Origin of the sequence: Pseudomonas sp. Irchel s3b2, assembly GCF_900187445.1 — a bacterium.
Taxonomy (GTDB): domain Bacteria; phylum Pseudomonadota; class Gammaproteobacteria; order Pseudomonadales; family Pseudomonadaceae; genus Aquipseudomonas.
This window is the reverse complement of the sequence record NZ_FYEB01000002.1, coordinates 429,665-545,007: the sequence shown is the minus strand read 5'-3', so window position 1 is coordinate 545,007 and position 115,343 is coordinate 429,665. Positions and strand designations below refer to the sequence as shown.

The following is a 115,343-nucleotide window of genomic DNA, read 5'->3' as shown; positions in this document are numbered from 1 at the left end:
GGCATTTGCGGACATCGCTTGATGCTTCACCGTCAAAGCCGCAGACGCGACCGAGACAAATCTGCTTCACAACGTCAGACCTGGCTCTTTTGCCAGCGGTGCACGTCTTTTCTGACGAGCCTTCCAAGGCTACTGACGAGCACACCCACTGATTCCTCTCACGACGATCAGCCCAAGGCGCCTTCTTGCGCGCCCGCTTATGAGCTATCCGAGGCCAATGACTGGCTGTTGTCGGATTCAGCGAAACACTTTCAAATAGTCGAATACTGATTGGTACTCATGTCAGTGGATTTTCGGCAGATACACTTCCCGACAGCGATACGCAGACGACACCGGTCGAGCCGCACACCCTGCGCGCCTCAAACAACGACCCGCATTCGGCCGCCCTTCGTTTTGGGTCCATTTCAGCGCAGATGACGAGAACGCCATGGCCGGGCTAATTCCCCAGAGCTTCATTGACGACCTTCTGAACCGCACCGACATCGTCGACGTGGTCAGCTCGCGCCTGCAAATGAAAAAAGCCGGCAAGAACTACACGGCCTGCTGTCCGTTTCACAAAGAGAAAACCCCCTCCTTCAGCGTCAGCCCCGACAAACAGTTCTATTACTGCTTCGGCTGCGGCGCTGGCGGTAACGCCCTCGGCTTCATGATGGACCATGACAACCTGGATTTCGTCCAGGCTGTCGAAGAACTGGCCAAAGCCGCCGGCATGGAAATTCCCCGCGAAGAAAGTGGCCGACCGCACAAACCACGGCAACCCACCGATTCGCCGCTGTATCCGCTGCTCACCGCCGCCGCCGACTTTTATCGTCAGGCCCTGAAAAGCCATCCGTCGCGTAAAGCCGCCGTGGACTACTTGAAGGGTCGTGGACTAACGGGAGAAATCGCCCGGGACTTCGGTCTCGGGTTTGCCCCGCCCGGCTGGGACAACCTGTTCAAGCACCTGAGCAGCGACACCTTGCAGCAAAAAGCCATGATCGATGCGGGCCTGCTGATCGAGAACGCCGAAACCGGCAAGCGCTATGACCGCTTTCGCGATCGCGTGATGTTCCCGATCCGCGACAGTCGCGGGCGCATCATCGCCTTCGGTGGCCGGGTACTGGGTGACGACAAGCCGAAATACCTGAACTCACCGGAAACCCCGGTTTTCCATAAAGGCCAGGAACTCTATGGCCTTTATGAAGCACGCAAGAACAACCGCAACCTCGACGAAATCATCGTCGTCGAAGGCTATATGGACGTTATCGCCCTCGCCCAGCAAGGCCTGCGCAATGCCGTCGCAACCCTGGGCACCGCCACCAGCGAAGAGCACTTGAAGCGCCTGTTTCGCGTAGTGCCCAACGTGCTGTTCTGCTTCGACGGCGACCAGGCAGGCCGAAATGCCGCCTGGCGAGCGCTGGAAGCCACCCTGCCGAGCTTGCAGGACGGGCGCCGGGCGCGCTTTCTGTTCCTGCCCGAAGGCGAGGACCCGGACACCTTGGTCCGCTCCGAAGGCACTGACGCCTTCCGCGCGCGAATCAATCAGCACGCCCAGCCATTGGCCGATTACTTTTTTCAACAGTTGACCGAGGAATCGGACCCGCGCTCCCTCGAAGGCAAGGCCCACATGGCCACCCTCGCCGCACCGTTGATCGACAAAGTCCCGGGGGCCAACCTGCGCATCTTGATGCGCCAGCGCCTGAGCGAAATTACCGGGCTTAGCGGTGAAGCCGTGAGCCAACTCGTGCAAAGCGCACCTCAGGAAGCGCCACCGGCTTACGATCCGGGCATCGATTACGACGCCATGCCCGATTACAGCGACTACCATCAGCCGCAGGCACAAGAGATGTACGTGCCGCAGCAGGAATGGACGCCGAAAAAGCCTGGCGCAGGCGGCAAGAAATGGGACAAGAAACCGTGGGACAAGAACGGCAAACGTGGCGGCGATCGCGATCAACCGCGCGCGCCACGGGTACCGGCCGCTGTAGAGCCGCCCACTCTGGCAGCCTTGCGCACGCTACTGCATCATCCGCAACTGGCCGAGAAAGTCGAGGACGCCGGGCACTTCGCTGCCGAGGACCATACCAACACGCAACTGTTGGTCGCCCTGCTCGAAGCCGTACAGAAGAATCCCAAGCTAAACTCATTTCAACTGATTGCGCGCTGGCACGGCACCGAACAAGGCCGACTGCTCAAAGCGCTAGCAGAAAAGGAATGGCTGATTGATGGAGATAACCTTGAACAACAGTTTTTCGACACCATTACTAGCTTGTCAGCCCGCCAACGCGAGCGAAACCTGGAACAACTTCTTCGAAAAGCACGTCAAAGTGAATTGAGCACCGAAGAGAAAAATCAACTGCGCGACCTTTTAAGTCGCAATGTTTCCGCATCAAACCCGACCTCAACTGGCGCGTGAGGTCATAGCTCAGGTATAATCCTCGGCTTGTTTTTTGCCCGCCAAGACCTTCAGTGGATAGGGTGTTATGTCCGGAAAAGCGCAACAGCAGTCTCGTATCAAAGAGTTGATCACACTTGGTCGTGAGCAGGGCTACCTGACTTACGCGGAGGTCAACGACCACCTGCCGGAGGATATTTCAGATCCGGAACAGGTGGAAGACATCATCCGCATGATCAATGACATGGGGATCAACGTATTCGAGGTTGCGCCAGATAAGGATTCCCTTATGCTGGCCGACGCCGATACCGACGAAGCCGCGGCCGAAGAGGCAGCAGCAGCGTTGGCAGCGGTCGAGACCGACATTGGTCGCACCACCGACCCAGTGCGCATGTACATGCGTGAAATGGGTACGGTAGAGCTCCTCACACGTGAAGGCGAAATCGAAATCGCCAAACGTATTGAAGAGGGCATCCGCGAAGTGATGGGCGCAATTGCGCACTTCCCTGGCACGGTTGACCATATTCTCTCCGAATACACTCGCGTCACCACCGAAGGTGGCCGCTTGTCCGACGTCCTGAGCGGTTATATCGACCCGGACGACGGCATTGCGCCGCCTGCAGCCGAAGTGCCACCGCCTGTCGACCCGAAAGCCGCTCCAGCTGCCGACGACACCGACGACGATGACGCCGAAGCAAGTGATGACGAAGAAGAAGCCGAAAGCGGTCCGGATCCGGTCATCGCCGCACAGCGTTTTGGCGCTGTCGCCGATCAGATGGAAATCACCCGCAAGGCCCTGAAAAAGCACGGTCGTGGCAATAAGCTGGCAATCGCCGAGCTGATCGCCCTGGCTGAGCTGTTCATGCCGATCAAACTGGTGCCGAAGCAATTCGAAGGCCTGGTCGAGCGTGTTCGCAGTGCCCTGGATCGTCTGCGTCAGCAAGAGCGCGCGATCATGCAATTGTGCGTTCGTGATGCCCGCATGCCGCGTGCCGACTTCCTGCGCCAGTTCCCGGGCAACGAAGTCGACGAAAGCTGGAGCGATGCACTGGCCAAAGGCAAAAGCAAATACGCTGAAGCCATTGGTCGCCTGCAACCGGACATCATTCGTTGCCAGCAGAAGCTGACTGCGCTGGAAACCGAAACCGGTTTGACGATCGCCGAGATCAAGGACATCAACCGTCGCATGTCGATCGGTGAGGCCAAGGCCCGCCGCGCGAAGAAAGAGATGGTCGAAGCGAACTTGCGTCTGGTGATCTCCATCGCCAAGAAGTACACCAACCGTGGCCTGCAGTTCCTCGACCTGATCCAGGAAGGCAACATCGGTCTGATGAAAGCGGTAGACAAGTTCGAATACCGCCGCGGCTACAAATTCTCGACTTATGCCACCTGGTGGATCCGTCAGGCGATCACTCGCTCGATCGCCGACCAGGCCCGCACCATCCGTATTCCGGTGCACATGATCGAGACGATCAACAAGCTCAACCGTATTTCCCGGCAGATGTTGCAGGAAATGGGTCGCGAACCGACCCCGGAAGAGCTGGGCGAACGCATGGAAATGCCTGAGGACAAGATCCGCAAGGTATTGAAGATCGCTAAAGAGCCGATCTCCATGGAAACCCCGATCGGTGATGACGAAGACTCCCATCTGGGTGACTTCATCGAAGACTCGACCATGCAGTCGCCAATCGATGTCGCCACTGTTGAGAGCCTTAAAGAAGCGACTCGCGAAGTCCTGTCCGGCCTCACTGCCCGTGAAGCCAAGGTTCTGCGCATGCGCTTCGGTATCGACATGAATACCGACCACACCCTCGAGGAGGTTGGTAAGCAGTTCGACGTGACCCGTGAACGGATTCGTCAGATCGAAGCCAAGGCGCTGCGCAAGCTGCGCCACCCGACGAGAAGCGAGCATTTGCGCTCCTTCCTCGACGAGTGATCACAGAACCCCCGGCCCAGGCCGGGGGTTTTGCTTTATGCAGATTAAATGCCCCGCACGCCCCCCCCTCCGAATAGCCCGTCTACACTCGAAACATTCCCCCAAGCCGTAACGAGACCGTTATGCCCAGATGGCCGACCGTGCTTTTTTTGCTGTCGCTGATGACCTGGACCGCAACGGCTGGCGCGCTGACTCTTACCGACGAAGAGCGTAGCTGGCTGACGGCTCACCCGGAATTGCGCCTGGGCGTGGACGCGTCCTGGCCGCCGTTTGAATTTCGCGACGAACATGGGCGTTATCAGGGCCTGGCAGCGGATTACATCAACGTCATCCGTCAACGCCTGGCGATCAAACTCACGCCCATCGAGCCAGTGAGCTGGACTGAAGTCTTGCAGCAGGCGAAACAAGGCAAGCTGGATATCCTGCCGGGCATCATGTCGACCCCCGAGCGTCAGACTTATCTGTCGTTCACCCGCCCCTATCTCGATTTTCCTATAGTCATTCTGGCTCACGTCGGAGGCCCCCAACCGCGCAAAATCGACGACCTGTACGGGCTGAAGATTGCCGTGGTGGAAAACTACGCCCCCCATGAACTATTGCGCACCCACCATCCCGATCTGAATCTGGTGGCGATGCCCAATGTCAGCTCGGCGCTGCAGGCGCTGGCCACCGACGAGGTGGACGCCGTAGTGGGCGATCTCGCCTCCAGTGTCTGGAGCCTGCGCCAGCTCAAGCTCGACGGGCTCTACGTCAGCGGTGAAACACCCTATCGCTACCAATTGGCGATGGCTGTGCCCCCGAACAACAAGCTGCTGGTCAGCATCCTGGACAAAGTCCTGGCAGACATGACCCCGAGTGAAATCAGTGCCATCCAGGAGCACTGGGTCGGTAACGTTCTGGACCATCGAACCTTCTGGCTCGACGTGCTGATGTACGGCCTGCCGGGATTACTGTTTCTGATGATCGTGCTGGCGGTGGTTATTCGGATCAATCGCCGACTCAGTTCGGAAATTGCCCGCCGGGTCGCTCTTGAACAGGAGCTGCGCAGCAGCGAATACCATTACCGCGGGCTGGTGGAGAGTCTTTCAGCCATCGCCTGGGAAGCGCGGATCAGCGATTACACCTACAGCTACGTGTCACCCCATGCTCAGGATCTCCTTGGTTATCCCCTGCCCCATTGGCTGATTCCGGGTTTCTGGCGCAACATCATCCACCCCGCGGACCTGACCCGGGCCCAAACCTTCTGCGACCGTGAAGTGGCGGCCGGGCGCGATCACAGCGTCGATTACCGAGTCATCACCGCTGACGGCCGCTGCCTTTGGGTTCGCGATATCGTCAGCCTGATCGAGCACGCCCATGAACCGGTACTGCGCGGGCTGATGATCGACATCAGCGAAGCCAAGCGTACCGAAGAGGCGCTGCGCCTGTCGGAACAGAAGTTTGCTTCGGTGTTCCAGCAATGCCCAGATATTCTGGTGATCGCGCGGCTATCCGACGGCTGTCTGCTGGAGGTCAACGAAGCGTTCGAGGAACAGATCGGCCTCAAGGCCGAAGACGTCATAGGCCAGACCGCCACCGATCTGAATATCTGGGGCGTACCCGGCGTGGGGCCGGGTTTGTTGCAGCGCTTGCAGGCCGGCAGCATCCGCAATTTGGAGATGCCCTTTCGCCGCAGCAATGGCCAGGTGTTTACCGGCCTGATTTCCGCCGAGCCTTTCGATCTCGATACGACCCCGGCCCTGGTGGTCGTCGTGCGGGACATCAGTCAGCTCAAAGAAACCCAGCAACAACTGCAAACCTCCGAAGAGAAATTCGCCAAGGCCTTTCATGCTTCCCCCGACGGTTTGCTGCTGTCCCGGCAGAGCGACGGTTTATTATTGGAAGTCAACGAAGGTTTCAGCCGTATTACCGGCTTCAACAGCGCAATGTCCGTGGATCGGTCGGCCCTGGACCTGGGGATCTGGGTCAACCTCAACGAACGCAAGCAGATGCTCGAGCTATTGCACCGGGATGGTTTCGTCCGTGACTTCGGTTGTCACATCCGCCGCAAAGACGGGCAGATCCGGCTTTGTGAGGTTTCAAGCCGACCGCTGCCCATCGGCGATGAGGACTGCATGCTGACCATCGCCCGGGACATTACCGAGCGGCACCTGATGCAGGAGAAACTGCAACAGGCCGCCACGGTGTTCGAGAGCACCGCCGAGGGTGTATTGATCACCGACACCCAACAGCACATCAGTGCGGTCAATCGTGCATTCACCGAAATCACTGGCTACAGCGAGAGCGAAGCTCTGGGCCACACCCCTCGCCTGCTCGCCTCGGGCCTGCACGACAGCGCATTTTATGCGGCGATGTGGCATCAGTTGACCGCCGACGGTCATTGGCAAGGCGAGATTTCCAACCGGCGCAAGAATGGCGAGCTCTACCCGAGCTGGCTGACCATCAGCGCGGTGCGCAACCGGGACAACTCCATCACCCACTTTGTTGCGGTGTTCGCAGACATTTCCAGCCTCAAACACGCTCAGGCCAAACTCGACTACCAGGCGCATCACGACCCGCTGACTGGCCTGCCAAACCGCACGCTGTTTGAGAGTCGGCTGCTGACCGCACTGAACAGCCAGCAGGAAAACGGGGGCCAGGGCGCGGTGCTGTTCCTCGACCTGGACCGTTTCAAACACATCAACGACAGCCTCGGTCACCCGGTCGGCGACCTGCTGCTCAAAGGCATCGCCGTGCGCCTCAAGGAGCAACTGCGCGATATCGATACCGTGGCGCGTTTGGGTGGCGACGAATTCATCATCCTGCTCCCCGGCCTGCAACAGTCCAGCGATGCCGACAACATTGCCACCAAGCTGCTCAATTGCTTCTCCGCCCCTTTCCAGGCCGGCGAGCACGAGTTTTTCATCAGCGCCAGCATTGGCACCAGCCTGTACCCCAAAGACGGCTGCGACGTCGCCTCGCTGATCAAGAACGCCGACGCCGCCATGTATCGCTCCAAGGCCAAGGGCCGCAACCGGGTTGAAAGCTACACCCGCGACCTCACCGCCCAAGCCAGCGAGCGCGTGGCGCTGGAACATGAACTGCGGCGTGCCATCGAGCGCAATGAGCTGTTTTTGTACTACCAGCCCAAAATCAGTCTGGACGATCATCGAGTGGTCGGCGCCGAAGCGCTGATTCGCTGGCATCATCCCACCTTCGGCGATGTACCTCCCGAGCACTTCATTCCCCTGGCCGAAGAAAACGGCATGATCCTGCAAATCGGCGATTGGGTACTTGAGACCGCCTGCCGACAGATGTACGAGTGGAATCAGGTCTATGAGTGCCTGGGCCCACTCTCAGTCAACCTTGCGGGTGCGCAACTGCGCCAACCGAACCTGCTCGGCCGGATCGAGCAATTGCTCAAGGACAACCAGCTCAAACCCGATCTCCTGCAACTGGAGATCACCGAAAACTTCATCATGAGCCAAGCCGAAGAAGCGCTGGCGGTGCTGCATCAACTCAAACGCCTGGGTGTGCAACTGGCGATCGACGATTTCGGCACCGGCTATTCGTCCCTGAGCTACCTCAAACGCCTGCCGCTGGACATCATCAAGATCGACCAATCGTTCGTCCGCGGCCTGCCGGACGACCCACACGACGCGGCGATTGTTCGTGCGATCATTGCACTGGGCCGCAGCATGCAATTCACCGTCATCGCCGAGGGCGTCGAAACCCTGGCGCAGCAGCAATTCCTGGCTGCGGAGGGCTGTGAACAGATCCAGGGGTACATCGTCAGCCCGCCATTGCCACCGGACGAATTCGCCGCGACGTTTCTTCGTACAGTCATATTGGATTTTTCGGATAGCACAGCCGAGAAACCATCGCTATAATCCGCGGCCTACTGAGGGCCTATAGCTCAGTTGGTTAGAGCAGGGGACTCATAATCCCTTGGTCGTAGGTTCGAGTCCTACTGGGCCCACCAAACACGAAAGCCGCGCGATTGCGCGGCTTTTTCGTACCTGACGCATAGGTTTGTTTTGCTGAGGGTGTCGCAATATCGGATGACGCCCGCAGACCTTGTAGGCAAACTCCGAGAATTGCGTAATGGGTGCGTTTAGGCACTTTTCCGCCTTGTTGGGCTTTTCTTCGACGGGATACTCTCCGGACGTCGCTGCCAATGCAGCGATCGGGTGTGGTAACCCGGTGAAACCAGCGCAATAGTGCACTCATTACTGATACAGGCAGTTTTTATGCCTGTGATCTTGATATGGCGGCTGTGCGTGGGACGCCCTCGGGCGTGCCGGTTTCCTTGGTTCCCGGTTTACCACCCTGCGTACAGCTGCCACCTTTTCGTGTGGTAACGAAAAGGGCAGCTCCTCGAACCCAGGAGTAAAACCATGACCAAAACAAATCCATCCGCAACTTCAGAACTAAAAACCATCGGCTTCACGCCCTTCACCTATTGCTCGGATCAGCCACTGTTCCACGTCAGCGCTGGCGTGCCCATCGTCGACGCATTGACTCAGGCCTCCGATCTGCTGTTCCTCGCCAAATCATTTGCAGAGGACGCAGCCTACGCAAAAGATACCGACCGTCATGCTTGGGCCGCGCACTATCTGACGGTGATGAGCAAAGCGGTGATTGATGATGTGGTAAAGGCGCTTACGCCGCGACCGGCTCAGACCAAAGACGAATCCGAGGTTTAGTCGGACCAACCAGAAAGCCACGCAATGCGTGGCTTTCACCTGAAAAAGATCAGTTCCCCGTCAACAAGAGCATCGAGATCACTCATGCAAAACCTGGTACATCCGCCTATCGAGCCTTCAGCAAAAAACTTGCAAACCAATGCGGTTGTACCTAGGCTTGCCCGCAACACACCCGCCATGCCTATGGTTGCGTCAGCAGCTAAGCACAAATTGCGCGGGTTTTTTTTGCCCGGAGCTTTTAGGGCATGAGAGTTTTCCATAAGCCCGTCATCGATATCACCGCACAGATCGAATTGCTCAAGCAGCGTGGGTTGCATATTCAGGATGACACACGGGCTCGCCACTTTTTACAGGCAGTGAGTTTCTTCCGCCTAACCCCCTACATGCGAACTTTCCAGCAAGCGGAGGACGAAGACCACCCCTTCCGCAAAGACGCTGGATTTCGTGACCTGACCACGCTTTATGATTTCGACCGCCGCCTGCGTCTACTTGCCATGGATGCCATCGAACGCGTCGAGGTTGCAGTTCGCTCTCTGATCAGCAATCACATGGGACCGAATCATGGTGGACACTGGTACATGGAGGCGCGGTTGTTTCAGCGCTCCTATGACCATGCTCGATTGCTGGAAACCATACGTACCAAGCAAAACGCTGCTAGAAGCGATTACGAAAAAGAGTGTCAACGGATAGATCGTTTGCAAACAGATGAAGGGCGAAAGGATCATCTAAAACACCAACGAGCCAAGGAAAGCTACGCGCGGCACTATCCAGTAACGTACGACCAGCCGTCACTGATGCCGGGATGGGCCATGCTGGAAGAACTGACCCTGGGTGATCTGTCACATCTTTACAAAGGGCTGGCGCGAGACGCCGACAAGAAAGTCATCGCCAAATGCCTCGAACTGCCAGCACCACTGTTGCAGTCATGGCTGCATACATTGACCACCATCCGCAATATTTGCGCCCATCATGCGAGGCTGTGGAATCGAGAGCTGGGTATACGGCCAGAACTGCCTAAGAAAACTGGCTTCTCGTGGCCGCTTGCATTACTTCAGCAGGCACAGCATCCACGGATTTTTTCGGTTTTGTGCATTCTCAATCACCTGATGCGCCAAGTGAGCCCGCACACCAGCTGGGACCGTCGCTTGCGGGACTTGATGCAGGAGTTTCCCAATGTGAATCAGCGAGCAATGGGGTTTCCACAAGACTGGCACCAAGACCCGTTCTGGCAAATAGCTGAGTAATTCAATAGAAAACCAAAAGCTCCGGTGCTCACACTAAGGCTTCTTGTGAATATGAATATCAGCCGCTCAAAGCCGCGCACTTCGCGGCTTTTTCGTGCCTGGCGCGTAGGTTTCTTTTGCTGAGGAACGACGACGGAATCCGAACAATAGCGGCAGCTCATCCCTTGAAATGCCCGACCTTCACTGCGCCCAGCGGCCACCTGGATACTTACTCCCAAACACTCAACGCTGGTATCGCCTGCACGGGCACCAGCCCTTCAAGCACTTCACCCGTCAACACAACCTCATACGAATCCCCAGCCCTCCCCCACAGATCTACGAGGACCATGCGGTCTACCAGAACCCCTGCCAATCCGGTAATCGTATCGGCCAATTCCTCTACGATTTTTTGAGTCCGCAACCACAAGCGATCATTAATCTCTGTCAGCTCAGCAATGATGCTGTCAGACGACGCTGGGTCCGTATCGGGGTAGGAGATATTTCGAAGCAAATACCGAAGCTCTCTTATTTTCGCGTAGTCCTGTTCCGCTCCAAACTCTCCTTTCAGGATGGCTGCCGCTTTCGACTTATCGACACGTTTCTCGGGCGAATGCTTTGCAGGTAATGTCTGCGCCATGGCGCCGGCGAAGAGGACCATTATCCGAGCCTCCAAATGTTCCTTCATGGCGTCGATCGACGAAATTGACCGCGTCAAGGTAATGGAGGCCCCTCCATGGTGGGTCAGGCCCATGGTAACTTTCAGGGTTACATCACCCGTTTCAAAACCCAGGGCTCGGGCTACGACGTAATGCCCCATTTCGTGATTCGCAATCTGCAGTGCATAGTCTTGCAGAGCCGCAGGCATGCTCTTCATTTCGATCCCCTCGCTTCACAGCCCTTGGTGCGCATTCGACTACGAGTGACAATTTGTGTCCATCCAATTAACCCGTTGAGGGCATGGACTCCCTGTAATATGCCTGCCCATTGCTCTGTACCGCTGGAGATGCCCCTTTGCCTGACACTCGCCCGCCTGTTCTCGACGAAATCGACCGCCAATTGATCGCGGCGCTGCAGATCAATGCCCGTGAAAGTGTAGCCATGCTCGCCCGCCAACTGGGTATCGCCCGCACCACCGTCACTTCACGCCTGGCGCGGCTGGAAAAGGCCAAAGTGATCACCGGTTATGGTGTGCGCCTGGGTCAGCGAGTGGTGGATGGAGGCTTGCAGGCCTATGTCGGGATCACCGTGCAACCGCGCTCCGGCAAGGAAGTGCTGCGTCGGCTTAGCGCCATGGCGCAGGTTCAGCAGTTGTGCGCGGTGAGTGGTGAATTTGATTATGTGGCGTGGTTGCGCACTGATTCGCCGGAGCAACTTGATCAGTTGCTGGATCAGATTGGCAGTGTGGATGGCGTGGAGAAGACGACGACTTCGATCATCTTGAGCAGCAAGATTGATCGGGGGCAGCCTGTTTGAGTTTCCGCCATTAGGTTTTGGGTGTCTGGTCGGGCCTCTTCGCGGGCAAGCCTCGCTCCCACACAATGTGTAGCGATGCCTCGTCGTATTGATCAAACAATTAGCAAAACGACGACACATTGCGTCTTATTAACGTGTTCTACGCTCTCTAGAATGGCTGCCATCTTTTCCTATACTCAGACGCGCACTCTGCGTCAGGTCGCCAGCAAGGTCAGCCATGAACAAGAACAATCGCCATCCTGCAGACGGTAAAAAACCGGTCACCGTTTTCGGCCCGGACTTTCCTTTCGCCTTCGACGACTGGATCGAACACCCGGCCGGGCTGGGCAGCATTCCGGCGCACAATCACGGCGCCGAAGTGGCGATTGTCGGTGCTGGCATTGCAGGCCTGGTGGCCGCCTACGAATTGATGAAGCTGGGACTCAAACCCGTCGTCTACGAAGCCTCGAAGATGGGCGGCCGTCTGCGCTCCCAGGCGTTCAATGGCGCTGAAGGCATCATCGCCGAACTCGGCGGTATGCGTTTCCCGGTGTCGTCGACCGCTTTTTATCACTATGTCGACAAGCTCGGCCTCCAGACCAAACCCTTCCCGAACCCGCTGACACCTGCGTCGGGCAGCACCGTGATCGATCTGGAAGGCAAAACTCATTACGCACAGAAATTGGCGGATCTTCCTGCACTGTTCCAGGAAGTTGCTGACGCCTGGGCGGATGCTCTGGAAGCCGGCTCGCAGTTCTCCGATATCCAGCAAGCGATCCGTGACCGCGACGTGCCGCGCCTCAAGGAACTGTGGAACACCTTGGTGCCGCTGTGGGACGACCGCACGTTCTATGATTTCGTCGCCACCTCCGAAGCCTTCGCCAAGCTCTCGTTCCATCACCGCGAAGTGTTCGGTCAGGTCGGCTTCGGTACTGGCGGCTGGGACTCGGACTTCCCCAACTCGATGCTGGAAATCTTCCGCGTGGTGATGACCAACTGCGATGATCACCAGCACTTGGTAGTCGGCGGCGTGGAGCAGGTGCCGCTGGGCATCTGGCGCCATGTGCCGGAGCGTTGCGTGCATTGGCCTGAAGGCACCAGCCTCAGCTCGCTGCACAGCGGTGCGCCGCGTTCCGGCGTGAAAAAAATTGCCCATGCACCGAACGGGCGTTTTACCGTTACCGATAACTACGGCGACACACGTGAATACGCGGCAGTACTGACCACCTGCCAGAGCTGGCTGCTGACCACCCAGATCGAATGCGACGAAAGCCTGTTCTCGCAAAAGATGTGGATGGCCCTGGACCGCACCCGCTACATGCAATCGTCGAAGACGTTCGTGATGGTCGATCGCCCATTCTGGAAGGACAAGGACCCGGAAACCGGTCGCGACCTGATGAGCATGACCCTCACCGATCGCCTGACCCGCGGCACCTATCTGTTCGACAATGGCGACGACAAGCCAGGGGTGATTTGCCTGTCGTACTCGTGGATGAGCGACGCGCTGAAAATGCTCCCGCACCCGGTGGAAAAACGCGTGAAGCTAGCGCTGGACGCGTTGAAGAAGATCTACCCGAAAGTCGACATCGCCGCGCGGATCATCGGCGATCCGATCACTGTGTCGTGGGAAGCCGACCCGCATTTCCTCGGGGCCTTCAAAGGCGCCCTGCCCGGCCACTACCGCTACAACCAGCGCATGTACGCGCACTTCATGCAGGACGACATGCCGCCCGAGCAGCGCGGGATTTTCATCGCCGGCGACGACGTTTCGTGGACGCCGGCCTGGGTCGAAGGCGCGGTGCAGACGTCTCTCAACGCGGTGTGGGGGATCATGAAACACTTCGGCGGTGAAACTCACGCCGAAAACCCGGGTCCAGGGGATGTGTTCAACGAGATCGGTCCGATCGCCCTGCCCGAGTAAGAGGAATCCGAAATGCGCGTAGCCCTTTACCAATGTCCACCGCTGCCCCTGGATGTCGCAGGTAATCTGCAACGACTGCATCAACTGGCGCTGGAGGCCAAGGGCGCAGACTTGCTGGTGCTGCCGGAGATGTTCCTCACCGGCTATAACATCGGCATCGATGCGGTCAACGTACTGGCGGAGGTGCACAACGGTGAATCGGCGCAGCACATCGCGCGCATTGCCAAAGCGACGGGGATCGCCATTTTGTATGGCTACCCGGAGCGCACCGAAGACGGGCAGATCTACAACGCCGTGCAGTTGATCGACGCCAATGGCGAGCGGTTGTGCAACTACCGCAAGACTCACTTGTTCGGCGACCTTGATCACTCGATGTTCAGCCCCGGGCCGGATGAATTTCCGCTGGTTGAACTCAACGGCTGGAAGCTTGGCTTTTTGATCTGCTACGACCTGGAGTTCCCGGAAAATGCCCGGCGGCTGGCGTTGGCCGGCGCCGAGCTGATTCTGGTGCCGACGGCGAACATGACTCCCTACGATTTCATCGCCGACGTCACTGTCCGTGCCCGGGCCTTCGAAAACCAGTGTTATGTGGCCTACGCCAACTACTGCGGGCACGAAGGCGACATCCAGTATTGCGGCCAAAGCAGCATCGCCGCGCCGGATGGCAGCCGCATCGCCCAGGCCGGACTTGATGAAGCGCTGATTGTCGGTGAACTGGATCGTCAGCTGATGATCGATTCCCGCGCCGCCAATCGCTACTTCCTCGATCGCCGTCCCGAGCTATACGGCGAGCTGAACAAGCCCTAATCCGCTAGCATTAGCACTTCTCCTGTTCTGGAAGTGCTCATGCCTGCGCTGAATCACCCTCGCCTTCATACTGAAACCCTGGCCAACGGCTTGCGGGTGACGCTGCGTCATGCTCCCGATTTGAAGCGCTGCGCCGCCGCGTTGCGGGTCGCTGCTGGCAGTCACGACGTGCCACTGGCCTGGCCGGGGCTGGCGCACTTTCTTGAGCATTTGCTGTTCCTGGGGACAGAGCGCTTTCCCGCAGAGCAGGGGTTGATGGCCTACGTGCAAGGTCATGGCGGGCAGGTGAATGCGCGGACCAGCGAACGTACGACGGATTTCTTTTTCGAACTGCCGCCTCAGGCGTTTAGCGGTGGGCTGGAGCGTCTGTCAGACATGCTCGCTCATCCGCGTATGAATCCGGACGACCAGCGGCGGGAACGGGAAGTGCTCCATGCCGAATTTGTCGCTTGGTCGCGGGATGCGACGGCTCAACAGCAATTTGCGTTATTCGAGGGGCTTTCGGCGGCTCATCCATTACGGGCGTTTCATGCGGGAAACCGTTACAGCCTGCCGGTGCCGCAGCCCGAATTTCAGCAAGCGTTGAAGGGCTTCTATCAGCGGTTTTACCAGACCGGGCAGATGACATTAAGTCTGGCTGGCCCACAGAGTCTCGATGAATTGAAGGTGATGGCCCAGGCGTTTTCCGCTGCCATTACCGCTGGCGAGAAAGTCCCTCAGACAAAGCCCGCCCAGTTGATGGATTCTTCAGACAATAGTTATCAACAGGCTGGAGAACGTCGACTGGATCTGCTGTTCACCTTCGAAGCGCTGCCCGACTCATCGCCCGAAGCACTGGCGTTCCTGTGCCATTGGTTGAACGCCGCAAAACCCGGCGGCCTGTTGGCGCAGCTGCGAGACTCCGGGTTAGCAGACAACCTGAAAGCCGCGCCGCTCTATCACTACGCTGGCCAAGCCTTGCTGCACATCGAATTCATACGGCCCGCCCACGCCACGCAACCGGACAATGCGATCCACGAACGACTCCTGGATTGGCTGGGCTTCTTTGCCTCCCATCAGGATTGGGCCGAGCTGCGCGAAGAACATGCAGCCCTGCTGCAACGCCAACAGCAAGTCAGCAGCGCCTTGCAACTGGCCCAACGAGACAGTGAACAGCTTGAAGCCTGGCTGTCCGAACAGGGCGTTGTCGCCCTCAAGGCAATCCTCAAACAAATCGGCGCTGTGGATAACTTCACCGGCCAATGGCAGCTGCCGACCCCCAACCCGTTTTTGCGCGCCGAGACTCCAGCCTCGAATGCCGGATTGATTCGCGGCCAGACCAGCGCCCACCGCGGCCTGCGGACTTTTGCCCAGGATCGCTCGCGCAGTCGCCGCGAACGATCGCCAATGCAGTTCAGTCAGGCATTGCCGGATAACACGGATGAAGGTGCGGTTTATCTGCGCTGGCGCCTGGAGTTCGCACCTCACAGCCGCCTTCAGTCGAATCTGGAAAACAACCTGCGGCTGTTGCGCGAAGATGCACGTCAGGCCGGTGTCGACTTTTCCTTCAGCGCATCAGGCAATGAATGGCTGTTGAAAATGACGGGGCTGCAGGACCCGATGCCGACAGTCCTCGAACATGCGCTGAAAGAACTTACAAAACCTGATGCCGATTTCTCACAGGAAGAGCCGGCGTCCATTGCGTTGATGCCGATTCGACAGCTTCTCAAGGCATTGCCTGATCTATGCCTTGAGCACACCGAAGCCTCAGATGAGTTGCAGCAACTCTGGTCGAGCGCGCGCTGGGATGGCCTCGCGACAGGCCTGTCTGCCCAGACACAAGCAGCAATGGGGCTTTCCTTGAGTCGTATTCTCGGCACTGCGGATAGTCAACTGACGCCGTCTCCGTCGATTCGGTCGCTGCATCTCTGGAACTCCGTCGATACCGGCTCCAGCGAACATGCGCTGTTACTCTTTTGTCCGACAGCAACCCATGACATCGCCGATGAGGCCGCCTGGCGTTTGCTCGCACACGTATGCCAGGCGCCGTTCTACCAGTGCCTGCGGGTGGAGCTGCAGCTCGGTTACGCCGTATTCAGCGGACTACGCCAGATAAACGGTCAGACCGGGCTGCTGTTCGGCGTGCAATCGCCGAGCGTCGCGCCTCTGGATTTGCTGGAGCACATCAAACAGTTCCTCAGCGAATTGGAAGGGATGATCGAAAGCATTAATGAAGAGACCTTCATCGCTCAACGCCAAGCCCTGGCCGATCAATTCGACAGCACTGCTTTGCCCAACGCCCAAGCCGCCGAACTGCTCTGGCAGGCCAAATTGGCCGGCCACTCGTCGGATCACCTGAAACATCTGCCTCAGGCGATTCTGATGATCGACCGTGAAGCCTTGCTGGCGGCGGCACAACGACTGAATCGGGCCGATGGTGGATGGCGCGGTCTGGCCAACGGACCGTGCCCTGTTACGCTTTGGCAAGTGGCAAAATGATCATTACCGGGGCTGCAATTAGCTTTCTCAAAGATTCGTGGCCAATCGCTCTGTAATTTTGAGTAACATAGCCGCCTAACTATCTGAACATCTCCAGCTGGAGGTGGACTATATGTATAGGTCTCAACTGTCCCATCCACCTGAAGGAGCGCTTCTATGTCCTGGTCCAAACCTGCTTACACCGACCTGCGTATCGGCTTCGAAGTCACCATGTACTTCGCAAGCCGCTAAGCTCTGCCGTCTGGTAGAGAATGCAGTGCTACGCCTCGGCTCGCCGGGGCGTTTTTATTTTCAGCTTTCAATGATGGAGCGGCCATGTTTGTCCAGATTCTAGGTTCCGCCGCCGGCGGCGGTTTCCCCCAGTGGAACTGCAACTGCGCAAACTGCGCAGGTTTTCGTGACGGCAGCCTGCGGGCCGAGGCGCGTACCCAGTCGTCCATCGCGATTTCCGATGACGGCGTGAACTGGGTGCTGTGCAATGCTTCGCCGGACATCCGCGCCCAGCTCCAGAACTTCGCACCAATGCAGCCAGGTCGCGCGCTGCGTGACACCGGCATCAGCGCAATCATCCTGATGGACAGCCAGATCGACCACACCACCGGCCTGCTCAGCCTGCGCGAAGGTTGCCCACATCAGGTCTGGTGCACCGACATGGTCCACGAAGACCTGAGCACCGGTTTCCCGCTGTTCACCATGCTGACTCACTGGAATGGCGGGCTGAGCTGGAACCGTATCGAACTCGACCAGAGCTTCACCGTCCCGGCCTGCCCGAACCTGCGCTTCACCCCGCTGCCCTTGCGTAGTGCCGCCCCACCGTACTCGCCGCATCGCTTCGACCCGCACCCGGGCGACAACATCGGTCTGATCGTCGAAGACCTGAACACCGGCGGCAAACTGTTCTACGCACCGGGCCTGGGCAAGGTCGACGTATCGCTGATGAAGATCATGGCCAGCAGCGATTGCCTGTTGGTGGATGGCACGATGTGGGACGACGACGAAATGCAGCGTCGTGGCGTCGGCACGCGTACCGGCCGGGAAATGGGCCACCTGGCGCAGTACGGCCCCGGCGGTATGCTGGAAGTGCTGGAACAACTGCCCAAGCAACGCAAAGTGCTTATCCACATCAACAACACCAACCCGATTCTCGATGAAGATTCGCCGGAGCGTGCGGAGCTGGTTCGGCGCGAGGTTGAAGTGGCGTATGACGGCATGAGTATTGTGTTGTAGCGGATGACCCCATCGCGGGCAAGCCACGCTCCCACAGTGATCGCGTGTTCCTGTGGGAGCGTGGCTTGCCCGCGAAGACACCAGATTAGACGCCGCAAATCCACCGGTTGTACCCCGGAGAATCGCAATGACTGACACCGCAATGTCCCCCGCCGAATTCGAAGCGGCCCTGCGCGCCAAGGGCGCCTACTACCATATCTATCACCCGTATCACGTGGCGATGTATGAAGGCCGGGCGACGCGCGAGCAGATCCAGGGCTGGGTCGCCAACCGCTTTTACTATCAGGTGAACATCCCGCTCAAGGACGCCGCTATCCTGGCCAACTGCCCGGACCGCGAGATTCGTCGCGAGTGGATTCAGCGCCTGCTGGACCACGACGGCGCCCCCGGCGAAGAGGGCGGCATCGAAGCCTGGCTGCGTCTCGGGCAAGCGGTCGGCCTCGACCCGGATCAACTGCGCTCTCAGGAATTGGTGCTGCCCGGCGTGCGTTTCGCCGTCGACGCCTACGTCAACTTTGCTCGCCGGGCCCGTTGGCAGGAAGCCGCCAGCAGTTCGCTGACCGAGCTGTTCGCGCCGCAAATCCACCAATCGCGCCTTGACAGCTGGCCGCAGCATTACCCGTGGATCGACCCGGCCGGTTACGAATATTTCCGCACGCGTCTGGGCCAGGCGCGCCGGGATGTGGAGCACGGTCTGGCGATCACTTTGCAGCATTACACTACGCGGGAAGGCCAGGAGCGCATGCTGGAAATTCTCCAGTTCAAACTGGACATTCTTTGGAGCATGCTCGATGCCATGAGCATGGCCTACGAACTGAACCGCCCGCCGTACCACAGCGTGACCGAACAGCGGGTCTGGCATAAAGGAATTACCTTATGAGTTTCGATCGCAGCAAAACCCCGACATGGCGCACCGGCTACCGTTTCCAGTACGAACCGGCGCAAAAAGGCCATGTGCTGCTCTACCCGGAAGGCATGATCAAACTCAACGACAGCGCCGCGCTGATTGGCGGTTTGATTGATGGTCAGCGCGATGTCGCGACGATCATCGCCGAACTGGGCGCGCAGTTTCCCGACGTGCCTGAGCTCGGTGACGACATCGAGCAATTCATGGAGGTTGCCCGTGCTCAGCACTGGATCGAACTTGCCTGATTCCGTGTCAGACAAGTTACCGCCCAAGCCTGAAATCGGCCTGCCACTGTGGTTGCTGGCCGAGCTCACCTATCGCTGCCCGTTGCAATGTCCGTACTGCTCCAATCCGCTGGATTTCGCCGAGCAAGGCAAAGAGTTGTCCACCGAACAGTGGATCAAGGTATTCCGCGAAGCCCGGGAGATGGGCGCGGCGCAGCTGGGGTTTTCCGGCGGTGAGCCGTTGGTGCGCCAGGACCTCGCCGAGCTGATCTTTGAAGCGCGCAAGCTGGGTTTCTACACCAACCTGATCACCTCCGGTATCGGTCTCACCGAGCAAAAAATCAGCGATTTCAAGAAGGCCGGTCTGGACCACATCCAGATCAGTTTCCAGGCCAGCGACGAGCAAGTGAACAACCTGCTGGCCGGCTCAAAAAAGGCCTTCGCGCAAAAACTCGAAATGGCTCGCGCGGTGAAGGCTCACGGCTACCCGATGGTGCTGAACTTCGTCACCCATCGGCACAATATCGACAAGATCGACCGGATCATCGAGCTGTGCATCGCCCTTGAGGCGGACTTCGTTGAACTCGCGACGTGCCAGTTTTACGGCTGGGCGCAGCTCAATCGGGTTGGGCTGCTGCCGACCAAAGAGCAATTGGTTCGCGCCGAACGCATCACCAATGAATACCGCGCCACATTGGAAGCTGAAGGGCATCCGTGCAAGCTTATTTTCGTCACGCCGGACTATTACGAAGAACGCCCGAAAGCCTGTATGAATGGCTGGGGCAGTATTTTTCTGACAGTCACGCCGGACGGAACCGCCCTGCCCTGTCATGGCGCCCGACAGATGCCGGTGCAATTTCCCAACGTGCGCGACCACAGCATGCAGCACATCTGGTACGACTCGTTCGGCTTCAACCGCTTTCGCGGTTATGACTGGATGCCTGAGCCGTGCCGTTCCTGTGACGAGAAAGAAAAAGACTTCGGCGGCTGCCGCTGTCAGGCGTTCATGCTCACGGGTGACGCGAGCAATGCCGACCCGGTGTGCAGCAAGTCGGAATATCACGGCGTGATTTTCAAGGCCCGCGAAGAAGCCGAACACGCGACCCAGACCATTGAACAACTGGCCTTTCGCAATGAACGAAACTCACGCCTTATCGCCAAAAGCTGAACCTTTAAGCGCCGCCAGGGCTGTGGCGGCCGGCATCGACTTCGCCGAGCTGCAGGTCGGGCAACATGGCCTGTTCTGGAACGAGTACCGCCCCGAGGACGCCGCCTGTCGAATCTGGCAGTGGCGTGACAGCCAGGCTCGTTGCCTGACGCCGCCCACCTTTAGCGTGCGCAGCCGGGTGTACGAATATGGCGGCGGTGCGTTTTGTCTGACAGATGACGGGCTTGTTTTCGTCAACGAGGCAGACCAGCAACTGTACCGGCAATCGCTGACGGGTGAGACGCCTGAGGTGCTGACTTCAAGTGAATGCCGCTACGGCGATTTGCACTTCGCCAACGGGCAAGTGCTGGCGGTGGAAGAGAACCGCGATCGACATCGCCTGGTGGCTATCGATCTGGCTGACGGCCAACGCCATCTGCTGGCCGAAGGTGCCGACTTCTACGCGGCTCCGACCGTGAGTACTGACGGTCGACGTCTGGCCTGGATCGAGTGGAATCGTCCGTATCAACCCTGGACCGCGACTCGCCTGATGGTTGCCGAACGCCAGAGCGATCACACCTTTTCGCAACCGCGCTGTGTGGCCGGCGATAGTGCTCAGGAGTCACTGCAACAACCTCGATTCGATGACAGCGGTCGTTTATTTTGTCTGACGGATCGTGACGGTTTCTGGCAGCCATGGATGGAATCGGCCAACGGTCTGAATCCGCTCCCGAGTGCCGCTGCCGACCATGGACCGGCGCCTTGGCAACTGGGTGGTTGCACCTGGTTGCCGTTGGGCGAAGACACTTATCTGGCGAGTTGGACCGAGGGCGGTTTTGGTCGACTGGGGCTTTGTCATGGCGATGGTTCCCGTGACGATTTCACGGGCGACTACAGCCGCTTCCGCCACCTCGCACAGGATGAGCAGTTCATCTACTGCATCGCCGCTTCGCCGGTCAGTTCGTCGGCGGTGATTGCCATTGACCGCGAAACCCGACAGGTCAAGGTTCTGGCCGGCGGAATAGCGCCATTGCCCACCGAGCAGATCAGCCGCCCACAAACCCTGCGCTATCCGAGCGGTTCGGGTGAGGCCCACGGTTTCTTCTACCCAGCGATGACCGGCGACACGAAACCGCCGTTGGTGGTGTTCATTCACGGCGGCCCGACTTCGGCCTGTTACCCGATGCTCGACCCGCGGATCCAGTATTGGGCACAACGCGGCTTCGCCGTGGCCGACCTCAACTACCGAGGCAGCAGCGGCTATGGCCGCGCTTATCGCCAGGCGCTGCATTTGAGCTGGGGCGATGTGGATGTGGAAGATGCTTGTGCGGTGGTCGCCTACCTCGCCGAACGTGGACTGATCGACGGCAACAAGGCGTTTATCCGTGGAGGCAGCGCCGGTGGCTACACCACGTTGTGCGCACTGGCCCTTCACAAGGTCTTTCGTGCGGGCGCCAGCCTCTATGGCGTCAGCGATCCTGTTGCGCTAGGCCGCGCCACCCACAAGCTCGAAGGCGATTATCTGGACTGGTTGATCGGCGACCCGGTGCAGGACGCTGAACGCTATGCCGCACGCACGCCATTGCTGCACGCGAACAACATCAGCGTTCCGGTGATTTTCTTTCAGGGTGAACTGGACGCCGTGGTGGTGCCGCTACAGACCCGCGACATGGTCAAGGCATTGCAGGACAACGGTATTCTGGTCGAAGCGCATTACTACGCGGATGAACGCCATGGCTTTCGCAAGGCCGGCAATCAGGCCCATGCGCTGGAGCAGGAGTGGTTGTTTTATCGGCGGGTGATGGCGCTCGCAGGCTGAAACCGCGTCGCGCCGTTCGCGGGCAAGCCTCGCTCCTACGGGTATGGTGTTATCCCTGTAGGAGCGAGGCTTGCCCGCGAAGGCTATTTACCGGACGCCGGGAATCTCAACGCTTGGCGATGATATACACCGCGTGCACGATCCCCGGAATGTAACCGCACAACGTCAGCAGAATATTCAGCCAGAACGCCCCAGCGAAACCGACTTGCAGAAACACACCCAGTGGCGGCAATAGAATGGCGATGATGATTCGAATAAAGTCCATGGGGTAGCTCCTGATTGAAGTTGGCTCGTGTGAGCCATATAGCTAATCGACATGTACCGTTCGTCAGGGTTCAGTGCGAATTCAGCTCATACCCTACACGCTAAACCTGCTACATGCCTTCAGCCTCAATGAGCTGAGTACTTTTTCGCAGACAAAAGAAAACCCCGCCGAAGCGGGGCTTTGCAGACTGTTTCCCTGACATCCATTTCACTCCGCCTTCCTGGCAGAATCCTACGTGTCCGTGTTGTTGCTTTGCGCTTCCTGCGCGACGTCCATGTGAAGTAGATTAGCTGTGGATCCAATCTTCGCCTATGGGAAAACAGCAGCACGTTATGTAAGAGAATGCTTACATAACGTTAATGGGTCAGAATTGTTCTGCGTCCAGCAGGAACAGCGATTCGCCACCCGCCTTTACCGACGCGCTCAACGAGTGAATACGCGGCAGTAGACGTGCGAAATAGAACCGCGCCGTACCGAGTTTGCTCGCGTAGAAATCGTCCTGCGCTTCTTTACCGAAGGCTGCCTTGGCCATCAGTGCCCACATGTAGGCGTAGGCCATGTAACCGAAGGCTTGCAGGTACTCGACCGACGCCGCGCCAATTTCGTTCGGGTCGTTCTTTGCCCGGTCCAGCAACCACGCGGTCAGTTCGTCGAGGGTGTCCACTGCATCATTCAGCGGCTTGGTGAATTCCGCCAGATCAGCACTGGCCGTCGCGATGAAATGACGAATCTCATCAGCGAACAGGTTGTAGAACGCCCCGCCGCTGCCGACGATCTTGCGTCCTACAAGGTCCAGCGCCTGAATACCGTTGGTGCCTTCGTAGATCTGAGTGATCCGTACGTCACGAACCAGTTGCTCCTGGCCCCACTCACGGATGTAGCCGTGACCGCCAAAAACCTGCTGGCCGTGAACCGTGGTTTCCAGACCCAGGTCGGTCAGGAAAGCCTTGGCCACCGGCGTCAGCAATGCAACCAGGTCTTCTGCGCGCTTGCGGGTGGTGGCGTCTTCGCTGAACTTGGCAGTGTCCAGTTGCATCGCCACGTAAGTGGAGAAGGCACGGCCGCCTTCGTTCGAGGCTTTCATGGTCAGCAGCATGCGACGCACGTCCGGGTGGACGATGATCGGGTCAGCCACCTTGTCCTTGTTCTGCGCGCCAGTCGGCGAGCGGCTTTGCAGGCGGTCGCGAGCGTATTCGATAGCGTTCTGGTACGAGCGCTCGCCAGTGGCCAGGCCTTGGATGCCAACGCCCAGACGCTCGTAGTTCATCATGGTGAACATCGCCGCCAGGCCTTTGTTCGGCTCGCCGACCAGGTAACCCACGGCTTCGTCGAAGTTCATCACGCAGGTCGCGGACGCCTGGATGCCCATCTTGTGTTCGATCGAACCGCAATTCGCCGGGTTGCGCGCACCCAAGCTTCCATCGGCATTGACCATGAACTTCGGCACCAGGAACAGCGAAATGCCTTTCGGCCCCGCCGGTGCGTCCGGCAGTTTGGCCAGTACCAGGTGGATGATGTTCTCGGTCAGGTCGTGTTCACCGCCGGTGATGAAGATTTTGGTGCCGCTGACTTTGTAGGAACCATCGGCCTGAGGCTCGGCCTTGGTACGGATAATCCCCAGGTCAGTACCGGCGTGCGGCTCGGTCAGGCACATGGAACCGGCCCATACACCGGCGTACATGTTCGGCAGATACGCGGCTTTCAGCTCTTCGCTGGCGTGGGCGTTGATCGACAGACAGGCGCCGGCGGTCAGCATCGGGTACAGACCGAACGACAGGCTCGCGGAGTTGACCATTTCTTCAACCTGCGCCGAAACCGCCTTGGGCATGCCCATGCCGCCGTAGGTCGGATCGCCACCGACACCGACCCAACCGCCTTCAGCGTAGGTCTGATAAGCCTGTGGGAAACCGGCCGGGGTGGTGACGGCACCGTCGGCCCAGTGGCAACCTTCTTCGTCAGCTGCACGGCTCAGCGGCGCAATGCTTTTGCTGGTGACCTTGCCGGCTTCTTCGAGAATGGCTTCAACCGTTTCCGCATCGACGGTCTCGGCCAGCGCAGGCAGTTCGGCCCAGAGTTTGGCGACCTCGAAAACTTCATTGAGGACGAAGCGCATATCGCGCAGGGGCGCTTTGTAGTCAGCCATGGCAAACCTCGCAAGATCTAAACAGGTGGTTCGTAGGAATAGTGATTTCGTTGTGTCCGAGTGTACCTCAACAACTTTTACGACACATAGGGTCAACTCATGACTGTTTTGTTATTTTTAGTCACAGGCATTATCAGCTGAAGAACGCATTCGCGGGCAAGCCTCGCGCCTACAGGTCGTGTCGCACGCATTTCACGTGAACGACATAGAACCGTAGGAGCGTGGCTTGCCCGCGAAGCTTTTCAAGCCTAACCGTCAGAGCGCAAACAACTCCGCCGGCAGCTTCATCAGACAATCGCTGCCAGCCTCGATGGCCGCCCGATGTGCGGCGGTACGCGGCAGCAAACGCTTGAAGTAAAACTCGCTGGTCGCCAGTTTTCCCCGGCAGTAATTGGCATCGCCGCTGCCCGCCTCCAACTGCGTCTGAGCCACCAACACCATGCGCAACCACAGGTAGCCGAGGATGATGTAGCCGCTATACATCAGGTAATCCACCGAGGCGGCGCCGACTTCATCCGGATTTTTCATCGCGGCCATGCCGACCTTGGTGGTCAACTCGCCCCACTGCTGATTCAGACCATTGAGCTGCGCCACATAGCTGGCGAGTTGCGGATGTTCAGCGTTTGCCGCACAGAACTTGTGGACGATTTTGGTGAAGCCGCGCAGCAGTTTTCCCTGACTGCCAAGGACTTTGCGCCCAAGTAAGTCGAGCGCCTGAATGCCGTTGGTTCCTTCATAGATTGGCGCGATCCGGCAGTCGCGAACCAGCTGTTCCATGCCCCACTCACGAATGAAACCGTGACCGCCAAACACCTGCATACCGAGGTTAGTCACCTCCAGCCCAGTGTCGGTCATGAAGGCTTTGCAGATTGGCGTCAGGAACGCCAACAGGTCTTCAGCATCCTGACGCGCCGTTTCATCCGGGCTCAGATGAGCGGCATCGAGCAACTGCGCGGTGAAATAAGTCAGCGCCCGGTTGCCTTCGTTGAAGGCCTTCATGGTCAGCAACATCCTGCGCACATCGGGATGAACGATGATCGGGTCGGCGACTTTTTCCGGCGCTTTCGGGCCGGTCAGCGAACGCATTTGCAGGCGGTCGTTGGCGTATTTGATCGCACCCTGGAAGCTCGCCTCACCCAGACACAAACCTTGCATACCGGTGCCGAGCCGCGCGTGGTTCATCATGGTGAACATGCAGTTCAGGCCCTTGTTCGGCTCACCGATCAAGAAACCTTGGGCATCGTCGAAATTCAGCACACAGGTGGCCGAGGCCTTGATGCCCATTTTGTGTTCGATCGAACCGCAGGAAACACCATTGCGCTCGCCCGCCTCGCCCTCGGCATTGGGTAGGAATTTAGGAACGATAAACAGCGAAATACCCTTGGTACCGGCAGGAGCGTCCGGCAGTTTGGCCAGCACCAGGTGAATGATGTTGTCACTCATGTCGTGCTCGCCGGCGGAGATAAAGATCTTGCTGCCGGAAATCGTATAGCTACCGTCAGCCTCAGGCACGGCGCGAGTCTTGATAATGCCCAGATCGGTGCCGCAATGGGCTTCGGTCAGGCACATGGTTCCAGTCCATTGGCCAGCGGTGAGCTTGCTCAGATAGGTCTGTTTCTGTTCTTCAGTGCCATGAGCATGGATGGCTGACATCGCACCGTGAGTCAGGCCGGGGTACATGCCCCAGGAGGTGTTGCTGGAGCCGACCATCTCACTGATGACCAGCCCCAGAGAGCTTGGCAACCCCTGGCCACCATAAGCCGGATCCGCCGCCAGGCCATGCCAGCCGCCTTCAACGTATTGTGCGAAAGCCTGCTTGAACCCTGTCGGCGTTGTGACCACGCCGTTGTCGAAATGGCAGCCTTCTTCGTCGCCGCTACGGTTCAGCGGTGCGAGAACGTTCTCACAGAATTTCGCGCCTTCATCAAGGATCGCATTGATCATGTCCGGGCTGGCATCGGTGGCCCCCAGCGCGGCGTAGTTGCTGTGAAAATCGAAGACGTGGTCGATCAGAAAGCGCATGTCGCGCAGGGGAGCTTTGTACTCGGGCATGGTCATTTCTCCGGCAGCAGATTGCTCAAACCTACTGCCGCCAACCACGCCTCACAATCACAGTCCAGACGCTGAATGCGCCATCATCACTCAACCCGCAGCGGCGCCCATGCGCACCGCTCCACGGCGGTTCTGACCGAAAGCCATCACACAGTTTCGCCCCGCGCCTTTGGCGCTGTAGAGCGCCTGGTCAGCGGATTTGAGCACCTCTTCAGGCGTGCGCTGTTCCAATCGCTCGGCGACGCCGATGCTGACCGTGACCGATACACTCGAAGCGCCTGAACCCGTGCGGCGCTGGCGTCCCTGCTGGTCATCTTGGGGGCGGTCGTTCTGATTGCGCAGCTGGATGTTGTAGGTGGCGATGGATTCGCGGATGACTTCCAGGTGCGGCATACACTCTTCGAGGGTTTTGCCTGCGAACACCAGAGCAAATTCTTCACCGCCGTAGCGATAGGCCCTACCGCCACCGCTGATTTTTGACAGCTTGCTGGCGACCAGTCGCAGCACTTGATCGCCGACATCATGGCCATGGGTGTCGTTGAATTTCTTGAAGTGATCGACGTCGCCCATAGCCAGTACGTAATTGCGCCCCAGCCGTTGCATGCGTTCATTCAGGGCGCGACGGCCCGGCAGACCGGTGAGCTCATCGCGAAAAGCCATCTGATAGGCCTCATGGGCAACCGCGGCGGCAATCATCAACATCACCTGGCTGCACATGATGTTCAGGGTGAACGGCAGGATGAAGGTTTTCGGCAACATCCAGAACAATCCCAGCACCCCCACCAGTTGCGCAGCGTGCAAGGGTCTTGGGTTGCGCCAGTATTGCCAGGCCAGTAACAGGAACGAGGCGATGAATACCGGGTAGGACAACTGAATCAAGCTCATCCAGGCGCCATGCAGGGCTGGCCAGCGAATCTCCGACAGCCACATCAACAGCGCCTGTGGGTAACTTTGTTCCAACCCCAGCGCCACGCTGCCGAACGCCAGCAACACGGCGAAGCGCGCCACCATGTCCTGGAACAGGTGAGTACGCTCTTGCCAGGCGGCGAACAAGCCAAACAGCAACGGCAACAGCAGACAGCACAGATGGAAAACCACTGCGGCGTCTTCACGAACCGTACCGTTGTCGCGGTAATAGTCGGTCTGGGTGTCCAGCATGAAGTAGGCGATGTACACCGTGACCATCAGAAACAGTTCACGCTGACGTCGGTAAACCGCGCAATACGCCCCGCCGAGCAATAGCACCAGAGTAGGCAGTACGTTGAACAGCGAAGTGAAGAAAACGTTGAGATCCTTGACGTAGGCAGCCGCAAGCCCCGCAAGCAACAACAGCAGCGATGGCAAAAAATGACTGAAACGTACAGCGGAAGAACGCAGCAAGGGTAAAGCTCCGACCCGGCAAACAGGGATGGCATTGTGCCTTCACCTTGGAGCAATTAAGCACATACAATGTGACGTGTGTCACATCGCCATCCTCTTTAACGGCAGCAATGGCGTTCTTCTTAGCGTTTTAGTCAGGATTATTTACAGATAACGCGGTTTTTATTAGACACAAAAAAACCGCTGCTCCCGAGGAAGCAGCGGCTTTATGAAGGACTGCGTAGGGCTTAGTAACCCAGTGCGAAGTCTTCTTCTTTCATGTCCATCAGGTTGTTGGCGCCCGACAGCATGGTGACAACGTAAGTGCGGGTACGCGGCAGGATGCGCTGGAAGTAGAAGCGCGCAGTCTGCAGCTTGGCGGTGTAGAACGCTTCTTCGGTGGTACCGGCAGCCAGTTTCTCGGCAGCCAGACGCGCCATGTCAGCCCAGAAGTAGGCGAGGCAGGCATAACCGGAGTACATCAGGTAGTCCACCGACGCCGCGCCGACTTCTTCGCGGTCTTTCATGGCTGCCATACCGACCTTCATGGTCAGCTCGCCCCACTCTTTGTTCAACGCAGCCAATGGCTCGACAAACTCTTTGACTACGTCGTTGCCTTCGTTGGTCTGGCAGAACTTGTGGACGATCTTGGTGAAGCCTTTGAGCGCTTCGCCTTGAGTCATCAGCACTTTACGGCCCAGCAGGTCGAGTGCCTGGATACCGGTGGTGCCTTCGTACAGCATCGAAATGCGGCTGTCGCGCACGTTCTGCTCCATGCCCCACTCGGCGATGAAACCGTGGCCGCCGTAGATTTGTACGCCGTGGTTAGCGGATTCGAAACCGACTTCAGTCATGAAGGCTTTGGCAATCGGCGTCATGAAGGCCAGCAACGCGTCGGCTTTCTTCTTCTCTTCTTCATCGACGCCGTATTTGACGATGTCGACTTGCTTGGCAGTGAAGTAAACCATCGCACGGTTGCCTTCGGCGAAGGCCTTCATGGTCAACAGCATGCGACGTACGTCAGGGTGAACGATGATCGGGTCAGCGGCTTTGTCCGGTGCTTTCGGGCCAGTCAGGGAGCGCATTTGCAGACGATCACGGGCGTATTTCAGGCCGCCCTGGAAGCCGATCTCGGCGTGTGCCAGACCTTGCAGAGCCGTACCCAGACGGGCGGTGTTCATGAAGGTGAACATGCAGTTCAGGCCTTTGTTCGCCGGCCCGATCAGGTAACCGGTGGCCGCGTCGAAGTTCATCACGCAGGTGGCGTTACCGTGGATGCCCATCTTGTGTTCCAGGGAACCGCAGGTCACAGCGTTGCGAGCGCCGATCGAACCGTCTGCGTTCGGCATGAACTTCGGAACGATGAACAGGGAAATGCCTTTGGTGCCGGCCGGTGCATCCGGCAGACGTGCCAGAACGATGTGGACGATGTTGTCGGCCATGTCGTGTTCGCCGGCCGAGATGAAGATCTTGGTGCCGGAAACTTTGTAGGAACCGTCGGCCTGAGGCTCGGCCTTGGTGCGCAGCATGCCCAGATCGGTGCCGCAGTGCGGTTCGGTCAGGCACATGGTGCCGGTCCATTCGCCGGAGACCAGTTTGGTCAGGTAAGCCTCTTGTTGCTCTAGCGTACCGTGTTCGGAAATGGTGTTCATCGCGCCATGGGACAGGCCTGGGTACATGCCCCACGACCAGTTGGCTTCGCCAACCATTTCGCTGACGGCCAGACCCAGAGACTCTGGCAGGCCTTGGCCGCCGTGCTCTACGTCGTGCGCCAGGCTTGGCCAGCCACCTTCGACGAATTGTTTGTAGGCTTCTTTGAAACCGGTCGGGGTTTTAACGCCGGACTCGCTCCAGGTGCAGCCTTCGGTGTCACCCACGCGGTTCAGCGGAGCCAGCACCTGCTCACAAAACTTGGCGCCTTCTTCGAGAATGGCGTCAACCATGTCTGGAGTTGCGTCTGCACAAGCCGGAAGGCTCTGATAGTGCGCTTCGTAGCCGAGCAGTTCGTCACGAACGAAGCGAATATCACGCAAGGGGGCCTTGTAGTCAGGCATAGCGATAAACCTCTGCTGATGTAACCGGGAATGAACGACCGCGTTGATTTGTTGTGGCGGTCAAACAGTTGTTTGAAACATACGTTTACGCCCAAATCTTGTCAAGCGCCGATCTTTTGCCGTTCGTCATCGCACCATGAAAACCTCGGCCACGCAGTTGCGCAACGCTGTTGACTGAGCAACACGCCATGTAGAAGAGATTAGTTGAGGCAGAAGGACTTACGCAGAAAAACGCCGCGAACAGGCGCGGCGTTGGAGTAACGAATTCAGCGAGGGATCAGGCGAACGTATCAATCAGTGTACCGAGCATTTCATCGGATGCCTTGGCGACTTTGGCGCCCAGTTCCACCTGGAACTTGCCCTGAGCCATCTCGACCATATTGCTGGCCAGATCCGATTGCTGGCTGCGGTCTACCGAACGCAGGCGATCGACCTGAACCTCGGAGGATTGACTGGTGACCGAACGCTCGATGGTGTTGTTGGCGATCTGACCCGAAGCCTGATCGACACGGTTCTGCCCTGTCTGAATAGTGCTCAGACCGGCATAGAAAGCGGTGTTTCCTGAGATTTCCATGGGGAACTCGTCCTACAAGGATCAACAGCGGCCATTGAACCAGACACGTCGACAAAAGGCCCGACAAAAACACTAATAGCACAATGCCTTGCCATAGTTAAAACCCAGGCCAATCATCTCAGTCCAGCAGATCCAGCTGCAGATGTTCGGCCACCGCGTCGGCTGTCACCGTCTTGAGTTTTGGCACTCGCCCCAGGCACGGCGCAGGAATGCGCTCGGCCAGCGTCGCGAGGTTCTCTTCCAGACGCGAAGTCTTCGGATCAATGATGTTGGCCACCCACCCTGCCAACTGCAAACCATCCCGTGCGATCGCCTCGGCTGTCAGCAGTGCATGATTGATGCAACCCAGCCGCACGCCGACCACCAGGATCACCGGCAGACCCAGCGCCATGGCCAGGTCCGACAGATTGTCCTGATCCGCCAATGGCACTCGCCAGCCTCCAGCGCCTTCGATCAAGGTGAAGTCCGCCTGCATATCGAGAATCTGCCGCATCGGTGTCAACAAGGATTGCACGGTCAACGCCACGCCAGCCTCCCGCGCTGCCAGATGCGGTGCGATCGCCGGCTCGAACGCGACCGGATTGACCTGATCGTAGGTCAAGGGTATCGAGCACTCGGCCAACAGGGCCAGCGCATCGGCGTTGCGCAATCCCTTGGGCGTCAGGTCGCAACCGGAGGCCACCGGCTTGCCTGCCGCAGTGCTCAAACCCGCTAATCGCGCGGCATGCAGCAAACCTGCGGCGACGGTGGTCTTGCCGACATCGGTGTCAGTACCGGTGATGAAATAGGCTGCACTCATAAGGGTTTCTCCAACACGGCGTAAACCACTTGATAAGTCGCCGGCAGTCCCTGTGCCTGACGATACTGCTCGTAAGCCTCGATCAGGCCGAGGATCCGCGCCCTGCCGGTCAAACCGCCTGGCCGACCGGGGTTCAGATTGTGCGCCCCCAGTGCCTTGAGCTCATGGGTCAGGCTGCGGACATCGGGGTAATGCAATACATGCGGATTCGTTTCGAGGCTGACGACCTTCAAACCGCTACCCGCGCAAAGTTGTTGGTAAACACCGAACTCACGGAAGCGGTTGACGTGCACCATGCCGTCGATCTGACGCCAACTGTCGCGCAATTCGTACAGCGTGCCTACACACAGACTAGCAAACGCGAAAATACCGCCCGGTTTCAACACGCGATGCACTTCATTGAGCACCGAGGCGAAATCCGCGCACCATTGCACCGCCAGACTGGAGAAGACCAGGTCGCAGGCCGAATCCTGCAACGGCAAGCGCTCGGCGTCACCCGCGATGAAATGTGTGGCGCCACCCAAGGGACGGGCGTGATTGAGCATGCCTTCTGCAATATCAAGGGCCAGCCCGTTAGCGTCAGGAAAACGCTCACCCAGGGCACGGCTGAAATACCCGGTGCCGCAGCCCATATCCAGCCAACGAGCGGGGACAAAATCCTCTGGCAATCGACTCAATAACTCACTGCCCACGTCGCGCTGCAATTCGGCCACGCTGTCGTAGCTCGCCGCCGCACGGGAAAAGGATGCCGCCACCTGGCGTTTGTCGGGCAAGCCGCCAGGCAGGTTGGGAAGGGATAAATCAGTCATCACCGAACTCATGCAAAAAGGCCTGAATCGCCCCCGCCACACCGTGAGGGTCTTCCAGAAGAAACGCGTGACTGGCCTGTTCAATCAGGCCGATTTCGACATCCGGCAGCAGTGCCAACAAATCCCCCGCGGCTTCGGCCGGGACCAGCCCGTCGAGGCCGGCGAACAAGTGCAATTGGGGGCCACGAAACGCTTGCAACGCTTGCCGGGTATCCAGCTGGGCAAGCAACTCCAGGCCGCTCATCAGCACCGGCGAAGACGTATGCGGTGCGCCAGCGAGCAACAGTCGCGATATCCCGCGCGGGTCTTCGGCACCTTGGGCGCACAGCAGCGAAAAACGTTTCAACGTCATGCGCGAGTCAGCCTTGCAACCGGCCAGAAACGCATCGAAGGTTTCGCCGGGCATCGCGCTCGACCACTGCTCATGAGCGACGAAAGAAGGGTTACTCGCCAGGGTCACCAGGCCGCAGCAGCGATCACCCCGTCGCGCCGCTAATTCGGACGCAAGCATGCCACCCAATGACCAGCCACCGAGCCAGGCATCCTGTGGCAACGTCGAGTCCAACTCATCGAGCCATTCTTCAAGGTCGCTCGATTCCAGTTCCGGCAACGGCTCGATCTCGACACGCAGGTGCTCATCCAAACCCTGCAAGGCGGCTGCCAAAGGTTCCAGCGGCGAAATCCCGAGACCCCAACCCGGCAGCAGAATCAGACGATCACGCATGGCTTGGCTCCGGTCCCAGTTGTTGAAAACAATCGGCCAGTCCATTTAACAATAGCTGCACCTGCGCCTCGCTGTGGGCTGCGGTCAGGGTTACGCGCAAGCGCGCGCTGCCGGCGGGTACGGTCGGTGGACGAATCGCGGTCACCATCAGCCCGCGTTCGCGCAGCATTTGCGACAGCCGAACCGCACGCCCGGCATCGCCGATCATGATCGGCTGGATCGGCGTGAAGCTGTCCATCAACTCCAGGCCAATCTGTTCGGCACCTTGGCGGAACTGGCGAATCAGCGTCTGCAGATGCTCACGTCGCCAGTGTTCGCTGCGTAACAGCTCCAGACTTTTCAGCGTCGCGCAGGCCAGTGCTGGCGGTTGGCTGGTGGTGTAGATGTAAGGACGAGCGAACTGGATCAGGCTTTCGATCAACTCTTCACTGCCAGCCACAAAAGCACCGGCCGTACCGAAAGCCTTGCCGAGGGTACCGACCAACACCGGTACGTCTTCCTGACTCAGGCCGAAATGCTCGACGATCCCGCCGCCGTTGGCACCCAGCGGACCAAAACCGTGAGCGTCATCGACCATCAGCCAGGCGCCTTTGGCCTTGGCTTCCCGCGCCAGCGCCGGCAGGTCAGCGATGTCACCGTCCATGCTGAACACGCCGTCGGTGACCACCAGCGTATTGCCGGTGGCCTTCTCTAGGCGCTTGGCCAGACTGGCCGCGTCGTTATGCAGATAGCGATTGAAACGCGCACCGGACAACAGCCCTGCATCCAGCAACGACGCATGATTGAGTCGGTCTTCCAGCACCGTATCGCCCTGCCCGAGCAGTGCGGTGACCGAGCCGAGGTTGGCCATGTAACCGGTGGTGAACAGCAACGCTCGCGGGCGGCCGGTGAACTCGGCGAGGGCTTCTTCCAGTGCGTGATGCGGGCTGCTGTGGCCGATCACCAAATGCGAAGCGCCACCGCCCACGCCCCAACGCGACGCGCCGGCGCGCCAGGCTTCGATCACTTGCGGGTGATTGGCCAGACCGAGGTAATCGTTGTTACAGAACGCCAGCAACGGCTGACCATCGACCACCACTTCCGGGCCTTGGGGGCTTTCGAGCAGCGGGCGCTGGCGATAAAGGTTTTCGGCACGACGGGCAGCAAGGCGCGCGCTGAGATCGAAAGACATGCAGACCTCGCGAGTAGGCAAAAGGTATAGCTTCTGTAGGAGCGAGGCTTGTCCGCGAACCAGGCACCTCGGTCAATCTGAATGACCGAGGCGCTTCATTCGCGGGCAAGCCTCTCTCCTACAGGTTTGGCGTCGATCAGACAGCAGCGTTATAAAACTGCTCGCTGCTCTTCTGCTCCACCAGCGCCTGTTCGATCGCGGCCTGATGCACTTCGTCGGCGTGCTCTTCGCGGGCTTCCGGCAGGATGCCCAGACGCGAGAACAGTTGCATGTCCTTGTCCGCCTGCGGGTTGGCAGTAGTCAGCAGTTTTTCGCCGTAGAAAATCGAATTGGCGCCAGCAAAGAATGCCAGGGCTTGCATCTGCTCGTTCATCGCTTCGCGGCCGGCGGACAGGCGCACGTGGGACTTCGGCATCAGGATGCGTGCGACTGCGAGCATGCGAATGAAATCGAACGGATCGACATCATCGGCATTTTCCAGCGGCGTACCGGCGACTTTCACCAGCATGTTGATCGGCACCGATTCCGGATGCTCCGGCAGGTTGGCCAGCTGGATCAGCAGATTGGCGCGGTCGTCGAGGGACTCGCCCATGCCAAGAATGCCGCCGGAGCAGATTTTCATCCCCGAATCACGCACGTAGGCCAGGGTTTGCAGACGCTCGCTGTACGTACGGGTGGTGATGATGCTGCCGTAGAACTCAGGCGAAGTGTCGAGGTTGTGGTTGTAGTAGTCGAGGCCGGCCTTGGCCAGTGCTTCGGTCTGATCCTGATCCAGGCGACCGAGGGTCATGCAGGTTTCCAGACCCAGTGCTTTCACGCCTTCGACCATTTTCAGCACGTAAGGCATGTCTTTGGCCGACGGGTGTTTCCACGCCGCGCCCATGCAGAAACGGGTCGAACCGATGGCCTTGGCGCGAGCGGCCTCTTCGAGGACCTTCTGCACTTCCATCAGTTTTTCTTTTTCCAGGCCAGTGTTGTAGTGACCGGACTGCGGACAATATTTGCAATCTTCCGGGCACGCACCGGTTTTGATCGACAGCAGCGTTGAGACCTGGACGCGGTTGGCGTCGAAGTGCACGCGGTGCACCGTCTGCGCCTGGAACAACAGGTCGTTGAATGGCTGAACGAAGAGTGCTTTGACTTCGGCCAAAGACCAGTCATGACGCAGGGTTGCAGTGGTGCTGGCGCTCATGGGCGTTTCCTTGTTTATGCTTGGCAAGCGGCTGGGGGAATGGAATACCCACAGACGCGACACGGATGTTCGGCATATTTAAGGAAGACTCATGCACTGTCAACCACGATACGAAGGACCGGTTTACATCTGGTTAAAAAACAAACAGATCTGTTTACTCTGTGCAGAACCCGCGGACGACGCCACGCCAATCTGCATGGCCTGCGAAACCGAGTTGCCCTGGCTGGGCGAGCATTGTCAAACCTGTGCCCTGCCCTTGCCCGCCAGGGGCCTGACATGCGGCCAATGTCTCAAACATCCGCCAGCCTTCGAACGGGTCGCTGCGCCTTGGACTTACAGTTTTCCGGTGGACAGTTTGATCACCCGTTTCAAACACAGCGCGAAGTGGCCGTTTGGCCGCCTGCTCGCCGAACTTCTTGCTCAATTCCTGCAACATCGCTTCGATGAAGATCTGGATCGGCCGGATGCGCTGATACCGGTGCCACTGGCCTCCAAACGTCTGCGTCAGCGGGGTTTCAACCAAGCGGCGATGCTCGCCCGCTGGCTCAGCGCCAGCCTCGACATTCCTTGTGATGAAACGCTGTTGCTGAGAATCCAGGACACCAGTGCACAACAAGCGCTGAATGCCGACGCCCGTAAAAAGAATCTGCGCCACGCCTTTGCCCTGGCGCCCGCGGCGTCGATCAAAGGTCGCCACTTCGCCTTGGTGGATGATGTGCTGACCACCGGCGCCACCGCTCAGGCCCTGGCTCGCTTGTTGATGGATGCGGGCGCCGCGCGGGTCGACGTCTACTGCCTGGCCCGCACCCCAAAACCTGGCGATGGAGGCTGACTTGACTCCCACGCGCCAAGCCGCCAACGTCCTCCCCATCGTCACAGCCCAAAGCGTCTCGCCATGTCCTTACCTACGTTGTTGTCCCAGCACATTGTCCGTCGTCCGCAGCGCATCGCGTTGCTGCAACACATCGCCGAACAAGGCTCGATCACCCGCGCCGCAAAAAGCGCGGGCCTGAGTTACAAAGCGGCGTGGGATGCCATCGACGAACTGAACAACCTCGCGCAGAAACCGCTGGTGGAGCGTAGCGTCGGCGGCAAGGGCGGCGGTGGCGCCAAGCTGTCCAGCGAAGGCGAGCGCGTGTTGCGCCTGTATCAAAAGCTTCAAGCCTTGCAGACTCAGGTGCTGGAAGCTGCCGAAGAGGCCAGTGACCTGGACTTGCTCGGTCGACTGATGCTCAGAACCAGCGCGCGCAACCAACTGCACGGTAAGGTCGTGGCAATCGAAGCACAGGGGCGCAATGACCGGATCCGTCTTGAACTGGCCGAAGGCTTGCGTATCGATGCGCAGATCACCCACGACAGTACTCTGCGCCTGGAACTGGAAATTGGTACCGAAGTGGTGGCACTGATCAAGGCCGGTTGGCTGGAGTTGCTGGGCATCGATCAAGCTGCAGCGCCCGACAACAACTGCCTGAAGGGCACGATTGAAGAAATCCTCGACGCCGACGACGGCCCCAGCGAAGTGCGCATCGGTTTGCCCAATGGCCAGACACTCTGCGCCCTGGCCGAACCGCTGCACTTGCAATCCCTCGGGCTTGCCACCGGGAAAGCGGTGCTGGTGCAGTTTGCCCCATCCAACATTTTGCTCGGGACACCGCTCTGAAACAAAAGTGTCACTAACGCTCTTTATGGTGACTGCAAAAACCCGCAGGGAGCCTGATGTGAGCTTATTAGAAGACAACCAACCGACCGACCTCGAGAAGATGGTCGGCCTCAGCCGTCGTGGCTTCATCAGCGCTGGCGCCCTCTGCGGTGCGGCGATGTTTCTCGGTGGCAACCTGCTGAGTCGCAGCGTGCTGGCGGCCAGTGTCAGCGCTGGCTCCAGCAAACTGTTGGGCTTCGACAGCATCGCCGCCGCGACGACTGACGCGATCACCTTGCCACCAGGCTATAAATCCTCGGTACTGATCAGCTGGGGCCAGCCTCTGCAAAAAAATGGTCCGGCGTTCGACCCGAGTGGCAACGGCACGGCCCAAGCGCAGGAAGTCCAGTTCGGCGATAACAACGACGGCATGAGCCTGTTCGAATTCCCCGGTGAAAAAGACCGGGCACTGATGGCGATCAACAACGAATACACCAACTACCGCTACCTCTACCCCCACGGCGGCATGCCGCAATCGGCGGAAGACGTACGCAAGGCCCTGGCCTGCGAAGGCGTGTCGGTGATCGAAGTGCAGCGCAAGAACGGCCAGTGGCAGTTCGTCCAGGGCTCGCGCTACAACCGCCGCATTCACGGTAACGCACCGATCAGTTTGAGCGGGCCGGCGGCCGGTCACGAGCTGATGAAAACCAGCGCCGACAAACACGGCAAGAACGTCCTTGGCACCTTCCAGAATTGCGCCAATGGCAAGACACCGTGGGGCACTTATCTGACCTGCGAAGAGAACTTCACCGACTGCTTCGGCAGCAGCAATGCCGAGCAGAAGTTCGACGCCGCGCAGAAACGCTACGGCGCGGTGGTGGCCAGTAAAGACATCAACTGGCATCAACACGATCCGCGCTTCGACCTGGCGAAAAACCCCAACGAACTCAATCGTCATGGCTGGGTGGTGGAAATCGACCCGTTCGATCCGCAGTCGACGCCGGTCAAGCGCACCGCGCTGGGCCGCTTCAAACATGAAAACGCCGCCCTGGCCGAAACCAACGACGGTCGCGCTGTGGTGTACATGGGCGACGACGAACGTGGCGAGTTCATCTATAAATTCGTCAGCCGCGACAAGATCAACCACAAAAACCCCAAAGCCAACCGCGACCTGCTGGATCACGGCACCTTGTACGTGGCACGTTTCGACGCAGGCGACGGCAACGCCGATCACCCGAAAGGCCAGGGCCAGTGGATCGAACTGACCCACGGCAAGAATGGCATCGACGCCAGCAGCGGTTTTGCCGATCAGGCCGAAGTGCTGATTCATGCCCGCCTCGCCGCCAGCGTTGCGAGCGCCACGCGCATGGACCGTCCGGAATGGATCGTCGTCAGCCCCAAGGATGGCCAGGTTTATTGCACCCTGACCAACAACGCCAAACGCGGCGAAGAAGGCCAACCGGTAAATGGCCCGAACCCTCGCGAGAAAAACGTCTACGGGCAGATCCTGCGCTGGCGTACCGACCGCGACGATCACGCTTCGAACAGCTTTGCCTGGGACCTGTTTGTGGTCGCCGGAAATCCGGGCATCCATGCCGGTACGCCGAAGGCGGGTTCGTCGAACATCACCCCGCAGAACATGTTCAACAGCCCGGACGGTCTGGGCTTCGATGTGGCCGGGCGCCTGTGGATCCTCACGGATGGCGATTCGAGCAACGCAGGTGACTTTGCGGGCATGGGCAATAACCAGATGCTCTGTGCCGACCCGGTGACCGGTGAGATCCGTCGTTTCATGGTCGGGCCGGTGGGCTGCGAGGTGACGGGGATCAGCTTCTCGCCGGATCAGAAAACCTTGTTTGTCGGGATTCAGCATCCGGGGGAAAACGGTGGGTCGACGTTCCCTGAGCATCTGCCTAACGGCAAGCCGCGGTCTTCGGTGATGGCGATTTCCCGCGAGGATGGCGGCATCGTCGGCGCCTGATAAACGCCCCCCGCATGATCGTTCCCACGCTCTGCGTGGGAATGCAGCCCGGGACGCTCTGCGTCCCAAAGTCGGACGCGGAGCGTCCGGTGAGGCACTTCCCACGCAGAGCGTGGGAACGATCCCCTAAAGAAGCCCCGTCTGCGCTACCATGTTTGGTCCGACGCGGCAGCCTGCCGCGCGCAGGAGTCAGCATGGCCCACCCGTTTGAAACCCTCACCCCAGACCTCGTGCTCGATGCCGTCGAAAGCATCGGCTTTCTCAGCGACGCGCGCATTCTGGCGCTCAACAGCTACGAGAACCGTGTCTATCAGGTCGGCATCGAAGACTCCGAGCCGCTGATCGCCAAGTTTTATCGTCCGCAACGCTGGACCAATGAAGCGATTCTCGAAGAACACCAATTCACCTTCGAACTCGCCGAGTGCGACATACCGGTGGTCGCGCCGATGATCCACAACGATGAAAGCCTGCACGAACACAACGGCTTCCGTTTCACCCTGTTTCCCCGTCGTGGCGGGCGGGCACCGGAGCCGGGTAATCTCGATCAGTTGTATCGCCTGGGCCAACTGCTGGGTCGTCTGCATGCGGTCGGTGCTACAAAACCGTTCGAACACCGAGAAGCGCTGGGAGTGAAGAACTTCGGTCATGACTCCCTGACCACATTGCTTGAAGGTAATTTCGTTCCCAAAAGCCTGCTGCCAGCCTACGAGTCCGTGGCCCGCGACCTGCTCAAGCGCGTCGAAGAGGTCTACCAGGCCACCCCGCACCAGAACATCCGCATGCACGGCGATTGCCATCCCGGCAACATGATGTGCCGCGATGAGATGTTCCACATTGTCGACCTCGATGACTGCCGCATGGGTCCGGCCGTGCAGGATATCTGGATGATGCTGGCGGGCGATCGTCAGGAATGTCTCGGTCAGTTGTCGGAATTGATGGATGGCTACAGTGAATTCCATGACTTCGACCCGCGGGAACTGGCGCTGATCGAACCGCTGCGCGCCTTGCGCTTGATGCACTACAGCGCCTGGCTCGCCCGGCGCTGGGACGACCCGGCCTTCCCTCGCAGTTTTCCGTGGTTCGGCACCGAGCGCTATTGGGGCGATCAAGTGCTGGCGCTGCGTGAACAATTGGCTGCGCTCAATGAAGAACCACTAAAACTCTTCTAACCACCCCGACCCTGTAGGAGCGAGGCTTGCCCGCGAAGAACGATGACGCGGTTTATCTGACGAACCGCGTCATCGTTCTTCGCGGGCAAGCCTCGCTCCTACAAAAATCACAACACATCTATACAATCCCCTCTTTGTTAGCTGCCTAAGCAAGGATTCTCATGCAAGCCGCCAACCCGCGTCGCGGGTACATCCTGGGCCTGAGTGCCTACATCATCTGGGGACTGTTCCCGCTCTACTTCAAAGCCATCGCCAATGTCCCCGCCGTGGAGATCATCATCCACCGAGTGCTATGGTCCGCGCTGTTCGGCGCCTTGCTACTGCTGGTCTGGAAACATCCTGGCTGGTGGCGCGAGCTGCGTGAAAACCCCCGGCGCCTGGCTATCCTGGCACTGAGCGGCACGCTGATCGCGGCCAACTGGCTGACCTATGTCTGGTCAGTGAACAACGGGCGCATGCTCGAAGCCAGCCTCGGTTATTACATCAACCCGCTGGTAAACGTGTTGTTGGGAATGCTGATCCTCGGCGAACGGCTGCGGCGTATGCAATGGATCGCAGTGGGCCTGGCAGCGGTCGGTGTTGCGCAGCAAGTGTGGCAAGTCGGCAGTCTGCCGTGGGTGTCGCTGGTACTGGCGTTGACCTTCGGCTTCTACGGACTGATCCGCAAGCAGGCACCGGTCAAGGCGCTACCGGGGCTGGTGGTGGAAACCTGGATGCTGGTGCCGATTGCTGTCGCCTGGTTGCTGTTCAATCCGACCGCGACCAGCGCACAAGCCGAATTCTGGACCACTTCCGAAGCTTGGTGGCTGGTGGCTGCCGGTCCGGTGACATTGGTGCCGCTGGTGTGTTTCAACGCCGCCGCCCGGCACTTGCCTTACACCACGCTCGGATTTCTCCAGTACCTGGCGCCGACGCTGGTGTTATTGCAAGCCGTTCTGCTGTTTGGCGAGCACCTGTCGTCCAGCACACTGGTGGCGTTCATCTTTATCTGGGCGGGTCTGGCGGTTTATAGCGTCGACGCGTGGATAAGTCTGCGCCGCCGCCGCTGATCAGAAAACGTACAAATCTCTACAGGCCACGTCTTCCGTGGCCTGCATCCATCCTTCCCAAGGTTATCCACAGTATGATCCCCGGCGTTTGTGCGCAAGTCACTGAAACTGCTGGTTTTTTGATCAGATTCTGAAGAGCACCGGTCGACGTGGCCTGGGGAGGAGTCTCTACAGGTTATCCACAGGCAGGTGCACGTATAACTTGGATAACCTTTTCAAGGTTCGCTGCGCAGCACCAATTCGACCATCAGATCGTCCGCCAGGGTTTCCAGGCGCGATTGCAGCACCTCAAGAGACAATGTCAGTGGCACTGCAAGAATCGCCTCGGCATGGAACAGCGGCTCGCTGCTCATGGGCGCCGGTCGAACTTCGGTCACCAGCCGCTCCAGACTCACCCCCTGCTCACTCAACAGACGCGTAATGTCGCGCACAATTCCGGGACGGTCATTGCCCACCAGTTCCATGGCAATCGGCTTCCAAGTGCAGGATTGTTCGATGCTGCTCTCGGCGATCAGCACACGAATCCCCAAGGTCGACAATCCCTGTAGTGCATCTACCAGTTCATCGTAGGCCTCAGCCGGTACGCCCACCCGAAGAATCCCGGCGAACTGTCCGGCCATGCGCGACATGCGGCTCTCCAGCCAGTTGCCGCCGTGCTCGGCAATGCATTGGGCAATGCGCTCGACCTGCCCGGGCTTGTCCGGAGCGAATACAGTGAGTACGAGATGGTCCATGGCGCAGCCCTCTTGTCATGACTTTTGTTATAGAAAAACAAGTATAGGCAAGGGTTGGTCTTGCGCTGAGTCGGCTGACGTCTTCTCGGGCAAGTCGGATGGGGAACCACCAACAACCCTGCCAAACCACAAATCGTGTACAAGTTTTTATATTTAACTGGAACAATCCAATGGTTTTTTGAGAACATCCAGCTCCCCGACATGACCGCAATGCGTCATGTGGTCGCAGAACGACGTAATTAGTCTAATTTTCACAACCGCAACTCATCATGTAGTATGCCGCAGCGCGCACTACATAACGTTGGATCGATGTCTGCCACAGGCGCCGTCGCAACCCTGAAAGCCCTGTCAGCAAGGCCGCAAAGCCGTTGATCGGATCGAACCCAGACGCCAGCAATGGCATGTACTGGTAGAGGGGTTTGTGGTTTAAATGGCCAGAGGCTTCATTGTCAAAATTGAAGAGCTGAAAAGCGAAATAGCTGAGCAGAGTGAGGCAAGCAATGACTGAACACGTTCAAGTCGGTGGCCTGCAGGTCGCCAAAGTCCTGTTCGACTTCGTGAACAACGAAGCCATTCCCGGTACCGGCCTCACCGCCGACACGTTCTGGGCCGGTGCCGACAAGGTCATCCATGACCTGGCACCGAAGAACAAAGCCCTACTCGCCAAACGCGATGATTTCCAGGCACGTATCGATGCCTGGCACCAGGCTCGTGCAGGTGTTGCGCACGATGCGGTGGCCTACAAAGCCTTCCTGCAAGACATCGGTTATCTGCTGCCAGAAGCGGCTGATTTCCAGGCAACGACACAAAACGTCGATGACGAAATCGCCCGCATGGCCGGTCCACAGCTGGTGGTGCCGGTGATGAACGCGCGCTTCGCGCTCAACGCCTCGAACGCTCGCTGGGGTTCGCTGTATGACGCGCTCTATGGCACCGACGCCATCAGCGAAGCGGACGGCGCGGAAAAAGGCAAAGGCTACAACAAGGTTCGCGGCGACAAGGTCATCGCCTTCGCCCGCGCCTTCCTCGACGAAGCCGCGCCATTGGCTGCCGGCTCCCACGTCGACTCCACCGGCTACAAGATCGTTGACGGCAAACTGGTGGTCGCCCTCAAAGGCGGCAGCAACACTGGCCTGCGCGACGATGCCCAACTGATCGGCTTCCACGGCGATGCAGCCGCACCGACCGCGATCCTGCTAAAGAATAATGGCCTGCACTTCGAAATCCAGATCGACGCCAGCACCCCGGTCGGCCAGACCGACGCTGCGGGTGTCAAAGACATCCTGATGGAAGCAGCGCTGACCACCATCATGGACTGCGAAGACTCGGTTGCCGCCGTCGATGCCGATGACAAAGTGGTGATCTACCGCAACTGGCTCGGCCTGATGAAGGGCGATCTGTCGGAAGAAGTCTCCAAGGGCGGTCAGACCTTTACCCGCACCATGAACGCCGATCGCACCTACACTGCCCTCGATGGCAGCGAACTGAGCCTGCACGGTCGCTCGCTGTTGTTCGTGCGCAACGTTGGTCACCTGATGACCATCGACGCGATCCTCGATAAAGACGGCAACGAAGTGCCGGAAGGTATTCTCGATGGCCTGGTGACTTGCCTCGCGGCGATTCACAGCCTCAACGGCAACAGCTCGCGCAAGAACAGCCGTACCGGCTCGGTCTATATCGTGAAGCCGAAGATGCACGGCCCGGAAGAAGCCGCGTTCACCAACGAGCTGTTCGGCCGCATCGAAGACGTCCTCGACTTGCCGCGCAACACCCTCAAAGTCGGGATCATGGACGAGGAGCGCCGTACCACGGTCAACCTCAAGGCCTGCATCAAGGCCGCCAGCGAGCGCGTGGTGTTCATCAACACCGGTTTCCTCGACCGCACGGGCGATGAAATCCACACCTCCATGGAAGCCGGCCCGATGGTGCGCAAAGCGGACATGAAGGCCGAGAAGTGGATCGGCGCGTACGAGAACTGGAACGTCGACATCGGGCTGAGCACTGGCCTGCAAGGTCGCGCCCAGATCGGTAAAGGCATGTGGGCCATGCCAGACTTGATGGCAGCGATGCTCGAACAGAAAATCGCTCACCCGATGGCCGGTGCCAACACCGCCTGGGTTCCATCGCCGACCGCGGCCGCGCTGCATGCGTTGCATTACCACAAGGTCGACGTGTTCGCCCGTCAGGCCGAACTGACCAAACGTGCTCGCGCTTCGGTGGACGACATCCTGACCATCCCGTTGGCCGTCAATCCAGACTGGACCGCGGAGCAGATCAAGAACGAACTGGACAACAATGCCCAGGGCATTCTCGGTTATGTAGTGCGCTGGATCGACCAGGGCGTGGGCTGCTCGAAAGTGCCGGACATCAATGACATTGGCCTGATGGAAGACCGTGCGACGCTGCGTATTTCCAGCCAGCACATCGCCAACTGGCTGCGCCACGGCATCGTCACTGAAGATCAGGTCATGGAAAGCCTCAAGCGCATGGCGCCGGTGGTTGACCGTCAGAACGCCAACGACCCGCTGTACCGCCCGCTGGCACCGAATTTCGACAGCAACATCGCCTTCCAGGCGGCGGTCGAACTGGTGGTCGAAGGCACCAAACAGCCGAACGGCTATACCGAGCCGGTTCTGCACCGTCGTCGTCGCGAGTTCAAGGCTGCCAATGGCCTTTGAGTAAACGCTGACGCCGGATATGAAAAAGCCCTGATCGAAAGATCGGGGCTTTTTTTATGCCGCGGTCCCTGTGCCGAGGGAGCTTGCTCCCGCTCGACTGCGCAGCAGTCGTATGCGGTGTGTCAGATACATTGGGATCGTTGGTTTTGGGGCTGCTTCGCAACCCAGCGGGAGCAAGTCCCTCGCCACAAAAAGCTGCAGACTGGAGCTCCGCGCTACACATCCATCCCCAGCTCATGCTTGACCAATTCAAGCAGTTTGCCGCTATCGATGGGCTTGAGCAGAAAGTCCACTACGTGCAGGTGCATGGCTTCGATCGCATCCTTCACGTCGGCGTCGCCGGAGACGATGATGATCGGCAACGCCGCACGCGCCGATTCCCGCACCTGACGGATCAGCTCCAGACCATCGACATGTCTCATCCGCAGGTCGGTAATCACCAGCCCGATCGATGGCTTCGCCTCCAGCAATTTGAGCGCCGCTTCGCCACTGGCTGCCGTCATGCAGTGAATGCCGTCCAGCCCCAGAATTTCCGACAGCAATTCCCTGGAGTCCTTATCGTCATCGACGATCAGTACCCGCTGCGGCGGCAAGTCTGGTTCCAACATGACGGCACTGAGCGCTTCGCGCTCGGCATCACTCAAAATATCGTGGTCGGACATGGCTTTCTCAACGTTTTCGATTCGATCCCTGGCACAGTGGTCAGACATCGTTCAGCAGACTTCAATGTGCACGTCGTCGGAAACTTTTCCAATAGACAATGTAGGAGGTTTTTCCCACCGTTGTGTCAGACATTTCCCATATTCCGGCGGCGGCACTGCCTACCTAGACTTACGTCCAATGGGCACCCTGCCCTCAGGGGCCGACCATGCCTGGAACGATCTGACACAACGATCCGACACAACAACGAAAAAGACTGCGGTAATGGTTATGAGTAAAGCGGACGCCTTCACCCAGGCAGGGAAAACCGCGGTGTTGCAGAACATCCAGGGCACTTTGCAATTCCTACAGCGCTTCCCGCCGTTCAATCAGATGGAAAACGCCCACCTGGCCTATCTGGTGGAGCAATGTCAGCTGCGTTTTTATGCCCCTGGCGAAAGCATTATCAAACCCGCCGATGGCCCGGTTGAGCATTTCTACATCGTCAAACAGGGCCGGGTCGTGGGCGAACGTCCGCACACGGCCAAGGGCGGGACCGAAACCACCTTCGAAATCACCACCGGCGAGTGTTTCCCCCTCGCTGCGCTACTGGGGGAACGGGCAACTCGCACCGAACATCTGGCGGCCGAAGATACCTTTTGCCTACAGCTGAATAAGCTTGCGTTCATCAAACTGTTCGCACTTTCCAGCCCGTTTCGCGACTTTGCCCTACGCGGTGTCAGCAGTTTGCTGGATCAGGTCAACCAGCAAGTCCAGCAAAAAGCCGTGGAAACCCTCGGCACCCAGTACTCGCTCAATACCCGGCTGGGCGAACTGGCCATGCGTCACCCGGTGACCTGCAGCCCGATCACCCCTCTGCGCGAAGCCGTGACGCTGATGCACGATCAGCAAGTCGGCAGCATTGTGGTGGTCGATGAGCAAAAGGCGCCGCTGGGTATTTTCACCCTGCGCGACTTGCGACATGTGGTAGCCAACGGCACCAGCGATTTCAATGAAGCCATCGAATGGCACATGACTCGGGCGCCGTTTTACCTGACGCCGGACCACAGCGCCTTCGATGCCGCGATCGCCATGACCGAGCGACACATCGCCCACGTCTGTCTGGTCAAGGACCAGCGCCTGTGCGGCGTGGTCTCGGAACGCGACCTGTTTTCCCTGCAACGGGTCGATCTGGTGCACTTGGCGCGGACTATTCGAAGTGCCCAGAAGCTGGAAAACCTGGTGGCGATCCGCGGCGAGATCGGTCAATTGGTGGAGCGGATGCTGGCCCACGGCGCATCCTCGACCCAGATCACCCACATCATCACCCTGCTCAACGACCACACCGTGTGCCGGGTGATCGAACTGGTGCTCGCCGAGAAAGGCGACCCCGGCGTGCCGTTCAGTTGGTTGTGTTTCGGCAGCGAAGGCCGCCGCGAGCAAACGCTGCACACCGATCAGGACAACGGCATTCTGTTCGAAGCCCGCGATGCGGCCCACGCCGCCGAGATTCGCGGCAAGTTGCTGCCCATCGCCCAGCAGATCAATCAGAACCTGGCGCTGTGCGGCTTCACCCTGTGCAAGGGCAACATCATGGCCGGTAACCCCGAGCTGTGTTTGTCCCGGGCCGAATGGGCGCGACGGTTTGCGGCGTTTATCCGCGAGGCGACACCGGAAAATCTGCTGGGGTCGAGCATCTATTTCGACCTGCGCGTGGTCTGGGGCGACGAGCGAGGCTGTGAGCAGCTGCGCCAGGGCATCCTCGATCAGGTCGGCGACAACCGCTTGTTCCAGCGGATGATGGCCGAGAACGCCCTGCGCAACCGACCGCCCGTGGGACGTTTCCGCGAATTCGTGCTAGCTCGCAAGAATGGCGAGAAAGCCACCCTCGACCTGAAACTCCAAGGCCTGACCCCTTTCGTCGATGGCGCTCGGGTGCTGGCCCTGGCCCACGGTATCGACACCAACAATACCCTGGAGCGCTTTCGCCAATTGGTGGCCAAAGAGGTCATCGAACGCCTGGACGGCGCTGCCTATGAAGAGGCGTATCACTTCATCCAGCAAACCCGCATGCAGCAACATCAGCTACAGACCCGAGAGAATTTGCCCTACTCCAACCGCGTCGATCCCGACAGCCTCAATCATCTGGACCGACGCATCCTGCGCGAATCCCTGCGCCAGGCACAACGCCTGCAAAGCAGCCTGACCCTGCGGTATCAGTTATGAGCCTGTTTTCATGGCTGCGCCCGACAAGTCCCGTTTTGCCGGGCGAACTGCAACAACGCCTGGAGCGCTTGCCTGCCGTGGCCGAGCTGGGCGACTGCAGCCTGCGCGAGCAACGCTGGGTGGTACTCGATCTGGAAACCACCGGGCTGAACCTGAACAAAGATCAGCTATTGTCCATCGGCGCGGTGGTGATCGAGGATGGGGCGATCGATTTCAGTCAGCAATTTGAACGCACGTTGCAATGCAGCGAACTCAAACTCGGCCCCAGCGTGTTGATTCATGGTCTTGGCCCGAGCGCCATTGCCGCCGGCAGCGACCCCGCGCAGGCCCTGCTCGAATTCATGGAGTTCGTCGGCGACAGTCCGGTGTTGGCCTTTCATGCACCGTTCGACCAGCACATGCTGGGGCGCGCGCTGAAAGAACATCTGGGCTACAAGTTGCAGCATCCGTTTCTGGACGTGGCAGACATCGCCCCGCTGCTCTGCCCACAGGCGCATTTTCGCGAGGCCGGGCTGGACGAGTGGATCGACTGGTTCAAGCTGGAGGTTTTCGAGCGGCATAACGCCAGTGCCGATGCCTTGGCGACGGCGGAGCTGGTGCTGATTTTGTTCAGCCGGGCACGACAGCAGCAGATTCATAGCCCGTTGAATTTGCAGCAGCGGCTGAGTCAGTGGAAGCGGCGGCGGCAGGCTCCGTCTTTTTAAGTTGTATGGTGCCTGTTCTGGCGTCTTCGCGGGCAAGCCTCGCTCCTACAGGTTTTGTGTCGTGCGCCAATTTCGTGAACGACACAAAACCCTTAGGAGCGAGGCTTGCCCGCGAAGAACGATGACACGGTCAAACTGAATACCCCCCCGCCAAAACCACCCGACCAGCGCCAATTGCTTACCTCCCCCGCCTCTGCCACAATCGCGAACAATTCTCGTTACTTAACACTTCCCATTCGGTAATTGCTGCGTGTCGTCAGTCCAAAGCCCCCAAAGTGAGCTCGTTGGTGCGTTATATCGCGACCATCGCGGTTGGCTATTGGCCTGGCTGCGGCGCAACGTGGCCTGCCCGCAACGGGCCGAAGACCTGAGCCAGGATACCTTCGTGCGCTTGCTGGGCCGCGACGAACTGAAGGCGCCTCGCGAACCCCGGGCGTTTCTGGTGGCGATCGCCAAGGGCCTGCTGTTCGACTATTTCCGCCGCGCCGCGCTGGAACAGGCCTACCTCACCGAATTGATGTTGATCCCCGAAGGCGAACAACCGTCGGTGGAAAAACAGCAACTGATCCTCGAAGACCTCAAAGCCATAGACCGCCTGTTGGGCAAGCTCTCGAGCAAGGCCCGGGCGGCGTTTCTCTATAACCGTCTCGATGGTCTCGGCCACGCCGAAATCGCTCAGCGTCTGGGCGTGTCGGTGCCGCGGGTTCGCCAATACCTGGCGCAGGGTATTCGTCAGTGCTACATCGCGTTGTACGGTGAGCCGGTATGAGCCCCGTCAGCTCCAAGCCCGTGTCAGCGCAAGTGCTGGATGCCGCGATTGCCTGGCAACTGTCGCTGGATTCCGGCAACGCGGTCGAGCGCGAAGCGTTCGCCAAATGGCACGCCGCACACGAAGAACACGCTCGGGCCTGGCGTCAGTTGGGCATGCTCGACCAGCGTTTCAGCGTCGCCAATGGCCCGGCCCGCACAGCGTTGCTGCAATCGCGCGAAAGCATCCGGCGACGGGTGCGCAAGCTCGGCAGCGGTCTGGCCAGCATCGTCGCGGTGATCGGCCTGGCGCTGTTCGCCGGTGATCGCTATCTGCCCATCGACTATTGGCTGGCCGATCAGCGCACCGCCACCGGAGAGCAGCGCACCCTGCGCCTGACCGATGGCACGCTGATCAACCTCAACACCCACAGTGCGGTGGATGTGCGCTTCGACGAGAAGCAGCGGCTGATCGTCCTTCAGGAAGGGGAAATCCTCGTCGAAACCGGCCATGGCGATGCCCGGCCGTTTATCGTCGAGACCCGCGAAGGCAGCATGCGCGCACTGGGAACGCGGTTCCTGGTCAAGCGTGAAGAAGAAGGCACGCGCCTGAGCGTGTTGAAATCAGCGGTAGCCGCCCATCCCGAATCGAGTCGCGAGGAGCAGATCCTGCGCGAAGGCCAGCAAGTGCTGATGCGCAGCAATGGCTTGGGCTCCATCATCGCGCTCAATCCAGGCGCCGATGCCTGGACTCGCGGCATGCTGGTGGTGGACAACGCGCGGCTGGAGGATCTGGTCCGGGAGCTCAGCCGTTACCGTCGCGGGCATCTTGGCGTCACACCCGAAGTCGCCGACCTGCGCATCACTGGCAGCTTCCCCTTGAACGATACCGACAAGGCGTTGAGCGCACTTTTGCCGACCCTGCCGGTGAAGATCGAACAGCACACGTCGTGGTGGGTAACGGTCGCGAAGGCTGATGCCAAGCCCTGAATTCAAGCCCGCTAAATGATCGTTCCCACGCTCCTGCGTGGGAATGCAGCCCGTGACGCTCCGCGTCACATTCAAGAGCAGACGCAGAGCGTCCATAGAGGCATTCCCACGCAGAGCATGGGAACGATCGGCCCAGATGGCTGAATCGAAATTATTTTCATCTCGCCCTATCACTTTTGAATTCTCGTCCGGCACCTAGGCAATTGAGAAATATTTCCATTCAGGAGCCGCTGTATGTCCCGTTCGCTCGACACTGTGTTGCGCCCCCGTTTACTGGCGGTCGCCATTGCCCTTTGTACCCCTCTGGCCAGCAGCCCACTGATTGCCGCCGAACAGGCGTCCAGCGTTCGCCCCTACAACCTGCCGGCCGCGCCATTGGCCAGCACGCTGAACCAGATCGCCAGCCAGGCCGGTCTGGCGCTGTCGCTGAATCCGTCGCTGGCGGCGGGCAAGACTTCGGCTCCGGTGAAGGGCCAGTTCGACGCCACCGGCGCCCTGCGTGAAGCCTTGCGTGGCACCGGTCTGCAACTGGAACAGAGCAGCGCCGGCACCTACAGCCTGGTGGCCGTGCCCGAAGGTGTGATGGCGTTGCCGGAAACCGCGATCATCGGCGCGGGAAATGTTGAAAACGCCTGGGGCCCTACCGAAGGTTACCTGGCCACCCGCACTGCCGCTGGCACCAAGACCGACACCGCGATTGCCGAACTGCCTCGCTCAGTTTCTGTGGTCACCCGCGAGCAGATGGATGATCGCTCCGTGCTCAGCCTCAACGATGCCCTGCGCTATACCGCCGGTGTACAGAGCAGCGGTTATGGCTCGGACTCGCGCAATGATTGGCTGCTGGTGCGCGGTTTTATACCGACTCAGTTCCTCGATGGTTTGCCGCTGCCAAAAGGAAACTACGCCACGCCGAAAATCGAACCGTGGAACCTTGAACGCATCGCCGTCCTGCGTGGCCCGGCGTCCTCGGTCTATGGCCAGACGCCGCCCGGCGGTCTGCTGGACATGGTCAGCCGTCGACCCGAGGCACAAAGCAGCCACGAAGTGGAACTGCAGGCCGGCAGCAACGAACACAAACAGATCAACTTCGACAGCACCGGCAAGATCGACGACGAAGGCCAGTTTCTCTATCGCGTCAGCGGTGTGGTTCGCGACAGCAATGCGCCGGTCGATCACATTCCCGACAAACGCTACAACCTGGCACCCAGCCTGACGTGGAACATCAACGATGACACCCGACTGACCTTGCTGTCGCAGTACACCCGCGACGACACCGGCATCACCGGGCAGTTTCTGCCGCTGCAAGGCACAAAACTGAGTACGCCCGCCGGCAAGATTTCCCATCACAAGAACCTTGGCGATCCGGACTGGGAATTCTACGATCGTACCTATTACGCGCTGGGTTATGCCTTCGAACACCGCTTCAACGACACCTGGCAGTTCCGCCAGAACCTGCGCTACACCAAAAATGACCTGGAATCACAAGGCATCACCGCCGGCGGGCAGATCTGGCCGGCCGGCCCGGATGAAGCGGTCAGCGATGATGGCACCATTCAGCGCACCGCCGGCAAGGTCGATGAGGACACCAGCCAGTTCGCGGTGGACAACAACTTCCAGGCTGACTTCCAGACCGGGGCCCTGAGCCACACCTTGCTGCTGGGCCTGGATCACCAGCGCTCCAACAGCAATTCCCGCTGGTTGTGGGGTTCGGCGGGCGTGCCGTCCAGCAACATCAACCGACCGGTTTACGGACAAGACTTTTCCAACGTCACCTACTTCACGATGTACGACTACAACCAAAAGACCCAACAAACGGGCCTCTACGCTCAGGATCAGATTGCCCTGGGCAACTGGCGTCTGACCCTCGGCGGGCGTGAAGACTGGGTCCACACCGGTACGGTGTTTCATAATCAGAACGATGCAACCAACACCCAGCGCGACAAGCAATTCAGCGGCAACGCAGCGCTCAGCTACGTCTTCGACAATGGCGTGACGCCCTACCTGTCGTATGCGGAATCTTTCCAGCCCGCGACCGGCACCGTGGTCAACAGCACCGATTCGTTCAAGCCTACCGAAGGCAAACAGTACGAAGCCGGGATCAAGTACCAGCCACCCGGTACCAAAACACTGCTGACCGTTGCCGTGTTCGACCTGACTCAGGAAAACCTGTCGGTCACCGAAGGCGGCATCACCCGCCAGGTCGGTGAAGTCCGGGTGCGCGGCCTGGAACTGGAGGCCAGCGGCGACATCACCGACAACCTCAAGCTGATCGGCTCGTACACCTACAACGACAGCGAAATCACCAAAGGCGCCAGCGCAGAAAAAGGCAAGCGCATGGCCCAGGTGCCGCGCAACCAGGCCACCGCGTGGGCCGACTACACCTGGCACAACGGCCTGCTCGAAGGTTTCGGCGTGGGCGCCGGCGTGCGCTATGTCGGCGACACCTACGGCAATACCACCAACACCGACTGGGGCCACGTCGGCTCCTACACCGTGTATGACGCCTCGGCGCATTACGATCTTGGCCGTTTGAACAGCTCGCTCAAGGGTGTGTCGGTGGCGATAGACGCCAAAAACTTGTTCAACAAGGACTACCTGTCCACCTGCGACGGTTTCTACTGCTACTACGGCGACGAACGCAACGTGGTCGCCAGCGTGAATTACAAGTGGTAACCGATTGACCCCATCGCGACACAACAAGGGTCACGGCACAGCCGTGGCCCTTTTGCATCTGGATGAATCATGAAAAGCAAAACCATCCGCCGCTGGTCATTCGTTCACACCTGGACCAGCCTGATCTGCACAGTCTTCCTGCTGATGCTGGCCCTCACCGGCCTGCCGTTGATCTTCCACCACGAGATCGACCACCTGCTGGGCGATGCCGCAGAATTGAAATCGATGCCGGCCGATACCCCGCAGCTGAATTTGCAGCAGTTGGTGCACGCGGCTGAGGAGCATCGTCCCGGCGAAGTCATGCAGTATTTCGGCTACGACGAAGAAGACCCTAACGGCGTGATCGCCATCATGGCGCCCACCGCCGGCACCGAGCCGAACTCGTCCCACACCTTCATGCTCGACGCTCGTACCGGCGAAGCATTGAAAATGCCCTCGGCCAATGGCGGGCTGATGATGGTCATGCTGCGCCTGCACGTGGACATGTTCGCCGGCCTGCCGGGCAAGTTGCTGCTGGCGTTCATGGGGATGCTGTTTGTGCTGGCGATCGTCTCCGGAACGGTGCTGTACCTGCCGTTCATGCGGCGTTTGAAGTTCGCCACCGTGCGCCACGACAAATCCACTCGCCTGCGCTGGCTCGACCTGCATAACCTGATCGGCGTGGTGACGCTGACGTGGGCACTGGTGGTCGGCGTGACCGGCGTGATCAGTGCCTGCGCCGACTTGCTGATCGCCGCGTGGCGCAACGACAGCCTGAGCGCGATGATCGCGCCTTATCGCGATGCGCCGCCGCTGACTCAATTGGCGCCTGCGACCCGCCTGCTCGACATCGCCAAAGACGTTGCGCCGGACATGCAGCCCGATTTCATCGCCTTCCCCGGCACCCGGTTTTCCAGCGAACACCATTACGCCGTGTTCATGAAAGGCAGCACCCACCTGACCTCGCACTTGCTGACACCGGTATTGATCGACGCCAGCACTTTGCAAGTCACGACGGTGGCCGAGCGGCCGTGGTACATGGACGCCATGGGCATGTCGCAGCCGCTGCACTTCGGTGACTATGGCGGCATGCCGATGAAAATCCTCTGGGCGACCCTCGATATGCTGACCATCATCGTGCTCGGCAGCGGGGTTTATCTGTGGGTGGTGCGGCGCAAGGTCGCGAAACCTGTGCTCGAAAACGCGGAGAGCCCGGCATGAGGCCGAGACAGTCGAATTTCTGGAAGGTCTTTGCCACGCCAACCGTTATCGCCCTGCTCAGCGCTGCAGGGCTGTTCGCTGCATTGTTGGGCGATGGCGTTTGGGACGCATTGAGCTGGCTTGGCTTGGGGATCCCCGCGGTCCTCGCCTTGCGCGGATTTCTGCAACGCCACTAAAAACTGTAGGAGCGAGGCTTGCCCGCGAAGGCGGAGTGTCATTCAACACTGATATCGACTGACACTCCGCTTTCGCGGGCAAGCCTCGCTCCTACAAGGGTTAAAGCTATCTTGAGCTATCGACCCAACGCGCTATGCTGCCGACACTGCCCATGATCGAGATGCTGCCATGTCCGTCCCCAGCATGACCTTGTTCCACAACCCCGCGTCGCCCTTCGTTCGCAAAGTCATGGTGCTGCTGCACGAAACCGGTCAAACCAACCGTGTAGCGCTGCAAACCAGCCAGCTCACGCCGGTCAGCCCGGATCTGGCACTCAACGAAGACAACCCGCTAGGCAAAATTCCAGCCCTGCGCCTGGCCGACGGCAATGTGTTGTATGACAGCCGGGTGATCCTCGACTATCTCGATCATCAGCACGTCGGTAATCCGCTGATTCCTCGTGAAGGTTCCGCCCGCTGGCGGCGCCTGACCCTGGCCTCTCTGGCAGACGGGATCATGGATGCCGCGGTGATGGTTCGCTATGAAGTGGCCCTGCGCACTCCGGAAAAGCACTGGGACGAATGGCTCGATGGTCAGCGCGACAAGATTCGTCGCGCCCTGGCGCTGTTGGAGGCCGACGCGATTGCCGAGCTGACCAGCCATTTTGATGTCGCGGCGATCAGTGTGGCCTGTGCCTTGGGTTACCTGGATCTGCGCCATCCGGATCTGGAGTGGCGCAAAGAGAATCCGAAGCTGGCAGAGTGGTATTTCGAAGTGAGTCAGCGGCCTTCGATGATTGCGACGATGCCCAAGGTCTGAAATTCGCAGTGACTGATCTGCCGTCTTCGCGGGCAAGCCTCGCTCCTACAGCTTGAAGTGATCCGTAGGAGCGAGCGGTGCGGCGATCCGACTTGCCCGCGAAGGAACCACCGCAATCCAACGGAAACAACCCGGCAATCCGCGTCGCCAACACCTCCCCCACCCGCTGATCCTCCCGTAACCCCAACGACCGGCTCATTCCACGGCTCCAATATCAAATTCCAGCGGCTTCGCGGTTTTCTGCCCGATCCCGTACCAGTCCAGCTTGCGGGTCAGCACCATGAACACGCCCAGCAAACCGAACAGCAGCAGCGAGCCCATCAACAGCGCGTAATCCTCGGCACTCAGCAAGCCGTAGAGCAGGCCATACAATGCCGCCAATCCTGCCGAAAAACTCAAACCGTGGCGCACGCTGCGCAGCACATGGCAGACATAGAAACCGATCAACGCCACACAGCCACTCGCCGACAGCAGATACGCCAAGGCAAAGCCGATGTGCTCGGACAGCGACAGCAGCAACAGGTAGAAGAACGCCAGCGCCACACCCACCAGCGCATATTGCACCGGGTGTACCGCGAGGCTTTTCAGTACTTCGAAGAGGAAAAAACCGGCGAAGGTCAGGACGATGAACAGTAATGCGTATTTGATCGCCCGATCGCTTTTCAGGTATTGGTCCACCGGGTCGATGAAGCTCACGCCGAAGCTGCGACCGCTGAACGCGTCGCAATGACCGCCAGACACGCAACTGTTCAATGCTTCTTGCAGGTTGGTGGAGAAAAATGAGGTCTGCCAATTGGCGGTGAAGCCCTGATCGGTGATTTCACGCTGGGCGGGCAGGTAATTGCCGATGAAGCTGGGGTGAGGCCAGTTGGCGGCCAGTGAAACCTTGCTGGTCTTGCCCACCGGGAGAATCTGCAACTGGCCGGTGCCTTGCAGGCGCAAGTCGAAACCGAACGCCAGTTCCGTGGCCTGTCTGGTATCCAGCGCTGGCAGCGTCACGTGCACACCCTCGCCCAACCAGCCCACTTGGCTACCCGGTACAAAATCCAGGCTCTGGCCATTGAGTTCGAGTTTCAGCGCATTCTCGATGCCGCGAATGTCGCTGATGCCGACGGCCAGGAACGGTTGGTCAAAGCGGTAATCGGCGAAGTCCTCTTTGATGCCCAGTTGCGCCGGGACCGAGAAATGCCCGCTGATGCGGTTATCGGCGTGGAACAGCCGGGCTTCGTAGATACCCCGGGCACGCAGTTCGGTCTGGACCTGGCCGTCCAGCTCGAAGCGCTCCGGCAGGAAATACAAACGCCCACGCTCCTCGCCGACGTCCTGGTAACGCTGGTTGGTTTTTTCGTTGGTTTTCCAGATGCGGACCGTTTTGCGATAGGGCACCACCATCAGCGGGCCGCTCAGTTGCTGGCTGTAGCTGGAACTGCGGGCGATGTCTTCGAGCACACCGTCACGCAGTTGTTGCCGCTCCTGGATTACGCCATTGATCATCAGCAACGGGATCAGCAGCAACAGAATCAAAAGGGCAATCGCCCCGAGTTTTAGGGTCAGGCTACGGTTCATGGGACTCTCCCTGTTTGGATGGGGAAAGTCTGGGATGGGTGTGTGGGGATTTTATGGGGGGAATGTGGAGACTTTGTGGAGACTGGGCCGCTCTTCGCGAGCAAGCTCGCTCCTACATGAGTTTTGTGTTTATCATTTTTTTTGTGCAACGACGCAGATCCAGTGTGCGAGCGAGCTTGCTCGCGAATGCCGCGACTCGGTCCTAAGGCAAGCTCAATTTGACTTCAACACCGCCGTCGACATTACCGATACTCATCGCACCGCCATGCAACTTGACCACCTCCTCAACGAAGTTAAGCCCCAACCCCGTACTTTTACGCCCACTGTCCGGACGCGGCAGTGAGTAGAAGCGCTCGCTCAAACGCGGCAGTGCATAGTCGGGAATCGCCTCGGCCTGGTTGAACAGCCTGAACTCAATCTGCTCGCCGACTCGTTCGGCACTGAATCGCAGCAAGCCCTGAGCCGGGGTGAAATCCAACGCATTCTCCAGCAGATTACCCAGCGCCTGGCGCAACAGAAACGGCTCGCCGAGCAAGTTCAGATCCGCTGCAATCCGCTGTTCCACACGCAACTGCTTGCCTTCGATTCGCGCAGCCTGCGCGCTCAACAGCTCCTCTACCAAACCCGCCAACGGCACCGCCACCCGCTCTTCCAGCCCTTGACGCTGTTCGACCTGCGCCAGGTTCAACAGTCGTTCAATCAACTGCTGCATGCGCGCACTTTCGCTGTCGATGTTGCTGACGAAACGCTGCTGCTGAGCCAACGGCATCTCGCCTTGCAGTAACTCCGCCGCCCCACGAATCGCCGCCAACGGGCTTTTCAATTCATGGGTCAGTGTATGCACATACCGCTCGACGTAGGCTTTGCCCTCGAGCTGGGTACGCATCTGCTCCACCGCCGTAGCCAGTTGCTCCAACTCGCCGCCCCGATAATGCGGCACCTCGACCCGCCGGCCTTCGCTGACTGCCTGGGCATAAGCCGTCAATCGCCGCAGCGCCGCACTCAGCCACCAGGACAACAACGCGCCGAACAACAAACCGAGACCGATCAGCCCGGCGCCATAAATCAGCAATCGCCGCTCAGTGCGATCAACGTAGGGCTGCAGCGAGCTGTTGGGCTTGGCCACCGTCACCACACCGATGATCTGGCCGTTGTCACGAATCGGCGCGCCAACGTGCATCACCGACGTGTTCGAGTCGTCCGGGTTGCTGCGCGTCGAACGAGCGCCGTATTCGCCACGCAAAGTCAGGTAGACGTCATTCCAGCGCGAGTAGTCCTGGCCCACCGCAATGCCGCTGGAATCCAGCACCACAATGCCCTTGGCATCGGTGACGTAAATCCGATGGTTGACCTGATTCTTCGGCATTCCCCAGATATTCGCCTTCGGTTGCCGTTCGCCGTAAGCCTTGAGCAGCTCGGGCCAGCGATTCTGGCTGAGGGTGCCGGCCTTGAAGTCGTCGCGCAGGATCTCGGCCATCAGGTTGGCGGTGTCCACCAGGGTTTCTTCGGTGGACTGACGCACGCCGGGGCGGATTTCTTCCATCACGGTGTTAAGCACGAAGTAACCGGTCAGGCCGATGAACAGCACGTAGACCAGAAAAATCCGGATCCCCAGGGGCATCAGCTGTGCCCCGGGCTGTAGCTGTAACCGAGGCCGCGGTGGGTCTGGATCGGCTCGGCATCGGCTTTCACCAGGCGCAATTTGGCGCGCACGCTTTTAATGTGGCTGTCGATGCTGCGCTCGTAACCGGCATCGGCGGCCACGCCCAATGCATCGAGCAATTGCTCGCGGCTGAAGACTCGCTCGGGTTGTTCCAGCAGGCATTGCAGCAAACGAAACTCATGGCGAGTCAGGCTCAGCGGCTGACTGCGATAGCTGATCTGCACCCGTTCGTTATCGATGCGAAACAACGCTGACGCCGCCTCCCCCACCGCTCGTGGCGCCATGCGCTTGAGAATCGCCCGGACCCGCGCCGCCACTTCTCGAGGGCTGAACGGTTTGACCACGTAGTCGTCGGCGCCAATCTCCAGGCCGACCACGCGGTCGATCTCTGCATTACGGGCGCTGAGGAAAATCACCGGCACCTCGCTGAAACGCCGCAACTGCTTACAGGTCTCGAAGCCGCTGATGTCTGGCAAGCCGATGTCGAGAATGATCAGGTCGGCCGGCGTGGTGCGCTGATGTTCGAGCGCCGCCGCGCCAAGGCTCAACCAGGTGGTGGTGAAGCCCTCGCCCTGCAAGGCGAAAATCAGGGTGTCGGCAATCGCCGCTTCGTCTTCGACAATCAGGATATGGGGCATGGCGTCCGAGGGCGGCAGTGGAATGGGCGAACGGTGACTCAAGGGGGAATCGGCGTCAATCCGACGGAGTTAAATTGCGGAGGGGTCTGTAGTACCTAGCAGTTCTGATAGTAGGCAATGGCTGAAAAAGCAACGATGCTAAAGGAACAGCTTTTGGATTCTGCACGGAGCGCTATCAAATGCCTGCCTCCCCTCACACAACACTATTGTGTCGCTACCACTACGACCCACTCGATCGCCAGGCCGGTAGTGCCCCTGTCGAACAGGCTGTTATCCAGCGCTTTTACTGCAAAAGTCGCCTGACCACTGAAATTCAAGACACGGTGCAACGCAGCATCGTGCAGCACGAAGACCAGTTGTTGGCGCAGCGGCATTGCGAGGGGCCTAAGGTTGATACCACTTTACTAACGACTGATCAGCAGCGTTCGGTATTACACGCGCTTGATGCGACTTCGCCTCACGCCTTCGCCTACACGCCCTACGGCCATCGCCCATTAAATGGTTTGCTCAGTTTGCTGGGGTTCAACGGCGAACGGTCGGATCCGGTGACCGGGCATTATCATTTGGGTAATGGGTATCGGCAGTTCAATTCAGTATTGATGCGGTTTAACAGTCCGGACAGTTGGAGTCCGTTTGGGGAGGGTGGGTTGAATGCTTATGCATATTGCGCGGGGGATCCGGTTAATCGTATGGATCAGACGGGGCACAGTTTCTACACTGCATTAAAGGCCGTCCTGAAGTTCCGCCGCCCTCTCTCGAAAATGCGTCGTTCTCTGATGGATGGAACGTCAAGCAATGCTGGAAGATCGTCCGCCCTTGATCTGCCTGCCACCTCCTCGGTGAACAGTTTGACACAACACACTCCGCCAACCGCCCCAATGAGCAATGCTTCGGCAGAGCTCACAGCTTCATCGCCCACGACTACAGCTTCGCTTTCCCTAAAAAGCCAACATCGCGCAAACAGGTTAATGGCCCGACAGGGCGGGCGGCGGGATACCTATCATCAGGAAAACGTTGCTATGCAAGCAGCTGTAGATCAACCACCTAATTTCCATGCCGCACAAAATTCGTCCCCACCAAGCTATTACGATGCGATTCAACAAATGAACCCGTCCGACCCTAATTACCCACAAGCTACGCTTAATGCGGTAGCCCGTAAGCTTGAACTCGAACCTGGCCGAATCCGTGATTGATTAGCCCTCCACCATTCAACAATCCGGCTTATCCGCCGTAAACCGCCGAGCCGGATTCACCGCCGCCCCAAACTCTCGCAACGCCTTGGCACCAATCAGCAACGGATAGTTGAAACTGCTACGGTCGGTGAGGTTGACCTCGACGGTGCGCTTGACGTTACCCAGACACAACTCCAGATCGACCACCGGACGCTTGGTCGGTTCGATCGTTTCCTTGTCATCCTCGTCTTCTTCGGAGCGGGTCTTGATCTTGCTGATCCGGGCAACCTTGTGTTCGTAAACCTTGTTGCTGGCGCCTTTGGTGGCGAGGCGGAAACGTACCCACTCGTCGCCGTCTCGGGTGAAGGTTTCGATGTCTTTGGCCGACAGCGATGCGGTCAGGGCGCCGGTGTCCATTTTGGCTTTGAGGACTTCGCCGCCGATTTCCGGCAGTGCGATGTATTCGTAACGCCCGTACAGGGTCGGTTCGGCGGCCAGGACTGGCAGGGCCACGAGGGAAAGCAGTGCCAGGAGAGATTTCACGTAAGGGGCTTCCTTTGAAAGTGGGCAGCGGGATTTTAGACCGTTGTCTGGATGATCGTTCCCACGCTCCGCGTGGTAATGCCTCATGTGACGCTCTGCGTCACGCTTTGGGGACGCGGAGCGTCCCGGGCTGCATTCCCACGCAGAGCGTGGGAACGATCGGTATGAGGAGATTAATGGTCCAAACGTGAAACATTCGTCACCATCAATTTGGCCTGCCTCCCGAAGCTGCTTATCATGGCGCGCCCACACGCGTTCAAGAGTTGCTTATGCGCCGCCTGCTCACCGGCTGTTTCGTTACCCTGCTGCTGTTGCTCAACACCTTGGTCCTGTTCGGGCCGCTGATGGTGTTCGCACTGCTCAAACTGCTCCTTCCCGGTCACTTTCGCGATAACGCCTCGTCGGCGGTGATGTGGATTGCCGAAACCTGGGCCGAGATCGACAAGCTGATCTTCCGTCTGTGCATTCCCACGCAATGGGACATTCGCGGCGGTGACGATCTGCACCGCGACACCTCATACCTGATAATCAGCAACCATCAATCCTGGGTCGACATCCCGGCGCTGATCCAGACGTTGAACCGGCGCACGCCGTTCTTCAAATTCTTCCTCAAGAAAGAACTGATCTGGGTGCCGTTCCTGGGGCTGGCCTGGTGGGCGCTGGATTACCCGTTCATGAAGCGCTACACCAAGGCGTTTCTGGCGAAAAATCCGGAGCTGACCGGCAAGGACCTGGACATCACCAAACAAGCCTGCGAGTTGTACAAGCGTCAACCGGTGACGGTGGTCAATTACCTGGAAGGCACTCGCTTCACCACGGCGAAAAGTACCCAGCAGCAATCACCGTTCACCCACCTGCTCAAGCCCAAGGCCGGTGGCGTGGCCTTCGTGCTGGCGGCGATGGGCGAACAACTGGATGCGATTCTCGATGTGACGGTTGTTTACCCGCAGCAGAAAATTCCGGGGTTCTGGGATTTGATCAGCGGCCACGTGCCGAGGGTGATCATCGACATCAAGACCCGCGTACTCGACCCGGCGTTGTGGCAAGGCGATTATGAAAACGATGCGCTGTTTCGGGAAAAGGTCCAGAACTGGGTCAATCAGCTCTGGATCGAAAAAGACCGGCGTATCGACGCGTTGCGCGCCGAAAGCCACTGATCAACTACCGGTGCCGGTGCCCCAGATCCCGCCGAGGTTTTGCAGCAGCGAACCGGCAACGCCTTGCTGACCGAGGTATTGCAGAATCACCGGAGCAAACAGGCCGATCATGCCAGTGTCCATGCCCAGGGCGCTGAAGGCGTTGTTGAGGTCGTTGGTGTCCCTGACGTTACCCAGCAAACCATCGAGCAAAGCATTCTTGTCCGATCCCGCGCCTAGCAGCCCACCCAAGCCGTTCAGGCCGCCGATGGCACTGTTACCGGCAATCTGACTGAGGCCCGGCACGTTTTTACTCAGCTCGGAAAAGTCTTCACCGCTGAGTTGGTTCCTGGCCAGCCCCAACATCGCACCGGCACCGCCCACGGCCTGTTCCGGGGTGATGTCGAGCTGCGAGCCTAGCGTATTGAGCAAACCGGCAGCCTTGGGTGCCGCCGCCACGGCACCATCGCCCTCGTTGCCCTCGTTGCCCTCGTCGCCCTGCATCGCCGAAACCGCATTGACCGCATCGCTGAGGCTGAACTGTGCGAAGACCGGGCTGGCGAACAGGGCCAACAGCGAAGCCAATGCAAAACCGCGTGAAATCTTCATCCCGACATCCTCATGTGCCATGAAAACCGCCCGATTGACGGACGGAAAAGCTGCCGGTTTGACCTAGCATGCGTCGGCATGTTCCTCGCGGAGCTGTTCATTTTTCTCTGCGCTTTCTGACCCTATCAGTTCTGCCAGTAGGCAGCCCCCAGCAATTGCGTCACTGTAAAACCCTGAATCGAAGACCTTATTCAGGAAACCCGGCCATGCTGCCAAAAGGCGAAACGTTACTCTGCCGCTATCACTACGATCCGCTGGATCGACTGGTTGATTGCACGCCTTCTGCGCAGGCCAGTGTTCAACGTTTCTACCTGAAAGATCGCCTGGCCACCGAAATCCAGGGCGTGGTGCAGCGTTCGATCCTGCAGCACGACGATCAACTGCTAGCGCAGCAACAGCGCCAGAGCGGTAGCGTGGAAACGCGTTTGCTTGCCACTGATCAACAGCGTTCGGTGTTGATCGCACTCGATACGGCTCGCCTCCATCCCATCGCCTATACCCCCTACGGCCATCGTCTGCCGGAGAACGGCTTGCTCAGCCTGCTTGGCTTCAATGGCGAACGGCCGGATCCGGTGACGGGGTGTTATTTGTTGGGGAATGGCTATCGGGCGTTTAATCCGGTATTGATGCGGTTTAATAGCCCGGACAGTTGGAGTCCGTTTGGGGAGGGTGGATTGAATGCGTATGCGTATTGTGTGGGGGATCCGATGAACCGAGTCGATCCGACAGGGCATATTGGAAATCCGTTCAAGGGATTTCTTAATTTGCTTGGGCGGACACCGCGCGTAGCTCGAGCCAGCAACCACACTACAGAAACCGGACGATTCTTGAACCCGCTAGCACGTCCCTCACCTTTGCCCATAACATCCGATTCAGGTCGCACGTCTATCTCAAGTTTATCCCGCTCGTCGATATCCTCGGAGACATCCAGAAAAAGCACCGCACCCTATGACATTTCTTACCAAGAAGAGCCACCTCCTTCTTATCAAAAACTCTATCCAGACACGGAACTCAGAGAGCCAGATATAGGTTTCAGATTTGAACAAGCGATAAGACGGTCCAATGGTGATATGGACTATCTCGAGATACTAAGACACGACCCCGAACAGATCTCCGCCTTGAGTGCAATAGAACATGACATTCGTGAAGTCAGGGGAATATTAAATAAACTCTACGCATTACATGATGAAGCCACATTGCCACGATACACCCCTGCACCTCTAAATTACCAAATCCGTCGAGATTCAAAATCCGGTACTTAACCGCCAAGTTTGACTCAATATTTAAAGTAGCCCTTACGCCGCACTGAACAACTTATGGATCAATCACAAACTTTTTCGGCACACCCGCATCGAACTCGCCATAACCCCGTGGCGCGTCATCCAGGCTGATCACCTCAACCCCAACGATGTCGGCAATCTTGATGCGGTCCCACATGATCACCTGCATCAGTTGTCGGTTGTACTTCATCACTGGCGTCTGGCCGGTGTGGAAGCGGTGGGATTTGGCCCAGCCCAGACCGAAGCGAATGCTCAGGCTGCCCATTTTCGCAACCGCATCCACAGCATCTGGATCCTCGGTCACGTACAGGCCAGGGATACCGATTTTGCCGGCCACGCGAACCACGCCCATCAGGGAGTTGAATACGATCGCCGGGCTTCGTGTTTCGCCCTATCAGTTCTGCTAGTAGGCAACTTTAGCTGATTGCGCGAGAGTGAAAGCCTGGATCGACACTCCTTTCAGAAAGAGCCCAGCCCATGCCGACGAACCGTCTGTCCGTGCTCTGCCGCTACCTCTACGACCCACTGGATCGCTTGGTCGATTGCGTGCCGCCGACACAACTGAACACCCAGCGCTTCTACCTGAAAGATCGCCTCGCCACCGAGATTCGGGGTGCTATGCAGCTTTCGATCATGCAACACGAGGATCAGTTGCTGGCGCAACAACAGCGCCAGAGTGGCGCCGTGGAAACCCAATTGCTTGCCACTGATCAACAGCGTTCGGTGTTGATCGCACTCGATACGGCTCGCCTCCATCCCTTCGCCTATACCCCCTACGGCCATCGACTGCCGGAGAACGGCTTGCTCAGCCTGCTCGGTTTCAATGGCGAACGGCCGGATCCGGTGACGGGGTGTTATTTGCTGGGTAATGGTTATCGGGCGTTTAACCCGGTGTTGATGCGGTTTAACAGCCCGGACAGTTGGAGTCCGTTTGGGGAGGGGGGGGGGTGAATGCGTATCTGTATTGCGTGGGGGATCCAGTTAATCGGCGCGATCCAAACGGGCACTGGTCATTTTTAGAGGGTATCAGGTGGCTATCGCGCGCTGCGCAAAACTTAACGAACAGACTCAATCCATTCAGGCGTGCCGTAATCTCGACAGTTCAAAACGATGTAGCACAATTAACAAGAGCCCCTCATCCTGACGTTGGGATATCCACAATGCAAGTAACTCGAAGAACCCGATCTCCCATATCGGACCTCAATTCGACGTCACGATCATCGAGCCAAAATACACCACCCTCAAACCCGAGGCAAACTGGCTCGCTATTCCGCCCCCCGAACTACGCACTTACAACAAATGACGAGTTATTGAGCGATATGACACTCGTATTTGAACATGCTCCAAACAATGCAGACCCAAACGATATCATGAGAGTGCTCGACGGAATGAACAGAGTAAGACGAGGCGAATCGACAGTGGCAGAGGAAATAAATTTTTTCAGCCAGTTTAATCAGGACTAAAAACTGCTGCGATAGCGATAAAAGCAAGAAACCGTATAAATAGTCTTTCGGAGTTCTATATCGTGCAAACCGACTATGAAACTTCACTTTGTCGTTACCAATATGATGCACTCAATCGATTGGTCGATTGCATCCCAATAGCGAAAACCACCACCCAGCGCTTCTACCTGAAAGATCGCCTCGCCACCGAGATTCAAGGCACGGTGCAGCGTTCGATCATGCGGCACGAAGATCAACTGCTGGCGCAACAACAGCGCCAGAGCGGCACTGTGGAAACGCAATTGCTTGCCACTGATCAACAGCGTTCGGTGCTGAACGTGCTCGATGCGACTCGACTACATCCCCTCGCCTATTCGCCGTACGGTCATTGTCCAGCGCAGAACAGCTTGCTCAGCCTGCTCAGCCTGCTCGGCTTCAATGGCGAAAGACCGGATCCGGTGACCGGACATTATTTGTTAGGGAATGGGTATCGGGCTTTTAACCCGGTGTTGATGCGGTTTAACAGTCCGGACAGTTGGAGTCCGTTTGGGAAGGGAGGGTTGAATGCGTATGCGTATTGCGTAGGGGATCCGGTAAATGCGGTTGATCCCACAGGACATTCCAATCTATTGATGAGCTTATTAAAAGGAACCGGAAACAAGCTGAATTTCAGAACACCCAAGAGGACATCTATCACGACCACTGATCTATCCAAAAATCCGTTAGCAGGGACTTATAAAAAAATCAGCGCTGATAGTACGACAACCAACAGTTCAACACCGACGAAAAACCAAACTGGCCTGCCTCCGCCAGAAAATACTCACCTACCAGAATCGATGAGCAACAAAAAAATAGAAGTACCAGACGAACTCTTACCTGTCTTCCTATCCGAAAGACGCAAGACAATAAACACATTGCTCACACGATATAAAACATCAATCGAACCCGATGAGCAAAAATTTCTCCGCACAACAATACATTCATTAGACAAACAACTAGTAAATGCCGAGAAAAAATTAAATGCTTTGAACCAACTCAAAAACAGCCCGCACAGAACAAATACAGCCATTCGCACAAGCAATGCACGCATAAATTAAAAAGGGCGACCTGAAGTCGCCCTTTTTATCTGTAGCTATTACGCCGCACTAAACAACTTATGCGGATCAATCACAAACTTCTTCGGCACGCCCGCATCGAACTCGCCATAACCCCGTGGTGCATCATCCAGGCTGATCACCTCAACCCCAACGATGTCGGCAATCTTGATGCGATCCCACATGATCGCCTGCATCAGCTGGCGGTTGTACTTCATCACTGGCGTCTGGCCGGTGTGGAAGCTGTGGGATTTGGCCCAGCCCAGACCGAAGCGAATGCTCAGGCTGCCCATTTTCGCGGCCGCATCCACCGCACCCGGATCTTCAGTCACGTACAGGCCAGGGATACCGATCTTGCCGGCAACGCGAACCACGCCCATCAGGGAGTTAAGCACGGTCGCCGGGGCTTCGTGTTTCACGCCGGCATGACCGTGGCCGCGGGCTTCGAAACCTACGGCATCGACGGCGCAATCCACTTCTGGTTCACCCAGCAGCGCGGCGATTTGTTCGTGCAGTGGGGTGTCTGTCGACAGGTCGGCGATTTCGAAACCCTGAGCCTTGGCGTGAGCCAGGCGGATCGGGTTGACGTCACCGATGATCACCACTGCAGCGCCCAGCAAGCGCGCCGAAGCGGCAGCCGCCAGACCGACCGGGCCAGCGCCCGCGATGTATACAGTGCTGCCTGGGCCAACGCCGGCGGTCACGGCGCCGTGGTAACCGGTCGGCAGGATGTCGGAGAGGCAGGTCAGGTCGCGGATTTTCTCCATGGCCTTGTCGCGATCCGGGAGTTTCAGCAGGTTGAAGTCGGCGTACGGCACCATCGCGTATTCAGCCTGGCCACCGGTCCAGTCGCCCATGTCGACATAACCGTAAGCACCGCCCGGACGCGCCGGGTTGACGCTCAGGCAGACGCCGGTGTGCTGTTCTTTGCACGAACGGCAACGGCCACATGCAACGTTGAAGGGTACCGATACCAGATCGCCGATCTGCAGGTTCTCGACGCCGCTGCCCTTCTCGATCACTTCACCGGTGATCTCGTGACCCAGCACCAGACCGGTCTGGGCGGTGGTACGACCGCGCACCATGTGCTGGTCGGAACCACAGATGTTGGTGGAAACTACGCGCAGGATGACAGCGTGTTCGATCTTCCTGCCGCGCGGGTCCTGCATTTTGGGATAGTCGATTTTCTGTACTTCGACCTTGCCTGCGCCGAGATACACGACACCACGATTACCAGACATGCTTTCACCTCGCTGTTGTTTTTATGTAGCGGTCGCGTCGCCATGGATCGGCGGCGCGTTGATTGCTCGGGTTGTTGCCTGTGTGTTTTTGCGTTGTCTGTCAGGGCCCCTTCGCGGGCAAGTCGGATCGCCGCACCGCTCGCTCCTACAGGATTGAAGTCGCTCCCATTTTTGGCGGGCCACCTCAATCCTGTAGGAGCGAGCGGTGCGGCGATCCGACTTGCCCGCGAAAGCGATCTAAAGAACAACCGTGCGGTTGGCGTTCAAAAACACACGTCGCTCAATGTGATAACCCACGGCCCGCGCCAAGGTCAGTCCTTCGATATCCCGGCCCTTGGCAATCAGGTCTTCGGGATAATGACTGTGATCAACCGCCTCGACTCCCTGGGCGATGATCGGGCCTTCGTCCAGGTCGTTGTTGATGTAGTGCGCCGTGGCGCCGACCAGTTTCACGCCCTTGTTGTAGGCCTGGTGATACGGCTTGGCGCCTTTGAAACCCGGCAGCAGGGAGTGGTGGATATTGATTGCCTTGCCATCGAGTTTGCGGCACAGCTCCGGCGACAGCACTTGCATGTAGCGGGCAAGAACTACCAATTCGGCGCCGGCCTCTTCGATCACCTGCCAGACCTGACGCTCCTGCGCCGGCTTGTCGTTCGGGTCCAGCGGAAAGTGGTAGTACGGAATCTGATGCCAGTCGGCCAACGGCTTGAGGTCCGGGTGGTTGGAGACCACGGCGACCACGTCCATCGACAACTGGCCGATGCGCTGGCGATAGAGCAAGTCGTTGAGGCAGTGATCGGCCTTGGAGACCATGATCACCACTTTTGGCCGGTGGTGCGGCGGGGTCAGCTCGAAGATCATCCCGAAGGCTTCACCGCGCTCTGCCAAACCTGCGCGAAAGGCTTGTTCGTCGAAGCCGTCGGGTTGACGGAATTCCACGCGAATGAAGAAACGGCCCGAGAGCCGGTCATCGAAGGAGTGGTGCTCGGTGACGTAGCAGCCCTGCTCGAACAGAAAGCGGGTCACCGCATCCACAGTGCCGAGGACGCTGGGGCAGTCGGCGGTCAGAATCCATGTGTCTGGTGCGCGGCTCATAGTGCGGTGACTCCTATCTGATCGTTCCCACGCTCTGCATGGGAACGCCGCCATGGACGCTCTGCGTCCGCTTTGGGACGCGGAGCGTCCCGGGATGCATTCCCACGCGGAGCGTGGGAACGATCATTACGCCTGGACGCTAAGCCCGAACTCAGCAGAGGCATCCTGCAACCACAACCACCAGTAATCCGAGAAGCTGCGGCGGATCAGCAGTTCCCAAGTGTCTTCGGCAGTGTGGCGGATCATCAGCTGCGACTTGGCGAACACCGTACCGACAGCCTTGCCCACCGGGAAGTTGTTGGGGTGCACGTCATAGCTGGTGGATTTCATCAGCACCTGACGCACGTTCGGGCCGCTCAGTTCAAGGATCTGCTGGCCGCCGCTGACGTTGACGATCTGGATGTGCAGGTCGCCCAACGCTTTGCGGAGTTTTTGCTCGGCGGCGAATTCTTCACCGGTCGGCACGATCAGCAGCCATTCATCCGGCCCCATCCATTGCAGGCTGGTTTCGCCTTTGATCACCACGGTCAGCGCAGCTGGCAGTTCCAGGCCGAGAGCCTTGTGCACGCCAGCGGCGAACGCAGGATCGTGGCCATCACCACGGATGGTCAGGTGACCGAGGAGTTTTTTCTCACGCACGATAACGCCGGCGTTCTTGCGACCCTTGCCCACCAGGCTGGCGAGGTCGGCATGATGCAGCGACGACTCGGCCTTGGCCCCGGTGGTTGGGCGTTGTTGGTAAACATTGGCTGCGGTCATAAAGCACCTGTTCCTGAATTCTGTTGATGGTGTGGTTGCTGACCCTGTAGGAGCCGGCTTGCTGGCGATCCAGACGACTCGGTGTCCGGACTTGACGCCTTCGCTGGCAAGCCAGCTCCTACAGAGGGAAACCGCACCCGGCAATCACACGTTCTGGCGATCGCCTTTAGGATCGAAGAACACCGAAGAAACGATTTCCGCCTCGATCACGCTGCCGTCGGCCAGCGGTGCGAACACACGCTCACCGATGCGCTTCAAACCGCCCTTGACCACACCCATGGCAAACGAATAGCCGAGGGAGTTGTGCAGGTAGCTGGAGGTCACGTGGCCGACCATGGTCATCGGGATGGTTTGCTTGGTGTTGAACACCAGTTGCGCACCTTCCGGCAGCCATTTGGTCGGATCGATCGGCTTCAGACCGACCAGCTGTTTGCGCTGATCACGCACACAGTCTTCGCGGTTCATGCCACGCCAGCCGATCCACGAGAACGGTTTGGTGCGACCGACACACCAGCCCATGTTCAGGTCGTCCGGGGTCATCGAGCTGTCAGTGTCCTGACCGACAATGATGAAGCCCTTCTCTGCCCGTAGTACGTGCATGGTTTCGGTGCCGTACGGAGTCAGGTTGTACTTCTTCCCGGCCTCGACGATTTTCTCGAGTACGCCCATGGCGTAGTCGGCCTGCACGTTGACTTCGTACGACAGCTCGCCGGTAAACGAAATCCGGAATATCCGCGCCGGTACGCCGCCAACTAGAGCTTCTTTCCAGGTCATGAACGGGAAAGCTTCATTGGCCAGATCGACGTCGGTGACTTCGCTGAGCAGTTTGCGGCTGTTCGGCCCCGACAGGGTCATGGTCGCCCAATGGTCAGTCACGGAGGTGAAGTACACCTTCAGGTCTGGCCATTCGGTCTGATGGTAGATTTCCAGCCATTGCAGCACGCGCGCAGCGCCGCCGGTGGTGGTGGTCATCACGAAATGGTTGTCGGCCAGGCATGCGGTCACGCCGTCGTCGAACACCATGCCGTCTTCTTTACACATCAGGCCGTAACGCGCCTTGCCCACATCGAGCTTGGTCCAGGCGTTGGTGTAGATACGGTTGAGGAACTCACGCGAATCCGGGCCCTGGATGTCGATCTTGCCCAGGGTCGAAGCATCCAGCAGGCCGACGCTGTCGCGCACGGCTTTGCATTCGCGCTTCACGGCGGTATGCAGGTCTTCACCGTTTTTCGGGAAGTACCATGGACGTTTCCACTGACCGACGTCTTCGAACTCGGCGCCGTTCTTCACGTGCCAATGATGCAGCGCGGTGAAACGAACCGGCTCGAAGATATGCCCACAGTGACGGCCGGCCACGGCGCCGAAGGTTACCGGCGTGTAGTTCGGACGGAACATGGTGGTGCCCATCTGCGGGATGGTCACGTTCAGCGAACGGGCGGCGATGGCCAGACCGTTGACGTTGCCGAGCTTGCCCTGATCGGTGCCGAAGCCCAGTGCGGTGTAACGTTTGACGTGCTCGACCGACTCGAAGCCTTCGCGGGTCGCCAGTTCGATAGCGGCAGCGGTGACGTCGTTTTGCAGGTCGACGAATTGCTTCGGCGCCCGTGCGGTGGCTTTTTCGTGCGGCACCTGAAACAGCGCCAACGTCGGTTCTTCCAGACGGCTCAGGGCTTTGGGCAATACGCCTTCGACCTTGCTGAAACCGGCTTCGCTAGCGGCACGAGCACCACCTTCGAAACCGTCGGCCAACGAATCGCCGAGGCCGTAGACGCCGTTGATACCACCGACGCACACGCGTTTCTGCGGTGCCTCGCCCGGTACGAAACCGAGGATGTCCTCACGCCAGGTCGGCTTGCCGCCCAAGTGCGAGGCCAAGTGAACCACCGGACTGTAACCGCCGGAACTGGCGACCAGGTCGCAATCGAGCCACTCGCCTGGGCTGGTCACGGTGTGTGCTTTTACATCAATCGCGGCAACGCGAGCGGCGGTCACGTGCTTGCTGCCACGGACCTCGATCACGGCGCTGCCGGTCAGGATGCGAATGCCTTTGGCGCGGGCTTCTTCCACCAGCGCACCACGAGGGTTGCTGCGAGCGTCGGCGATGGCCACGACTTGCAGGCTGGCGTCGAGCCAATCCAGAGCAACGCGGTAGGCGTGGTCGTTGTTGGTCGACAGCACCAGTTTCTTACCCGGTGCCACGCCGTAACGGCGCACGTAAGTCGACACAGCGCCGGCGAGCATGTTGCCCGGCACGTCGTTGTTGCCATAAACCAGTGGACGCTCATGAGTACCGGTCGCCAGCACGACACGCTTGGCGCGAACCCGGTGGATGCGCTGACGCACCTGGCCAATCGGGGCGCGGTCGCCGAGGTGATCGGTGAGGCGCTCGTGAATGGTCAGGAAGTTATGGTCGTGGTAACCGTTGACCGTGGCGCGCGGCAACAGCAGCACGTCCGGGGTGTTTTTCAGCTCGGCGATGACGCTGGCAACCCATTCGGTAGCGGGTTTGCCGTCGAGGCTTTCGCGGGAATCGAGCAGGCTGCCGCCGAACTCTTCCTGCTCATCGGCCAGGATCACACGCGCACCGCTACGGGCAGCCGCCAGTGCAGCCGCCAGACCCGCAGGGCCAGCGCCGACGATCAGCACGTCGCAGTGCTGGTTCATGTAGTCGTAGGTGTCCGGATCGTTCTCGGTCGGCGAGCGGCCAAGACCGGCAGCCTTACGAATGTACTTCTCGTAGGTCATCCAGAACGATTGCGGGTACATGAAGGTTTTGTAGTAGAAGCCCGGCGGCATCAGCTTGCCGCCGACCTTGCCGAGAATCCCCATCATGTCGTTGTTCACGCTTGGCCAGCCGTTGGTGCTGGTAGCGACCAGACCTTGATACAGCGCTTGTTGCGTGGCGCGCACGTTGGGAATTTGCGTGGCTTCGGTCGCACCGATCTGCAGCACCGCGTTCGGCTCTTCGGCACCGGCGGCGAAGATGCCGCGCGGGCGGGAATACTTGAAGCTGCGGCCGATGATGTCGACACCGTTGGCCAGCAATGCAGCTGCAAGGGAGTCACCTTCAAAGCCTTTGTAGACCTGGCCGTTGAAGGTGAAGCTCAGCACTTTGTTGCGGTCGATGCGTCCGCCGTTGGACAGGCGATTGATCTGGCTCATACCTTCTCTCCCAGAGCCGTGGCGGCCGCTTTCGGGCTGTCGGTCTTGTCGGTGAACTGCGGCTTGGTGCCGATCTTGTAGGTTTCGAGAATCTCGTAGGTCACGGTGTCACGGGTGACGTTGAAGTACTGACGGCAACCGGCAACGTGATCCCACAGCTCGTGGTGCAGACCGCGAGGGTTATCGCGGAAGAACATATAGTCGCCCCACTCCTCGTCGGTGCAGCTGTTCGGATCCAGTGGGCGCGGGATGTGCGCCTGGCCGGATGCATGGAATTCCTCTTCGGAGCGCAACTCGCCGCAGTGAGGACAGAAGATATGCAACATGGGGATTTCTCCTGTTAGTGGGCAACCGCAGCAGCGCCGTGTTCGTCGATCAACGCACCGTTGTGGAAACGGTCGATGGAGAAAGGTGCGGCCAATGGGTGCATTTCACCCTTGGCCAGACTCGCGGCAAACACATTGCCCGAGCCAGGTGTTGCCTTGAAGCCACCGGTGCCCCAACCGCAGTTGAAGAACATGTTCGGGACCGGGGTTTTCGAAATGATCGGGCATGCATCCGGCGTGGTATCGACGATGCCGCCCCACTGACGGTTCATGCGTACGCGCGACAGCACCGGGAACATCTCGACGATGGCCTGAATGGTGTGCTCGATCACCGGGTACGAACCGCGCTGGCCGTAGCCGTTGTAGCCGTCGATACCGGCGCCGATCACCAGGTCGCCCTTGTCGGACTGGCTGATGTAACCGTGTACGGCGTTGGACATGATCACGCTGTCGATAATCGGCTTGATCGGCTCGGACACCAGCGCTTGCAGCGGGTGCGATTCGATCGGCAGACGGAAACCGGCGAGTTTGGCCATGTGCCCGGAGTTACCGGCAGTGACCACACCAACGCGCTTGGCGCCGATGAAGCCCTTGTTGGTTTCCACACCGATGCACACGCCGTTTTCCTTGCGGAAGCCGATCACTTCGGTCTGTTGAATCAGGTCCACACCCAATGCGTCGGCAGCACGGGCAAAGCCCCACGCCACGGCATCGTGACGGGCCACGCCGCCGCGACGCTGGACGGTTGCGCCCATCACCGGGTAGCGAGTGTTCTTGGAGCAGTCGAGGTACGGAATCTCGTCTGCTACCTGTTTGGCATCGAGCAGTTCACCGTCCACGCCGTTGAGGCGGTTGGCGCTGACCCGACGCTCGGAATCACGAATGTCCTGCAGGGTGTGGCACAAGTTGTAAACGCCACGCTGGGAGAACATCACGTTGTAGTTCAGGTCCTGGGACAGGCCTTCCCACAGTTTCATCGCGTGTTCGTACAGGTGCGCCGACTCGTCCCACAGGTAGTTGGAGCGAACGATGGTGGTGTTGCGCGCGGTGTTACCGCCGCCCAGCCAGCCTTTCTCGACCACGGCCACGTTGGTGATGCCGTGTTCCTTGGCCAGGTAGTAAGCGGTCGCCAGACCATGCCCGCCACCGCCGACGATGACCACGTCATAGACCTTTTTCGGGGTCGGCGTGCGCCACATCTTCTGCCAGTTTTCGTGATGGCTGAGGGAGTGTTTGAAGAGGCCGAAGCCCGAATAGCGTTGCATAGTCATTTACTCCAAAACCGCGCTCAGCGATAAACCGGGAAGTCCGCGCACAGGGCTGCCACTTGCTGCGCGACATTGGCCTCGACATCGGCATCGCCGAGGTTGTCGAGGATGTCGCAGATCCAGCCGGCCAGCGTGACGCACTGGGTGACCTTGAAGCCGCGAGTCGTCACCGCCGGGGTGCCGATGCGCAGGCCCGAGGTCACGAATGGCGACTGTGGATCGTTCGGGACAGCGTTCTTGTTCACGGTGATGTGGGCGCGACCGAGTGCTGCATCCGCCTCTTTGCCGGTGAGGCCCTGACGGATCAGGCTGACCAGGAACAGGTGGTTATCGGTACCGCCGGACACTACATCGTAGCCGCGTTTGATAAATACGCCGGCCATCGCCTGGGCGTTGTCGATCACTTGTTGCTGATAAGCCTTGAAGCCAGGCTCCAACGCTTCCTTGAAGCACACCGCCTTACCGGCGATCACGTGCATCAGCGGGCCGCCCTGGGCACCTGGGAAAACTGCGGCGTTGAGCTTTTTCTCGATTTCTTCGTTGGCCTTGGCCAGGATCAGGCCGCCACGCGGACCGCGCAGGGTCTTGTGGGTGGTGGTGGTGACCACGTCGGCGTAAGGCAGCGGATTCGGGTACAGACCAGCAGCGACCAGACCGGCAACGTGGGCCATGTCGACGAACAACAGCGCACCGACCTTGTCGGCGATCTGGCGGAAGCGTGGGAAGTCGAGGGTCTTGGAGTAGGCCGAGAAGCCGGCAACGATCATTTTTGGCTTGCATTCGACGGCCAGGCGCTCGACTTCGTCGTAATCGATCAGCCCGGTCTTGGTGTCGATGCCATACTGCACGGCGTTGTACAGCTTGCCCGAGGACGACACTTTGGCGCCGTGGGTCAAGTGGCCGCCATGGGCCAGGCTCATGCCCAGAATGGTGTCGCCGGCTTGCAGCAGGGCCAGGTACACGGCGCTGTTGGCCGAGGAACCGGAGTGCGGCTGGACGTTGGCGTAATCGGCGCCGAACAGTTGCTTGGCGCGCTCGATGGCCAGGGCTTCAACCTTGTCGACGTGCTCGCAGCCACCGTAGTAGCGCTTGCCCGGATAACCTTCGGCATATTTGTTGGTCAGGCCGCTGCCTTGCGCTTCCATCACGCGCTTGCTGGTGTAGTTCTCCGACGCGATCAGCTCGATGTGATCTTCCTGACGTTGCTCCTCGGCATTCATCGCCGCCAGCAGTGCATCGTCGTAACCCTGGATCTGGTCTTGCTTGCTGAACATCGCGTCTCTCCCAGCGGCATCTATGCGCCATTCGTCTCGGTAAGGCACTGGTATTTCGGCAGTGCCCTTTGAATGCGATGGTATGACCGGCGCAGACAGGTCAAATGCCTATGGACGCCACGCAAAGGTGCGTTTACGACATGGCGGGAAATGGCAGGCCAAACACAAACCTCAAATCAACATGCGCCCCTGTAGGAGCGGGCTTGCCCGCGAAAGCGGTGGGTCATGCGATATCAATGTTGACTGTGCCGCCGTCTTCGCGGGCAAGCCCGCTCCCACAGGGTTATGCGAGAGCTTCGCGCAGGGCAAGTAATACAAGGAAATGCGCAGGATAGAGGGCATATGCCCAGCGGCGCATAGGCGGTGGTTTTACGCCACGGGCGTGTCGCAACAAGACCACCCCCAGCCATGGCGCAATCAGACAAGTGGCAATAGCCGCCATCGCCACCTGATTACCTAATCGAACGGCGTAATACAGCACCTGCCATTGATTAGCCGCCAGACAGACCAGCCCCGGCAGAAGGCTGAAATACCAGGGCCGGTGGATCACCAGCAATATCGCCAGCGGCAACAACACGCCGAAGAAACCGAACATCAGTCGCTCCGGGAACAGCGCTGCCAGCAACAAGGCACCGGCCGCCAGTAGTCGCGACTGAAGCATCCTGTGCTGCCAGCCACGGGCGACCAACAGACCCAGAACCAACGTGGGCAACACGTTCAAGGTGTTGTGATCAGGAATGTACATCCGATAGGGAATTTCGCTCAGCGCGCTAAACAGCAACAACCAACCGAGGTAGCGCCACTGGCCGTCGGTCGTTACTGCACGGGCTCGCGACAGGTTCGCCGCCATCGCCAAACAGAACCACGGGAATGCCAATCTACCCGGCACATACAGAAAATCGATGGAGTAACCGACATATCGCAGGTGATCGAGCACCATGCTCAGCAGCGCCAGCCACTTGAGCAGATCCAGCGCCCCATCCCGTTGAGTCATGTGCATAATTGCCCGTCAACCGTGTATTTTTCTGACAGCAACATCCCGTGTGCTCCCCGGACGATCTTCGGTAAAGTGCGCACCATCATTGACCACCGAAGCGCCACAAGCGCCTCGATCACGGAAGCAGGCCATGACCGACAAGAGCCAACAATTCGCCAGCGACAATTATTCCGGTATCTGCCCTGAAGCCTGGGCAGCCATGGAACAGGCCAACCACGGCCACCAGCGCGCTTACGGCGACGATGAGTGGACCGCACGCGCCTCGGATCAATTCCGCAAACTGTTCGAAACCGACTGCGAGGTGTTCTTCGCCTTCAACGGCACCGCGGCCAACTCGTTGGCCCTGTCGTCACTGTGCCAGAGTTACCACAGCGTGATCTGCTCGGAAACCGCCCACGTCGAAACCGACGAATGCGGCGCACCGGAATTCTTCTCCAACGGTTCCAAGCTGCTCATCGCCCGCACCGAAAACGGCAAGCTGACCCCAGAATCGATCCGCGAAATCGCCCTCAAGCGCCAGGACATCCACTACCCGAAACCGCGCGTCGTGACCCTGACCCAGGCCACCGAAGTCGGCAGCGTCTACACACCGGATGAAATCCGCGCCATCAGCGTCACCTGCAAAGAACTGGGCCTGAACCTGCACATGGACGGCGCACGCTTCTCCAATGCTTGCGCATTTCTTGGCTGCTCGCCAGCGGACCTGACCTGGAAGGCCGGCGTTGACGTGTTGTGCTTCGGCGGCACGAAAAACGGCATGGCGGTGGGTGAAGCGATTCTGTTCTTCAACCACAAACTCGCCGAAGACTTCGATTACCGCTGCAAGCAGGCCGGTCAACTGGCGTCGAAGATGCGCTTTCTCTCGGCGCCGTGGGTCGGGATTCTGGAAAACGACGCCTGGCTCAAATACGCCCGCCACGCCAACCACTGCGCGCAGCTGCTGGCCGAACTGGTAAGCGACATTCCGGGCGTGGAACTGATGTTCCCGGTACAGGCCAATGGCGTGTTCCTGCAACTGTCGGAACCGGCCATTGCCGCACTGACCGCCAAGGGATGGCGCTTCTACACCTTCATCGGCAACGGCGGCGCGCGGTTCATGTGCTCGTGGGACACCGAAGAAGAACGCGTGCTGGAACTGGCGGCGGATATTCGGGAAGTGATGGCGGCCTGACACCCACCAGGCGATCGTTCCCACGCTCTGCGTGGGAACGATCAGTGTCGGCTGGAGAGTTGGTCTACATTGACTGGCGAGCCCTTTCGATCCGCTCGGATCACACCCCTCAGGAGCGCACGCATGTCATTACAAGGCAAAACCCTGTTCATCACCGGCGCCAGCCGTGGCATCGGGCGTGAGATTGCGCTGCGGGCAGCAAAGGATGGGGCCAACATCGTGATTGCCGCCAAAAGCGCTGCCCCTCACCCCAAACTGCCTGGCACGATTTTCAGCGTGGCGGCGGAAGTCGAAGCCGCCGGCGGCAAGGCGCTGGCCTTGCAGGTGGATGTTCGCGATGAAACCGTCGTGCAGCAGGCCATGGCCGATGCCAGCGAGCATTTCGGCGGCATCGATGCGCTGATCAACAATGCCGGGGCGATCAAGCTGACCGGGGTGCAACACATCGAACTCAAGCGCTTTGACCTGATGCATCAGATCAACACCCGCGCCGTGCTGCTGTGCAGCCAGGCGGCCCTGCCCTATCTGAAGAAGTCCGGCGGACACATCCTCAACCTGTCCCCGCCGCTGAACCTGGCCACCAAGTGGTTCGCCCAGTACAGCCCTTACACAGTGACCAAGTACGGGATGAGCATGCTGACCCTGGGCATGAGCGAGGAATTCGCCCCCTACGGTATCAGCGTCAATTCCCTCTGGCCGCAGACCATGATCGCCACCGCCGCCATCGAGTTTCAGCTCGGCTCACGCGAATCGTTCAAGCATGCCCGCACACCCGCGATCATGGCGGATGCTGCTTACGTCATTCTGGACAGCAGCGGTCGCAGCATGACCGGTCGGCTGCTGATCGATGAAGAGGTACTGAAAGAACACGGGGTAACGGAATTTGAGCACTATCGGTTCACGCCTGATTCAACCGAGACGCTGATGCCGGATCTGTTTATCGACTGACACTGTCCCCGCGAAGACGTCGATCCTGTCCTACGGGCGGGATCGGCGCAGATGTTCTCAAATTGTTTCAATCGCCGTTTTTCAGAAACGGACTACTCCAGGGACTACATAACCCGGAAAGCCCTCGTCCTAGACTGCCGAATCCTATTTCAAGCAAGGAATGGCAGCGATGGCGAATCCCGGCTACATGACGATCACCGGCAAGATTCAAGGCCTGATTTCAGCGGGCTGTTCGACCCCGGAGTCGGTTGGCAACAGGTATCAGGCGGCGCACACCGATGAAATCATGATGCTAGCTTACAGCCACTACCTGACCAATGATGGCAACCTCGGCAAGCCCACCCATTTTCCGGTCATCGTCACCAAAAATCTCGACAAATCCTCGCCGCTGCTGACCCAGGCTCTGGCAAACAGAGAAGAGCTCGACTGCACGATCAGTTTCTATCGCACATCCGCCATGGGGCTGCAGGAAAAGTACTTCACCGTCTCCCTCGACGGGGCCGTTGTCGCCAACCTGACGCAGGATGTACCCCATGCGATTCTGCAAAACGACGCCGAGCCTCAAGAGTTTCTGGCGTTGCTATACCGTGGCGTCAGCTGGGTTCACCACACGGCCGGCACCACCGGGTACGCCTCGTGGGGCGAAGAGGGGTGACGCTCGAGCGCCACGACCTGTGGGACGTCCAAAGCGCCGCCGCTAAACTGATCGGGCAAGCCCACTTGATCAGCGCCCGTCACCTGGCTTTCGGCACGGCCCGCGTGCGCTTCAACCAGCAGGCAGCCGATTACGCCAAGCGCATCGCCGATGAAGTCGCCTCAGGCCGCAAGACTCCGGAACAAGGGATACGCGCGCTGGCTCAGGAACAGCACAACCTCTTGAACCAGTCTCGACTCTTGATGTTGAAGAAGCACGGCGCGATCCCCGAAGCGGTCAAACGGACGCCGCTGTCGATGCTCACGCAAGCGGCGCCACAACCCGACCCGGAGCGCCTGTTGCGGGCCGTGCATGCGCAAAATCTCAAAGCCCTGAACACGAGAGCCAAAAACACCACTCACACCCCTCGTCCAGCGTCCCGCGCTCCCGGTTTTTTCCCTCAGGAACGCTGGCCGGTGGAGGTTCCAGCACCAGAGGAGCCGGGGTTTTACATCGTGCCCAAAAGCATTTCAGCCGAGAAACTTGAGGCCCAACTGTTCCCGTCTCCCAACCCGAGCGTCATCGCTAAATTCAGAACTTTGAATCCGAACCTGGATCTGGTGAAAGCCGGATCGATGATTGTCCTGAGCGACCCGGAAAATCAGCAATGTACGTATGAAGAATCGCTGCTGATGCAAACCGCTCAGATCGTCAGCGCGGCACTGGAGCCGTTGACGGTGGAGGAAGCGGATTTTATGGCGCTGCACTATGAGGTCATCAAGAAAACACTTGAACGTGGCTCTAAAGTGATTGGTGTCAGCACTGCCATGGCAGCCAATCATCTGGACGGCGTTAAATCCATTCTGCGTGACATTGAGGCCCTGCACACCCGCACTTTCAATGGGGGAATGAGCACGCAATCATTCCTCAGCGAACGTAAAAAGTTGCTGGCCGATCTTGATGTGCAACTCAATGTACTGACGAAGAAGACCATCGGTTTCCCCGATCACCCAAACCTGAAAACGGCTCTGGGCATCGATATGCGTCATCTGGTGCACCGCTGGAGAAAAGCCGGGGCGATTGGCCAGATTCCCGGCTATGCCACCCACTTCAAAGGCATCACCAAAGCATCGCAATACGTCAAATATGGAGGCTGGATCGGCACTGCTGTGGGAGGTGGCGCATCTGCCATGAAGGTTCAGGATGTTTGCAGGAATGGAAGTTCCGAGGCATGTGAAAAGGTGAAGTACACCGAAACCGGAAGCTTCTTCGGTGGGGTTGCCGGCGGAGCATTTGCTGGCTCTGTCTTGGGTGCAGGCACTGCCACCACAATTTGCGTAGCAGTTGGTGTATCGACCGCTGGAATCGGTACTTTGCTATGCGGTGCCCTTGTTGCGGGAGCAGGGTCTTTCGCGGGTGAATATATTGGTGAAAAAAGTGGCGAGCACGCCGCAGAGTGGATCTACGAGAGAATCAAATGAGCCTTAGCATTGCAAAAGATATATTGATGATTACTGTCACCATTAGCTTCGCGGGACTCATAATAGTTAATGCAGTTTCGCTATACATCGCAAAAACAAAAATAGAAATTATATTAAACAGTCTTCAAAACAGCTCCATCGCCTCATCCCTGCTGATGCTATGGCACGGAGGTTTTTGGGGGCGAATATATATGATGGGAGAAGTTTTCGGCATTCTCAAAAGTCCCGCAATCTACATTTATCAAGGAAAGTTAAGTGCAAAAGATATCAAGAATTTCCCTCCCAACCTAAAACGCACACTACTTACACTACATAAATATCAGAAGATTTTCGGCTTTATATTCATGGGCTTTGGCTTACTCGTCACATTTGAACTAATTTAAAAAGCAACTATTAACCCCCATTCGATCTCCCCCTGTGGGGAGATCGGCCCATGCCCGCAAACTGTACTCAGAATTCGATCCGCACATCCCCCTTCGGCACGCTGCAGCACGACAGGATATAACCCTCGGCTTCGTCTTCTTCTGTAATCCCGCCGTTGTGGTCCATTTCGACCTCGCCGCCCAGCTTCATCACCTTGCACGTCCCGCAAATCCCCATCCCGCAGGCTTTCGGAATCAGCAGGCCAAGCTTGGCCGCCGCTGCGTGGACAGTTTCGCCCGGTGCCACGCGAATGCTTTTGCCGGAGGCGGTGAATTCCACTTGATGCAGATCCGCCGCATCGACTTCCGGTGCATCTGCTGCGATTTCGGCTTGCTCCACCGCGTCGGCACGAGCTTCCGGCGGCGTCGCGCCGAAGGATTCCTCGTGATAGCGCGTCATGTCGAAACCCGCCGTCTCGAGCATGCGCTTGACCGCATTCATGTACGGGGTCGGGCCGCAGCAGAAGACTTCACGCTCAAGGAAGTCCGGCGCCATCAATTCGAGCATCTTGTGATTCAGGTAACCGCGATAACCGGCCCAAGGCTCGCCCAGACCGTGCTTCTCACAGATCAGGTGCAAGCTGAAGTTGTCGATCCGCGAGGCCATGTGCTCCAGTTCGCGGTGGTAAATGATGTCTTTGGGCGAACGGGCGCTGTGGATAAACACCATGTCGACGTTGCCGTTGGTGTCGTAGAACCAGCGAGCCATCGACATAACGGGCGTGATGCCGACGCCACCGCTGAGGTACAGCACTTTCGGCGCGGTGAAATCCATGGCGTTGAATAGCCCGACCGGCCCGTGTACCGCCAATTCCTGGCCTTCATGTAGAGTGTCGTGCAGCCAGTTGGACACCTTGCCACCCGGCACACGCTTGATGGTCACCGAAAAGCTGTACGGCACCGACGGCGAGCTGGAAATGGTGTAGGAGCGCATGATCGGCACGCCGTCGATTTCCAGCTCCAGGGTGACGAATTGCCCGGGCTTGAAAAAGAACAGAATCGGCTGGTCGGCCATAAAGCAGAAGGTGCGCACATCCCAGGTTTCCTGGATGACTTTGACGCAACGGACAATGTGTCGACCATTGGCCCAGGTCTGGGTGGTTACCGGGTTCAGGAAGCTGTTGGACATGCTGTTCTCCACGGCCGACTACCGGCCTTCATGTTGGCGATTCTGCGTATAGCGCGAACCTTCCATTTACCTATCTGCGACATTCACATACTTATCGCGACCAGCCCCCAATTACCGGGGGTTGCGCGTCGGGAACAGATTGGGCCATGTCGCCCATGGATAAGGTTCCGGGCAGCGCCGGCCCCACACTCGCCTCAACAGATAACTGCTGTTTTTTGTCTTGCGTCGCACAACCGTAGCCACTATTCGCCGGCCACACAGAATGGCCTTGAGGATTAAATGATGGACGTCACCACTACCCTGAGCCTGGGCGATCCGCTGGAACCCGCACGCAAGGCCACCGCCCAGATGCTGCAAGAGCGCGAGCGCACGTTCTCGCTGCCGCAGCCGTTTTACTCTGACGAGCGGCTGTTTGATATCGATATGCAGGAAATCTTCCAGAAAGAGTGGTTGATCGCCGGCATGACCTGCGAAATCCCGACCAAGGGCAACTACCTGACCCTGCAAGTCGGCAAGAACCCGATCATCGTGATTCGCGGCGCCGACGGCGTGGTCCATGCGTTCCACAACGTCTGCCGTCACCGCGGTTCGCGGTTGTGCACCAGTGAAAAAGGCAAAGTCGCCAAACTGGTCTGCCACTACCACCAGTGGACGTATGAGCTGGACGGCCGCCTGCTGTTCGCCGGCACCGAAATGGGCGCCGACTTCGACATGAAGCAGTACGGCCTCAAGCCGGTGAACGTGAAAACCGCTGGCGGTTACATCTTTATCAGCCTGTCGGAAAACCCGCCAGCCATTGATGACTTCCTGTCGACGCTCAGCCATTACATGGAACCGTACGACATGGAGAACACCAAGGTGGCGATTACCACCACCTTGATGGAGAAAGCCAACTGGAAACTGGTGCTGGAAAACAACCGCGAGTGCTACCACTGCAACGCGTCGCACCCGGAACTGCTGAAAACCCTGCTGGAATGGGACGACGTCACCGACCCGCGCGCCGACCAGGCCTTCAAGGACCACGTCGCTGCTTCGGCCGCTGCCTGGGAAGCCGAGAAGATCCCTTACGCCCACGCCAGTTTCGGCCTGCGTAACCGTATCGTGCGCATGCCGCTGCTCAAGGGTACCGTGTCGATGACCATGGACGGCAAACAGGGCTGCGCCAAACTCATGGGCCGCATCAAGAACCCGGACCTGGGCTCGATGCGCATCCTGCACCTGCCGCACTCGTGGAACCACTGCATGGGCGACCACATCATCGTGTTCACCGTGTGGCCGATCAGCGCTCAGGAAACCATGGTCACCACCAAGTGGATCGTCCACAAGGACGCAGTCGAAGGCGTGGACTACGACGTGGAGCGCATGCGCCAGGTCTGGGATGCGACCAATGACCAGGACCGTCGCCTGGCCGAAGAGAACCAGCGCGGGATCAACTCCACCGCGTACCAGCCAGGGCCTTACTCCAAGACCTATGAGTTCGGTGTGGTGAACTTCGTGGACTGGTACAGCGAGCGGTTGCTGAACAACCTGGGGGCCGAGCCTGCGCCGTACCTCAAAGGGGTTCCGGTTCAAGGCTAAAAGAATCGCGAACAGGCTTTGATAGATCGTTCCCACGCTCCGCGTGGGAACGATCATTGGGCTGAAGACCACCGCACCGATCCATCCTCCGCAATAAACTCCTCGACGATGTTCTCCCCCACCAGCCGCACCTTCACATAACCATTCAACACCCGATCCGGGTACGCCGCATCCCGTGCATTTTGCGTTTCCGACCACAGCACCCGCGAATGTCCGTTCAGTTCGCTGGCATTGCCATAGGGAATCGCCCCGTGCCCGGCGCAACGCGCGTGCAACCCGCCTTGAGCGGCGTAGCAGATGCCGTTGTGCAAATGCCCCCAATACCAGTAATCCGGCTCGCGGCCCAAGGCATCGCAGACGGGTTGATACAGCGTGGTCTTGTTGTGCCCGGAAATGTCGAAGCCCTGGTGATGACTGAGCACCATGATCTTCTTGCGTTGGGGCAGGCTTTTCATCCAGTCGATCTGCGGTTGGTTCAGGGTGCCATCCATGTACAGGTTCATGGCGTCCGAGGCATACGCCGTGTCGAGGCCGATCACCAGCCAATCGTCGTTGTACAGCGCGAAGTAACTGGTGCCCTGCTGCGCCGGAAAACGCTTGGCCAGTTCCTTGAAATAGCCGTGGGCGCCGCTGTACATCTCGTGGTTGGAATTGAGAGTGAAAGAGCCTTGCGTGCCCATTGGCCAGCCGGCCATGTCCACGTCTTCCTGGGAATGGGTGCCGGCGTAATACACATCCCCCAGGTGAATGGTGAAATTGGCCCGGGCCAGTTGCATCTGATTCGCCACCGCCACCGCCGGGGCATGGCTGTCGAACGGTCCGGTGCCCCAGTCGCCGGCGATCGCCAAGGTCACGTTGCGATCCATTTTCACCAACGCCGGGTCAGTGGCGAATGGCGCGTGATGCCGCAGGTTTTCGATCCATTTCAGCAGGGCTTCACTCCATAACAGGTCGAGCAGTTCCCATTTGCGGCAACCGAGCAGACTGCCGTCCTTCAGCACTCGGGTTTGTAACTCATCCACCGTTTGCGGCAACGGGCTGGCATTGCCGATGCGCAGGATCGACAAGCCATGGGCCAACTCCCACGGCACGCCCGGCTGATCGTCCGGCAACTCGCCATGCTTGAGCACGTACTGCGCCTGATCGTGGCCGCGTTTGAGCAGCGCAATGATGGCTTCGAACTCCTGGGGTTCGAGCTCACTGACGAGCTTCATCCAGGCCATTTCCACCCGCGTGAGCAAACCATGCAACCGCACTTTGACCTTGTCGTACTCGTGTTCCCAATGACTGACCAATGACATGTCGCCTTCCTCCATCCGTAGTGGAATCACAGGGTTTTCATGAACTCGATGAGCGCCCGCTTATCGAGTTCCGACAGCTGCGTGCCGTACAGGTGGCCGCCGTTGTGGTTGCCCTCCAGACGGGTGTCGTATTTGAAGTCTGCCGAGGCCTTCATCTGCTGGCCACTGGTGACGAAGCCGACCTTGTCCTGGTCGTACACATCGGAGCCGGTGAAGAACACCAGTGGCCGCTTTTCCGGTGGTTGCAGCAAGTCCCAAAGGGTCGGCACCGAACCGTTGTGCAAGTACGGCGCGCGCAACCAGACGCCGTCGGTGGGCGTGTTGCTATAGCTCTGGGTCTTGCGATAGGCGCCAAAGTCGAACGGTGATTTCTTGAAGCCATGGAAAGCCGTCACCAAACCTGTGGTGAACGAGTTCAGCCGATGGGGATCGGTGCCCAGTTCATCAATGCTGGTGGTGACCTGACCGGTGTCGGTGCGGCCGAAATCGTGGCAACCGGCGCAGTTGTTTTCCCAGACCGGTTTGCCCCGTGCGACCTTGGCCTGATCCAGCGCGAACGGCCATGCCGGTGCTTTGTGGCCCAGCAACCAGTTGGTCACTCGGTTGAAACTGGCCGGCAATACCGACTCCGGCGTCGCACCCACGGCCATGGCCGCCGCGTAGTTGCGCTCATGGATGTCGTTGTTGTTGCCGTCCCAGTGCAGGTACAGCGACTCCCGAGGCTTCTGATTCCACACTTGCGGCAAGTCGACGGTGCCTATGGTCGAGTCATCCGGGAAGCCGAACACCACCATTTTCGTCGGGTTGAAGGTGTCGGTGCGCCCCGGCCCTTGCGGTGCGCGCAGTCGTTGCCAGGCGTAGGCCTGTTTCTGCTTGACCAGTGCGCTGGTGGCCATCGGAATGATCACGTAGCGGTTGTACAAGCGCTCGAAAAAGCCGAGCTGGAACTTGCTGTTGATCGCCGTCATCACCGCGTCTGGGGTGAAGTTCGGGTCACTGGCGCAATTGTAGGCGAACCACTGGAAGGCCTGCAGTTGCAGGGTATTGGCCGGCGCGGTGGCCACCGGGATGGCGACCTCGCTGGTATTGGCCCGGTAGGAACCGGTGTGACAAAGGGCGCAGTTGGGCTCCACGGTCGGGTAGCCGATCTGCCGCTTGGCCATGCCGATCGGCAGGTCCTTGCCGTTCTCGTAGAGGAAACCGAAGACTTCGTAGCCGCCGGGTTTGGGCAGTTTATCCGGGCACATTTGCGGCAACACGGCGAACAGGTAATAGGGAATCCGCGCCTCGATGCCCAGGCCGATGGCGCCGTACTTGTAGTGGTCCTCATCGGAGGCGTATTGCTCTGCCGGCACCACCCGCAGCATCTGGTACCAGGTTTCGTAGCCGATAAACCCCAGCGCCAGTACCACGACCAGCGTGGCGACCTTGAAGCTGTGCCGCTGCCAGCGTCGCGCCCAGGCTGCGCGCCATTCATGCCAGCCGTCGCGAAGCAACGCCACGGGTCGATTGGCCGGCGCGCTGCCCAGGTACAGCAGAATCCCGAGGATCAGAAACATGCTCAGATCGCCCAGCAGCATCGGCACGAATACCTGAGCCTGGTTGCTGGTGTTGATCAGGTAGATCCAGAACGCCACGGCGACCAATCGGGATAGCACGCATAGCCACGAATGCACCACGTATTTGGGTGCGTTGAAGCCAGACGGCATGTAGAACAGGCTGATCCCCACCAGCAGCATGCCGGCGTTTTCCAGCCACGGATCGGAGAGTTGCGGCGGCATCCCGAGCATCGAAGTCAGCAATGCTGGCGCGAACAGCGCCGGAATCGCGAAGACCATGTTCATCACAATGCCTAGCCAGATGAAGCGTTGAAACCAGCGGATGTAACTGTCCATGGCATCCATTTCCTTGTGCATGACCCACGAGGTGTAGCGCCTGAAAGATCGCCTTCGCGGGCAAGCCTCGCTCCTACATAACGGTATAAATCCTGTAGGAGCGAGGCTTGCCCGCGAAGAATCCAACTCGGTCTAACGACTAGCCGAGGGCCGTTTTCTCCAGGTGTTGCAGGATGATCGGGTACACATCGAGCACCGCGTTCTTGCCGAACATGCAGTCGATATGCCCGTAACCCGGCACAACATGCCGGCTGTAGCGCTCCGGGCCATGGGCTTTGCACACGCGTTCATAGGTCTTGAGCGTGCTTTCGGGCAGGTAGCATTGGTTGTCTTCGCCGCTGATGAAGCAGATCGGCATGGTCAGTCGGTCGAAGTGCGGCATGTAGACGTCCTGGCCCTTGAAGTCCACCAGATGGCCTTTGCGCAGAATCAACGCCAAGTGTTCGAAGGTCTGCATGTTCGATTCGCCGAACAGCTCGTGCAGGTTGTCATGCAGGGTTTCATTGAGGGTGTCGTGGCGGTACAGCGACGCATACATGAAGGTGATGCGATGGCATACCGGGTTGGTGCAGTAGCCCTGAGCCTCGATGCGGGCGTAGCCGTTGAGGGCCTTGTCGTAGAGTTTGTTGAACCAGCTCTCCTTGTTGTCGGCGTAGGCGGTGAGGGATTTGATGCCGATGGCGTCGAGCATCCCCGGCAGGTGCAGACCGGCCTTGAGCCCTGTGGCTGTAGCGACCACCGTGTCCGCAGCAATCTGCGAACACACCACCGAACGCACGCCCTGCAACCCGGCCAACAGCGACATGAAGAAAGTCGTCGCGCCGTAGCAATGCACCACGCATTGCACGTCCGCTGCCTTGGTTGCCTGCTGGATCTGCGCGATGGCGGCCTTGAAGTCGTACTGCGCAATCTGGTCGCCGTTCCATTCCTTCTTGCTCGCAGGCAACAGAATGCTCACCCGCAAATCCAGCAGCCAGACGTCGTACTCGTGCTTGCACAGGTACTCCAGCAGGTTGGTCTGGATGGTATCGGTGGAGAAAATATTCGAGCCCACTCCCAAACCATGCACCAACATCACCGGCCCTTTGCTGCCGCCCTGATAGCGGGTCAGGCGTAGCTGAACGCTGTCTTCGGTCTGGAAGAACTGCACACTCGGGGTTGGCGCATCCAACGGCCGTTTCTGCCGCGGCGGCGCATCGGGGTTGAAATAGATGTCGCCGGCGAACACTCCGCCGTAGCTTTCCCACAATATCCCGGCGAAGAACTTGCCGAACCGCGCCAGCCCATCGATACGCTCGCGCTCGTTGCGCGCGTTGAGCACCTTCATGGTGGTCATTTGCTTGGCGAAATCGGCCGGCTGGATGTGCATCACACCCGAACCAATCACCTCGCCGGTCTTGTCAGATCCACGATACAGCGTCACATAGAGGGTGCTGGTGTCGTGCCAGACGTTCAGCACACCGTTGTCTTCCGGTACGGTCTTGAACGCGCTGAAGTAATAATCGCAGCCGTCCTCGGCGGTCAGTTTCATGTCGTAATTCATGTGCCGCACGCCGACTTGTTCCTGATATTCCTCGAACAGGTTGAACACGCCATTGCTAGCGGTCAGCGGTTCTGGTGACAGGCCCGGCGCATTCAGCGTGCCGACCAGCGTCGCGGCGTGTTCCGGCTCCTTGATCATGCGGTTGAGATCATTAGCGGTGATGGTCAGGGTGAACTCGATCGGCGAGTTATCCGACTCGCCGCGTTTAGCCGCCGCCTCATAGAGTTTGAGATCGGTGCCCTGGGGCTGGGTGAAGCCTTTGGAGAAATAGCCCTTCATGGTTTCGGTGAACTGCACACCGAGGGTCGGCGGCGTCACCTGTTTGCGTGGTGCCGAGGGCAGCGTGTAGTCGATGTGCCAACCGCGATCGGCGGCCAGCAGGCCCATGTTGCGCTCGCTCACGGCGGAGATGGTCAGCAGCGGATTGACCGCCAGGGAGGTCGGAATCACTGCGCCGTCGGTCACGTACAACCCGGCATAGACATGGGTGCCACTGGTGCTGCTGAATACCTGCCCCTTGTGGTTGACCACGCCCTGCTCCGCGTCCTCGCCCATCACGCAACCGCCCAACGGGTGAACGGACACGATGCTGTGTTTGAGCAATTCGGTCCAGATCGGATTCTCGACCCAGATCCCGCCCAAGGCCTTGGTGCTCTGGTGCAGCCGCTCGTTGCCGAGCTTGACGTTTTCCTGCTCGCCAACACCCGGCCAGTCGATGCGCAGCTGATCCTTACTGTCGAGCACCATGCGCCCCTTGCCGTCATCGTGGCTCATGATCAGGTAGGTCTGCATGTTATGCAGGGCACCGTGATACGGGCCGCGCAGGAAGCTTTCGGTTTCGCGCGCCGCATACTTGAGCTTGCCGCTGAAACTGTCATCGGTGGGCTTGCCGATCAACCCGGCGAACGCGGCCATGCTCGGCACCATGGGCCGGCCGAGCGCGCCGGGGATCGAGCCCTCTTCGATGACCATGCGGCTGCGCCAGTCGCCTTCGGTGCGCATGTCGATGATCGAAGTGATGCACGGGCCGACCGGTTTCATTTCACTGGCCGGGTGCGCGCCGAAACCGATGCCGTTGATCGGCTGGTCGCAGTTGTGGCCGAAACCGAGGATGTCGCCGTTGCCGCTCATGTTCTCGCCGAGCTGATCGGACGTTGCCAGACCTTTGTCACGAGAACGCAGGAGGATTTCGGTGGAACCCAGGGTCCCCGCCGATACCACAACGACGTCAGCCTTGACGAACAGCGTCGGTGCCGAGAACTTCTCGCGGCCGCTGTCCAGGTATTGGAAATGCACGATCCAGCCGTCGCCGTCGGCGTCGCGCTCCAGATGCCGAACCTCGGCCTGGCAGAAAATCTCCGCGCCGTGGTTCCAGGCATCCGGCAGGTAATTCATCAGCGTGGTGTTCTTGGCCTTGTTGTTACAGCCCGACACGCAGTCGCCGCAGTGGTTGCACGGTAATTGCTCGACGCCGACGTGGTTGAGATTGTTCGGCAGCTTGTCGAAGGTCACGTTGATCGGCGGTTTGTAGAAATGCGTGTCTTGCTTGAGGTAGTCCGCGGACTTTTTATTGGCGTCCAGTTTGGGCAGGTTGGGTGCGGTGTTCGGGTACGGATTGGGTTTGAGCATCTCCCGAGCCCGGGCGTAACCCTCCTTGAGCAGCGTGTCGCGATGTTCACGCACCGCCAGCGGCCAGCGCGGATCATCGAACACGCCGGGTTCCGGTTCCAGCGCGACGTTGGCGTTGATCAGCGAGGTGCCGCCCAGGCCACAGCCGACCACCACGTTCTGCTGGGCGTTGACGTGCAAGTCGAACAACCCGGTACGCGAACCGATGTGCCCGTCCGGGTCATGGACTTGCAGCTCTTCAGTGGCCGCCAGCATCGTATTGGGGTACTCGCCGGGCTGGATTTCCCGGCCTCGCTCCAGCAGGCATACGCGCTTGCCGGCCCGGGACAGACGCGACGCCGCGATCCCGCCGCCGTAGCCAGAGCCGATGACGATCACGTCGTAATGTTCCTTGATGTCACTGATGGGCGTGGCGATCCGTGTCATGGGTCATTTCCTCTCAGGCAGATGGGCAACTCTGTGGTTGCCTGCAATCGATAGATGAGCGAACGCCTGGTCATCGGGCACGGTCGGACCACGATGGCAGCTGCGTATGGCATGGGAAAAGGGTTCAGGCGCTATAAGCGAGCGCGCTGGTTGGCGGCGCGACGGTGAATCCGTTTACGCAGCGAGGTGGCGGGTGTCGGTACACAGGTCACGCAGGGGCTTGGGTGTGAGCGATGTAGCTGGCTATCCATCCGCGTTCTCCCTGAACCAGATGTGGATAAGTGACGGCTGTCCTTGTGCCCTGAGAGTGAAGACAGGCGATAGATCGAAGTCAAGGAAGTGCCTTAGACCTGTATGAAATTTGATCTATCGCGTTGTGGCCTATATGGGCCGTGGCTTGCAGGGTTTAGCGAACAAGTTATCCACATCTCCACCCACAGTTAATGGGGACAACTGTGGCTGCAGGGCTAATTTTCTTTAAAAAAACCGAAGAAAAACCGTGACTTATCCAGAAGCAGGGTTTCATGCAAGTATTGATTGTTTTTTGATCAAAACCCTGCAGGGCACGTTGTATATGGCGTGTAGAGGATGGCAAACACCTTATCCACAGAAGCGCCAACAGACTTTGGGGGCAACTTTACAGACGCTGTGGAAAACCGCTGAAAGCCCGAAAATTCGGCGTTTGAGGAAACATTCGCGAGGGAAAAGGCCCAGTTGAACATTATTTGATCAATCCACTGGAAGCCAAGTTTTATATAGCCTGTAGCGGACAGCGAACATCTTATCCACAGAGGCGCTAACAGCGGTTGTGGGTAATTCACCCTCAACGCCCTTCAGGCATCCTGATATCCCTGGACTTATCCACTGGTGAACTGCGTGTACTGGATAAGCTTGAATCCGCTATTGAGACCACGGTTGAACTCACGGTCTTTACTTCCGAATCGATCGTTTGAATGGGTTTCTTTATTTCAGGCAATCCCAGAATATTCCTGACGTTACCTTTCAGCGTTTTCCACAACCCGATGCCCTTGGCAGCACTTTGGAGCGCAATAGCGCCGCGGGTAATCGCACCGCCCACCAAGGCTGCCGTTCCTGCGGTGGAGACGTAGATTCCGATCGGGTTGCCCGCCAGCTGCATAACCGCCCCTACGGCACTACCCGCAGAACCCAACAGGCTGACACGGGTAGCCGTCAATGCAGCCCCGGCCACTTTCGGCCCAAAGATCATGGCTGTGGGAACAATACTGTGCAGCGCAACGGTCAGAACTCGCTGAGTAGCCTGGAATAGCGGGACGACGAATTCGCCCGTAGGATCCGTGTAGTTAATGGGGTCTCCCATGGCATAGGCATAAGTATTCACCCCGCCCTTACCAAACGGGCTCAACCGATCCGGGCTGTGAAACCGCATCAACACCGGGTTATACACACGATGACCATTGCCCAAGTGATACCAACCGGTGGCGCGCTCTCTGAGTTGCCCGTTGAGCCCCAAGTGGGTGCCCGCCGTACGCTGGCTGATTTGCGAACCATAGGCGGTATAAGCGAGACGATTCGGGCCGCTGCGATCCAGTTCGGCGAGGATGCTTTGCTGCAGATCGGTAGCCAGCAACAGAGTTCGCGAGAAGGCGATATCCGCAACTGGAGGATGGGTAGAACCTTGAGTTTGACGGGAAGCAGGCATCGGTAGCGTCCTCGCACAGACCTGATTGACCCCGCTCACGACAAGCGGGCATCGGCTGTTCAGTACCCTAACAAACACCTGCGAGAACCGACACTAGCAGTTCTGCCGGGGTCGCCTCAGCCATTCGCCAGCCTACGGCCATTGCATCAGATAGGCTTCGCCCGTCACCCGGATCATCGGATGTGGGGTGACCTGGCATTGGCCGACGATGCGGAAACCATGCCGCTCATAAAAACGACGCGCCCCGGTATTGGCCGCATAGTCGATCAAACTCAAACCGCTGAGTTCGAGATCACTCGACCGCTGCCGGGCATGCGCAAGGAATTGAGCGCCGAGGCCCTGGTTTCGCCACTCTTCATGCAGAGCCAGGCTCGAAATATAGAGGGTGTCGGGTATTTCCAGGTCTGCATAGGGCGCCAGGACAGGGTCGGTAACGGGAGCGGCTTGAGGATCGTGGCGCATCACGTAGCTGTGCATCATTCCAACAACGCGTCCCTCGGACTCTGCGATGAGGCAGTTCTGATAGGAAAAATCGACTTCTTCCCGAGCATATCGACTGGCGCCCACGTCCAGTAAATCCTGCCCAGGCTCCGAGAGTTGGCTCCAGATGTAATCTGCAGCGCCCTCCGAAGAAATCCGAAACAAACGAGCAATCTCACGCGCATCAGAGCGCAGAGCCGAACGAAATTCAACGGCCATTACCTAACCCCACAGGACATTAACGAGATCGTTCCCACGCGCAGCAAAGGAATGCAGCCGTGACGCTCCGCGTCACATTCAAGAGCGGACGCAGAGCGTCCAGTGAGGCATTGCCACGCAGAGCATGGGAACGATCGTTGCGTCACAGTCGGAACTAGCGAACGACGCCCTCTTCGATCAGCAGCTTCAAGATCGCCTCGGCGCCCTCTTGCGCACTGACGCCCTTGAGCACCTGCCCACCTCCGCCACTGGCCTTGGCCGTCGCGGCCTTCATGCGATCTGCACCGCTCTTGGCCTTGATCACTTTCAAGCGTTTGGGCCGTGGCTTGGCCGGTTGCAACGTGGCCACCGCCAGCAGTTCATCGTCGATCACCTCGACTTCATCCGCCTGCAATACCCCGCGGCGAGCCGGACCGTAGGCGCTCTGCCGCGGCTTGGGCGCTGCGTTATCCACAGTCGCCAGAAACGGCAGGCGCACTTTCAAGCGACGACGCTGCCCACGAGGCAAGGCCTGCAGCACCAGCGCCGAACCACCGTCGATGGATTCGACCTGCGCCAACCCCACCACCAGCGGCCAGCCAAGGCTTTCCGCCAGCAGGAACGGCAACATGCCCGAGCCTTCACCGGTTTCCGCCTGACTGCCGGTCAGCACCACCTGCGCCCCGGCGTCACGCAAATACGCGGTCAACGCTGGCAACGCATCGGCGCCTTCCGGTTGCTCCAGCACATGCAGCTGTTCCAGGCCCATGCCCAGATAAGCGCGCAGTGCCGGTTCCGCGACATCACCGGCATGCAGCACTTGCAGGTTATCCCCAGCCAGTTGCAAACCCAGTTCAACCCCCCGCGCATCCTGCTCGGCGCGACGTGGCCGGCCGGAGGTCGGGTGGGCGCCGATGGACACCAGGCTGATGATTTTCGTGCTCATAACCCTTTCCTTTCCTTAAGCCGCATCGCGCTTGGCTTCATTGCGGTAAGCCTCTACCGCATCGATCAAGGCTTGAAGAATCTCGGCGCTCTCGCCGATCACCGACAAGTCGGCCCGTTTGATCATGTCGCAGCCAGGATCGAGGTTGATCGCCACCACCTTGTCGCAGGCACCGATGCCTTGAAGGTGCTGGATCGCCCCGGAAATGCCCACCGCCACGTAAACCCGTGCCGTGACCCAAGTGCCGGACGCACCGACCTGACGGTCGCGGGCCATGAAACCATCGTCCACCGCCACTCGCGACGCACCTTCGGTCGCGCCCAACGCCTCGGCCGTCCTGTGGAAAAGTCCCCAGTCCTTGACCCCGTTGCCGCCGGAGAAGATGAACTCGGCTTCGGCCATCGGAATCGCTGCCGGGTCTACCGCCACCGCGCCCAGATCTTCGATCCGCGACAGGCTGCGTGCGACGGTTGTGGATAACTCCACCGGTAACGCTTCGTGACGGGTTTCGCTGACCGGCTCGGCGCATTCGGCGGCGGCCAGAATCAAGCGTGCCACTGGCCGCGCAAGATCCTGCAAACCAGCGCCGGCACGGCCGATGCACTCCTGATCTTTGACCTGCCAGACCCGCGTTGCCGGGCGTTCGCCCAATGCGGCGGCAAAGCGTCGGCCGAGTTCGCCGCCACCGCTGCGGCTGTCCGGCAGCAACCAGTGACGTGGGCTGAACTGGTTATCCACAGCCCGCAGGCCCTGGACACGTTGTTCCGGTGCATAACCGCTGAATTCGTCGCCCTCAAGCACTAGCAAGCGATCCACGCCAGCCGTGGCGAAGGTGTTTTCCTTGTGCTCACCGAAGATCACGGCCAATACCGCGCCGTCCTTGCCGGCCAACTGATGAGCCAGGCCGAGCAAGTCGCGGTCGTGGCTGCTCAAGCGACCGCCGACCATGTCCGGCACCACGCTGATGTAGAACGCGGGTGCAGGCACTTGATGCAGCGGCAATTGCACTTCAACCGCGGCTGAGCGTTTGGTCGCCCCGCCCTGCTGAGCGCCGCTGCGGTCGATTCGCTTGATGCCGTTGGGGCCGATAAAACCGATCCCGTGAGGATTCTTGCGGATGAGACCGTTAGGCCCCATCCAGCTGTGTTGCGCCGGTTGCATGGCCGCGTGCAGCGGGTGCAAGCGGTTGCGGGCGATCCATTCGGCGCGTGGGTCGCGGCGGATAATGTCACTCATTAATGCACCTCCGCAGGTTCACGTTTGGCCGGTGCCGAAGGCTTTCCCGGCGTTGCGTCTTCGAGCAACGCATCGGCTACCAGTTCGGCGATGTCCTTGATCATCGGACGCGGTTCGACCACGCCTTCGAGCATCGCAGTGCACTGTGGACAACCCACGGCCACCAGTTCGGCGCCGGTTTCGCGGATGTCCTCCATGCGCATGTCGGGGATCCGTTGCTTGCCCGGAATGTCGGTGATCGGTGCACCACCACCGCCACCGCAGCAGCGTGAACGGAAACCGGAGCGTTGCATCTCTTTCACTTCAATCCCGAGTGCGCGCAGTACTTCACGCGGCGCCTCGTATTCGCCGTTGTAGCGGCCGAGGTAGCACGGGTCGTGATAGGTCACGCTGCTGCCTTTGTGCTGGCCGAGGTTCAGGGCACCTTCGCCTATGATCTCCGCCATGTAAGTGCTGTGGTGCTGCACGAGGTAGTTGCCGTCGAAGGCGCCGTACTCGTTTTTCAGCACATGGAAACTGTGCGGGTCGCAGGTGACGATGCGATTGAAGCTGTATTTCGCCAGGGTCTGGATGTTGCGTTTGGCCAACAGCTGGAAGGTCGCTTCGTCGCCCAGACGTCGTGCCACGTCACCGCTGTCACGCTCTTCAAGCCCCAGCACCGCGAAGTCGACCTTGGCCGCTTTCAGTACTTTGACGAAGGCACGCAGGGTGCGCTGGTTGCGCATGTCGAACGCACCGTCACCGACCCAGAACAGCACGTCGGTGGATTTCTTCTCGCTGAGCAGGTTCAGGTTCAAATCCGCCGCCCAGTTCATCCGCCCGCCCGGCGCGAAGCCGCCAGGGTTGTCGGTGGCGATCAGGTTTTCCAGAACTTCGGCACCCTTGTTCGGGGTCGCGCCTTTTTCCAGAGTCAGATGGCGACGCATGTCGACGATGGCGTCGACGTGCTCGATCATCATCGGGCATTCCTCGACGCAGGCACGGCAAGTGGTGCAGGACCACAGGGTTTCAGCGTCCACCAGACCGTTGACGATCGGTTGATGCGGATTTCCACCGTGTTCGCCAATGGCTTTGCCCGGATAAGGGCTACCAGCGAACTTGGCATCAGTGCCACCGGCCAAACCAACGACCATGTCCTGAATCAGTTTTTTCGGGTTCAGCGGCTGGCCGGCGGCGAACGCCGGGCACGCAGCTTCGCATTTACCGCACTGCACGCAGGCGTCGAAGCCGAGCAGTTGGTTCCAGGTGAAATCCTTGGGTTTTTCCACGCCCAGCGGCGCGTTCGGATCGTTCAGGTCCAGCGGTTTCAACCCGGTGGAACGACCGCCACCAAAACGTTCGGCGCGACGGTGCCAGGCCAGGTGCAATGCACCAGCGAAGGCGTGCTTCATCGGCCCGCCCCAAGTCATGCCGAAGAACAGTTCCGACACGCCCCAGAGCACGCCGACGCCGAGGATCGCAGCCACCACCCAACCACCGAAGTTTTCCGGAAGGATGCCGGCGACCGGCAGGGTCAGCAGGAAGAACGATGCCGAGAACGCCATCAGGCTTTTCGGCAAGCGCATCCACGGGCCTTTGGACAAACGGGCCGGTGGGTTGCGACGGCGCAGGAACATAAAGATCGCGCCGACAAACATCACCGCCGACATCAGCAGCAGTGCATAACCGAGGATGCGGTTATGCAGGCCGAAGCCATGCACCAGAATCGCCAGCACAATGGACGCCACCGCACCACCGGCCGTGGCGACGTGGGTGTTGGCAATGTATTTGTCCCGCGCGACAACGTGGTGCAAATCGACCATGTAGCGTTTGGGCATAGCGAACAGGCCGCCGATCAGGTCGACTTTCGAAGCCCGGCCCTGACGCCACATAGCCACCCGCCGCAACGCGCCCAGGACAGCCAGGCCCAAGGCAGCGAACAACAGGATTGGAAGAAGGGTGTTCAACATGTGGAGCTCCCAAAGACCTCGGGCTTAACTACCTGGATGCCTTGCTAGACCCCTGTAGGAGCGAGGCTTGCCCGCGAAGGCGTACTGACATTCAACATTGATGTCGGCTGATCCATCGCCTTCGCGGGCAAGCCTCGCTCCTACGGGGTTATCCACAAGCTCTTAGAAATCCTTGCACAACCGCAACGCGTCATAAATCGCCGCGTGGGTGTTGCGCTGGGCCACGCAGTCGCCAATGCGGAACAGCAAGTAGCCGTCGCCCGCCTGGCTCAACGAAGGTTGTGGCTTGATCGCGAACAAAGCTTCGATGTCCATCTGGCCTTTGTTGCGCGAGCCTTCCTTCAGCGCGTAGTAGATTTCTTCGTCCGGACGCACACCGTTTTCGACGACGACCTGGTCCACCACCCGCTCCTCTTTGGCGCCGGTGTATTCGTTTTCCAGCACCGCCACCAGCTTGTCGCCTTCGCGGTAGACCTTCTCCAGCATCATGTCGCCGGTCATGATCACTTCTTTCGGGTACATGCTGCGGTAGTACGTCGGGAACGATGTACCGCCGATGGCCACGCCCGGTTTGATGTCGTCGGTGACGATCTCGACCTGGCTGCCCTTGTCGGCAAGGAAGTCGGCCGCCGACATCCCGGTGAACTCGCAAATGGTGTCGTAGACCAGCACGTTCTTGCCCGGCGCAACCTTACCGTCGAGGATGTCCCAGCTGCTGACCACCAGACCTTCAGCGGCGCCCCAGTGTTCGTTCTGCTCCAGGAACGGATGGCCGCCGACAGCGAGCACCACCACGTCCGGACGCAGGTCGAGAATGGTCGCCGCATCCGCCGCCACGCCCAGGCGCAGATCGACTTTCAAGCGCGCCAGTTCCAGCTGGAACCAGCGAGTGATGCCAGCGATCTGGTCCCGTTGTGGAGCTTTCGACGCGGTAGTGATCTGCCCGCCGATGAATTCCTTCTTCTCGAACAGGGTCACGTCGTGGCCACGTTCGGCCGACACGCGAGCCGCTTCCATCCCGGCAGGACCGGCACCGACCACCACGACTTTGCGCTTCACACCGGTCGATTTTTCGATGATGTGCGGCACGCCCATGTATTCACGGGAGGTCGCGGCGTTCTGGATGCACAAGACGTCCAGGCCCTGGTACTGACGGTCGATGCAGTAGTTGGCGCCGACGCATTGTTTGATCTGGTCGACCTGACCCATTTTGATCTTGGCGATCAAATGCGGGTCGGCGATGTGGGCGCGGGTCATGCCGACCATGTCGACGTAACCACCTTCCAGAATACGGGTCGCCTGGTTCGGGTCCTTGATGTTCTGCGCGTGCAAAACCGGGGCCTTCACCACTTCTTTGATACCGGCGGCCAAATGCAGGAATGGCTCCGGTGGATAACTCATGTTCGGAATAACGTTGGCCAGGGTGTTGTGGGTGTCGCAACCCGAGCCCACGACGCCGATGAAGTCGATCATGCCGGTGTCGTCGTAGTACTTGGCGATCTGCTTCATGTCCTCGTGGGACAAGCCGTCCGGGTGGAATTCGTCACCGCACAGGCGAATGCCGACGCAAAAGTCCGGACCGACTTCCTTGCGCACAGCCTTGATCACTTCCAGGCCGAAACGCATGCGGTTCTCGAAGCTGCCGCCCCATTCATCGGTACGCTTGTTGACCCGCGGGCTCCAGAACTGGTCGATCATGTGCTGGTGCACGGCGGACAATTCGACGCCGTCCAGGCCACCGGCCTTGGCCCGCGCGGCTGCGCTGGCGTAGTTGCCGATTACCCGCCAGATCTCTTCCGGCTCGATGGTTTTGCAGGTCGCGCGGTGCACCGGTTCACGGATGCCCGACGGCGACAGCAGGGTTGGCCAGTGCTCGCCATCCCAGCGGGAACGTCGGCCCATGTGGGTAATCTGGATCATGATCTTGGCGCCATGCTTGTGCATGGCGTCGGCCAGATTCTGGAAGTGCGGAATGATCCGGTCGTCGGCCAGGTTGACCGACTTCCACCAGCCTTGCGGGCTGTCGATGGCCACGCTGGAGGAACCGCCGCAAATCGCCAGGCCGATCCCGCCCTTGGCTTTCTCTTCGTAATACTTGACGTACCGATCGGTGGTCATGCCGCCGTCAGTAGCGTAGACCTCGGCATGCGCGGTGCTGAGCACACGGTTGCGGATGGTCAATTTGCCGATTTGAATCGGTTGAAACATTGCTTCGAAAGCCATGGCGGGTTCCTCGACTTACAACGGCTTGACGGTGAACAAGCCGTCGTCGTGGCCTTCTTCGGAGCCACCGTAAACCTGTTCTGCAACAGTGCGGATCGAGCTGCCACGGGCCTGAAGAATCTGGTCCATGGCGCCGGCGAACCAGCCAGTGAACATGTAGTCGACCTTGCGCCCGACCTTGCCGTACACATAGACAAATGCGGAGTGTTCGAGCTTGACGCTGGCGGTGCCTTTGTCGAGGTCGATGTCCTGAATCTTGAACAGGCCCCAGCCGCGTTGCGACAGACGCTTCATGTAGTGTTCGAACACTGCAACGCCTTCCAGGCCGTGGCATTCAGCTTCTTTTTCACACCAGTGCCAGGCGGACTTGTAGCCGGCCTTGTAAAGGATTTCGGCATAAGCGTCAGCGCCCAGCACTTCCTCGATACCGATGTGATTGTTGACGAAGAAATGACGCGGCACATACAGCATCGGCAGGGCGTCAGAGGTCCAGATACCGGTTTCGCTGTCGACTTCGATTGGCAATTGCGGGGCGATTTTGGCCATGGAAACTTAACTCCAGAAAATTCGTTGTGTTGCCCCCCGGCGCGGACGACCGGGGGAAAGGATTCAGAGGTGCTGGCTGTGGCTTACTCGCCCCAAACATCTTTCAAGACGTTCACCCAGTTCTCGCCCATGATCTTGCGCACCACCCGTTCGGAATGGCCGCGCTTGATCAGGGTCTCGGTCAGGTTCGGGAACTCGCCCACGGTGCGGATGCCCAGCGGGTTGATGATCTTGCCGAAACTGGTCAGACGACGGGCGTAGCCCTTGTCATGGGTCAGGTATTCGAAGAAGTCCTGGCCATGGCCCTGGGTGAAGTCGGTGCCGATGCCGATGGCGTCTTCGCCGACGATGTTCATGGTGTATTCGATCGCTTCGGCGTAGTCGTCGATGGTCGAATCGATGCCCTTGGCCAGGAACGGCGCGAACATGGTCACACCGACGAAACCGCCGTGATCGGCGATGAACTTCAGCTCTTCGTCGGATTTGTTGCGCGGGTGCACTTTCAGACCCGACGGCAGGCAGTGGGAGTAGCAGACCGGTTTCTTCGATTCGAGGATGACTTCTTCGGAAGTCTTCGAGCCGACGTGGGACAGGTCGCACATGACCCCGACACGGTTCATTTCGGCAACGATTTCACGACCGAAACCCGACAGGCCGCCATCGCGCTCGTAGCAACCGGTACCGACCAGATTCTGGGTGTTGTAGCACATCTGCACGATACCGACGCCCAGCTGCTTGAAGACCTCGACGTAGCCGATCTGGTCTTCAAACGCGTGAGCATTCTGGAAGCCGAAGAGGATGCCGGTCTTGCCCTGCTCTTTGGCTTTACGGATGTCGGCGGTGGTGCGCACCGGAATCACCAGGTCGCTGTTCTCGCGGATCAGCTTCTGGCTGGCGGCGATGTTGTTGACAGTGGCCTGGAAGCCCTCCCACACCGACACGGTGCAGTTGGCCGCGGTCAGACCGCCCTTGCGCATGTCTTCAAACAGCTCGCGGTTCCACTTGGCAATAATCAGCCCGTCGATAACGATGCTGTCGGCGTGCAATTCGGCTGGGCTCATCAGGCTGTCCCCTATTAGCGATTCATGCGCCGAATCGTGTGCCGGCGCTTTGGGGCCAGCATATGCCTCGGTGCCTCGGTAGCCGGGTGCAAAAACGACAGAGGGTTTGCCGAAAGCGTCAATCCGCGACAAAGGGTCGTCAACAGGCCTCATTACCTACCTATCCAACGCCGCCCGCTTGGGCCAGAATTCGCCGCATCACTGATGTTTTACTGACTGCATTACTGGATTAAGGGGCAGCGGCGCAATGAAATCGATCTTCCTGGCTTTGGCACTGATAGCGACTGGCGTACAAGCAGCTGAAGAAGCCGACGACAACCCCTGCGACGCTGTCGAAAACGAAATTCAGACCCTGGAATGCTCGGCCTACAGCAGAACCGCCGCCGAACAGCTGCTGAGCGACAACTACCAAAGCCTGACCGAGCGCATGCAAACGCTTTACGGCAACAACAAGGCGCAACTGACCGACATCACCGCCAAAATCAAAACCGCGCAACAGCAATGGCTGAAAACCCGGGACGCCGATTGCGCAGTGGACGCATTTCCGGCGACCAGTGGTAGCAAAGCGTTCACCATTGCGCAAAATGATTGCGTGGCGCGTATGAGTGACGAGCGGTCGGAGTTTTTGGAGTCGATTGGGCAGGAGTAAAAATATAAAAATGGAGAATAATTTGATTCCCCACGAAGTAGTAAGCCGCATCGTCGATGGCGCGACGCCCATTCGCGCCTGGCGCGAACACCTGAACCTTACGCAGGCATCACTGCCAGCCAACTAGAGTTGTAAGCTACGCGCCAGCATCAGGAAAAGGGATTGAAATGAAAATCTGCGGCATCGAAATCAAAGGCAGCGAAGCAATCATTGCAGTGGCCTCCCTCGACGGTTCGAGCCTGAACCACATTGCCCTAAACACCAAGAAAATAGCCTTGGACGAGGACGACGAAGCCGCCAACGTCAAACTCTTCGCCGCTCAGGTGGCATCGTTTGTTCGTGAGAACTCCATCGACCGGATCGCGATCAAGAAACGCAGCAAGAAAGGCGAGTTCGCCGGTGGGCCGACCACATTCAAGATCGAGGGGATTTTCCAGCTGCTGGAAAATTGTGAGGTGACGCTGCTGTCGCCGCAGACGATCACGGCGCAGTGCAAGAAATTCAATGTCGAGCTGCCGGATACGCTGAACAAGTATCAGCATGAGGCTTACAAAGCGGCCTGCTCAGCCCTGATGAAGAAGTGAATGACATCTCCTGTAGGAGCGAGGCTTGCCCGCGAAGGCGTCGCGTCAGACAACATTGATTTCGAATGTGCCGGCCTCTTCGCGGGCAAGCCTCGCTCCTACAGGGGGGGGTCGGTTTCAGGCCTTCTGGCTTTGCCGACGGTCTTCACGCGGGCACCGCTCAAATCGTGCCCGATAACTGCGGGTGAAATACGACGGCGATTCAAACCCGCACGCGATACTTACCTCCAACACACTCATATTCGTCTGACGCAGCAACTGCCGCGCCTTCTCCAGCCTTAACCGCAGGTAGAAATTGCTCGGCGTGTCGTTCAGGTGCAGGCGAAACAGGCGTTCCAGCTGACGCCGGGTCACTTTGATCGATTCTGCCAGCGCCAGCGTACTCAACGGCGGTTCGCTGTGCTGCTCCATCTCCCCAATCACCTGCACCAGTTTCTTGTTGCTGATGCCATACCGCGTGGCGACTTCCATACGCTGGTGGTCTTGGCGTGGGCGAATCCGGCCGAGTACGAATTGTTCGCTGACCTGAATCGCCAGTTCCGGGCCGTGGGCCTGTGCAATCAAATCCAGCATCAAATCGATGGAAGCAGTGCCGCCGGCTGAAGTGATGCGCCGACGGTCGATCTCGAACAGCTCCTGAGTGACGCTCAGCTGCGGGTAGGACTCCTTGAAGGCGTCGATAGCTTCCCAGTGCAGGGTCAGGCGGTGGCCGTCGAGCAGGCCGGCTTCAGCGAGGATGAAGCTGCCGGTGTCGATGGCGCCGAGGGTCACGCTTTCGTTGTCCAGGCGGCGCAACCAGTGTTCCAGAGCTGGCGTGGTGAATTTCAGCGGCTCGAAACCGGCGACTACCAGCAAGGTCGCGCCTTTCTTCAGGGGTTCCAGCGCGGCATCGGCGTTGACCGACATGCCGTTGCTGGCCAACACCGCCCCGCCATCAGCGCTTAACACATGCCAGCGATACAACTCGCCGCGAAAGCGATTGGCGACCCGCAGCGGCTCGATTGCCGAGATAAAACCGATCGCCGAAAAACCCGGCATCAACAAGAAGTAGAAATCCTGGGACATGGAGCGCACTCGATGGCAGGTAGCGAGAGGGCGGGAAGCGTGTGGACGTTGATACGCCACTTGCAACCGGCATTCAAGCGTGCAGGTCGCTGCAGTGCAAGAGCTGGTCGCCGCAGTGCGTTTTTACAGGGCCTTTGCTGCGTAACTTGAGATCACCGGCGCATCAGACACCGGAACCCACAATAACGACCTGCCGAGGAACCCGACATGAAACGACTGATCAGCAGCTGTGTTCTTGCACTCAGCGGTACCGCTTTTTTGAGCGCCAGCATCATGGCGGCCGAACCCGCGTCGTGCCAGAACGTGCGCATGGGCGTAGTGAACTGGACCGACGTGATCGCCACCAGCGCCATGACCCAAGTATTGCTCGACGGCCTCGGCTACAACACCAAACAGACCAGCGCCTCCCAGCAAATCATCTTCGCCGGGATTCGCGACCAGCGCCTGGACTTGTTCCTCGGTTACTGGAATCCGCTGATGACCCAGACCATCACGCCGTTCGTCGCGGCCAATCAGGTCAAGGTGCTTGAGGCGCCAAGCCTGAAAGACGCCCGCGCCACCCTCGCCGTACCGACTTACCTCGCCGACAAAGGTCTGAAAACCTTCGCTGACATCGCCAAATTCGAAAAAGAACTGGGCGGCAAGATTTACGGCATCGAGCCTGGCTCGGGCGCCAACACTCAGATCAAGGCGATGATCGCCAAGAACCAGTTTGGCCTGGGCAAGTTCCAGCTGGTCGAGTCCAGCGAAGCCGGCATGCTTGCAGCGGTGGATCGCGCCGTGCGGCGCAAGGAAGCTGTGGTGTTCTTCGGCTGGGCGCCGCACCCGATGAACGTCAATGTGCAGATGACTTACCTCACCGGCAGCGAAGACGCCCTCGGCCCGAACGAAGGCATGGCCACGGTCTGGACCGTTACCGCGCCGAACTACTCGCAGCAATGCCCGAACATCGGCCGCTTGCTGAGCAACCTGACCTACACCGCCGAAGACGAGAGCCGAATGATGCAGCCATTGCTGGATCACAAAGATGCCTTCGAATCGGCGAAACAATGGCTCAAGGATCACCCGCAAGACAAGCAACGCTGGCTCGAAGGCGTGACCACTTTCGACGGCAAACCGGCGGCTGAGAACCTGAAACTGACCAGCAAATAGAACCGAAATGAACCACCGATTCGCAGCCCGATGCGGGCTGCGAACGGAATCGTCACGCCCTGAGCCACACCCAAAAATCACGCCTTGCAAGGAACCGCCTCATGAACCACGACGTCATCATCACCTGCGCACTCACCGGTGCTGGCGACACGACCGCCAGAAGCCCACACGTGCCGGTCACCCCGAAACAAATCGCCGCGGCCGCCGTGGAAGCCGCCAAGGCTGGCGCCACCGTGGTCCACTGCCATGTTCGCGACCCCGAAACCGGCAAATTCAGCCGTGACATGGCGCTGTATCGCGAAGTGATGGAGCGCATCCGCGAGGCCGACGTCGACATCATCGTCAACCTCACTGCCGGCATGGGCGGTGACCTGGAAATCGGCGCGGGCGAGAACCCGATGGAGTTCGGCCCGAACACCGACTTGGTCGGCCCGCTGACCCGTCTGGCCCACGTCGAAGAACTGCTGCCGGAAATCTGCACGCTGGATTGCGGCACCCTGAACTTCGGTGACGGCGACACCATTTACGTGTCCACCCCGGCGCAACTGCGTGCTGGCGCCAAACGCATTCAAGAACTGGGCGTTAAGCCTGAGCTGGAAATCTTCGACACCGGTCACCTGTGGTTCGCCAAGCAGATGATCAAGGAAGGCCTGCTCGATAACCCGTTGTTTCAGCTGTGCCTGGGCATTCCGTGGGGCGCGCCGGCCGACACCACCACCATGAAAGCCATGGTCGACAACCTGCCGGCCGACGCGGTCTGGGCCGGGTTCGGTATCGGTCGCATGCAGATGCCAATGGCGGCGCAGGCGGTGTTGCTCGGCGGCAACGTGCGGGTCGGTCTGGAAGACAATCTGTGGCTGGACAAGGGGGTTTTGGCGACCAACGGCCAACTGGTCGAACGCGCCTCGGAAATCCTCAGCCGCCTCGGCGCGCGCGTTCTGACCCCAGCTGAAGGCCGGGAAAAAATGGGCCTGACCAAGCGCGGTTAACCCCCACACACAATACCTGTAGGAGCGAGGCTTGCCCGCGAAGAGGCCGGTACATCCGGTGGATTTCTTGCGACAGGAAAGCCGTCTTCGCGAGCAAGCTTCGCTCCTACAGGATCACCGAACTTTTTAGGAAGCCGCCATGAGCTTTATCACTGATATCAAAACCTTCGCTGCGCTGGGCAGCGGTGTCATTGGCAGCGGCTGGGTATCCCGCGCCCTCGCCCACGGCCTCGATGTGGTGGCTTGGGACCCGGCGCCCGGTGCCGAAGCGGCGCTGCGCAAACGCGTCGCCAATGCCTGGGGCGCGCTGGAGAAACAAGGCCTGGCACCCGGCGCGTCGCAGGATCGGCTGCGCTTTGTCGCCACCGTCGAAGAATGCGTTCGCGATGCGGATTTCATCCAGGAAAGCGCTCCAGAACGACTGGAACTGAAACTGGAACTGCACAGTAAAATCAGCGCCGCGGCCAAGCCCAATGCCTTGATCGGTTCCAGTACGTCGGGGCTGCTGCCGAGCGAGTTCTACGAGAGCTCGACCCACCCGGAACGCTGCGTGGTCGGGCACCCGTTCAACCCGGTTTACCTGCTGCCATTAGTGGAAGTGGTCGGCGGCAAGAACACCGCGCCAGAAGCGGTGCAGGCGGCGATGAAAGTCTATGAATCCCTAGGCATGCGCCCGTTGCATGTGCGCAAGGAAGTGCCGGGCTTTATTGCCGACCGTTTGCTCGAAGCGTTGTGGCGTGAGGCGCTGCATCTGGTCAACGACGGTGTAGCGACCACCGGCGAAATCGACGATGCGATTCGTTTTGGCGCGGGTCTGCGCTGGTCGTTCATGGGCACCTTCCTGACTTACACCCTGGCGGGCGGCGACGCAGGCATGCGGCACTTCATGGCGCAGTTCGGGCCGGCGTTGCAGTTGCCCTGGACCTATCTGCCGGCACCGGAGCTGACCGACAAATTGATCGGTGATGTGGTGGATGGCACCAGCGATCAGTTGGGCAAGCACAGCATCTCGGCGCTGGAGCGCTATCGTGATGATTGCTTGCTAGCGGTGCTGGAGGCGGTGAAGACCACCAAAGCCAAACATGGCATGGCGTTTAGCGAGTAACCCGTAACACTGATCGTTCCCACGCTCTGCGTGGGAATGCAGCCCGGGACGCTCCGCGTCCCAAAAGGCGTGACGCAGAGCGTCACAGGAGGCGTTACCACGCAGAGCGTGGGAACGATCATCTCTGGAGAGCAAGATGCCCACCCTCACCACCTACCAAACCAAAATCATCCCCGACTGGGTCGACTACAACGGCCACCTGCGCGATGCCTTCTATCTGCTGATTTTCAGCTACGCCACCGACGCGCTGATGGATCGACTGGGCATGGACAGCAACAACCGCGAAGCCAGTGGCAACTCGCTGTTCACCCTCGAACTGCACCTCAACTACCTGCACGAAGTGAAGCTCGACGCCGATGTCGAAGTGCACACCCAGATCATCGGCCATGACCGCAAGCGCCTGCACCTCTACCACAGCCTGCATCTGGTGGGCAGTGACAAGGAGCTGGCCGGCAATGAACAAATGCTGCTGCACGTCGACCTCGCCGGACCGCGATCCGCACCGTTCAGCGAAGACACCTTGAGCAAGCTGCAAGTCATTGTCGCCGAGCAAGCCGACCTCCCCGCACCCGCCTGGATAGGCCGAGTAATCGCGTTACCCCCCGAAAAATAACAAGGAGCTCGCCATGAACACCGCCGCCGCTTTCGCCGATTTCCGCTCCTACCCGCTGATCAGCGCGTTGACCGCCATGCACATCCTGGCGGACCACATTCAAGTGCAGTGGGCGGACGGTCGGGTCAGCCCTTTTCATCATCAATGGCTACGGGACAACTGCCCGTGCCCGCTGTGCGTCTACACGGTGACCCGCGAGCAAGTGCTGGAAATCGTCGATGTCGCGGAAAATCTGATCCCCGACAGCGCCCGAATCGATACCGATGGTTGCCTCTGTGTCGATTGGCAGGACGGCCACCTCAGCCGCTTCGACCCGGGCTGGCTGCGGGCCCACGCCTATGACGATGAATCCCGCGCCGAACGCCGGTCCGCCAAACCGAAATGTAAGCGCTGGGACAGCCAGCTGAAGTTGCCGGTGTTCGACTATCAGGCGTTGATGGACGACAACGATGCCTTGCTGCAATGGCTCCTGGCCGTGCGTGACATCGGCCTTACCCAAGTTCGCGGCGTGCCCACGGAGCCGGGATCGCTGAAGCTGATTGCCCGGCGGATTTCTTTTATCCGCGAGAGCAATTTCGGCGTGCTGTTCAACGTGCAATCCAAGGCCGACGCCGACAGCAATGCCTACACCGCCTTCAACCTGCCGCTGCACAGCGATCTGCCCACTCGGGAGCTTCAACCGGGGCTGCAATTTCTGCATTGCCTGGTCAATGACGCCGACGGCGGCGAGAGCATTTTCGTCGACGGTTTTGCCATCGCCGAAGCCTTGCGTCGGGAAGATCCTGAGGCGTTTCAGGCCTTGTGTGAAATACCCGTTGAGTTTCGCAACAAGGACCGTCACAGCGACTACCGCTGTCTGGCGCCGATCATCGCCCTGGATGCTTTTGGGCAAGTGTCGGAAGTCCGCATGGCGAACTTTTTGCGTGGACCGTTCGATGCTTCGGTGGAGCAGATGCCCCAGCTGTATCGCGCTTACCGACGCTTCATTGCGATGACCCGCGAGGCGCGGTTCAGGCTGATGCAAAGGCTCAATCCCGGCGAGCTGTGGTGCTTCGACAACCGCCGCACCCTCCATGCCCGCAACGCTTTCGACCCCGCTACCGGCGCCCGGCATTTCCAGGGGTGTTATGTGGATCGGGATGAGTTGTTGTCGCGGATTTTGGTGTTGCAACGGTAGACCGCGTCACACCAACCTTGTAGGAGCTGGCTTGCCAGCGAAAGCCAATATGTCTGTCACACCGCTTCGCTGGCAAGCCAGCTCCTACAAATCCACAAGCCAAAAAAAACCCCGATCAAGCCGTGACAGGATCGGGGCAGAGGTGGGTACTGTTGAGGAGCTGCCGTGCGAGGGTGACCAAACCTTCGTGAAGCCAGCTGAGTCCAGTGTGCCTACTCCCGTAGGCAGCAAGTTAGCCGAAAACGACATGTTCATAGCCAATGCGGCCATTGCGACAAATCGCCCTTGCCGCCACTCCATGCCCCCACCAGAATCGAACCACGACACCGTTCCCTGAAGAAGGATTGCGTCATGATGCACGCCGATTTGATTGACCAGGAAGACCTGTTGGGCCAGCTAAAATCGTTGGGTTTTCAAGTGCCGAATGGCTCTACAGCCGAGCAGGCTTGCGAGTGTGCGGTGCGAGGATTGAACGATGAGCGGGCGATGACGCTGCGAACCATGGTCAAGCAGATGTACACCAGCAGCGCGACTATCCTGCCGGCCGTGCGCCAGGCGATCGACAAGCAATTGCTGCCTGCGTTGGCGCAGTACCAGCAAAGCCGTAGCGCCTGAGTACCGCCTCGCCATGATCGTTCCCACGCTCTGCGTGGGAACGATCAGAGCATTAGAGCCTTACGCTGGCAAACGTCGACTCATTGCGCGCCTGGCTCAACGCCGACAGCGGCCCGGACAGCGGCGACAGCACCAGTGCTTGCGGCAGCGGCATCATCGCCACTTGTTGCGTGGTGTTGGAACCCACGCGCTCGTCACGCGGCGGAATGCCAAAGTATTCGCGGTAGCACTTGGAGAAGTGCGGCGTGGACACGAAACCGCACACCGACGCCACTTCGATGATCGACATCGGCGTTTGCTTGAGCAACTGCCGGGCGCGGATCAGGCGCAGCTTCAGGTAGTAACGCGACGGCGAGCAGTGCAGGTACTTCTGGAACAGCCGCTCCAGCTGACGACGCGAAACAGCGACATACACCGCCAGTTCGTCGAGATCGATCGGCTCTTCGAGGTTGGCTTCCATCAGCGCCACGATTTCCTGCAACTTCGGCTGGTTGGTGCCGAGCATGTGCTTGAGCGGCACGCGCTGGTGATCCTGCTCGTTGCGGATGCGCTCGTAGACAAACATTTCCGAGATCGCAGCGGACAGTTCACGACCATGATCGCGGCTGATCAGGTGCAACATCATGTCCAGCGGCGCGGTGCCGCCGGAACTGGTGAAGCGGTTACGGTCCAGGGTGAACAACCGGGTGCTCATGGCCACCCGCGGGAAAGCTTCCTGCATCGCCGCCAGGCATTCCCAGTGCACGCTGCAGTCGAAACCATCCAGCAGGCCAGCACAGGCCAGCGCCCAGCTGCCGGTGCAGACCGCGCCGAGACGACGAGACTGACGCGCCTGGCTTTGCAGCCACGACACGTGCTCGCGGGTTACGGTGCGCTGGATGCCGATACCGCCGCAGACAATGACGGTATCCAGGGGCGGCGCTTTGTGCATGGAGGCGTCGGGGGTGATCTGCAGACCGTCACTGGCCCAGACCTGACCGCCATCGACGGTGAGTGTGGTCCAGCGATACAGCTCGCGGCCGGACAATTGGTTGGCCATGCGCAGAGGTTCTACTGCAGAGGCCAGAGAAATAAGCGTGAAATTGTCCAGCAGCAAAAAGCCGATGGATTGAGGCGCACGGTTCTGGGGTTGGGCCCCGGAGTTGAACGTCGTCATCGCGGTATCTCCTCACACAAAGCGGGTGATGGCCTCAGGCGGAGGCTCTTTTTATTGCCATCGTTCTCGCGTGGGAGACGGGCTTTGTAATGACAGAGCAATTGCCATGCCTAAATTTGAATACGTGTTCAATAACTCCTGAAAACGACGTCGCGATGCGTCTAGATATGGCGCGCAGAGATAAGAGGTCATAAGTGCCATTAGAGGCAGCAAACCCGCTACCCCGTTGCCTGTGAGCAAATCGGTAGCACTTGTGGGAACAGGGCTTCGACGCTCCAGGGGAGAGTGTCACCGCAAGCACGGGTGACGAACGGTCAGGCTCGAATTGGATCCCCTGCCGGGGGAAAGAGGCTTACCTGTTTGCGACGCGCTAAAACGTGGCGCGTTTTGGTGCGGGTGTTCATTTGGTGCGCAGTTTTGACTGGTTTTCTTTGTCAGATGAGCTTTCTGTGGCGAGGGAGCTTGCTCCCGCTGGGGCGCGAAGCGGCCCTAAAACCTACAACCGCAAACTTTCAGATAGACCCCATTCACTGAGTTTGCGGCTGCTGCGCAGCTGAGCGGGAGCAAGCTCCCTCGCCACAGAGATTCATTTCACCATAGGGTTATGCGGTCTCAACACTCGACCGCGCTAACCGCCAACCCACCGCGCGATGTCTCTTTATATTTGTCGTGCATGTCGGCCCCGGTATCACGCATGGTGCGGATCACCCGATCCAGCGAGATAAAGTGCTGACCGTCGCCCCGCAGGGCCATCTGCGCCGCGTTGATCGCTTTCACCGCCGCAATCGCGTTGCGCTCGATGCACGGCACTTGTACCAGCCCGCCAACGGGATCGCAGGTCAGGCCGAGGTTGTGTTCCAGGCCGATTTCCGCCGCGTTGCACAGTTGCTCCGGCGTGGCACCAAGAATCTCCGCCAACCCGGCCGCCGCCATGGCGCAGGCCGAACCGACTTCGCCCTGGCAACCGACTTCGGCACCGGAAATCGAGGCGTTTTTCTTGCACAGAATCCCTACTGCCGCGGCACTGAGGAAGTAATCGACCACGTTGGCGTCGGTCACTGCCTCGCTGAACTTCATAAAGTAGTGCAACACCGCCGGAATGATCCCCGCCGCGCCGTTGGTCGGCGCCGTAACCATACGCCCGCCGGCGGCGTTTTCTTCGTTGACCGCCAAGGCGAACAGGTTGACCCACTCCATGGCGCTCAGCGTCGAGCCGATCACGTTGGGCTTGTTCAACTCCTGTAGGCTACGGTGCAGTTTGGCTGCGCGACGACGCACATTCAGGCCACCAGGCAGGATGCCTTCGTGCTTGAGGCCTTGCTCCACGCAATCTTGCATCGCTCGCCAAAGTTTCATCAGGCCGGCGCGGATTTCCTCTTCGCTGCGCCAGACTTTCTCGTTGGCCATCATCAGCTCTGCAACGCGCAGGTTGTGCTGCTTGCAGAGACTGAGCAGCTCGACGGCGCTGGAGAAATCGTATGGCAACACGGTGCGATCCAGGTCCACCACACCGCTGGAAGCCTGTGCCTCATCGACGACAAAACCGCCGCCGATGGAATAGTAGGTGTCGCGATGCAGTTCGCCGTGATCGCCTTCGACAATCAGGGTCATGGCGTTGGGGTGGAACGGCAGGTTTTCGTCGATCAGGCGCATGTCCCGGGCCCAGATGAACGGGACCGACAAGCGTCCGTCGAGCAACAGCGTGTCGGTTTCACGCAGGGCTTCGATGCGGATGCCGATTTGCGACGGATCGATCGCGTCCGGCCACTCGCCCATCAACCCCATGATCACCGCGTTGTCGCTGCCGTGACCGATGCCGGTAGCCGAGAGCGACCCATAAAGCTGAACTTCGACGCGCCGCACCTGCTCCAAAAGACCTTGCTCACGCAAACCTTGCACGAACAGCGCCGCGGCGCGCATAGGCCCCACGGTGTGCGAACTGGAAGGGCCGATACCGATTTTGAACAGGTCGAAAACGCTGATAGCCATTACTGCTGAACTCCTGGATGTGCCTGCTCCAGGCGCAAAAGCGCCCAGTGACGGAGCTGCTACGCTCAAGCTGCAATCCGCCGAGATGGCCGCATCATCAGGCTTTTGCCATGTCGTTCGACGTCTCACACCGACGCACTCATGCCCACCAGCGCCGCGTGTCTCACACGCCGTGTTTTCGGCGTTTTTTTGCGGATCAGAGGGACAAAACGGGCCGAAAAAAGCTGTAAACGACGTCACCGACACTGGATGCGACCATCCCTGTACTGGATACGACGCACCCTGTAGGCGTCAGATTTTCACTGGTACATGATCGTATCGACTCGATTGCACGGCGCCGTGGTAGAGCTGTCTCCAAAACGCCATCCAACCGCAACAGATAAGTGCGGTGGTCCAGTCGGAACACTGCCAAAAAAAACACTAAGGAGTCGCCCCTTATGAAAGGTTCCCCGTCGTTGTTGTTGGCCGCCATGCTGAGTCTGCCGTTTCTGGCTCAAGCCGCAGAACCGGCCCAATGCAGCACCGTAAACTTCTCCGATGTCGGCTGGACGGACATTACCGTCACCACCGCCACCACCAGCGTCGTTCTCGATGCCCTGGGCTACAAGACCAAAACCACGATGATTTCCGTGCCGGTGACCTACAAGTCGCTGGCCGACGGCAAGAACATGGACGTGTTCCTCGGCAACTGGATGCCGACCATGGAAAACGACATCAAGGCCTACCGCGATGCCGGCACCGTGGACACCCTGCGCGCTAATCTGGAAAACGCAAAATACACACTCGCCGTCCCCGAAGAGTTGTATAACAAAGGTCTGAAAGATTTTGCCGACATCGCCAAGTTCAAGAAAGAACTCGACGGCAAGATCTATGGCATCGAACCGGGTAACGACGGCAACCGCCTGATCCAGAGCATGATCGACAAGAACGCCTTCGGCCTGAAAGACGCCGGCTTCAAGGTGGTCGAGTCCAGCGAGGCAGGCATGCTCTCGCAAGTCGATCGCGCCCAGCGCCGCAACACCGCCGTGGTGTTCCTGGGCTGGGAGCCGCACCCGATGAACACTCGATTCAAGATGAAGTACCTGACCGGCGGCGACGAATACTTCGGCCCGAACTTCGGCCAGGCGACCATCTACACCAACACCCGCAAGGGTTACGCACAGGAGTGCAGCAACGTGGGTCAGTTGCTGAAAAACCTGGTCTTTACCCTCGACATGGAAAGCACGCTGATGGGCAACGTCCTGGACGACAAAATGAAGCCTGACGCGGCCGCCAAGGCCTGGCTGAAAAAGAATCCACAGGTGCTCGATACCTGGCTTGCTGGCGTAACCACCATTGACGGTAAACCTGGCCTGGAGGCCGTGAAAGCCAAGCTCGCACAGTAAAATCGCTTACGCCGGGCGAGTTCGCTCGTCCGGGCTGTTTATTTCCTTGCATGCGGACGTTCACTACCATGCTGATTGATCAGAAAATACCTTTAGGCCAGTACATCGCGGGCTTCGTTGAATGGTTGACGCAAAACGGCGCCAGCACCTTCGACGCAATCGCCGTGTCACTGGAAACGATGATCCACGGCGTGACTTTTGCGCTGACCTGGTTCAACCCGCTGGCATTGATCGGCCTCATCGCGCTACTGGCACACTTCATCCAACGCAAATGGGGCCTGACCGTTTTCGTCATCGCCTCCTTTCTGCTGATCCTCAATCTGGGGTACTGGCAGGAAACCATGGAAACCCTCGCCCAGGTGTTGTTCGCCACCCTGGTGTGCGTGCTGATCGGCGTGCCGTTGGGCATCGTCGCCGCGCACAAACCGATGTTCTACACAGTGATGCGGCCGGTGCTCGATCTGATGCAGACCGTGCCGACCTTCGTGTACCTCATTCCTACCCTGACCCTTTTCGGTCTGGGTGTGGTCCCGGGTCTGATCTCGACGGTGGTGTTCGCGATTGCCGCGCCTATCCGCCTGACCTACCTGGGTATTCGCGATGTTCCGCAGGAATTGATGGACGCCGGCAAAGCCTTCGGCTGTTCGCGCCGTCAACTGCTTTCACGGATTGAACTGCCCCACGCCATGCCAAGCATCGCGGCCGGTATCACCCAGTGCATCATGCTGTCGTTGTCGATGGTGGTGATTGCGGCACTGGTGGGCGCCGACGGCCTGGGCAAACCCGTGGTCAACGCACTGAACACTGCTGATATCGCACTGGGCTTCGAAGCAGGCCTGGCGATCGTACTGCTGGCGATCATGCTCGACCGTATCTGCAAACAACCCGACGCCAAAGTAGGGGGTGACGCATGAGCATTATTCGCTTCGAAGACGTGGACGTGATCTTCTCAAAAGATCCGCGCGCGGCCCTTAAACTCCTCGACGAGGGTATGACCCGCAACGAGATCCTGAAAAAAACCGGGCAAATCGTCGGTGTCGAAAAAGCCAGCCTGGACATCGAGAAAGGCGAGATCTGCGTACTGATGGGCCTTTCCGGCTCCGGCAAGTCCAGCCTGTTGCGCTGCATCAACGGCCTCAACACTGTCAGCCGTGGCAAGTTGTTCGTCGAGCACGAAGGCAAGCAGATCGACATCGCTTCCTGCACCCCGGCGGAACTGAAAATGATGCGCACCAAGCGCATTGCGATGGTGTTCCAGAAGTTCGCCCTGATGCCTTGGCTGACGGTGCGCGAGAACATCAGCTTCGGTCTGGAGATGCAGGGCCGGCCGGAGAAGGAACGGAAAAAACTGGTCGATGAAAAACTCGAACTGGTGGGCCTGACCCAATGGCGCAACAAGAAACCCGATGAGCTTTCCGGCGGTATGCAACAGCGTGTGGGCCTGGCCCGCGCACTGGCGATGGACGCTGACATTCTGCTGATGGACGAACCGTTCTCGGCCCTCGACCCGCTGATCCGCCAAGGCCTGCAAGACGAACTGCTGGAACTGCAACGCAAGCTCAGCAAAACCATCGTCTTCGTGAGCCACGACCTCGATGAAGCCCTGAAGCTCGGCAGCCGTATCGCGATCATGAAAGACGGCCGGATCATCCAGTACAGCAAGCCGGAAGAAATCGTCCTCAACCCTGCGGACGATTACGTGCGCACCTTCGTCGCTCACACCAACCCGCTGAACGTATTGTGCGGTCGAAGCCTGATGCGCACCTTGGACAAGTGCAAACGCATCAACGGTTCGGTGTGCCTGGATCCGGGGGGCGATTCGTGGCTGGACCTGGCCGAAGGCAACACCATCAAAGGCGCACGCCAGAACGGCTCGAGCCTGGACCTGCAGAACTGGATACCGGGGCAAGCGGTTGAAGGTTTGGGGCGTCGGCCAACGCTGGTGGACTCCAACATCGGCATGCGCGATGCGCTGCAGATTCGTTATCAAACCGGTAACAAGCTGGTGCTGCACGACAACAATCATGTGGTGGGGATTCTTGGCGACAGCGAGCTGTATCACGCGCTGCTCGGCAAGAACCTGGGGTAAGAAGCAGCAGACACAAAAACGCCGCGAGATGATCGCGGCGTTTTTGTTTGCGGGATATCGGGGTATGCAGCTGTGCGGCTGATGGCCCCTTCGCGGGCAAGCCTCGCTCCTACAGGTTTTCGGTTGATCACCTATTTATGATTCAACCACAAACCTGTAGGAGCGAGGCTTGCCCGCGAAGAATACGACGCGGTGTCACTGGAACACCGCGCCACTCACAACTTAGCTATAAACCCGGCCAAGCAGCTGCCGATGGCTTTCAAACTGATCGAGCACGTCACGGGTGA

Annotated in this window: 94 protein-coding genes, 1 tRNA gene and 2 pseudogenes (1 of these 97 cut by a window edge); 53 read left to right on the top strand and 44 right to left on the bottom strand. The window is 59.1% G+C overall.

Annotated features, from left to right (window positions below; all coding sequences use genetic code 11):
• Positions 1-427 precede the first annotated feature (427 nt).
• From dnaG to CKW20_RS09285, 6 genes are all read left to right on the top strand, one after another.
• A complete protein-coding gene (dnaG, locus tag CKW20_RS09310) occupies positions 428-2,395 on the top strand; it encodes a DNA primase (protein ID WP_095052663.1) in 1,968 nt (655 codons plus the stop codon).
• Between the two features lie 67 nt (positions 2,396-2,462).
• Positions 2,463-4,310, top strand: a complete 1,848-nt coding sequence (gene rpoD, locus CKW20_RS09305; protein ID WP_095052662.1) for an RNA polymerase sigma factor RpoD — start codon at positions 2,463-2,465, stop codon at positions 4,308-4,310.
• 122 nt (positions 4,311-4,432) lie between these two features.
• Positions 4,433-8,179, top strand: coding sequence for a bifunctional diguanylate cyclase/phosphodiesterase (locus tag CKW20_RS09300; RefSeq protein WP_095052661.1), 3,747 nt, complete (start codon positions 4,433-4,435; stop codon positions 8,177-8,179).
• 15 nt (positions 8,180-8,194) lie between these two features.
• A tRNA-Ile gene (locus tag CKW20_RS09295) sits at positions 8,195-8,271 on the top strand.
• Between the two features lie 415 nt (positions 8,272-8,686).
• Positions 8,687-8,995, top strand: coding sequence for a DUF3077 domain-containing protein (locus tag CKW20_RS09290; RefSeq protein ID WP_095052660.1), 309 nt, complete (start codon positions 8,687-8,689; stop codon positions 8,993-8,995).
• A 245-nt stretch (positions 8,996-9,240) separates the two neighbouring features.
• Positions 9,241-10,239, top strand: coding sequence for an Abi family protein (locus tag CKW20_RS09285; RefSeq protein ID WP_095052659.1), 999 nt, complete (start codon positions 9,241-9,243; stop codon positions 10,237-10,239).
• 208 nt (positions 10,240-10,447) lie between these two features.
• Here the strand turns inward: CKW20_RS09285 and CKW20_RS09280 are convergent, their stop codons facing one another.
• On the bottom strand, positions 10,448-11,092 hold the full coding sequence (locus CKW20_RS09280; protein ID WP_095052658.1) for a peptidase M41: 645 nt from the start codon (positions 11,090-11,092) through the stop codon (positions 10,448-10,450).
• A gap of 137 nt (positions 11,093-11,229) precedes the next feature.
• On the opposite strand from CKW20_RS09280, the gene CKW20_RS09275 reads away from it, so the two are divergent.
• The 10 genes from CKW20_RS09275 to CKW20_RS09230 all read left to right on the top strand — a co-directional run bounded on the left by CKW20_RS09275 (position 11,230) and on the right by CKW20_RS09230 (position 22,200).
• Entirely contained in the window at positions 11,230-11,691 is a 462-nt protein-coding gene (locus tag CKW20_RS09275; RefSeq protein WP_007980298.1) for an Lrp/AsnC family transcriptional regulator, read from the top strand.
• 217 nt (positions 11,692-11,908) lie between these two features.
• The gene (locus CKW20_RS09270) at positions 11,909-13,591 is read left to right on the top strand and encodes an NAD(P)/FAD-dependent oxidoreductase (RefSeq protein WP_095052657.1); all 1,683 of its coding nucleotides are present in this window, start codon (positions 11,909-11,911) and stop codon (positions 13,589-13,591) included.
• Between the two features lie 12 nt (positions 13,592-13,603).
• On the top strand, positions 13,604-14,398 hold the full coding sequence (locus CKW20_RS09265) for a carbon-nitrogen hydrolase family protein (protein WP_095052656.1): 795 nt from the start codon (positions 13,604-13,606) through the stop codon (positions 14,396-14,398).
• 39 nt (positions 14,399-14,437) lie between these two features.
• A complete protein-coding gene (gene pqqF / locus CKW20_RS09260) occupies positions 14,438-16,876 on the top strand; it encodes a pyrroloquinoline quinone biosynthesis protein PqqF (RefSeq protein ID WP_095052655.1) in 2,439 nt (812 codons plus the stop codon).
• Positions 16,877-17,032: 156 nt separating this feature from the next.
• Positions 17,033-17,107 (top strand): pyrroloquinoline quinone precursor peptide PqqA, encoded by a 75-nt coding sequence (pqqA, locus tag CKW20_RS09255; protein WP_009045898.1) that lies wholly within the window; start codon positions 17,033-17,035, stop codon positions 17,105-17,107.
• Between the two features lie 84 nt (positions 17,108-17,191).
• Positions 17,192-18,103, top strand: coding sequence for a pyrroloquinoline quinone biosynthesis protein PqqB (gene pqqB / locus CKW20_RS09250; protein WP_095052654.1), 912 nt, complete (start codon positions 17,192-17,194; stop codon positions 18,101-18,103).
• Positions 18,104-18,230: 127 nt separating this feature from the next.
• Complete coding sequence (pqqC, locus tag CKW20_RS09245) at positions 18,231-18,983, top strand: pyrroloquinoline-quinone synthase PqqC (protein ID WP_063342344.1); 753 nt, start codon at positions 18,231-18,233, stop codon at positions 18,981-18,983.
• Positions 18,980-19,255 (top strand): pyrroloquinoline quinone biosynthesis peptide chaperone PqqD, encoded by a 276-nt coding sequence (gene pqqD / locus CKW20_RS09240; RefSeq protein ID WP_095052653.1) that lies wholly within the window; start codon positions 18,980-18,982, stop codon positions 19,253-19,255. The genes pqqC and pqqD overlap by 4 nt, the downstream gene beginning before the upstream one ends.
• A gap of 4 nt (positions 19,256-19,259) precedes the next feature.
• Positions 19,260-20,402, top strand: coding sequence for a pyrroloquinoline quinone biosynthesis protein PqqE (pqqE, locus tag CKW20_RS09235; RefSeq protein ID WP_176466878.1), 1,143 nt, complete (start codon positions 19,260-19,262; stop codon positions 20,400-20,402).
• Complete coding sequence (locus tag CKW20_RS09230; protein WP_095052651.1) at positions 20,368-22,200, top strand: S9 family peptidase; 1,833 nt, start codon at positions 20,368-20,370, stop codon at positions 22,198-22,200. Before pqqE ends, CKW20_RS09230 begins: the two co-directional genes overlap by 35 nt.
• A 106-nt stretch (positions 22,201-22,306) precedes the next feature.
• Here the strand turns inward: CKW20_RS09230 and CKW20_RS09225 are convergent, their stop codons facing one another.
• The 11 genes from CKW20_RS09225 to bioB form a co-directional block, all read right to left on the bottom strand.
• Positions 22,307-22,465 (bottom strand): YqaE/Pmp3 family membrane protein, encoded by a 159-nt coding sequence (locus tag CKW20_RS09225; RefSeq protein WP_007904205.1) that lies wholly within the window; start codon positions 22,463-22,465, stop codon positions 22,307-22,309.
• A 364-nt stretch (positions 22,466-22,829) separates the two neighbouring features.
• Positions 22,830-24,608 (bottom strand): acyl-CoA dehydrogenase C-terminal domain-containing protein, encoded by a 1,779-nt coding sequence (locus tag CKW20_RS09220; RefSeq protein ID WP_095052650.1) that lies wholly within the window; start codon positions 24,606-24,608, stop codon positions 22,830-22,832.
• A gap of 255 nt (positions 24,609-24,863) precedes the next feature.
• Positions 24,864-26,660 carry an acyl-CoA dehydrogenase C-terminal domain-containing protein gene (locus CKW20_RS09215; protein ID WP_095052649.1) on the bottom strand — a complete coding sequence of 599 codons (1,797 nt, stop codon included), beginning with the start codon at positions 26,658-26,660 and terminating at the stop codon, positions 24,864-24,866.
• A gap of 90 nt (positions 26,661-26,750) precedes the next feature.
• Positions 26,751-28,040 carry a GGDEF domain-containing protein gene (locus CKW20_RS09210; RefSeq protein ID WP_095052648.1) on the bottom strand — a complete coding sequence of 430 codons (1,290 nt, stop codon included), beginning with the start codon at positions 28,038-28,040 and terminating at the stop codon, positions 26,751-26,753.
• A gap of 227 nt (positions 28,041-28,267) precedes the next feature.
• Positions 28,268-30,073 carry a phenylacyl-CoA dehydrogenase gene (locus CKW20_RS09205; protein WP_095052647.1) on the bottom strand — a complete coding sequence of 602 codons (1,806 nt, stop codon included), beginning with the start codon at positions 30,071-30,073 and terminating at the stop codon, positions 28,268-28,270.
• A 277-nt stretch (positions 30,074-30,350) separates the two neighbouring features.
• Positions 30,351-30,647 carry a pyrroloquinoline quinone biosynthesis protein PqqE gene (locus CKW20_RS09200; protein WP_095052646.1) on the bottom strand — a complete coding sequence of 99 codons (297 nt, stop codon included), beginning with the start codon at positions 30,645-30,647 and terminating at the stop codon, positions 30,351-30,353.
• Positions 30,648-30,765: 118 nt separating this feature from the next.
• The gene (bioD, locus tag CKW20_RS09195; protein WP_095052645.1) at positions 30,766-31,446 is read right to left on the bottom strand and encodes a dethiobiotin synthase; all 681 of its coding nucleotides are present in this window, start codon (positions 31,444-31,446) and stop codon (positions 30,766-30,768) included.
• On the bottom strand, positions 31,443-32,255 hold the full coding sequence (gene bioC, locus CKW20_RS09190) for a malonyl-ACP O-methyltransferase BioC (RefSeq protein WP_095052644.1): 813 nt from the start codon (positions 32,253-32,255) through the stop codon (positions 31,443-31,445). The genes bioD and bioC overlap by 4 nt, the downstream gene beginning before the upstream one ends.
• Complete coding sequence (locus CKW20_RS09185) at positions 32,248-32,979, bottom strand: alpha/beta fold hydrolase (protein WP_095052643.1); 732 nt, start codon at positions 32,977-32,979, stop codon at positions 32,248-32,250. The genes bioC and CKW20_RS09185 overlap by 8 nt, the downstream gene beginning before the upstream one ends.
• On the bottom strand, positions 32,972-34,150 hold the full coding sequence (gene bioF, locus CKW20_RS09180; protein ID WP_095052642.1) for an 8-amino-7-oxononanoate synthase: 1,179 nt from the start codon (positions 34,148-34,150) through the stop codon (positions 32,972-32,974). Before bioF ends, CKW20_RS09185 begins: the two co-directional genes overlap by 8 nt.
• A gap of 136 nt (positions 34,151-34,286) precedes the next feature.
• On the bottom strand, positions 34,287-35,342 hold the full coding sequence (gene bioB, locus CKW20_RS09175) for a biotin synthase BioB (RefSeq protein WP_095052641.1): 1,056 nt from the start codon (positions 35,340-35,342) through the stop codon (positions 34,287-34,289).
• A 91-nt stretch (positions 35,343-35,433) separates the two neighbouring features.
• Between bioB and CKW20_RS09170 the strand changes: the two genes are divergently transcribed.
• The 5 genes from CKW20_RS09170 to rarD all read left to right on the top strand — a co-directional run bounded on the left by CKW20_RS09170 (position 35,434) and on the right by rarD (position 41,180).
• Positions 35,434-36,174: a ComF family protein gene (locus tag CKW20_RS09170; protein ID WP_095052640.1), complete on the top strand. Its 741-nt coding sequence runs from the start codon at positions 35,434-35,436 to the stop codon at positions 36,172-36,174.
• Between the two features lie 63 nt (positions 36,175-36,237).
• Positions 36,238-37,002 carry a TOBE domain-containing protein gene (locus tag CKW20_RS09165; RefSeq protein WP_095052639.1) on the top strand — a complete coding sequence of 255 codons (765 nt, stop codon included), beginning with the start codon at positions 36,238-36,240 and terminating at the stop codon, positions 37,000-37,002.
• Between the two features lie 58 nt (positions 37,003-37,060).
• Positions 37,061-38,962: a PhoX family phosphatase gene (locus CKW20_RS09160; RefSeq protein WP_095052638.1), complete on the top strand. Its 1,902-nt coding sequence runs from the start codon at positions 37,061-37,063 to the stop codon at positions 38,960-38,962.
• A 194-nt stretch (positions 38,963-39,156) separates the two neighbouring features.
• Positions 39,157-40,131: a serine/threonine protein kinase gene (locus CKW20_RS09155; RefSeq protein ID WP_095052637.1), complete on the top strand. Its 975-nt coding sequence runs from the start codon at positions 39,157-39,159 to the stop codon at positions 40,129-40,131.
• A gap of 161 nt (positions 40,132-40,292) precedes the next feature.
• On the top strand, positions 40,293-41,180 hold the full coding sequence (gene rarD / locus CKW20_RS09150) for an EamA family transporter RarD (protein WP_095052636.1): 888 nt from the start codon (positions 40,293-40,295) through the stop codon (positions 41,178-41,180).
• A 215-nt stretch (positions 41,181-41,395) separates the two neighbouring features.
• Here rarD and CKW20_RS09145 read toward each other — a convergent pair whose 3' ends face one another.
• The gene (locus CKW20_RS09145) at positions 41,396-41,914 is read right to left on the bottom strand and encodes a glycine cleavage system protein R (RefSeq protein ID WP_095052635.1); all 519 of its coding nucleotides are present in this window, start codon (positions 41,912-41,914) and stop codon (positions 41,396-41,398) included.
• Positions 41,915-42,414: 500 nt separating this feature from the next.
• Between CKW20_RS09145 and CKW20_RS09140 the strand changes: the two genes are divergently transcribed.
• A complete protein-coding gene (locus CKW20_RS09140; protein WP_095052634.1) occupies positions 42,415-44,592 on the top strand; it encodes a malate synthase G in 2,178 nt (725 codons plus the stop codon).
• Positions 44,593-44,807: 215 nt separating this feature from the next.
• Here CKW20_RS09140 and CKW20_RS09135 read toward each other — a convergent pair whose 3' ends face one another.
• Complete coding sequence (locus CKW20_RS09135; protein ID WP_052967397.1) at positions 44,808-45,254, bottom strand: response regulator; 447 nt, start codon at positions 45,252-45,254, stop codon at positions 44,808-44,810.
• Between the two features lie 262 nt (positions 45,255-45,516).
• Between CKW20_RS09135 and CKW20_RS09130 the strand changes: the two genes are divergently transcribed.
• The 8 genes from CKW20_RS09130 (at position 45,517) to CKW20_RS09095 (ending at position 54,746) form a co-directional block, all read left to right on the top strand.
• The gene (locus tag CKW20_RS09130; RefSeq protein ID WP_095052633.1) at positions 45,517-47,457 is read left to right on the top strand and encodes a putative nucleotidyltransferase substrate binding domain-containing protein; all 1,941 of its coding nucleotides are present in this window, start codon (positions 45,517-45,519) and stop codon (positions 47,455-47,457) included.
• Entirely contained in the window at positions 47,454-48,161 is a 708-nt protein-coding gene (locus CKW20_RS09125; protein ID WP_095052632.1) for a PolC-type DNA polymerase III, read from the top strand. The genes CKW20_RS09130 and CKW20_RS09125 overlap by 4 nt, the downstream gene beginning before the upstream one ends.
• A 250-nt stretch (positions 48,162-48,411) precedes the next feature.
• Entirely contained in the window at positions 48,412-48,930 is a 519-nt protein-coding gene (locus CKW20_RS09120) for an RNA polymerase sigma factor (protein WP_095052631.1), read from the top strand.
• Complete coding sequence (locus CKW20_RS09115; protein ID WP_095052630.1) at positions 48,927-49,898, top strand: FecR domain-containing protein; 972 nt, start codon at positions 48,927-48,929, stop codon at positions 49,896-49,898. The genes CKW20_RS09120 and CKW20_RS09115 overlap by 4 nt, the downstream gene beginning before the upstream one ends.
• Positions 49,899-50,132: 234 nt before the next feature.
• Positions 50,133-52,571, top strand: a complete 2,439-nt coding sequence (locus CKW20_RS09110; protein WP_095052629.1) for a TonB-dependent siderophore receptor — start codon at positions 50,133-50,135, stop codon at positions 52,569-52,571.
• Positions 52,572-52,640: 69 nt separating this feature from the next.
• Positions 52,641-53,771 (top strand): PepSY domain-containing protein, encoded by a 1,131-nt coding sequence (locus CKW20_RS09105; protein ID WP_095052628.1) that lies wholly within the window; start codon positions 52,641-52,643, stop codon positions 53,769-53,771.
• Positions 53,768-53,947 (top strand): hypothetical protein, encoded by a 180-nt coding sequence (locus CKW20_RS09100; RefSeq protein WP_095052627.1) that lies wholly within the window; start codon positions 53,768-53,770, stop codon positions 53,945-53,947. Before CKW20_RS09105 ends, CKW20_RS09100 begins: the two co-directional genes overlap by 4 nt.
• Before the next feature lie 169 nt (positions 53,948-54,116).
• Positions 54,117-54,746, top strand: a complete 630-nt coding sequence (locus CKW20_RS09095; protein WP_095052626.1) for a glutathione S-transferase — start codon at positions 54,117-54,119, stop codon at positions 54,744-54,746.
• Between the two features lie 195 nt (positions 54,747-54,941).
• Here CKW20_RS09095 and creD read toward each other — a convergent pair whose 3' ends face one another.
• From creD to creB, 3 genes are all read right to left on the bottom strand, one after another.
• On the bottom strand, positions 54,942-56,312 hold the full coding sequence (creD, locus tag CKW20_RS09090) for a cell envelope integrity protein CreD (RefSeq protein ID WP_095052625.1): 1,371 nt from the start codon (positions 56,310-56,312) through the stop codon (positions 54,942-54,944).
• Between the two features lie 202 nt (positions 56,313-56,514).
• Positions 56,515-57,933: a two-component system sensor histidine kinase CreC gene (gene creC, locus CKW20_RS09085; protein WP_095052624.1), complete on the bottom strand. Its 1,419-nt coding sequence runs from the start codon at positions 57,931-57,933 to the stop codon at positions 56,515-56,517.
• Positions 57,933-58,613 carry a two-component system response regulator CreB gene (gene creB / locus CKW20_RS09080; protein ID WP_095052623.1) on the bottom strand — a complete coding sequence of 227 codons (681 nt, stop codon included), beginning with the start codon at positions 58,611-58,613 and terminating at the stop codon, positions 57,933-57,935. Before creB ends, creC begins: the two co-directional genes overlap by 1 nt.
• Positions 58,614-58,792: 179 nt before the next feature.
• Here creB and CKW20_RS09075 point away from each other — a divergent pair, with 179 nt between their 5' ends.
• Positions 58,793-59,806 carry an RHS repeat-associated core domain-containing protein gene (locus CKW20_RS09075; RefSeq protein WP_095052622.1) on the top strand — a complete coding sequence of 338 codons (1,014 nt, stop codon included), beginning with the start codon at positions 58,793-58,795 and terminating at the stop codon, positions 59,804-59,806.
• A 15-nt stretch (positions 59,807-59,821) separates the two neighbouring features.
• Here the strand turns inward: CKW20_RS09075 and CKW20_RS09070 are convergent, their stop codons facing one another.
• The gene (locus CKW20_RS09070) at positions 59,822-60,328 is read right to left on the bottom strand and encodes an ATP-dependent zinc protease (protein WP_095052621.1); all 507 of its coding nucleotides are present in this window, start codon (positions 60,326-60,328) and stop codon (positions 59,822-59,824) included.
• Between the two features lie 269 nt (positions 60,329-60,597).
• On the opposite strand from CKW20_RS09070, the gene CKW20_RS09065 reads away from it, so the two are divergent.
• Entirely contained in the window at positions 60,598-61,485 is an 888-nt protein-coding gene (locus tag CKW20_RS09065; protein WP_095052620.1) for an acyltransferase, read from the top strand.
• Here CKW20_RS09065 and CKW20_RS09060 read toward each other — a convergent pair whose 3' ends face one another.
• The gene (locus tag CKW20_RS09060; RefSeq protein WP_095052619.1) at positions 61,486-62,073 is read right to left on the bottom strand and encodes a DUF2780 domain-containing protein; all 588 of its coding nucleotides are present in this window, start codon (positions 62,071-62,073) and stop codon (positions 61,486-61,488) included.
• Between the two features lie 206 nt (positions 62,074-62,279).
• On the opposite strand from CKW20_RS09060, the gene CKW20_RS09055 reads away from it, so the two are divergent.
• Positions 62,280-63,335, top strand: a complete 1,056-nt coding sequence (locus CKW20_RS09055; protein ID WP_095052618.1) for an RHS repeat-associated core domain-containing protein — start codon at positions 62,280-62,282, stop codon at positions 63,333-63,335.
• Between the two features lie 52 nt (positions 63,336-63,387).
• On the opposite strand, the pseudogene CKW20_RS09050 reads toward CKW20_RS09055, so the two are convergent.
• Positions 63,388-63,729, bottom strand: a pseudogene (locus tag CKW20_RS09050) (formaldehyde dehydrogenase, glutathione-independent); the annotation flags it as partial.
• A 101-nt stretch (positions 63,730-63,830) separates the two neighbouring features.
• On the opposite strand from CKW20_RS09050, the gene CKW20_RS09045 reads away from it, so the two are divergent.
• On the top strand, positions 63,831-64,304 hold the full coding sequence (locus tag CKW20_RS09045) for an RHS repeat-associated core domain-containing protein (protein WP_371857411.1): 474 nt from the start codon (positions 63,831-63,833) through the stop codon (positions 64,302-64,304).
• 574 nt (positions 64,305-64,878) lie between these two features.
• Positions 64,879-65,892 carry an RHS repeat-associated core domain-containing protein gene (locus CKW20_RS29820; RefSeq protein WP_256585007.1) on the top strand — a complete coding sequence of 338 codons (1,014 nt, stop codon included), beginning with the start codon at positions 64,879-64,881 and terminating at the stop codon, positions 65,890-65,892.
• 38 nt (positions 65,893-65,930) lie between these two features.
• Here the strand turns inward: CKW20_RS29820 and fdhA are convergent, their stop codons facing one another.
• The 8 genes from fdhA to CKW20_RS09000 all read right to left on the bottom strand — a co-directional run bounded on the left by fdhA (position 65,931) and on the right by CKW20_RS09000 (position 76,014).
• Positions 65,931-67,130 carry a formaldehyde dehydrogenase, glutathione-independent gene (gene fdhA / locus CKW20_RS09035; protein ID WP_095052617.1) on the bottom strand — a complete coding sequence of 400 codons (1,200 nt, stop codon included), beginning with the start codon at positions 67,128-67,130 and terminating at the stop codon, positions 65,931-65,933.
• Positions 67,131-67,367: 237 nt separating this feature from the next.
• Positions 67,368-68,225 (bottom strand): formyltetrahydrofolate deformylase, encoded by an 858-nt coding sequence (gene purU / locus CKW20_RS09030; protein WP_095052616.1) that lies wholly within the window; start codon positions 68,223-68,225, stop codon positions 67,368-67,370.
• Between the two features lie 126 nt (positions 68,226-68,351).
• Complete coding sequence (locus CKW20_RS09025) at positions 68,352-68,984, bottom strand: sarcosine oxidase subunit gamma (protein WP_095052615.1); 633 nt, start codon at positions 68,982-68,984, stop codon at positions 68,352-68,354.
• A 144-nt stretch (positions 68,985-69,128) separates the two neighbouring features.
• Positions 69,129-72,146 (bottom strand): sarcosine oxidase subunit alpha, encoded by a 3,018-nt coding sequence (locus tag CKW20_RS09020; protein WP_095052614.1) that lies wholly within the window; start codon positions 72,144-72,146, stop codon positions 69,129-69,131.
• Complete coding sequence (locus CKW20_RS09015; RefSeq protein WP_007907563.1) at positions 72,143-72,472, bottom strand: sarcosine oxidase subunit delta; 330 nt, start codon at positions 72,470-72,472, stop codon at positions 72,143-72,145. The genes CKW20_RS09020 and CKW20_RS09015 overlap by 4 nt, the downstream gene beginning before the upstream one ends.
• A gap of 14 nt (positions 72,473-72,486) precedes the next feature.
• On the bottom strand, positions 72,487-73,737 hold the full coding sequence (locus tag CKW20_RS09010; protein WP_007947735.1) for a sarcosine oxidase subunit beta: 1,251 nt from the start codon (positions 73,735-73,737) through the stop codon (positions 72,487-72,489).
• A gap of 23 nt (positions 73,738-73,760) precedes the next feature.
• Positions 73,761-75,014 carry a serine hydroxymethyltransferase gene (gene glyA, locus CKW20_RS09005; RefSeq protein ID WP_095052613.1) on the bottom strand — a complete coding sequence of 418 codons (1,254 nt, stop codon included), beginning with the start codon at positions 75,012-75,014 and terminating at the stop codon, positions 73,761-73,763.
• 283 nt (positions 75,015-75,297) lie between these two features.
• Positions 75,298-76,014: a TraX family protein gene (locus tag CKW20_RS09000; RefSeq protein WP_095052612.1), complete on the bottom strand. Its 717-nt coding sequence runs from the start codon at positions 76,012-76,014 to the stop codon at positions 75,298-75,300.
• A 127-nt stretch (positions 76,015-76,141) separates the two neighbouring features.
• On the opposite strand from CKW20_RS09000, the gene CKW20_RS08995 reads away from it, so the two are divergent.
• The 5 genes from CKW20_RS08995 to CKW20_RS08975 all read left to right on the top strand — a co-directional run bounded on the left by CKW20_RS08995 (position 76,142) and on the right by CKW20_RS08975 (position 80,628).
• On the top strand, positions 76,142-77,182 hold the full coding sequence (locus tag CKW20_RS08995) for a low specificity L-threonine aldolase (protein WP_095052611.1): 1,041 nt from the start codon (positions 76,142-76,144) through the stop codon (positions 77,180-77,182).
• Positions 77,183-77,305: 123 nt separating this feature from the next.
• The gene (locus CKW20_RS08990) at positions 77,306-78,130 is read left to right on the top strand and encodes an NAD(P)-dependent oxidoreductase (protein WP_095052610.1); all 825 of its coding nucleotides are present in this window, start codon (positions 77,306-77,308) and stop codon (positions 78,128-78,130) included.
• A gap of 169 nt (positions 78,131-78,299) precedes the next feature.
• Entirely contained in the window at positions 78,300-78,785 is a 486-nt protein-coding gene (locus CKW20_RS08985; protein WP_095052609.1) for an Hcp family type VI secretion system effector, read from the top strand.
• Positions 78,782-80,245 carry a hypothetical protein gene (locus CKW20_RS08980; RefSeq protein ID WP_095052608.1) on the top strand — a complete coding sequence of 488 codons (1,464 nt, stop codon included), beginning with the start codon at positions 78,782-78,784 and terminating at the stop codon, positions 80,243-80,245. The genes CKW20_RS08985 and CKW20_RS08980 overlap by 4 nt, the downstream gene beginning before the upstream one ends.
• Positions 80,242-80,628 carry a hypothetical protein gene (locus tag CKW20_RS08975; RefSeq protein ID WP_095052607.1) on the top strand — a complete coding sequence of 129 codons (387 nt, stop codon included), beginning with the start codon at positions 80,242-80,244 and terminating at the stop codon, positions 80,626-80,628. The genes CKW20_RS08980 and CKW20_RS08975 overlap by 4 nt, the downstream gene beginning before the upstream one ends.
• A gap of 67 nt (positions 80,629-80,695) precedes the next feature.
• Here CKW20_RS08975 and gbcB read toward each other — a convergent pair whose 3' ends face one another.
• Positions 80,696-81,796, bottom strand: a complete 1,101-nt coding sequence (gene gbcB / locus CKW20_RS08970) for a glycine-betaine demethylase subunit GbcB (RefSeq protein ID WP_095052606.1) — start codon at positions 81,794-81,796, stop codon at positions 80,696-80,698.
• Positions 81,797-82,078: 282 nt separating this feature from the next.
• Between gbcB and gbcA the strand changes: the two genes are divergently transcribed.
• Positions 82,079-83,374, top strand: a complete 1,296-nt coding sequence (gene gbcA, locus CKW20_RS08960; protein WP_095052709.1) for a glycine-betaine demethylase subunit GbcA — start codon at positions 82,079-82,081, stop codon at positions 83,372-83,374.
• Positions 83,375-83,427: 53 nt separating this feature from the next.
• Here gbcA and CKW20_RS08955 read toward each other — a convergent pair whose 3' ends face one another.
• From CKW20_RS08955 to CKW20_RS08905, 11 genes are all read right to left on the bottom strand, one after another.
• Entirely contained in the window at positions 83,428-84,675 is a 1,248-nt protein-coding gene (locus CKW20_RS08955; RefSeq protein ID WP_095052604.1) for a metallophosphoesterase, read from the bottom strand.
• 26 nt (positions 84,676-84,701) lie between these two features.
• Entirely contained in the window at positions 84,702-86,570 is a 1,869-nt protein-coding gene (locus CKW20_RS08950) for a hypothetical protein (RefSeq protein WP_095052603.1), read from the bottom strand.
• Positions 86,571-86,709: 139 nt separating this feature from the next.
• Positions 86,710-90,168: an alpha/beta fold hydrolase gene (locus CKW20_RS08945; protein ID WP_095052602.1), complete on the bottom strand. Its 3,459-nt coding sequence runs from the start codon at positions 90,166-90,168 to the stop codon at positions 86,710-86,712.
• Between the two features lie 823 nt (positions 90,169-90,991).
• Positions 90,992-91,849 (bottom strand): RHS repeat-associated core domain-containing protein, encoded by an 858-nt coding sequence (locus tag CKW20_RS08940; RefSeq protein ID WP_095052601.1) that lies wholly within the window; start codon positions 91,847-91,849, stop codon positions 90,992-90,994.
• 132 nt (positions 91,850-91,981) lie between these two features.
• The gene (locus CKW20_RS08935; protein WP_095052600.1) at positions 91,982-92,548 is read right to left on the bottom strand and encodes a GNAT family N-acetyltransferase; all 567 of its coding nucleotides are present in this window, start codon (positions 92,546-92,548) and stop codon (positions 91,982-91,984) included.
• 154 nt (positions 92,549-92,702) lie between these two features.
• A complete protein-coding gene (locus CKW20_RS08930; RefSeq protein ID WP_095052599.1) occupies positions 92,703-93,473 on the bottom strand; it encodes an electron transfer flavoprotein subunit beta in 771 nt (256 codons plus the stop codon).
• Between the two features lie 15 nt (positions 93,474-93,488).
• The gene (locus CKW20_RS08925) at positions 93,489-94,709 is read right to left on the bottom strand and encodes an electron transfer flavoprotein subunit alpha/FixB family protein (RefSeq protein ID WP_095052598.1); all 1,221 of its coding nucleotides are present in this window, start codon (positions 94,707-94,709) and stop codon (positions 93,489-93,491) included.
• Entirely contained in the window at positions 94,709-96,658 is a 1,950-nt protein-coding gene (gene dgcB / locus CKW20_RS08920; protein ID WP_038981119.1) for a dimethylglycine demethylation protein DgcB, read from the bottom strand. The genes CKW20_RS08925 and dgcB overlap by 1 nt, the downstream gene beginning before the upstream one ends.
• 162 nt (positions 96,659-96,820) lie before the next feature.
• Positions 96,821-98,881 (bottom strand): dimethylglycine demethylation protein DgcA, encoded by a 2,061-nt coding sequence (gene dgcA / locus CKW20_RS08915; protein WP_095052597.1) that lies wholly within the window; start codon positions 98,879-98,881, stop codon positions 96,821-96,823.
• A gap of 15 nt (positions 98,882-98,896) precedes the next feature.
• A complete protein-coding gene (locus tag CKW20_RS08910) occupies positions 98,897-99,427 on the bottom strand; it encodes a DUF5943 domain-containing protein (protein WP_095052596.1) in 531 nt (176 codons plus the stop codon).
• Between the two features lie 83 nt (positions 99,428-99,510).
• Positions 99,511-100,488 (bottom strand): dipeptidase, encoded by a 978-nt coding sequence (locus CKW20_RS08905; RefSeq protein WP_095052595.1) that lies wholly within the window; start codon positions 100,486-100,488, stop codon positions 99,511-99,513.
• A 247-nt stretch (positions 100,489-100,735) separates the two neighbouring features.
• Between CKW20_RS08905 and CKW20_RS08895 the strand changes: the two genes are divergently transcribed.
• From CKW20_RS08895 to CKW20_RS08885, 3 genes and pseudogenes are all read left to right on the top strand, one after another.
• Positions 100,736-101,137, top strand: a complete 402-nt coding sequence (locus CKW20_RS08895; protein ID WP_052967364.1) for a lysozyme inhibitor LprI family protein — start codon at positions 100,736-100,738, stop codon at positions 101,135-101,137.
• A 7-nt stretch (positions 101,138-101,144) separates the two neighbouring features.
• Positions 101,145-101,243, top strand: a pseudogene (locus tag CKW20_RS08890) (transcriptional regulator); the annotation flags it as partial.
• Between the two features lie 61 nt (positions 101,244-101,304).
• Positions 101,305-101,721: a DUF3010 family protein gene (locus CKW20_RS08885; RefSeq protein ID WP_095052593.1), complete on the top strand. Its 417-nt coding sequence runs from the start codon at positions 101,305-101,307 to the stop codon at positions 101,719-101,721.
• A 117-nt stretch (positions 101,722-101,838) separates the two neighbouring features.
• Here the strand turns inward: CKW20_RS08885 and CKW20_RS08880 are convergent, their stop codons facing one another.
• Complete coding sequence (locus tag CKW20_RS08880; protein WP_095052592.1) at positions 101,839-102,786, bottom strand: GlxA family transcriptional regulator; 948 nt, start codon at positions 102,784-102,786, stop codon at positions 101,839-101,841.
• 207 nt (positions 102,787-102,993) lie between these two features.
• Here CKW20_RS08880 and choX point away from each other — a divergent pair, with 207 nt between their 5' ends.
• The 6 genes from choX (at position 102,994) to CKW20_RS08845 (ending at position 108,437) form a co-directional block, all read left to right on the top strand.
• The gene (gene choX / locus CKW20_RS08875; protein ID WP_095052591.1) at positions 102,994-103,938 is read left to right on the top strand and encodes a choline ABC transporter substrate-binding protein; all 945 of its coding nucleotides are present in this window, start codon (positions 102,994-102,996) and stop codon (positions 103,936-103,938) included.
• A 101-nt stretch (positions 103,939-104,039) separates the two neighbouring features.
• Complete coding sequence (locus tag CKW20_RS08870) at positions 104,040-104,927, top strand: 3-keto-5-aminohexanoate cleavage protein (RefSeq protein ID WP_095052590.1); 888 nt, start codon at positions 104,040-104,042, stop codon at positions 104,925-104,927.
• Positions 104,928-105,066: 139 nt separating this feature from the next.
• The gene (locus CKW20_RS08865; protein ID WP_095052589.1) at positions 105,067-106,032 is read left to right on the top strand and encodes an L-carnitine dehydrogenase; all 966 of its coding nucleotides are present in this window, start codon (positions 105,067-105,069) and stop codon (positions 106,030-106,032) included.
• Between the two features lie 136 nt (positions 106,033-106,168).
• Positions 106,169-106,645 carry a thioesterase family protein gene (locus CKW20_RS08860; RefSeq protein WP_095052588.1) on the top strand — a complete coding sequence of 159 codons (477 nt, stop codon included), beginning with the start codon at positions 106,169-106,171 and terminating at the stop codon, positions 106,643-106,645.
• A 13-nt stretch (positions 106,646-106,658) separates the two neighbouring features.
• Complete coding sequence (locus tag CKW20_RS08855) at positions 106,659-107,822, top strand: gamma-butyrobetaine dioxygenase (protein WP_095052587.1); 1,164 nt, start codon at positions 106,659-106,661, stop codon at positions 107,820-107,822.
• 351 nt (positions 107,823-108,173) lie between these two features.
• Positions 108,174-108,437, top strand: coding sequence for a hypothetical protein (locus tag CKW20_RS08845; protein WP_095052586.1), 264 nt, complete (start codon positions 108,174-108,176; stop codon positions 108,435-108,437).
• 52 nt (positions 108,438-108,489) lie between these two features.
• Here CKW20_RS08845 and CKW20_RS08840 read toward each other — a convergent pair whose 3' ends face one another.
• Together CKW20_RS08840 and CKW20_RS08835 are read right to left on the bottom strand one after the other, a co-directional pair.
• The gene (locus tag CKW20_RS08840) at positions 108,490-109,593 is read right to left on the bottom strand and encodes a GlxA family transcriptional regulator (RefSeq protein ID WP_095052585.1); all 1,104 of its coding nucleotides are present in this window, start codon (positions 109,591-109,593) and stop codon (positions 108,490-108,492) included.
• Positions 109,594-110,205: 612 nt separating this feature from the next.
• The gene (locus CKW20_RS08835; protein WP_095052584.1) at positions 110,206-111,582 is read right to left on the bottom strand and encodes an L-serine ammonia-lyase; all 1,377 of its coding nucleotides are present in this window, start codon (positions 111,580-111,582) and stop codon (positions 110,206-110,208) included.
• A gap of 437 nt (positions 111,583-112,019) precedes the next feature.
• Between CKW20_RS08835 and CKW20_RS08830 the strand changes: the two genes are divergently transcribed.
• From CKW20_RS08830 to choV, 3 genes are all read left to right on the top strand, one after another.
• The gene (locus tag CKW20_RS08830; protein WP_008072543.1) at positions 112,020-112,967 is read left to right on the top strand and encodes a choline ABC transporter substrate-binding protein; all 948 of its coding nucleotides are present in this window, start codon (positions 112,020-112,022) and stop codon (positions 112,965-112,967) included.
• Between the two features lie 68 nt (positions 112,968-113,035).
• Positions 113,036-113,881 (top strand): choline ABC transporter permease subunit, encoded by an 846-nt coding sequence (gene choW / locus CKW20_RS08825; protein WP_030128579.1) that lies wholly within the window; start codon positions 113,036-113,038, stop codon positions 113,879-113,881.
• Complete coding sequence (choV, locus tag CKW20_RS08820) at positions 113,878-115,056, top strand: choline ABC transporter ATP-binding protein (RefSeq protein ID WP_095052583.1); 1,179 nt, start codon at positions 113,878-113,880, stop codon at positions 115,054-115,056. The genes choW and choV overlap by 4 nt, the downstream gene beginning before the upstream one ends.
• 222 nt (positions 115,057-115,278) lie before the next feature.
• Here the strand turns inward: choV and CKW20_RS08815 are convergent, their stop codons facing one another.
• Positions 115,279-115,343 carry the 3' end of a BCCT family transporter gene (locus CKW20_RS08815; RefSeq protein ID WP_256585015.1) on the bottom strand. It continues 1,885 nt past the right edge of the window, so the window shows 65 of its 1,950 coding nt (coding positions 1,886-1,950); its start codon lies beyond the right edge, outside the window — the gene reads right to left on this strand; its stop codon occupies positions 115,279-115,281.

Bases quoted from the DNA above. Each gene is read 5' to 3' on its own strand.
- creB (WP_095052623.1), bottom strand. From the start codon at position 58,613: ATGCCCCATATCCTGATTGTCGAAGACGAAGCGGCGATTGCCGACACC.
- dgcA (WP_095052597.1), bottom strand. From the start codon at position 98,881: ATGGCTTTCGAAGCAATGTTTCAACCGATTCAAATCGGCAAATTGACC.
- creC (WP_095052624.1), bottom strand. From the start codon at position 57,933: ATGCCCCTGGGGATCCGGATTTTTCTGGTCTACGTGCTGTTCATCGGC.
- CKW20_RS09130 (WP_095052633.1), top strand. From the start codon at position 45,517: ATGGTTATGAGTAAAGCGGACGCCTTCACCCAGGCAGGGAAAACCGCG.
- bioC (WP_095052644.1), bottom strand. From the start codon at position 32,255: ATGACTGATTTATCCCTTCCCAACCTGCCTGGCGGCTTGCCCGACAAA.
- CKW20_RS09000 (WP_095052612.1), bottom strand. From the start codon at position 76,014: ATGCACATGACTCAACGGGATGGGGCGCTGGATCTGCTCAAGTGGCTG.
- fdhA (WP_095052617.1), bottom strand. From the start codon at position 67,130: ATGTCTGGTAATCGTGGTGTCGTGTATCTCGGCGCAGGCAAGGTCGAA.
- CKW20_RS08910 (WP_095052596.1), bottom strand. From the start codon at position 99,427: ATGGCCAAAATCGCCCCGCAATTGCCAATCGAAGTCGACAGCGAAACC.
- CKW20_RS08930 (WP_095052599.1), bottom strand. From the start codon at position 93,473: ATGAGCACGAAAATCATCAGCCTGGTGTCCATCGGCGCCCACCCGACC.
- pqqC (WP_063342344.1), top strand. From the start codon at position 18,231: ATGACTGACACCGCAATGTCCCCCGCCGAATTCGAAGCGGCCCTGCGC.
- CKW20_RS09135 (WP_052967397.1), bottom strand. From the start codon at position 45,254: ATGTCCGACCACGATATTTTGAGTGATGCCGAGCGCGAAGCGCTCAGT.
- CKW20_RS09265 (WP_095052656.1), top strand. From the start codon at position 13,604: ATGCGCGTAGCCCTTTACCAATGTCCACCGCTGCCCCTGGATGTCGCA.
- CKW20_RS09065 (WP_095052620.1), top strand. From the start codon at position 60,598: ATGCGCCGCCTGCTCACCGGCTGTTTCGTTACCCTGCTGCTGTTGCTC.
- CKW20_RS08835 (WP_095052584.1), bottom strand. From the start codon at position 111,582: ATGGCTATCAGCGTTTTCGACCTGTTCAAAATCGGTATCGGCCCTTCC.
- pqqF (WP_095052655.1), top strand. From the start codon at position 14,438: ATGCCTGCGCTGAATCACCCTCGCCTTCATACTGAAACCCTGGCCAAC.
- CKW20_RS09140 (WP_095052634.1), top strand. From the start codon at position 42,415: ATGACTGAACACGTTCAAGTCGGTGGCCTGCAGGTCGCCAAAGTCCTG.
- CKW20_RS08995 (WP_095052611.1), top strand. From the start codon at position 76,142: ATGACCGACAAGAGCCAACAATTCGCCAGCGACAATTATTCCGGTATC.
- CKW20_RS09045 (WP_371857411.1), top strand. From the start codon at position 63,831: ATGCCGACGAACCGTCTGTCCGTGCTCTGCCGCTACCTCTACGACCCA.
- pqqB (WP_095052654.1), top strand. From the start codon at position 17,192: ATGTTTGTCCAGATTCTAGGTTCCGCCGCCGGCGGCGGTTTCCCCCAG.
- CKW20_RS09110 (WP_095052629.1), top strand. From the start codon at position 50,133: ATGTCCCGTTCGCTCGACACTGTGTTGCGCCCCCGTTTACTGGCGGTC.
- choV (WP_095052583.1), top strand. From the start codon at position 113,878: ATGAGCATTATTCGCTTCGAAGACGTGGACGTGATCTTCTCAAAAGAT.
- CKW20_RS08880 (WP_095052592.1), bottom strand. From the start codon at position 102,786: ATGTCCCAGGATTTCTACTTCTTGTTGATGCCGGGTTTTTCGGCGATC.
- pqqD (WP_095052653.1), top strand. From the start codon at position 18,980: ATGAGTTTCGATCGCAGCAAAACCCCGACATGGCGCACCGGCTACCGT.
- CKW20_RS08925 (WP_095052598.1), bottom strand. From the start codon at position 94,709: ATGAGTGACATTATCCGCCGCGACCCACGCGCCGAATGGATCGCCCGC.
- CKW20_RS09100 (WP_095052627.1), top strand. From the start codon at position 53,768: ATGAGGCCGAGACAGTCGAATTTCTGGAAGGTCTTTGCCACGCCAACC.
- CKW20_RS09225 (WP_007904205.1), bottom strand. From the start codon at position 22,465: ATGGACTTTATTCGAATCATCATCGCCATTCTATTGCCGCCACTGGGT.
- CKW20_RS09300 (WP_095052661.1), top strand. From the start codon at position 4,433: ATGCCCAGATGGCCGACCGTGCTTTTTTTGCTGTCGCTGATGACCTGG.
- rpoD (WP_095052662.1), top strand. From the start codon at position 2,463: ATGTCCGGAAAAGCGCAACAGCAGTCTCGTATCAAAGAGTTGATCACA.
- CKW20_RS09145 (WP_095052635.1), bottom strand. From the start codon at position 41,914: ATGGACCATCTCGTACTCACTGTATTCGCTCCGGACAAGCCCGGGCAG.
- CKW20_RS09185 (WP_095052643.1), bottom strand. From the start codon at position 32,979: ATGCGTGATCGTCTGATTCTGCTGCCGGGTTGGGGTCTCGGGATTTCG.
- CKW20_RS09095 (WP_095052626.1), top strand. From the start codon at position 54,117: ATGTCCGTCCCCAGCATGACCTTGTTCCACAACCCCGCGTCGCCCTTC.
- CKW20_RS09290 (WP_095052660.1), top strand. From the start codon at position 8,687: ATGACCAAAACAAATCCATCCGCAACTTCAGAACTAAAAACCATCGGC.
- CKW20_RS09165 (WP_095052639.1), top strand. From the start codon at position 36,238: ATGTCCTTACCTACGTTGTTGTCCCAGCACATTGTCCGTCGTCCGCAG.
- CKW20_RS09115 (WP_095052630.1), top strand. From the start codon at position 48,927: ATGAGCCCCGTCAGCTCCAAGCCCGTGTCAGCGCAAGTGCTGGATGCC.
- dgcB (WP_038981119.1), bottom strand. From the start codon at position 96,658: ATGTTGAACACCCTTCTTCCAATCCTGTTGTTCGCTGCCTTGGGCCTG.
- CKW20_RS09205 (WP_095052647.1), bottom strand. From the start codon at position 30,073: ATGCCTGACTACAAGGCCCCCTTGCGTGATATTCGCTTCGTTCGTGAC.
- CKW20_RS09075 (WP_095052622.1), top strand. From the start codon at position 58,793: ATGCCTGCCTCCCCTCACACAACACTATTGTGTCGCTACCACTACGAC.
- CKW20_RS09270 (WP_095052657.1), top strand. From the start codon at position 11,909: ATGAACAAGAACAATCGCCATCCTGCAGACGGTAAAAAACCGGTCACC.
- gbcB (WP_095052606.1), bottom strand. From the start codon at position 81,796: ATGTCCAACAGCTTCCTGAACCCGGTAACCACCCAGACCTGGGCCAAT.
- CKW20_RS09060 (WP_095052619.1), bottom strand. From the start codon at position 62,073: ATGAAGATTTCACGCGGTTTTGCATTGGCTTCGCTGTTGGCCCTGTTC.
- choX (WP_095052591.1), top strand. From the start codon at position 102,994: ATGAAACGACTGATCAGCAGCTGTGTTCTTGCACTCAGCGGTACCGCT.
- CKW20_RS09010 (WP_007947735.1), bottom strand. From the start codon at position 73,737: ATGCAACGCTATTCGGGCTTCGGCCTCTTCAAACACTCCCTCAGCCAT.
- gbcA (WP_095052709.1), top strand. From the start codon at position 82,079: ATGGACGTCACCACTACCCTGAGCCTGGGCGATCCGCTGGAACCCGCA.
- creD (WP_095052625.1), bottom strand. From the start codon at position 56,312: ATGAACCGTAGCCTGACCCTAAAACTCGGGGCGATTGCCCTTTTGATT.
- CKW20_RS08860 (WP_095052588.1), top strand. From the start codon at position 106,169: ATGCCCACCCTCACCACCTACCAAACCAAAATCATCCCCGACTGGGTC.
- CKW20_RS09280 (WP_095052658.1), bottom strand. From the start codon at position 11,092: ATGAAGAGCATGCCTGCGGCTCTGCAAGACTATGCACTGCAGATTGCG.
- CKW20_RS09155 (WP_095052637.1), top strand. From the start codon at position 39,157: ATGGCCCACCCGTTTGAAACCCTCACCCCAGACCTCGTGCTCGATGCC.
- CKW20_RS09200 (WP_095052646.1), bottom strand. From the start codon at position 30,647: ATGGAAATCTCAGGAAACACCGCTTTCTATGCCGGTCTGAGCACTATT.
- CKW20_RS09055 (WP_095052618.1), top strand. From the start codon at position 62,280: ATGCTGCCAAAAGGCGAAACGTTACTCTGCCGCTATCACTACGATCCG.
- CKW20_RS09170 (WP_095052640.1), top strand. From the start codon at position 35,434: ATGCACTGTCAACCACGATACGAAGGACCGGTTTACATCTGGTTAAAA.
- CKW20_RS09220 (WP_095052650.1), bottom strand. From the start codon at position 24,608: ATGGCTGACTACAAAGCGCCCCTGCGCGATATGCGCTTCGTCCTCAAT.
- CKW20_RS09125 (WP_095052632.1), top strand. From the start codon at position 47,454: ATGAGCCTGTTTTCATGGCTGCGCCCGACAAGTCCCGTTTTGCCGGGC.
- CKW20_RS08855 (WP_095052587.1), top strand. From the start codon at position 106,659: ATGAACACCGCCGCCGCTTTCGCCGATTTCCGCTCCTACCCGCTGATC.
- CKW20_RS09015 (WP_007907563.1), bottom strand. From the start codon at position 72,472: ATGTTGCATATCTTCTGTCCTCACTGCGGCGAGTTGCGCTCCGAAGAG.
- CKW20_RS08845 (WP_095052586.1), top strand. From the start codon at position 108,174: ATGATGCACGCCGATTTGATTGACCAGGAAGACCTGTTGGGCCAGCTA.
- CKW20_RS08945 (WP_095052602.1), bottom strand. From the start codon at position 90,168: ATGACACGGATCGCCACGCCCATCAGTGACATCAAGGAACATTACGAC.
- CKW20_RS09215 (WP_095052649.1), bottom strand. From the start codon at position 26,660: ATGCCCGAGTACAAAGCTCCCCTGCGCGACATGCGCTTTCTGATCGAC.
- CKW20_RS08865 (WP_095052589.1), top strand. From the start codon at position 105,067: ATGAGCTTTATCACTGATATCAAAACCTTCGCTGCGCTGGGCAGCGGT.
- CKW20_RS08870 (WP_095052590.1), top strand. From the start codon at position 104,040: ATGAACCACGACGTCATCATCACCTGCGCACTCACCGGTGCTGGCGAC.
- CKW20_RS08895 (WP_052967364.1), top strand. From the start codon at position 100,736: ATGAAATCGATCTTCCTGGCTTTGGCACTGATAGCGACTGGCGTACAA.
- bioF (WP_095052642.1), bottom strand. From the start codon at position 34,150: ATGTCTTTCGATCTCAGCGCGCGCCTTGCTGCCCGTCGTGCCGAAAAC.
- bioD (WP_095052645.1), bottom strand. From the start codon at position 31,446: ATGAGTGCAGCCTATTTCATCACCGGTACTGACACCGATGTCGGCAAG.
- CKW20_RS08840 (WP_095052585.1), bottom strand. From the start codon at position 109,593: ATGACGACGTTCAACTCCGGGGCCCAACCCCAGAACCGTGCGCCTCAA.
- CKW20_RS08950 (WP_095052603.1), bottom strand. From the start codon at position 86,570: ATGGACAGTTACATCCGCTGGTTTCAACGCTTCATCTGGCTAGGCATT.
- dnaG (WP_095052663.1), top strand. From the start codon at position 428: ATGGCCGGGCTAATTCCCCAGAGCTTCATTGACGACCTTCTGAACCGC.
- bioB (WP_095052641.1), bottom strand. From the start codon at position 35,342: ATGAGCGCCAGCACCACTGCAACCCTGCGTCATGACTGGTCTTTGGCC.
- CKW20_RS08830 (WP_008072543.1), top strand. From the start codon at position 112,020: ATGAAAGGTTCCCCGTCGTTGTTGTTGGCCGCCATGCTGAGTCTGCCG.
- CKW20_RS09020 (WP_095052614.1), bottom strand. From the start codon at position 72,146: ATGAGCCAGATCAATCGCCTGTCCAACGGCGGACGCATCGACCGCAAC.
- CKW20_RS08940 (WP_095052601.1), bottom strand. From the start codon at position 91,849: ATGCCTGCTTCCCGTCAAACTCAAGGTTCTACCCATCCTCCAGTTGCG.
- purU (WP_095052616.1), bottom strand. From the start codon at position 68,225: ATGAGCCGCGCACCAGACACATGGATTCTGACCGCCGACTGCCCCAGC.
- CKW20_RS08975 (WP_095052607.1), top strand. From the start codon at position 80,242: ATGAGCCTTAGCATTGCAAAAGATATATTGATGATTACTGTCACCATT.
- CKW20_RS08935 (WP_095052600.1), bottom strand. From the start codon at position 92,548: ATGGCCGTTGAATTTCGTTCGGCTCTGCGCTCTGATGCGCGTGAGATT.
- CKW20_RS09105 (WP_095052628.1), top strand. From the start codon at position 52,641: ATGAAAAGCAAAACCATCCGCCGCTGGTCATTCGTTCACACCTGGACC.
- glyA (WP_095052613.1), bottom strand. From the start codon at position 75,014: ATGTTCAGCAAGCAAGACCAGATCCAGGGTTACGACGATGCACTGCTG.
- CKW20_RS08955 (WP_095052604.1), bottom strand. From the start codon at position 84,675: ATGTCATTGGTCAGTCATTGGGAACACGAGTACGACAAGGTCAAAGTG.
- choW (WP_030128579.1), top strand. From the start codon at position 113,036: ATGCTGATTGATCAGAAAATACCTTTAGGCCAGTACATCGCGGGCTTC.
- CKW20_RS09025 (WP_095052615.1), bottom strand. From the start codon at position 68,984: ATGACCGCAGCCAATGTTTACCAACAACGCCCAACCACCGGGGCCAAG.
- rarD (WP_095052636.1), top strand. From the start codon at position 40,293: ATGCAAGCCGCCAACCCGCGTCGCGGGTACATCCTGGGCCTGAGTGCC.
- CKW20_RS08885 (WP_095052593.1), top strand. From the start codon at position 101,305: ATGAAAATCTGCGGCATCGAAATCAAAGGCAGCGAAGCAATCATTGCA.
- CKW20_RS09285 (WP_095052659.1), top strand. From the start codon at position 9,241: ATGAGAGTTTTCCATAAGCCCGTCATCGATATCACCGCACAGATCGAA.
- CKW20_RS08990 (WP_095052610.1), top strand. From the start codon at position 77,306: ATGTCATTACAAGGCAAAACCCTGTTCATCACCGGCGCCAGCCGTGGC.
- CKW20_RS08985 (WP_095052609.1), top strand. From the start codon at position 78,300: ATGGCGAATCCCGGCTACATGACGATCACCGGCAAGATTCAAGGCCTG.
- CKW20_RS08905 (WP_095052595.1), bottom strand. From the start codon at position 100,488: ATGAGCCCAGCCGAATTGCACGCCGACAGCATCGTTATCGACGGGCTG.
- CKW20_RS09230 (WP_095052651.1), top strand. From the start codon at position 20,368: ATGAACGAAACTCACGCCTTATCGCCAAAAGCTGAACCTTTAAGCGCC.